Genomic DNA, 115343 nt, shown 5'->3' with positions numbered 1-115343 from the left:
GAACTGGTCGGGGATGTCCGAACCGGCGGCGACGCCCGTGTCGAAGCGGACGCCGGGGCCGCTGGGCGCGCGCAGAACGCCGATATGGCCGGGGAACGGCACGAATCCGCGGGACGGATCCTCCGCGTTGATGCGGAATTCGATCGCGTGGCCGTGCGCTTGCGGTTCGAGTCCGGCGATGGACTCCCCTTCCGCGATGCGCAGCTGCTCGGCGACCAGGTCGATGCCGGTGGTCAGTTCGGTGACCGGATGCTCGACTTGGATGCGCGTGTTGACTTCCATGAACGACATGGTGCCGTCCTCGGCGACGAGGAATTCGACCGTGCCGGCGCTCACGTAGCCGGCCTTGCGGCAGATCGCGACCGCGGTCTGCTTGAGATGGTCGGTGATGGCTGCCGGCAGGAACGGCGCGGGCGCCTCTTCGATGAGCTTCTGGTTGCGCCGCTGCAGCGAGCAGTCGCGCGTGCCGACGGCGACGACGTTGCCATGCGTGTCGGCGAGGATCTGCACTTCGACGTGGCGCGGGCGGTCGAGGAAGCGTTCGAGGAAGCAGTCGCCGTTGCCGAACGCGACTTCGGCCTCGTGCGTGGCGGACAGGAACGCCTCTTCGACGTCTTCGAGCCGGCGCACGACCTTGAGGCCGCGTCCGCCGCCGCCGTGCACTGCTTTGATGGCGAGCGGCAGGCCGTGTTCGCGGGCGAACCGCACGACTTCCTTCGGATCGTGCACGGGCGCGACGGTGCCGGGGGCCATGGGTGCGCCGACTTCGGCGGCGATGCGCCGGGCCGCGACCTTGTCGCCGAGCGTGCGGATCGTCTCGGGGTCCGGCCCGATCCACGTCAGTCCCGCGTCGATGACGGCCTGCGCGAAGTCCGCGTTTTCCGACAGGAACCCGTAGCCGGGATGGACGGCGTCGGCATGCGCGCGTTTGGCCGCGGCGACGATCTTGTCGATGTCGAGATAGGTTTGGGCCGGCGTGGCACCCTCGAGCGGGTACGCTTCGTCGGCGAGCTGCACGAACAGCGCGTTCGCGTCGGCGTCGGCGTAGACGGCGATGGCCGTGCGTCCGGTGTCGTGGCAGGCGTGGATGATGCGGACCGCGATTTCGCCGCGGTTGGCGATGAGGATTCGGTTCAGCATGATGATTCCTTGCCGTGATTCTTGATATGGAAGCGAACGCGCGCGCCGGGCGGAAGCTGTCCGGCGCGCGCGAGCGCGGGTTTGGTGAGGACCGCGATGATCGGATAGCCGCCGGTGACGGGCTGGTCGCGCAGGAACAGGACGGGTTGCCCGTTGGACGGGATTTCGATCGCGCCGGGAATCATGCCTTCGCTGGCGAGTTCGCGCGTGTCGCGGCGTTCCAGCGCGCGCTCGCCGTGCAGGCGCAGGCCGACGCGGTTGGATTGCGGGGTGACGGTCCATTCCTGATCGAGGAAGTCGGTGATGCCCTGTGCGGTGAACCAGTCGTCGCGCGGACCGAGCGTCACGTCGAGTGTGACGGTTGTACCGGTCGCGGGCAGATCGGACGGCCACGGCTGCGGCTGGCCGACGGTGGGCACGGGGGACGATACGGCTCCGAGGCAGGCAGGCTGTTCTCTCCCCCAGTCGGCTCCGCCGACAGCCCCCTCGTCAGAGGGGGCTTGAGGGACGTTTGTCGCGGCCGCCACAACGGCAAGCGGCATGTTGGGCTTGAGCGGGGCCGGGCCGAGCCCGGAGAGGGTGTCGGCGGAGGCGCTGCCGAGGACGCGGGGCACGTCGAAGCCGCCTTGGACGGCGATGTAGTTGCGGAAGCCCTGTTCCGGGAAGCCGAGTTCGAGCCGTTCGCCGGGTTGCATCAGGAACGCTTCCTGCCGCGCGATGCGGGTGCGTCCGTGTTCGCCGATGACGGTGATGTCGGTCGGGGCACCGGTGACGGCGAGCACGAGCGCGCGGTGGACGGTCAGGCGCAGTCCGCCGCCGGCGGTTTCGATCGCCGGCGTGCCTGCGGGGTTGCCGACGAGCGCGTTCGCCAGATGGAACGCGCCGGGATCGGCCGCGCCGGAACCGGTCACGCCCATCGTGGCCGCGCGTCGGCCGTCGTCCTCGAACGCGGCGAACATGCCCGGATCGTCGATCGTCAGGTCGGCGGCCATACTATCATCTAACGTTTCACAAATTGTTTCACGAGTTGGCGTTACGACGGTGGTCGTATTGCGCACCGGCTCGAAACGCACGGTGTCGCCGGGCTGGATGAGGGCGGGGGGTTCACGATGATCGTCCCACATGGGCACATCGGTCGTGCCGATGAGCTGCCATCCGCCGGAACTGGGGCGGGGATACACGCCGCTGAACGTGCCGGCGAGGCCGACCGCGCCGGCCGGCACGGCAAGGCGCGGGTTCGCGCGCCTCGGCACGTCGAAGATCGGGTCGCCGCCGGTCAGGTACGTGAATCCGGGCGCGAATCCGCCGAACGCGGCCGTCCACGCGTGCGACGAATGTCGGGCGACGATCTCCTGCGCGCTCACGCCAAGCAGGTCGGCGACCGCGTCCAGATCCTCGCCGTCATACGCCACCGGCACGGTCACCGTTTTCACGAGATGTTCGACATGTCCGGTCAGGTCCAGCCCGCGCAATGCCGCAGCCAGTTCGTCACGATCCGTGAACAGCGGGTCGAATCGTACGAGCACGGTCCGCGCGGCCGGCACCACTTCGGTCACACCGGCGAACGGATCATCCACGGCGGCAACCGCCACATGCGCTTCTCCGGCGACCACTCCCCCGTCAACCACGTTTCCGGCAGGCATGACCCCGGCGGCCGCACGCCGCGCCTCGATCGCGGCATACAGGGACATGGCCGCGTCCAAACCATCGAGTTCGACCAGCAGCGCAGCCCGGCTCATCGGCAGAAATCGCATCATCGTCACTCCGCAATCACTTCGCAATCACTTCGCGAACGCCCGCACGTCGAACCCGTCGGCGTCGAGCCGAGCGCGGATCGCACGGGCCATCGCGACGGCGCTCGGACTGTCGCCGTGCACGCACACCGAGTCGGCGGCGACCGGAATCACACTGCCATCGATCGCAACTACTTCGCCGGCCGACGCCATGCGAGAGACGCGCGCGGCGACCGCGTCCACGTCGCTGATCACCGCGCCGGGCTGCGTGCGCGGCACGAGCGTGCCGTCGGGCATGTACGCGCGGTCGGCGAACGCCTCGCGGAACACGCGCAGTCCGGCCGCGGCGGCGATCTCGCCGACCACGGAACCGGGCAGGGTGAGCAGACCAAGCGACGGATCGATCGCAACGATCGCATCCACCACGGCCCGCGCATGGCGTTCGTCGTGCACGATGCGGTTGTACAGCGCGCCGTGCGGCTTGACGTACGAAACGTGCGTGCCGACGCTGGCGGCGAGCCCTTCGAGCGCGGCGAGCTGGTACATGACGTCGGCCTTGAGATCGGCCGGCTGCTCGTCGACGAAGCGGCGGCCGAAGCCGGCCAGATCGTGGTAGGCGACGTGCGCGCCGACGCACACGCCGTTTTCCGCCGCGTTTGCGAGCGTTTTCAGGATGCCGGCCGGGTCGCCCGCGTGGAATCCGCAGGCGACGTTCGCGCTGGAGACCACGTCGAGCAGGGCGTGGTCGTCGCCGAGCGTCCACCGGCCGTAGCTTTCGCCCATGTCGCTGTTCAGATCGATGCGCATCGTTGGTTCGTCCTTTCGTCCCGGTCGCATGGACCGTTGTTTCACGTGTTGTTTCGCACTATTACGCCGATATGCTCACCGTGTTCACCGGTCATAGTCGGCGATGGCTTGCACTGCCCCTCGGTCACTTCGTGACAGCTCCCCTAGCAAGTCCCTTAGCAAGGGGAGCCAAGAAAAACTCACACCATGTACGTGCGGTCGGGCACGTCGCTGATGAACATGTGTCCCGGCGCGTGCGTGATCGCGAACGTCGGCTTGGAGGCCATGACCGCGGCCTGCGGGGTGACGCCGCACGCCCAGAACACGGGAACGTCGCCGTTCTCAAGTACCGGCGCGTCGCCGTAGTCGGGGCGCATGACGTCCGTGACGCCGATCGATTCGGGCGATCCGACGCACACCGGCGCGCCGTGCACGCTCGGATAGCGGGCGGAAATCCGCACCGCATCGGCCACCTGATCCGGCTGCACGCCGCGCATCGAGACGACCATGTTCGCGCTGAACCGGCCGGCCGGGCGGCACTTGATCGACGTGTCGTACATCGGCACGTTGCGTCCGGCAAGAATGTGGCGGACGGGAATGCCGGCTTCCATGAGCGGGAATTCGAACGTGAAGCTGCAGCCGATCAGGAACGTGACCAGATCGTCGTGCTTCGCCCAGACATCGGTGATGTCCGGCAGCGTGTCGACCAGCTTGCCGTTCTCCCACACGCGGTAGAGCGGAATGTCGGTGCGCACGTCGGACCCGGCGGCGATGGACGGGAACGGGGAGCCGGCGTCGAGCACGTCGAGAATCGGGCACGGCTTCGGGTTGCGCTGCGCGAACAGCAGGAAATCGTACGCGTACTCGCGCGGCAGGGCGATCATGTTCGCCTGCGCATAGCCCTTCGAGATACCGCACGTCGGCCGCACCACGCCGCCGCGAAACGCCTCGCGCGCGGCGGCAGGCGTCGTGTTCTCGTCCAATGCGTCGGCCGTTCCGTCCATCGTCATCGCCATTCCCCTCTCTGCACGCGCCGTCGCCATGCAAGCGGCGCCGGCACATCCTCACGTCGATCATCAACGCAACGACACGCTAGGCACCGCAGATTAAACCTCTATTACGCACTCGCGCCGCTCGTGTTAACACGACGGCAACACGACCGGCACTTCCCATTGTGTCGTCCACGTTACCGCCAGATATCGGGCTTTTCGCGCGGGCATAACACGCGGGGACTAGGTTGAAGAACCGTTGACCGTTACAGGAGTCACAGGAAAGGGAGCGTCATGACTGGAATCGTGTTGGGAATCGGCAATTCGTCGCTGCTGTTCGCACCCAAGGGCACCGCATTCGACCCGAACGAGACGATCGAACTCGTCGACCCGGAGGCGCCGCACGTGTCCGTGTTCGACCTGAGCGTGCTGCGCGGCGACGGCATCTTCGAGGCGACGACCGTGTGGAAGGGCTTCCCCGTCTCGCTCGAGAACCATCTGCGCCGCCTCGTCACGTCCGCGGCCATGACCGACCTGCCCGAGCCGAACGTGGACGCGTTCACCGCGGCCGTGCAGAAGGTCATCGACGCGTACGACGACCCGGAACCCGGCCCGATGCTGCGCATCCTCGTCTCGCGCGGCTTCGATCCGACCACCGGCGTGGGCGCGAACAAGAGCCATCTGCCGAGCGTGTGGATCTTCCTTGACGGCAAGGGCCTGCTGCACGAGCTGACCCCGCTGACCATGATCTCCCTGTCGCGCGGCTACGCGTCGGACGTGACCGCGAAGGCGCCGTGGCTGCTCAACGGCGCGAAGACGCTCAGCTACGCGATCAGCCAATCGGAGCACCGCCTGTGCGGCCGCCGCGGCATCGGCGACTCGATCCAGTACACCACCGACGGGTTCACGCTCGAATGCCCGAACTCGTCGATCGTGGCGCAGTACGGCGACACGTTCGTGACCCCCGACCCGCGCATCGGCATCCTCAATGGCACGTCGCAGCGCGAAATGTTCGCCTGGGCGCTGCAGGAGGGCAAGAAGACCGCATACAAGAAGCTGCCGCTGGCCGAACTGCGCGAGGCCGACGCGCTGTTCATGACGCACGGCGGCTGGGTGATCCCGGTGCGCGAGCTCGACGGCAAGGCGTACGCGGTGGACATGCCGATGGTCGAGGCCGTCAACGACGCGATGCACACCGGCCGCACACGCGAGCTGGCGCTGACGATCGGCCCGTCCGGCGACTACGAGTTCTGAGCACGCCCATCCGGCATCGATTGGAGCATCATCGTGACGCTGACTCAACCGTCGCAACCGTCCCAACCGTGCGTTTCCGGGCATGCGCCCGAACACGCGTATGTTCCCGACGAGGCGACCGTCGCCGAAATCGACCGCATCTTCCACGCGCTCGTCACCGAACGCAAGGCGCCCGCCTACGTCTACGGCGTCTTCGACCGCAACGGGCTGATCCTGTCCGGTCACGGCGGCTCGGCCGCGCGGCTCGACAGGCCGGACGAAACACTGGAATTGGACGAGCACACGCGCTTCCGCATCGCGTCCATGTCGAAAAGCTTCGCGGCCGCGGCCGTCATGCAGCTCGCCTGGCAGGGCAAGGTCGACCTGCACGCGCCCGCCGCGGACATCGTGCCGCAGCTGGCGAACGTCGTGCCGTACGACCGTGATTCGTTCCCGATCACCGTGCACGACCTGCTCGTGATGAGCTGCGGGCTGGCGACCGACGACGCGTGGGCCGACCGGCAGGAGTCGATCAGCCGCGCGGAACTGCAGGCATTGCTGTCGCAGCGGCTCAAGTCGATCTATTCGCCCGGCGAACGGTACGAGTATTCGAACATCGGCTATGCGGCGATCGGCGAGGTGATCCGCAACGCGAGCGGCATGGACGTGCCCGATTACGTGCGCACGCATCTGCTCGAACCGCTGGGGCTTTCGGAAACGACGTACGACTGGCGCGACGTGCCGGCCGACCGGCTGTGCCGCGGATACCATCTCGATCCAAACGGTGATGCGGGCGGCGGGACATGGGCGCCGGAAGCGTTCGCCGATCCGGGCGCGTTCAGCGTGATCGGCGGCGTGATCAGTTCCGTGCACGACGTGGCCGCATGGGATGCGTGGTTGGCGCGCGGATTCGAGCCGTCGCCGTGCAGCGCGAGCGGTTCCGGCGACGCCCGTTCCGCAGACGGTTCCGGCGCGAACGTCGCCGACGGCGCGGCCGCGGCCGACGCGCTCGGCGACGAGGTGCTGCCGCGGCGATACCGTCGGCTCATGCAGATGCCGCACACGCCGATGCCGCCCGTGCTGCGTTCCGGTTCGTCGCGCGGCTGGCTGACGCGGCGCGATTTCAACGAGATCGAAGCGTACGGCTACGGGCTGATCGTCAAGCACGACGAACGGTTCGGCGATATCGCCTACCATTCGGGCGGATACCCCGGGTACGGCTCGAACATGCGCTGGCACTTGGATTCCGGCCTTGGCGTGGTCGTGCTGGCCAACGGACGGTACGCGACACCGAGCGTGCTCGCGATCCGCGCGCTGTCGCTGATGCTGGAAGAAGCGTCGCGTTCCGGCGGCCCGGCGGCCGGCTGGAGCTTCCCGCTGTGGCCAGAGACGCGCGAGGCGCAGCGTCGGGTGAACGCGATGCTGGCTGGACTGAGCCAGGCGGGTGACGTTGCGGCGTTGCCGAACGCGATGACCTGCGCACAGTCGATCGCATCGCTCGCGGACCTGCTCGCCATGAACGTCACATTGGACTGGACGTATGGCGAGCGCGGCACGCAACTGGCGAAGCTGCTTGCGGTGACCGGCCTGCCGGTCGTCGGCGGCTCGGCTGCGTCGTCCGTCGCATCCGACGGGACAGCCGGCACCGCCAACGGCAGCGGCATCGTGACCGTCTCCGACGAGCACGCCGATTCGCCGGCGCAACTGTCGTGGACCGTCGCGTGCGCGCATCATCCGCTGCGCTGCACGATCCAGCTCAATTCGCTGGAACATCCGCAGGTGCAGACGCTCGAATTCGCGCGTGCCGACGCGCCGCGCACCGACGACATCGTCACCGTCACGCCGTCCACGCGCATCCTGGGCTGACGCGGGCAAGCCGGCGGCGGCGTGTCGCGGCGGAACGCTCGCGCCACCGCGGCACGCGCGTTCCGCACCGCATCCGCGCATCATGCAAAACGCAACAAACCGCGCATTACGCAACGAAAGGAAACACATGCCAACCGCATTGGTCATCGGACATTCCAAGAAGGCGAGCCTGCGCAGGCTCGGACCGTGGTTCAACGAGCAGGGACTCGACTACGAGGTGAAGTTCGGCGGCGACGGGCTGCCGGACTCGCTGGACGGCTACGCGGCGCTCGTCGTGCTCGGCGGCGCTCCCCTGCCGTACGAGGACGAGAAGTTCCCGTGGCTGCCGGCGACGCGCGCGCTGGCTCGCGAGGCGCTCGAGAAGCATGTTCCGATGCTAGGCATCTGCCTGGGCGGACAGCTGCTCGCCTACGTGGGCGGCGGCACGGTGGAGCATCGCAAGCTCAAGCCGGAGCACGGCATCACACCGATCACGCTGGACGCGGCCGCAGCCGACGACCCGCTGTTTTCGGTACTGCCCCCGACGTTCCCGATGGCGGAGAACCATGTGGACCACATCACGTCGCTGCCCGTCGAGGCGGTGCTGCTCGCCCATTCCGACCGCTCCCCCGTGCAGGGATTCCGGCTCGGGCCGAACGCGTGGGGCCTGCAGTTCCATCCGGAGGTGTCGGCCGCGAACTTCGCCGCATGGGATGACGACGACATCCGCGACGTGACGAACGACGGCTTCTCGTGGAACGAGCTGCTCGACCGCAACTCCCGCTACGACGCCGAGAACACGCGCCTGTCGGAGCTGTTCGCCCGCCGTTTCGCCGACATCGTGCTCGGTCGCTGAGTGCTCGGCCGCTGACGGAGGAGGCCCCCCCGCCCGGAGCTGTCTCCTCTCCGCTACCGTTCGATGTAGCGCCGCAGGGACGCGCCGAGGCGGCGCATGTCGGCGAGGACGTCGTCGCGCAGGCGGCCGTGGCGGGTCTTGTCCCAGTTGGCGAGGATCGCGTAGGCGACGGTGCGGCCGCTGGGCGCGTGTCGGGCGATGCCCACGTCGCAGCGCACGTCGGATTCGGTGCCGGTTTTGTGCCGGATCTGGAACGGGTCGCCGGCCTCCCAGTGGGCGAGCGGATCCACGTTGAACGCGCCGGACGCCATCGACGTGTCGGTGTCGGCGCCGAGCCAGCGCTCGATCTGCGCGGAGGCGGCCGGCGAGACGAGCGTGCCGGCGTTGAGCCGCATCATGTAGTCGCACAGTTCGCGCGCGCACCCGCACGACATGTCGTCCGGCCCGTTGGGACGCAGCTGCATGCGCACGTAGTCGAGCAGCGCGGAATGCTCGAAGCCTTGTTCTTTGGCGAATTCCTGCACGCGGTCGAGCCCGACGCGCTCGATGAGCAGGTTCGTGGCGTAGTTGTCGGAGAACGCGCCGATCAGGAAGCCGAGGTCGTGCACGGTGAGCGTTTTCTGGTCGAGCAGGTAGAGGATGCCCGAGTCCTCGCAGAAGTCGTCTGGCGACATGCGGTCGCGGTCGATGACCTCGTGCAGGCCGAGTTCGCCCGCTTCGATCGCGCGCATGACCTCCATGAGCAAAAACAGCTTGCCGATGCTCGCGGTTTTGAGCACCCGGTCCGGTGTGCGCTCGTACAGCAACTCCCCGCTCGCCGCGTCGCGGACCATCACCGACCAGTCCACGCGCGGGTCGAGGTCGGTTGGCCATGCGGTTCGATAGACATCGGCGGTTGCGTTATTCGTCATATTCCCGCTCATTCCATGCTCCTTTCGCATCACCGGCATTCTGCGCTGCCGGCATCGCCGTTGCCGTTCGCTTTCCGGATTCCGCGTTCCCGTTCCGAAGGACGAGGTCGAAATCCACCTCGAACAACCGGTGCCAGGGGAACCGGACGTTCCGTATCGCATACGGCAGATCCCGGGACAGATGCAGTCGATCATAGGCCTGCTGCAGCGATCGCCGCACGTATTCGCCCATTATGGGCTCGCATGATGTCACGTCACTGTAGTCGCCTCCGTGCCGTTCGGCCTCCCGTTCTGCAAGCCACCGGATTTCGGTTTGGTACAACAGGTCTTCAATGACGCGGCGGGCGAGATTGCGCCCGTCCGCCTTGACATGGGCGCCGTCGGCAATGATCGCCTGAGCCAACGCCGTTCCAAGCGTGTTGCCGTGTGTATTCCAACCGGCATAACTCGACAGTCGGGCCAATGAGCCCTGCGTGTCAAGGTCCCGCACCAGTTGTGGGTCGCCGCCGTTCGCGTATGCGGCGTCGCAGACGGCCACGGCGCGCCCATCCCGTTCGTATCGGGAAATGGCGTTTTCGAAAGCCGTAAGCTCCCGGTCATTATGTGGTTCCGACTCAGATGCCTCCCGCATGGTTGCGTTCGGGGAGTTGACCATGAGTTCGATGTCCGGCTCGTCGTCTTCGCACAGGAGTCCTCCGCAGGCCTGTATATGCGCGCGCAGGGTGTCCGCCATCGGCCGATCCTCATAGAGCGGAATGATCTGCGGCCCCCGCTTCGACGAGTAATGCGCGCGGATCAACGGCGTTCGCTGCCGCAGCGCGCATACGGCCCGCGACAGCAATGTCAGTCCGACCTCATCCGATCCGGGATAGGATGTCACGAGTCGCCGCCCGCGGGGCACCGATCCGAAACGCGTCTCAATCGCCGCGCGCAAACGACGTTGCGCGACCGCGGTGTATCCGTATGGGCTGGAATCGTCCTGTGGAAATACCAAGTAGTCGACGACACCGTCCTTCACCAGATCCAAACAGGCTTCGTTGACGGTCAGGTTGAGCGCCCTGCGATCCTCGTAGTCGCGGATGACGGATTCGGGAATGCGACCGGCCTCGAGCCGGTCCAGTTCGACCCGCCGGTCTTTGTCCAACCCGTTGCGACGGTTCATGTCGAGCAGGTAGGCACGGCGAAACAGGTCGGATCCGTATCGGGCGTAGTAGTTCGGTTCTTCGTCGTCGCTGTCGTAGGACGGGGCGCGCATGACGGTCGCCGACGCGAAGACCAGCAGATTGGGATTGATGCGTTTGAGCCGGCGCAAGACCGACAGCCGGCGTATCAGCGAGTCCAGTCCGATATGGTGTATGCGAGAGGGCACCAGCCCGCCGTATACGAGCATGTCGATCGAAACGACCGCGACATCACAGTTCGCGGCCTGTTCGAGCAACAGCGATTCGATCCGTTCCGCGTCGGCCGGGGTTTTCTTGCTGCCGAGCATGGATGCGCTCGGCCCGACAAGATCAATGCCGCCGGACCGTGCGATCATCTCCGGATATCGCGCGTTGCAGGGGCGCTCGTCCAACGGCAGCAGGAACACGCACGTCACCATCCGCTCCTCTCCGTCGCCACCGATATGTCGCCATCCGTTATTCGATATCCGATCAGCCTTATTCAAGCACGGTCGGCAGCGTGCCGGAACCGTCCGGAATGGGGATGGATGCCAGCAATCGCTGGGTATAGCGGTTCTTGGGATGGTTCCAGACCTCTTCGGTCTCGCCCTCCTCCACAATGCGACCCTCATGCATGACGTACAGGCGGTCGACGATCAGCCGCACCACCGACAGATCATGGCTGATGAACAGCATGGCGGCGCCCGATTCACGAGTGACCTTCTTCATCAGCATGGCCACTTTTGACTGCAATGACGCGTCGAGCGAGGCGATCGGCTCGTCGCCGATGAGCAGGGACGGTCCTGTGGCCATGGCGCGCGCGATGGCGATGCGCTGACGCTGTCCGCCGCTGAACTGGCGAGGATACAGGTTGGCCGATTCGCGGGGCAGCTCGACCAGATCCAGCAGTTCGTCGACGCTTGGGGCCGTGCCTTCGTTGATGGCCCGCGCGTCTTCGAGCTGCGCCTTGATCTTGCGTCGGGGGTTGAGCGACGCATACGGGTTTTGGAACACCATCTGGATGCGTTGCAGCGTTTTCGGCCTTTTGCGGAATCCAAGCGGGTCGACGGCCACGCCCTCATAACGCACCTCCCCGTCGGTGACTGGCACGAGTCCGCAGATCGCCTTCGCCGTGGTGGATTTGCCGCATCCGGATTCGCCGACAAGGCCCACGACTTCGCCCGGATGAACCGACATGTTGATGCCGTGCAGTGCGGTCGAGGTGACGCCGGCCGTGCGGTACTGGACGGTCACGTTGTTGAGGATGAGTCCTTCGCCCTTCCTCGTGTTCTGCGACGTTGCCGTTGCGTTCTGCGATGTCGTGTCGACCATCATGCGCCTCGTTTCATCATGTTCATCGGCAGCGCGTCGATGAGGCTCTTCGTGTACGGGTTCTTCGGATCGGTGATGATGTCGTGCCGCGTGCCGTATTCGACGATCTCGCCTGCCTTCATGACGGCGATGTTGTCCGCCAGCGCCGACATGACGCCGAGATCATGGGTGACGAGAATGAGCGTCAGTCCGAATTTGTCGCACAGTTCGCGCAGCAGGTGAAGGATTTCGGCCTGCACGGTCACGTCAAGCGCCGTGGTCGGTTCGTCGGCGATCAGTATGGTCGGATCGCAGGCCATGGCCATGGCGATGGCGATGCGCTGGAGCTGGCCGCCGCTGAACTGGTGAGGATATTTCTTCAGCGCACCCACCGGGTCGGGAATGTGCACCATGGCAAGCAGGTGTTCGGCTTTGGCTATCGCATCCTTTTTCGACAGGCCCAGATGGTGGCGCATGTGATCGGTCATCTGGCCTTGGATGGAGATCATCGGATGCAGGCTGGCCGTCGGATCCTGAAATACGAGGGCGATTTCGCGGCCACGGATGCCGTTGATGCTGTGCTCGGACAGATCCAGCAGATTACGGCCCTTGTACATGATGCGGCCGGTCACCTTGGCGTCGTCGGGGAACAGTTTGAGCACCGACAGGCTCGTCAGCGACTTGCCGGAGCCGGATTCGCCGGCAAGTCCGGTCACCTTGCCCGGTTCGACGTGCAGGCACACCTTGTTGAGCAGGTGCTTGCCGTTGAGCGTCATGTCAAGGTTTTCGATGTCCAGTCCGTACGCTCCGGCTTCCACGCTGGAGGAACCGTCTGCCAGCGCGGGGCCGGCGTTGCTGCCGGTATTCATGGCTTTGTTGTTCATGACCATTACGATTGCCGTCCTTTACGCGTGGGAGGTGACGTTCTGCAGATCGAGGGAGTCCTGCAGCGCGTCGCCGATGAAGTTCACGCTGATCACCAGCGTGAGGATCGCAAGTCCGGGGAACAGCGCCACCCACCATGCGGAGAAGTTGCCCATGCCGTTCTGCACCATCGTGCCCCAATCCGGGTCGGGCGGCAGCACGCCGAGGCCGAGGAAGGACAGGTTGGACAGCATCAGCACGGCTCCGCCGAAATCGGTGAACAGCAGCACGAGCATGGACGTGAGCACGTTGGGCAGCACGTCGACGATCAGGGACGAGAGCACGCCGCGGCCGATCAGCCGGCCCGCGATCACGAATTCGCTGGATTTGAGCGTCAGGACCATGGAACGCACGATTCTCGCGTAGGACGGCCAGCTGACGACCAGCAGCGCGATGACCGCGTTTTTCAGTCCAGGTCCAAGCGTCGCAGAAATGATCATGGCGAGGATGATGGACGGGAAGGCGAACATGATGTCGGTCAGACGCATGATGATCTCGTCGAACACCTTGCCCAGATAGCCGGCGAGCGCGCCGATGAACGAGCCGACGCACACCGAGACGACGACGATGAACACGGAGATCGGAATGGTGACCCGGGCACTGGCGATGACGCGGGAGAACACGTCGCGACCGACCTGATCGGTGCCGAACCAGTTGGTGGCGTTGGGCGCCTGCAGACGGTCGAATTCCTGCGCCAACGGATCGTACGGCTCGACCAGCGGGCCGAATATCGCCATAAGAATCCAGAACGCCACGAAGATGACGCCGATGATGCCGAGCGGGGTCCTCAACGATTTCAGAAAACCGTTGTCACGCAGGCGACGGCGCAGCCCCGCGAACGGCATGAGGCCGGATACAGGCTGTTCACTCATTGGACCCTCACTCTCGGATCAAGGATGCCGCACAGAATGTCGACGAAGAAGTTGATGAAAATGTAGATGACGCCTACCAGCAGGCCGGATCCCATGATGCCGTTGAGGTCCAGGGACGTTGCCGCGTTGTAGGCGTATTCGCCGATGCCGTGCCAGGAGAACACGGTTTCGGTGAGCACCGCGCCGGACAGCAGGGCTCCGAAGGTTAGGCCGGTCATGTTGAGGATCGGCAGGGACGCGCCGCGGAACACGTAGCGGATCGTCACCGTGCGTGACGGCAGGCCCTTGGCCCTTGCGCCGAGCGTGTAGTCGGACTGTTCGGCTTCGATCGCGGACTGGCGGCAGAAGCGGATCAGCGAACCGAGATTGAGGAACGTGAGCGTCAGGGCGGGCAGCATGATGTGCGACAGCGCGTTCGTGAATGCGACCGGATCGTCGTTGAGCAGACTGTCGACGAGGTACATGCCGGTGACAGTGGGCGGCGGCACCAGCGAGGAGTCGAGCCGTCCGCCGCCGGAGAACCAGTGCAGGCGGAAGAAGAAGATGTAGAACGCGAGCATGGCCACCCAGAATCCCGGCATGGAGATGCTGAACAGGCTGAACACCTGAATGATCTTGTCAAGCAGGGTTTTCTTGTGGATGGCGGCGAGCAGGCCGAGGAACATGCTGATGAGCACGGTCAGCACGAACACGATGATCGATAGTTCCAGCGTTGCCGGGAACGCGCGGGCCAGATCGCGGGATACCGGATTGGTGGTCAGCGACGACGTGCCCAGATCGCCGTGCAACAGGTTGCGGAAGTAGATGAAATAGCGCACGCGCAGCGGCTGGTCCAAACCCATGCGGTGCCGGATCGCCGCGACGATTTCGGGATTGCTTTTGGCCACTTTGTCGCTGATGAGCGCCGCGGCGGGGTCAGCCGGCACCACGTTCGTCAGGAAGAAGGTGATGGTGCCCACGCCCCATACCAGAAGGACGCAGACAAAGAAACGCCTGATAATGTACCGGGCCAGCGGATGCCGGCGCTTGGGCGCGGTGTCCGCTCCCGCCTTGCGTGCCGTCGCGGCGCCGTCTTCCGGGCTCTGCGCCGCCGGCTCGGCGGATTCGGCCGTGTTCGTCATGATGATGACCTGTGCTTTCGTGATATGCGACGTGACTGTCCGGCACGGAAACGTCCCCGTGCCGGACAGTCAGTCACGTTGAATGACATGGACTCAGGCGGAGACCGCCGCGTAGTCGATGCCCCAGATGCCGTTGTTGGTGACGTTCTTGAGCGACGACTTGATCATCACGAAGCTGGACGGCTGGTACAGCGGAATGTACGGCCCCACCTCATCGAGCTTGTGCTGGAGGTCTTCGTACGCCTTGATGCGGGAGTCCTCGTCCTTCGCGTTTTCGGCGGCTTCGGCGTACGGCTTGATGGCGTCCGCCGTGTCGCTCTTGCCGTACGACCAGCCCTTCGTCTCCCCGTCCTTGGCCGGGTCGGCGGGCAGGAAGCTCACGTAGTTGGCGGGATCAGGGTAGTCGGCGCCCCAGTTCGAAATGGAGATCTGCGTCTTGTTTTCGCGGGACTGGGACAGTCGGTTGGCCGGAGTCTGCGGGTCGAGCTTGATGTTGATGCCGACCTTCTTGACGTCGGACTGGACCAGCTGGGCCACTTCGGACAGGTGCGCGGTCTCGTCCGAGTAAATCAGCTTGACTTCGGAGCCGTCATAGCCGGACTTGGCCAGATATTCCTTCGCCTTGGCGGGATCGTACGTCAGGTTCGGATCGGACTTGATGGCGCCCGAAATCGAGAACGGGATCAGGCCGGCCGGGCGCTGCGTGTCGGGGCCGATGAGTTCAAGGATCTTGTCGTAGTCGATGGCATGCTTCATCGCGGAGACGAAGTCCGTGTTGGCCGCGATGCCGGCGTTCGGGGCATAGGTGTTGAACGACAGGAACCAAGTGGACAGGGACATGCCCGACACCTTGGCGAACGAGTTGGAGTCCATCTTCGAGGATTCGTCCTGGCTGATGTTTTCGGCGATATCCGCGTTGCCGCCTTCCAGGTTCATCTTCTGCGAGGTCGCGGCGACGTTGTTGAGCACGATGCGGTCGTAGTACGGCTTGTCGCCCGTGTAATACGGGTTGCGCTTAAGGATGATCGACGAATCGGTGGCGACCTTGTCGTACATGTACGGGCCGGAGCCGACCGAATTGTCGGTCAGGTACTTCTCCGCGCCGTCTTCGGGGCTGAGCTTGCCGCCGTTCTTCTCCACGACGCTCTTTTCGACGATGGACAGCGGAGGCGCGACCAGAATGGACGGCATCTGCGGCATGGACGACTTCGCGGTCAAGGTCAGCGACTTGTCGTCGACCTTCTTGACGGTGATGCCGTCAAGCAGGTACGACGGATTACCCTTGATGGCCTGCAGACGCTGGTAAGAGTAGACGATGTCGTCCACAGTCACCGTCTTGCCGTCGGAGAACTTGTGTTCGCCGTTCATCGTCAGCGTCAGCACCGTGTTGTCGTCGTTCATCTTGTACGTCGTCACGGACGGTTCGATCTTCGTCAGATCGGAGCCCTTGTAGGTCAGCGCCGTCTCGTATACGCTGTGGTTCACCTCGTATCCGGTCGCCTCGAACGCGCGCTGCGGATCCATGCTGCTCAACGCGAACGTCTGGTCGATGGTCAGGGTTTTGCTCGCCCCTCCCTTGGCGCTGTTGCCTCCGTTGCCGCACGCTCCCAGCGATACGCAACACATCACAGAAACCGCCAATGCGCACAGCCGGCGCATTCGAGAACCTCCGAACATGGCTTCCTCTCTTTCATCCGTACATTGCGGGGATGCCGACCATCATGCTCACCGAACGTGTTCCCTCCGTTTCCTCGACGGACCGGGTTTGTTTCCGGCACACGGAAAACGGAGACAGAAATTACCGTGAAGACACCGGTCATTTACACGCAGGCAACGCACGCCCCCGCACACGACGCATGTAACGGAAACGGACCGGCCGCGTTGACAATGGGTGCGTATCATGGGCCGCGTCGCACGCCGGAATCGCCGGCGTCACGCGGAATGTCCGATGTATAAGGAGTGGGAACGTGGCGGATACGTTGCATCGAGAGGAAACATCGCTGATCGGCCATGCCGAACTGCAGGAGCTGCTGGACAAGGCGCTCGCTGACTACGGCGTGCCGGGCGCGCAGGTCGGCGTCGTCGCGCCGGCCGGCGGCAACGTCGCGGCCAGCGACGGCAGGCTTGCGGCCGACACGGTCTGGTCGGGCATCGTCAACAAGACGACCGGCTATCCTGTGCAGCAGGACACGCTGTTCCAGATCGGCTCGATCAGCAAGATCTGGACGACCGCGCTCGCCATGCAGCTCGTCGACGAGGGCAAGCTCAGCCTGGACACGCGCGTCAAGGACGTGTTGCCGGACTTCCGCATCATCAACTCGCCGGAGATCACGTACGGCTGCACGATCCGCCATCTCATGTGCCATATCAACGGCATCGAGGGCGATGCGTTCCCCTCGACGCTCGGCCGCGGCGACGACTGCGTCGCCAAGTACGTCGACTATATCGGCAAGTTCCCGGCGCGCACGCCGCTCGGCGGGCCGCTGAGCTATTCGAACGGCGCGTTCGTGGTGCTCGGTCGCGTGGTCGAGGTGCTGCGCGGCATGACGTGGGACGCCGCGCTGCGCAAGTATCTAGCGGAACCGTGCGGTTTCGACCATGTGTGGACGCTGCCGGAGGATGTGCTGCGCTATTCGAGCGCGCTCGGCCACTACCGTGCCGTCGCGAACGACCAGCAGGTGTTTCCGGCTCCGGTCGAGCCGACGACCGTCTGGCAGCTGCCGCGCAGCAGCGGCCCGTGCGGTCAGGTGTCCGCGTCGATCGGCGACCTGCTCGGCTTTGCGACGCTGTTCCTCAACGGCGGCGTCGCGCCGAACGGCAAGCGTGTGCTGTCCGCGCGTTCGGTCGAGCGGATGACCACGCAGCAGGTGAGTCTCAAGGATCAGGGCATCGAGAACATCGGCTGGGCGCTCGGCTGGCAGCTGCCGAACTGGGGCGACGAGCCGGCGTTCGGCCACGGCGGCGCCACCGAAGGCCAGCGCGCGAACATCGTGATCTTCCCGAACCGGCGCATCGTCATCGCCACGCTCACCAACGCGGATGCGGGGTCGCAGATGGCCGCGCACATCGCCCGCGCGATCGCCGGACGTGCCGGCATCGCCGCGCCGCCTGAGATCACGCTGTCCGACCGTCGGCTCACGGCCGAGGAGATCGCGAACATCGTCGGCGTGTACGAACGGCACGAGGAGCATCAGGAATACCGCGAGGGCGGCCCGACCGGCGTGCTCGGCATCTACGCTCCCGACCCGGACGACGGCCCGTACGGCGTCGAGCTCACGCTCCCGCTGCACGCGACCGAGCAGGGCTACTACGCGGTGCAGCGTCCCGACCAGCGCACGCCCACGGAAATCGCGTTCGTGCGCGCCGCCGACGGCCGGCGGTATGTCGCGTCCGGCCATCGCGTCACGCCGAAGGTCGCGTGACACCCGTTATCGATACAGGTACGGCGCCCGCTCGCGCAGACGACCGGCGAGCGCGAGCGAGGCGAGGCGGACGGCGCCGTCGAGCGGGGCGCCCTGCGCCGGCAGAACGTCGATATCCGGGCCGAGGGCGAGCATGCGGTTGAGGAAGCTTGCGCGGACTAGCTCGCAGCGTTCGAGGATGGAGCCGGTGTAGGCGACGCGTTTGGGCAGGCCGGAGGCGAGCGCCGCGACGGCGGTGGCGGCGAGCTCGTCGCCGGCCTGCCGCGCGATGGAGAGCGCCGCGGGATCGCCGTCGGCCGCGCAGGCCATGACGTCGGGCGTGAACGAGGCGAGAACGCCGGCGCGGTCGTCGCGCGTGTACAGCTGCTTCGGCCAGGCTTCCGGCTTGCCGAACCGTGCGACCGCGCGTTCCAGCAGGGCTTGCGACGGGTTGCCGGTCCTGCCGCAGTAGGCGTCGAGCGCGCTTTGCAGGCCGCGCATGCCGATCCATGCGCCGCCGCCGTGGTCGCCGAGCAGGTGTCCCCAGCCGTCGACGCGGACGAAGATGTCCCGATGGTCGGTGCCGAAGCCGATCACGCCGGTCCCGGCGGCGATCACGGCTCCGGCCCGCCCGGCGAGCGCGCCGAGATGCGCGGTGATCGCGTCGGCCGCGACGGCGACGTACGCGCAGCCGAACAAACGCGTCACCTCGCGGCACAGGCCGTGCGGATCGTCGGCGAGCGTGGCCAGTCCGGTCATGCCGACGCCGACGGCCGCGACTTCGGCGTCGGGCATCGCGCGCCGCAGGTCGTCGCGCAGCGCGCGCAACGCGTCGGCGATCCGCACGCCGCCCGCGCCGACCGCGGCCCGTGGGCCTTCCGCGGTGAACACGGGCCTGAGTACAGGTCGCAATGGGGCGTTCTCGTCGACCTGCACCGCGGCCAGCCGCGATCCCGATCCGCCGATGTCGATGCCGACCACGACGCGCGGCCGGACGGGGCGCTCCCCCGCCGTCGCGCCATCATGCGCCGCGTCTTCACGTACCGCGCCGTCATATATCGCGCCGTCATGTACCGCGCCGTCGTCCAACACGTTCGTCATATCAGCCCCCTACGCCACTGCACATTCCGTCAAACCTGTTCGCCAGAACGGGTTCCGCCGCATACACGCCATCGAAGCACGTTCCGCCGGAAAACCGCCCCCGTTGTATCAGGCGCGCGTTCCGGCGACGTTTCCGGCGACGTTTCGTTACGTCGGGATAACCGGCGGCGACGATGATTGCCGACAGACGGCCGTCGCGATGCGCACGAACCGCGCAACGCGACGGCCACGAGAACAGCGAAGGGAAACTCCATGACAGCTGCAGACCACCGGGAGGCCATTGACCGGATACTGGAGACGTTGACCGCGAGCCGCGAACTGGCGGACGACGATCACGAGTCGGTGAGCGCATGCGCGGTGCGCATTGCACACGACGGCGAGACGATCTACGCGCGCGACGCCGGGTTCACCGCGTTCGACAATTACAGCGCGAAACAATACGGCGGCAGCGCGCCGCACGCGATCGGCACGGACACGCGCTTCGATCTGGCGTCGCTGACCAAGTGCTTCGTGGCGCTCACGCTGCTCAGGGAATGCGACGACCACAACGTTCCGCTCGACGCACCGCTCGACGTCTCCCCCGAGAATCCGGAGGCGACGATCCGGCAGACGCTGTCGCACACCGCCGGTTTCCCGGCCGTCTGGGACGACGCGCACGACCCCGATTCCGGCCTGCTCGACCTGCCGCTCGACGCGCGCTGGGAGCGGTTCCGGCGCATCCGGCCGACGGCGCGCCCCGGCGAACGGTTCGAATACTCGGACGTCACGCTGATTTTCGCCGGTCTGCTTGCCGAGAAGCTCGCCGGCATGCCGCTCGCCGACGCGGTGCATCGTGACGTGTGCGCGCCGTGGGGGCTGGAGCACACCGGATTCGGCCCGTTGCCGCACGGCGTGGCCGCGCAGACCGAGTTCGACGCGGTGTGGCGGCATCGCATTCTGGACGGCGAGGTGCATGACGAGACAAGCTTCGCGCTGGGCGGCGCGGTCGGCAACGCCGGCCTGTTCGCGACCGCGGACGACGTGCTGCGTTTCGCGGAGGGGCTGCGTGTCGCCCGCGGGCGCGACGACGATCCGATGCATGCGGCGACGCTGGCGCTCACGACGCCGATTCCCCGCCTGCTGCCCGGCATGGCGCACGGCACGGCGCTGGGCGTGCAGATCGCCGATCACGAGTGGATGACCGAGCTTGCCGGCCCAGAGTCGTTCGGGCACACCGGATACACGGGAACGTGCTTCATGGTCGATCCGGACCACGCGCTGAGCGTCGTGATCCTGACGAACAGCGTGCATCCGCGCAGGCTGCGCGTGAAGACGTATCCGATGCGCCGTTCCATTATCCGGGAAGCGTACGCGATGATCGACGGCAACTGACCGCAACGGCGACGGCCCGCCCGTCGCGGCGCATTCCGCGTCACAGCAGCCTGTCGCACGACGCAAATCGTTGCCGTTCCGCCGTTTTGCCACGGTATTCGCAGTCCGTCGTTCCCGCGCGCACCGGCCTTCGATCCCACGTTCCGGACGAATCTCGAAATATAACCATAATATTCGGCGAACTTCCGTGAAACACTCCGGGTGAATGGTGAGGGCCATAACCATCCGCAGAGGAAGGGAAGATCATGAAGCACAGGTTATTGACCAAGATCGGCGCGGCCGTGGCGGCCGTGGCCACGATGTTCGCGGTCGCGCCCGGCGCGGCGATCGCGGCCGACTCGGATTCCGGTTCGACGCTGCGCGTGGCCGGCGGCACGAACTACGACACGTTCAACCCGTTCAACGCGACGATGGCCTCCACCACCGACGTGCTCACGCTCGTCTACGACAGCCTCGTCGAGAACGCGGCGAAGGACAACTCGGACGCGCCGGGCCTCGCCAAGTCGTGGAAGGTCTCCGACGACAAGCTGACGTGGACGTACACGATGCAGTCCGGCGCCGAATGGTCGGACGGCGAGCCCATCACCGCCGACGACGCGTTGTGGACGTACGAGTCCATCATGAAGAACCCCGACCTGCAGACCGCGTTCGGCTCGAACGTGGAGAGCATCGCCTCCGTGAAGGCCCCCGACAAGAACACCTTCGAAATCACCATGAAGGAGCCGCAGGCCCAGAACCCGGGCAACGTGTGGATCCTGCCGAAGCACGTGTGGGAGAAGCAGAACGCGGCCAAGTACGCGAACGACAAGGACGTGGTCGGCTCCGGCCCGTTCACGCTCAAGTCGTACGACAAGAACTCCGGCGTCGAACTCGTCAAGAACCAGAAGTTCTGGCGCGGCGCCGACAAGGTCGGCTTCGACCGCATCCTGTTCATCCCGTACAAGAACACCGACGCTTCCGTGCAGGCGCTCAAGAACGGCGAGATCGACTACGTCAGCGGACTGACCGCGGCCCAGTTCAACTCGCTGAAGAACGACCCGAACATCACCACGTACGCGGCCAACAACCGCCGCTACTACTCGATGGCCATCAACCCGGGCGCCAAGGACATCAACGGCAAGGACATGGGCGACGGCAACGCCGTGCTGCACGACAAGAAGGTGCGCCAGGCGATCGTCATGGCCATCGACAACAAGACGCTGATCGAGAAGGCGTTCGGCGGCTACGGCCAGGAGGCCACCGGCGAGGTGCCGGCCGTCTACCCGCTCTACCACTGGGACGCCTCCGAATCCGACCTGACGCTCGCCTACAACCCGGACAAGGCCAAGCAGCTGCTTGACGAGGCCGGTCTCAAGATGGGCTCCGACGGCTACCGCACCGACAAGGAAGGCAAGCCGCTCGAGCTACGCCTGCTCGTGGGCGCCGAATACCCGAACTGGGTGCAGATGGCCACCTACATCAAGCCGTGGCTCAAGGAAGTCGGCCTGAACGTCAAGGTGATCACCGAATCCTACTCGCAGGTCTCCGACGCCTCCTCCGTGGCCAAGTACGACATGTACTTCACTGGCTGGGGCATCGGCGCCGACCCGGATTGGCAGATGTCCATCAACCGCTGTTCCTCCCGCCCGAACGCCGACGGCTCCGGCCAGCTGTCCGAAAGCAACTGGTGCGATCCCGAGTTCGACAAGCTCTATGACCAGCAGCACGTCGAAATGGATCAGACCAAGCGTTCCGAGATCCTCAAGAAGATGCAGCAGATGATCTACGACGCGGCCGTCAACGACGTCATCACCTACCAGCAGGCGCTTGTCGCCTACCGCAAGGACAAGGTGACCGGCTGGGTCGCGCAGCCCACCGACGGCGGCATCTACACGCAGCAGAACGGCTACTGGGGCTACATGGGCGCCAAGCCCGTCGCCTCCGCCTCCGGTTCGTCCGCGTCCGCTTCGGGCGTCTCGCCCGCAGTGTGGGCCGGAATTGGAATCGTAATCGTCGTCGTAATCGTTGGCGGCGTATTCTTCGCCAAGAAGAAGCACGCGAACGCCGACGACGAGGAGTAACGGCAGCAGGTCGCGACGCGCGGTTCGCCGCGCGCGACTCGATCGGCCGGCCCGTCGTCGAACCAGCACGGTTCGGCGGCGGGCCGGCCATTGCGTGCATAACGGCCGGTTGTGCGGCCAGAGCGCCTCCGGTGCGAGCCGGCGGCGGAAAGGAAGGTCATGAGCGAGACGATTCCCGCATCAGGCGCGGTTCCGGCGCCTCCCGCGGACGCGATGTCCGCCGACGAACGCGCGGCCGAAGAGCGCGACGCCCGCGGTGGCGCGGCCGGCTGGGGCAAATACATTCTCACCAAGGCCGGCGGCGCCCTGTGCAGTCTGGTCATGGTCATCGTCCTGGGCTTTTTCGCGTTCAGGATCCTGCCGGGCGACCCGGCCAAGTCGATCACCAGCGGACGTCAGGTCACGCCCGCGCAGCTTGAGGCGATCCGACACCAGTACGGTCTGGACCAGCCGCTGATCGTGCAGTTCTGGAAATACCTGACCGACATGCTGCACGGCGATCTCGGCACGTCGTACGTCTACCACGAGCCGGTCACACGGCTGATCGGCGAGCGCGTCGGGCCGACGATCCTGCTCACCGGCAGCGCCGCGCTGCTGTCGCTGCTGATCGGACTGTGGCTGGGACAGCGCGCCGCATGGCGGCGCAACACGACGTTCGACCGCGTGCACACGGGCATCGCGCTGATCTTCTGGTCGGTGCCGACGTTCTGGTTCGGCCTGCTGCTCATCTTCCTGTTCAGCGGCACGCTGCACCTGCTGCCGTCCGGCGGCATGATGACGGCCGGCACGTCGTACGCCGGCCTCGCGCTCGTCGTCGACGTGGTGCGCCATCTCGTGCTGCCCGTGATTTCGATGACGGCCGTCTCGTACGCGCAGTACCTGGTCATCATGCGCTCGTCGCTGCTTGAGGAGATGAACGGCGACTACCTGACCGTCGCGCGCGCCAAGGGCCTCAAGGAGGACGACGTGCGCCGCCGTCATGCGGTGCCGAACGCACTGCTGCCGACCATCACGATGATCTTCATGACGCTCGGCGGCCTGATCGGCGGCGCGGTGACCGTCGAAACCGTGTTCTCGTGGCCGGGCCTCGGCTATCTGACCTATCAGGCGCTGTCCGCGCCGGACTTTCCCGTGCTGCAGGGCACGTTCGTCGTGTTCTCCGGCATCGTGATCATCATGAACTTTCTGGCGGAAATCGTCTACCGCATCATCGACCCGAGGCTGAGGAAATAATGACCGCTGACACCACAAACGCAACCGCAACACCAACGGCCTCCCCGACCGCCGGCCGCGCCAAGCCGAGCGCGGCCGAAATCCGCCGCCGCCGCATCCGCCGCCAGCTCGCGCAGGGCTGGAAGGCGTTCTCCGCGAACACGCCGGGCCTGATCGGGCTCATCGTCCTGCTCGTCGTCATCGCCATCGCGATCCTCGCACCGGTGCTCGTTCCCTCAAGCACGCTCGACGTGACCAAAGTCACCGCGAAGGCGTTCGAAGCGCCGTCGTCGCACGCCCTGCTCGGCACCGACTACACGGGCCGCTCCCTGCTCGGCATGCTCGTGTGGGGCGCCCGCGCCTCGCTGACCGTCGGTTTCACCGCGACGATCATGTCGACCGTCATCGGCACGCTCATCGGCATGGCCGCCGGCCACTTCCACGGCGTCACGCAGGCCGTGCTCATGCGCGTCATCGACTTTTTCCTCGTCGTCCCGTCGCTGGTGCTGGCCATCACGCTCAGCTCGATCGTGGGCGCGAGCCTGCTGACCATCATCATTTCGATCGGCGTGACCAGCTGGGCGGGCACCGCCCGACTCGTGCGCAGCGAGACGCTCACCATCGAGGCGCGCCCGTACATCGAACGCGCGTGGGCGCTCGGCGCGTCCGACTGGCACATCATCGTCAAGCACGTCCTGCCGGCCGTCATGCCGATCGTGCTGTCGAACACGACGCTGGCCGTCGGCTCGTCGATCATCGCCGAATCCACGATGGCCTTCCTCGGCCTCGGCGACCCGATGGTCATCTCGTGGGGCTCGATCCTCAAATCGGCCATGGACACCGGCGCCGCCACCGCGGGCTACTGGTGGTACGTGATCCCGCCGGGCATCGCCATCGTCATCGTCGTCCTTGCGTTCACGCTGGTTGGCCGCGCGCTCGAAGCCGTGGTCAACCCGACCCTTCGCGAAAGGTAGCACATGAGCAACACCACTCCCTGCCTGGAGTTCGACCACGTTTCCATCTCGTACACGCGCCGTCTCGGCGACGGCAAGCGCAGCACGTTCAAGGCCGTCAAGGACGTGACGTTCTCGCTCGACAAGGGCGGCACGCTCGGCATCGCCGGCGAATCCGGCTCGGGCAAGTCCACGCTGGCGATGGCCTCGCTGCGCCTGCTGCCGAAAAACGCCAAGGTCGAAGGCACCATCCGCATCAACGGCACCGACGTCAACGAGCTGAGCTGGGGCAAGCTGCGCGCGCTGCGCTGGACCGAGGAGTCCATCGTCTTCCAGGGCGCGATGAGCTCGCTCAACCCCGTGCAGAAGGTGCGCGAGCAGATCGACGAGGCGCTGCGCATCCACGTCAAGCAAAAGCCGCAGTACGCGTCCGAATCGGCGCGCGCCAAGCGCATCAACGAGCTGCTGGCCGACGTGGACCTGCCCGTCTCCAAGGGCGACTCCTATCCGCACCAGCTCTCCGGCGGCCAGCGCCAGCGCGTCATGATCGCCATGGCGCTGGCGTGCGACCCGGAGATCATCATCGCCGACGAGCCTACCACCGCGCTCGACGTGATCGTGCAGGCGCAGATCCTGAACCTGCTCAAGCGTCTCGTCGCCCAGCACGGGCTCACGCTCGTCGTGATCACGCACGACCTGTCGGTGCTGGCCGACACCTGCGAGCGGATCATGGTCATGAAGTCCGGCGAGATCGTCGAAACCGGCGAATCCGCGAACGTGATGACCCGGCCGAAGCACCCGTACACGAAGAAGCTCGCCTCCGCGTTCCCGACGATCGGCGACTGGTCGTCGCGTCTGAAACTGCCCGACTACACGGCGCCGGACGCGCCGGGCGACCAAGGCCGCACGTCGCGCGAGCTGGCGGCCGACGGCACGCCGCTCGCCGAATTGACGTCCGAAGGTGACGCGAAGGACGCGCCGATCTTCCAGATGCAGCACGTGCGCGTCGACTTCGGTTCGAAGTCGTCGGTCGTGCATGCCGTGGACGACGTGACCATGGACGTCTACCCGCACGAGATCATCGCGCTCGTCGGCCAGTCCGGCTCCGGCAAGTCGACGATGGCGCGCACGCTGCTCGGCCTGCAGAAGCCGACCGGCGGCGACGTGAAGTACGAGGGCGCGATCTTCCCGCGGCACAAGGAGCTCAAGGAGTTCCGCGAACACGTCCAGTTCGTGCTGCAGGACCCGTCCGGCGCGCTCAACCCGAAGCAGACCGTCTACGAGCTCGTCGCGGAGGGGCCGCGCATCTTCCGCATGGACGACGAGGAGAACATCGTCTATCAGGCGCTCGAGGAGGCCGGCCTCTCCCCCGCGTCCGACTACGTGGACGTGCTGCCGCAGGAATTGTCCGGCGGCCAGCGCCAGCGCGTGGTCATCGCCGGCGCGCTCGCCCTGCACCCCAAGTACCTGATCGCCGACGAACCGGTCGCCAGTCTCGACGCGTCCGCGCGAGCCGGCATTCTCGCCCTGTTCCTGCGCTTCAAGCACGAGCTGGGCATGGGTTCGTTCATCATCACGCACGATCTGGGTCTGGCGTGGAACATCGCCGACCGCGTGGCCGTGATGTATCAGGGCAAGATCGTCGAGGACGGTCCGGCCGAGCAGGTGCTGCTGCACCCGCAGCACCCGTATACGAGGAAGCTGCTGAGCGTGGTGCCGTCGCACATCGCCGAGGAAGGCATCGAAGAGGCGGAGGCCGCGGAGACGGCCACCGTTCCGGGCGCTGCCGATGCGCCGGCCAAGGTCGCTGCCGGGACCGCCGACCATGCGTGAGCGCGACGGAGAGTCCGGCTCCGGCGATCTGGCAGCGTTGCGTCCCGGCGCGCGCATCGCGCTGGTCGCGCCGGCCTCGCCGCCGGTTGCGGCCAACGTGGATGCGGCGCTCGCGATGCTGCGCAGCTGGGGATACGAACCGGTCGAGATGCCGCACGTGCGTGCGGTCGATCCCGACCTGCCGTACTTGGCCGGCACGGATGCGCAACGCGCCGCGGACGTGATGGACGCGCTGACCGACGATCGGATCGACGCGGTGATGTGCGCGCGGGGCGGCTACGGCTCGGCGCGCATCCTGCCGCTGCTCGACGCGGACGCGATCCGCGCGGCGCGGCCGAAGCCGTTCTTCGGCTCGTCGGACATCACCGCGATGCACGATTGGCTGTTCGAGTGCACGGGCCGGCGCACGTGGTTCTCCCCCATGCCCGCGACCGACGCGGTGCTCGACGATCCGGCCGCAGCCGCGATGCTGCGCGACGCGATGGCAGGACGCGCGTTGCCGTCGATCGCATCGCGGGAGCCGCAGCGGCTCGCGTTCGGCGGGGCGAGCGTTGCGGATGCCGCGGCCGCCGTATCCGGTACGACTGACGCGATCGGCACGACTGACGCGCCCGGCTTGGATGACGCAACCGACGCCGACAACGCGCAGAGCGCGCCGCGCGAGACGATCCGCGTGCGCGGACGGCTGCGCGGCGGCAACCTGAGCCTGCTCGCGGCCGGCACATCGGCCGGCGTGCGCGGCCCGCTCGCATCGGACGATCCGCGCGGGCCGAAGTTCCGCGAGCCGACGATCCTGCTCATCGAGGACGTGCACGAGAAGCCGTATCACATCGACGAAATGCTGCGGCAGCTGGTCGCGGCCGGATGGTTCCGGAACGTGACCGGCATCATGCTCGGCTCGTGGCTCGGCTGCGACGGCACCGTCGCGTCCGGTTCTTCGTCCGTCGCTTCGTCCACCGCCGGGCCGACGGCCGCAGGCCAACGTCCCGTCACGCCGCCGATCATCGCCAACATCGCGCGCGACATCCTCGGCCCGCTCGGCATCCCCGTCGCCGCCGGCTTCGACTTCGGCCACGGACCGGGCGCGCACACGCTGCCGCTCGGCGCTGTCGCGACGCTCCGCATCAGGCGCGACGGCGCGGACGCGTCCTTCGACGTCGGCTAGCGGACGGTGTTCGCCGAAACGTCCCGGCGATCAAACGTCCCGGCGAACACCGTCCGGCGACCATCATCCCGCCCATAGCAGCACACCAATCCAACGAAAGGAACCCATCATGCCGCTGATCAGCGACTACAGCGACGGCACCGCCGTCATCAGCTTCACCCTGCGCGACGCCGCGGGCAACATCCTCGCCTCGCGCAACGGCGACACCGTGTACTACGCGGCCTCCACGATCAAACTCGCCGTGGCGATGGCCGTGATCGAGGAGATCGACGCGGGCAACGTCGGCTGGGAGCAGACGCTGCCGGCCACGCACGAGTTCACGTCCGCCAAGGGCGGCACGTTCTCGCTCGCCGACGACGAGGACGAGGTCGACGTCGAGTTCCCCGCGGTGGGAGACCCGATGAGCGTACGCGACCTGGTGGAGATCATGATCGACCGGTCCAGCAACGAGGCGACCAACATGCTGCTCGGGCTGATCGGCATTCCGCGCGTGCAGCGGTTGTGCGCCGAATTCGGCATGGACCGGCTGCACATCGAACGGCTGATCGGCGACCTTGCGGCCCGCGATTCGGGCACGCCGAACGAAGTGACCACCGACGAGCTGTCGGCGCTGCTGCTCGGCGCCGTGCGCGGCGACTGGACCAGCGAGGAGAACCGCGCGCTCCTGCGCGGGGCGCTGTCCCGTCAGCGCTACGACGTGATCGCCACCGAACTGCCGGCAGGCACGCCGTGGGGTTCGAAGTCCGGGTCGGTGGACGGCATCGAGCATGACGCCGCGTTCATTCACGACCCGGATTCGGATGATCTGCTGGTGTTGGCCGTGTGCACGCGCGGCTACGAGGAGCAGCCGGCGCAGGAGGCGATCCGCGCGGTGGCCGCGGCGGCGCTGGCCATGGCCGGGCGGCGCTAACGGCTCCCGGTCCATTCATTCCAAGGAGCAAGGCATGACGAACGCCACAGGCACCGTCGCCGCGCACGACACCGACATCGTGTCGATCTGCTCGCGGCTGATCCGCTTCGACACGACAAACTACGAGCACGGCCGGTCGAACGGCGAATCCGACTGCGCGGACTACGTCGAAAGCCTGCTCGCCGATACGCCGTTCGCGATCCGCCGGCTCGAATCCGCGCCGCGGCGCTCGAACCTGATCGTCACCGTGCCGGGCACGCGCCCGGACCTGCCGGCGCTGATCTGCCATGGGCACCTCGACGTGGTGCCCGCCGATCCCGCGCTGTGGACGTTCGACCCGTTCTCCGGCACGGTGAGCGACGGCTACGTGTACGGCCGCGGCGCCGTGGACATGAAGGACTTCGTCGCGGCGATGATCTGCGTGCTGCGCGATTGGGCCGCGAGCGGCTTCCGGCCCGCGCACACCACGTATTTCGCGTTCGTGGCCGACGAGGAGACCGACGGCGATTTCGGCGCGGCCTGGTTGGTGCGCAACCATCCGGAGTGCTTCGGGGGCGCGCGATATGCGCTCGGCGAATCCGGCGGCATGAAGATCCCGTGGACCGACGCGGCCGGACGCCCGGTGAACTTCTACCCGATCGCCAGCGGCGAGCGCGGCACCGCGCACCTGAAGATCACCGCGCACGGCACGGCCGGCCACGGCTCGTACGTGCGCGACGACAACGCGGTCGTGCGTCTTGCCGACGCGGTATCGCGCGTGGCGCACCACCGCTGGCCGAACGAGGTGATCGCGACGATGGGCAGGTTTCTGGAAATCGTCGGGCAGGTGCGCGGCGAAACGTACGTGCTGGATGCTGCGGACGGCGCGGATGCCGTCATTGCGGATGGTGCCGATGCCGCGGCGGCCGCAGCGCGCTCCGACGCGTCGCTGAACGAACTGCTGGACCGTCTCGGCCCGCTGGCGGACGTGGTGCGCCGCGCGTTTCGCCCGTCGAGCGTGCCGACGATGCTCGCGGCCGGATACAAGGTGAACGTGATTCCGGAGCAGGCGCAGGCGTGCATCGACGTGCGCACGCTGCCCGGCGGCGAGGAACGGCAGCTGGCCGTGATCGACGAATTGCTTGGCGAGCATGTGACGCGCGAGTTCATCGCGCACGAACCGGCGCTCGAGGCGCCGCTCGACACGCCGTTCTATCTGGCCATTGCGGATGCGCTGCGCGGATTGGATCCCACGGCCGTACCGGTGCCGTTCTGCACGGGCGGCGGTTCGGACGCGAAGGCGTTCAGCCTGCTCGGCATCCACGCGTACGGCTTCTCCCCCTCGTGCGCGGGCGCGCAGGGCCAGCAGCCGCAAGGTGCGCACGGCGTCGACGAGCGGGTCCCCGTCGATTCGCTCCGCTTCGCCCAGACCACGCTCGACGCCATCCTGCGCTGGCGGTGATCACCCGCCGATTTTCCATTCAAGGTCGGTGCATTGCACGGGGGTGGGGCCGAAACGATAGGTGCTGGTGGACACCGGCTGGGCGCCGTAGTGGCGGTAGATCGCGACGGCGCGGACGTTGTCGGATACCGCACGAATGGCGACGGTGCGGTATCCGCGCGCTTGGGCATGGGCGAGCACCGCTCGGATAAGCAGACCGCCCACGCCCCTGCCCTGCGATTCTTCGGCCACATACAGGGATGCGAATTCCAATCGGCTGCGATCCATCTTGTTCGGATACCAGCCGGCAAAGCCGAGCACGCGTCCGGACTCGTCCACGCACAGCAGGCACTGATGCCCGGTCTTGCGCAGGAAACGGCGCCATGTGGTCATCGCGTCGGCGATGCGCAGTCCGTCCAGCCAGTCGTCCGCGACGATGCCGCGGTATGTGCGCTGCAGGTCCTCCCGATAGATCGCGGCCATGCGCGGCGTATCCGAGGCTCCGGCCAATCGCAGTCTGCGCGCGGTCATGACAGTGCCCCGTCGTACGTCGATTGCGTCACAGCCGATTGGGCCGCGCGCTCGCGCAGCGCGTCGGTCATGACGTGTGCGATGCCGGCGCTGGAGGCGATGCGGTCGCGTCGTGCGGGGTCGCGGCGGATGCCGTCGATCGTGCCGAATCCGCCGTACAGGCGCATCGCCCCGCCGGCGACGGCGACATGTCGCGAGGGCATGAACCCGAACCACGTGCCGGTGAACCCGGGATGGTACAGCACGGTTTCCTCGCGTCCGCCCATGGCAACGGCCGTGCGGCGGAAACCGACCGCCTGACCGGGGTGCACGGATATCGGCTGCGAGAACTCGTCCAGCACGTCATGCGAGCACAGTCGCCCCTGCCACACTGCGCGGGCGATGGCCAGCAGGTCCGGCACGGAGGCGAACAGCCCGGCGTGCCCGGATTCGCCGCCCAACGTGTGCGCCGCATTGCCGTCGTTGACCGTTCCGGGAACCCAGTGTTCCCTCCAGCCGGCGAAATCGTCGACCGTGTACGGCACGTCGTACGGTGTGCGCGTCCGGATCATCGCGTATTCGTACGCGTCGGAATCGTAGCTGCCGGCGATGTCGGCGACGCGCGCCGACGACAGGCACGGCCCGTATCCGCCGGTCAGGTGCAGCGGCCGGGCGATCATCTCGTCGAACGCGCGGCCGATCGTACGGCCGGTGATCCGCTCGATGACGAACCCCATCATCGACATGCCCAGATCGGAGTACCGCCACGCCGAACCAGGAGCTGCGGCCAGCGGCAGGCGTTCCATGACGCGCAGCGCCTCGTCGCGCCTCGTCGTCGCGCAATACAACGGCCACCACGGGCGCAGGCCGGCGGTATGCGTCATGAGCTGGCGCACGGTGACGCGCGACTTGTCGCCGTCGGCGAACCCCGGCAGGTAACGGCATACGGCGTCGTCCAGCCGCAGGTCGCCGGCGTCGACGAGCATCATGGCCAGCATCGTGGTCGAAGCCATTTTCGTCACCGACGCCACGTCGATCAGACGCCGCACGTCCATGCGCGCGGCGTGACGCGCGGCGGGTCGCACGGCGGGTCGCGCATCGTCGACGTCCCGCGGCAGCACGGCCCAGCCGGCGGCCGCCGTGCGCATCTCGCCGGCGTCGTCGATCGTGCCGACGACCGCACTGGCCGGACGCACGTCCCGCCCGCCCAAGTCCATCAACGCGCGGACGGCCGCATGCTCTTCCAACGCATCGCTCATCGCGCCCGCTCCGACGCGTCGACGAACCTCAGCGACTTCGGCCAGTGGGCCAGCGGCGTGATCTGCGGAAAACCTCCGACCAGCGCGAGACCGCCCTTGCGGTTGTTGCGCGCGCCGAGCGGCGCCGGCGTGATGCGGCCGAGCACGCGCGGCCCGCTGGCGCCGGTGCAGCTGGGCACGTTGGCCGGCAACCCGTGCATGGCGGCCCAGCCGATCAGCGCGAACGCGATCGCCTCCTTGGCGTCGCCGGGGATGCCGATCGCGTCGCTCGGTTCGATCGTCGTGTTCGGCGCCAGTTCGCGGATGCGGTCCATCATCACCGGATTGTGCGTGCCGCCGCCGGAGGCGATCATGTAGTCGAGACGCTCGGTGTTGACGGTGTCGGCCACCGTGACCGCGGTGAGTTCGGTGAGCGTGGCGATGAGATCCTCAAGCCGCACGAAACGGCCGAGCTTCGCGAGCGCCGTCTTGACGTAGCCGAGGTTGAACAGTTCCTTGCCGGAGCTTTTCGGCGGCAGCAGCGCGTAATACGGCTCGTGCAGCAGCAGGTCGAGCAGTTCGCCGTCCACATGGCCGTGCCGGGCGAGTTCGCCGTCGCGATCGTAGGTGTGCGCGCCGTGGGTCGAGTCGGTGACCACGGCGTCCACGAGCGCATTGGCCGGGCCGATGTCCCATGCCTGCGTGTCGGCGCCGGGCTTGCAGATCGTGATGTTCGAGATGCCGCCGAGATTGAGCGCGCCGCAGCGCAGCCCTGATTCGCGGCGGGATGCCAGCAGCACCTGATCGAGCAGCGGCACCAGCGGGGCACCTTCCCCGCCGGCTGCCACGTCGGCAGTGCGCACGTCGGAAATCACCGGCAGTCCGGTCGCCTCGGCCAGCCATGCGGGCTGTCCGATCTGCAGCGTGCCGTACGCCTTCTTACGTTCGACCCAGTGGTAGACGGTCTGCCCGTGCGTGCAGATCACGTCGACCGGTTCGGACGGGCGGAACGAGGACAATGCCTGCACGGCCGCGTCGGCGAACGCCCGTCCGATACGCGTGTCGAGCTTGCACATCTGCTCGAATCCGATGCCGGCCGGCGGCAGCGCGCCGATCAGCGACGCCCGCAGCGGCGCCGGGTACGGGATGGAGTCCACGTAGTCGATGGACGCGATGAGCCGGTTGGCGGAATCGACGCGGAAGTCGACCGCCGCCATGTCGACGCCGTCGTGGGACGTGCCCGAAATCATGCCGAGAATGCGCATCAGCTATCGATCACCTTTGCCAGAAAACCGTCGTTGTCGTCGAGCACGGCCTGTGCCGCCGCTGCATCGCAATGCCGTTCGATCATGACGATCGCGGTTTTCGCGCTCCAGCCGGCCTGTTCGAGCGCCCGTCGCGCCTGCGTCTCGTCGGCGTCGGTCACGGCGCGCACGATGCGTATGGCACGGGCGACCAGCTTCTCGTTGGTCGCCTTCACGTCGACCATGAGCGTGCGGTACGTTTTGCCGAGCCGGATCATCGTGATCGTCGAAAGCATGTTGAGCGTCATTTTCGTGGCGGTGCCCGCGCCGAGCCGCGTCGATCCGGACACGAACTCCGGTCCGACCGGCACTTCGATCGCGATGTCCGCGTGCGCGGAGATCGCCGCGCACGCGTTGCAGGCGAGCGCGATCGTGAGCGCGCCGGTCGAGCGCGCCTCGTCGAGCGCGCCGATGACGTACGGCGTGCGTCCGCTGGCGGCGATGCCGACCACGCAGTCGTCGGCGGTGAGATCGATGCCGCGCAGGTCGCGCGCGCCCGTTTCGGGATGGTCTTCGGCCGATTCGGCCGAGCGCACGAGCGCGTCGCGTCCGCCGGCGATGAGCCCGACGACGATGCTGGGATCCATGCCGAACGTGGGCGGTATTTCAGACGCGTCCAGCACGCCGAGCCGGCCGGACGTGCCCGCGCCGACGTAGACGAGCCGGCCGCCGCGTTTGAGCCGCGGCACGATCGCGTCGATCGCCTCGGCGATGCGGGGCGTGGCCGATCGCACGGCCTCGCACACCGCCGCGTCGCGCCGTTCCATCGCGCGCACCAGATCGGCCGTGCCGAGCGCGTTCAGTTCCAGGGTCGGGTCGGACGCGCCTTCCGTGCCGAGCCCGCTGATTTCGCGTTCCACGGACGTTTCCGTGCCGTACTTGTCGTCGTTGCTGTTGTCGCTATTGTCATTCGACATCGTGTGCGGCCTCCGGTGTGATCGTCTGCGCGTCCGCGAGTGCGTTTGCGGGCGCGTTCTCGGACACGTCCCCACGGGCTTCCTGAGAGCCCGGTTCCGTCCGAAGCTCGTCGGCGCATCGCCAGATCAGGCGCATGACGCGGCGCAGCTCCGACTCGCGGCTGACGTCACGCCACGCTGCGGCGTAGGTTTCGGCCCAGACTTCCAGTTCCTTGGCGGTCGCGTTCGCCAGCCCGTCCGGTTCCGGCCCGTCGATCGCGCCGGCGCGTACGGCGAAGATCCATCCGGCCGTGTTCAGCAGCATCTGGCCGTGGACGGCGACGAGCAGCGGGCTCAGGATCTTCGTCGCCGCGGAGGCGTCCTTCGCGCGGGGCAGGCGCAGCAGCAGGGCGTGCAGATCGTCGTTGGCGCGCGGCATGTCGGCGATCCGATCGCGTAGCACCGTAAGCAGCCGCGCGCGGGTCTGCGCGAGATCCGCGCCGGAGCGCACCCACGCGGTCCGCCGTTCGTCGCCGGCGTACAGCAGCTCGGCGACGCCATGGTTCAGCCCGCCGTTGCCGTCGTCCAACTCCAGATACTGCACGAGGTTGTACCAGCGGAACGTCGCGTCGTCGTCCACCGCGGCCAGCGTTTCGGCATATCGCGCGTCGGCGTCGCCGTATTCGATCGCGTCGATGGCGCGGCCCACCGCGTCCATGCCGTCGCGTCCGCCGCTGCCGGCGAGGTTCCATGCCGCGGCCGCGCCCTGGATCATGCCCGGGATCACCAGCCGCGGATCGTTGACGTGGCCGAAGTCGCCCCAGTCGGTAACGAGGAATCCGGCCGCGCCGTAGCGCAGGCCGCATTCCGATAGGCGTGAGATGTTGCTCCACGCGTCCTTCGAACGCGGGGCGAGGTTGCTCCAGCCCCACACGGCCGGGCACACATACTGCCGTATGCCGGATTCGCCGACCTGACGCACCTTGTCGTCACCGACGTCGGGCGCATACAGCCAGTTCAGCAGGATGGCGTCCTTGGGCAACTGGCCGAGGATTTCCGGCATTTCGAGGGCGATGTCGCCCCACAGCATCGGTTCGTGGCCGCGTTCGGACAGGTGCCGGCACAATGCGGACACGTACCGCGCGTACATGGTCGCCACGCCCACGCGCTCGGCGTATGCGCGGGAGCGGCCCTTGCCGAGATCGAAGGTTTCGTCGGCGCAGATGTTGAATTTTTTGGTGCGGAACAGCTCCAGATAGGAGTCGATCAGGCGCAGGGAGAATTCCAGCGCACGCGGATCCGCGATGTTGAGCGTGTGGTGGGCCATGCGTTCGATGAAGCTGAACGGCCGGTCGGCGTCTTCGGGGAATTCGCCCAGATCGCGCAGGTCGCGGCTGCGCAGCGCCGTGTACAGGTGGCCGAAGGTGGACACCGACGGCACCAGTTCGATGCCGCGCGCGGCGCAGTAGTCGTCGAACGCGATGATGTCCTTCGGCTCGAGCGCGTCCGTGCCGCGCCAGGTGCCGCTCATGCCGTCGAAGCGGAACGTGTGCTCCACGTACAGCTGCAGCTGGTTGTACTTGTACAGGCACAGTTCGTCGGCCCACTGCTTGAGCCAGTCCAGCGTGGGCACGCGGCCGCGCGTGACGTCCAGATAGTAGCCGCGCACGGCGTAGTCCGGCCGGTCCGCGATGTGCAGCAGGGGCAGCGAAGCGCCGCTCTGCCGGATGATCTGCCGCAGCGTCTGCACGCCGTTGCGCACGCCCTCGAATCCGCCGCCGACGATGCTCACGCCCTGTTCGGATACGGTCAGTTCGTAGGATTGCGGGGCCATGCCGTCGTCGCGTCGCAGCTCAACGAAACCGTTCCAGCGGCCGCCCTGCGCGATGTCCCACCGCATGCCGGTGGCGCGTTCGATCTCGCCGGCGATCTGCCCCGCCAGCACACGGCCTTCGTCGCCCACCGACGCGTCCTCGTTGATCCTGCCGCGCAACGGCAGGGCCACGCGGCCCTCGCCCATATCGACGCGGCGGGGCGCCGGCAGCACCGCCGGCATGCAATCATTCGTCATATAACGCTCCTTATTGATCATCATCAATCGCGGCCGTCAAACCGCATAACCGGCATGGCGAGCCATGGCTACGCCATGAAACAGGTATGACAAAGCCGTCCCGTGCCGTGGGGCGCGGGACGGCTGTCGAAATACTGGCGGCCTCTGCCGGCGGAACCGCCGACGGCATATGGCCGAGGACCGGGACGGTGTTACTTGGCCTGCTCGGCCTTGTCTTCAGCGGTGTCGGCCGCGGCCTTGCCGCCCTGCTCCTTGAGCGCGGCGAGCGCGTCGTCCAGACGCTTGAGATCGGCATGGGCCTCGTCCACATGCTTCTCGTATTCGCGCCAGTCTTTCTCGCTGATGACGATGACCGGGCCGTCCGACTTCGTGCGATGATCCATTGTGTACTCCTGTCAAATCTTCGCCTAGGACGATGCTAACCGGAACGGCGGCGAAACGCCGCATAGGCGTGTCGGGCGTGTCCGCGATGCGGACCGAAGCGTGTCATGTGCATTCCCGAATGGGCGCATCAGGCGCGTCCCGAAACGCCGGGCAGTCCGAAAAATCCGCGTCACTCCCCCGCGGCCATGAACTGCCGGTACGCCTCGTCGTTGGCTTCGAGCACGCGCAGCGCGTTCTTCCAGCCGAGCTTGTTGAGGTCCTCTTCGCTCCAGCCGCGCGAACGCAGCTCGTCGAACAGGTTCTGGTAGCGGCCGACGTCCTCCATGCCGGTGGGCATCGCGCCGGTGCCGTCGTAGTCGCCGCCGACGCCGATGTGGTCCACGCCCATCACGTCGCGCGCGGCCTCCACGTGGTCGGCCACGTCCTTGACGCTCACGGCCGGCCGCTCCCCGTGCTCGCCGGCGGCCACCCATTCGTGCACGGCGGCGGAGACGAATCCGGGCACGGCGGTGATCATCTGCACGCCGCCGTTGTCGGCGAGCTTGCGCTGCACGTCCTCGGGCACGTTGCGCGGGTGCGGGTTGACCGAATAGCAGGACGAATGGCTGAACATGACGGGGAACTGCGAGGCGTCGAGCGCGTCGCGCATGGTGTCGGCGGACACGTGCGACAGGTCGACGATCATGCCGATGCGGTTCATTTCTCGCACGATCTCGCGCCCGCGGTCGTTCAGTCCGTGCCACTTGTGCTCGCCGGCGGCCGCGTCGGCGAATTCGTTCGTGTTGTTCCAGGTGAGCGTCATGTAGCGCACGCCGAGCCGCGCGTATTCGCGCAGCACGGCGAGGTTGTTGGCGATCTGGTGGCCGCCTTCGATGCCGATGAGCGAGGCGATGCGTCCCTCCGCCTGCGCGGCGCGCACGTCGGCGGCGGTCGTGGCGAGCTTGAACGTTTCCGGGTAGCGTGCGCACATGCGGTGCACGAAATCGATCTGTTCGAGCGTGGCGATGACCGCGTCGCCGCCCGCGTAGTCGCTGTGCACGTAGGCGGACCAGTATTGCGCGAGGTAGCCGCCGCGGCGCAGCTTCGGAATGTCGGTGTGCAGGGTCTGCGGCAACTCCTGGTCGATGCCTTCGACGCTGTAGCCGCGGTTTTCGCGCGCCTCCCACGGCAGGTCGTTGTGGCCGTCGAACACGGGGATGATGGGGTTGGTCATGATGATGTGCTCCTTTATGTTGGATGTTCGTATGATGCGGCTGCGCGGCGGCAGCGGGCGAGGTTCGGGCCGTATGGCGGACGCCGGACGGGACATGCCGCACGGCGCACCCGTCATCGGTTCGGCGTCATAGGTTCAGCGTGATGCCGGCGCGGGCGGTCGCGTCGCGCAGCGACCATGTGGTGCGCCCGTCGCGTCCGACGACGCTGCGCGCGTGCGCGAGCGAGCTGACGATCGCCTCTTCGCTGGCCGCGGCGACCGCGCGGAAACAGTCGTCCATCGCGTTGTCGCTGAGTCGCGGGGCCGTGTCGATCATCGGCAACGTTGCGCCGGTGTGCGTCTCGCCGGCCCAGTGCGGGATGCGCGCGGCCGTGCTGAACGCGACGACGATTTCGCCGCTGCCGTTGCCGATGTAGCCGCCGCATCGCGTGATGCCGACGGTGACACGCTTGGCCATGCGCCTGAGCTGTCGCGAGTCGGCCGGCAGGTCGGTCGCGATCACGGCGACGATGCTGCCCTTGTCGCGATCGTTCGCATGATCGTCGACGCGACCGTCGGCACGACCGTTGCCGTCGTCGTACGCGACAGCGTTCGCGTGTCCGGCCGCGTCCGCCGCAGCCAGTTCGCGCCCGACCGGACGTCCGTCGATGCGCAGGCAGTCGCGCGATCCGAAATTCGTGAGTGCGAGCACGCCGACCGTGTAGTTGCGTCCATCGAACGACAGCACGCGCGACGACGAGCCGATGCCGCCCTTCAGTCCGAAGCAGGTCATGCCGGCGCCCGCGCCGACGTCGCCCTCGTCGAACGCGTCCGCCGCCGCGTCGATCGCGTCCAGACCATGCTGCGGCGTGACGGCGAGCGCGCGGATCGTGTTGATCGGCCCGTCGTTGCATTCCATGACGACCGGGTTCACGGTGCCGGTGCTCACGCCGATTTCGCCGTGCGCGGCGAGCGAATAACGCACGAGCGCCTCGAAGCAGGCGCCGCACGAGAGCGTGTTGGTCATGAGGATCGGTGTTTCGAGGCTGCCCAGCTCGTCCACCTGCACAAGGCCCATCGACTTGCCGAATCCGTTGGACACGTACGCGGCGGCGGGCAACTTACGGTCAAAGCAGTCGCCGGGCGGCACGATCGCGGTCACGCCGGTGTGCAGCGGGCCGAGCGACGAGTCTCCGTCAAGCGTCACATGGCCCACGCGCACGCCCGGCACGTCGGTGATGAGGTTGCGCGGCCCCTTCGCGCACGCGCACAGTTCCCCGTTCAGGTCAACGTTCAATCCCATGCCCGTCATTGTGCGCGCATCATGTTGCCCCGTTTGTTACGTCGCCGGCCTGCGGACGGCCGTAGCGTGCCTGCGGACGGCCGTATGTATGCCGCGCATGCGACGCGCGTGCGGGCATACGGCCGGTTCGGCACGTCGCAACGGCCGTATGCCCGCACGCCGTTGGGATTGCCGCGGGCATACGGCCGTTAACCCGAGCAACCTCCTCGTCAGACGACGCAGGCATGGCGGCCGCTCCCGCAAAAACAACAAAACTACGCGATCGACGGGTAGCTTTACTCGCTGTTCACCATACTTTCGTCGATCTTTCGCCGGCAACGGCCGCGGGAGCACGAAACCGGCAGCACCATGGAATAGTGCCCAAGCGCATGGTCGGAACGGTCCGGCGCAACGCCGCCGCTTCCGGCCACAACTGAATGCTTCATAACTGAATACCGAACTCATCGCGTCGGCGGATGGTTGGGCCGGCGAGGCAACGGCCGCCCGAAGGCGGCTTACGGAAGGTAGCGCAATATGCTCGAACTGAAGAACATCACCAAGTCGTTCGGGGACACGCACGTCCTCAACGGCATCAGCCTGACGCTGGACAACGGGCAGATCATGTCGATCCTCGGCCCGTCCGGCGGCGGCAAGACCACGCTGCTCAACATCATCCTGGGCATCACCGATCCGACCAGCGGCCAGATCATCTACAACGGCGAGGACCTGACGCAGGTGCCGATGGAGAAGCGCGGCTTCAACATCGTGTTCCAGGACTACGCGCTGTTCCCGAACCTGACCGCGTACGAGAACATCACGTACGGCCTGCGCAACAACCCGGGCATCTCCTCCGAAAAGGAGATCAAGGAGCTCATTTCGCTGCTCGGCCTCGAGGAGCATCTGGGCAAGCGCATCGACGAGCTGTCTGGCGGTCAGAAGCAGCGCGTCGCGCTCGCCCGCACACTCGTGATGAAGCCGAAGCTGCTGCTGCTCGACGAGCCGCTGTCCGCGTTGGACGGCGTGATCAAGGAGTCGATCAAGGCGAAGATCAAGCAGATCGTCGAACAGTACAAGCTCACGACGATCATGGTCACGCACGATCCGGAGGAAGCCTGCACGATGAGTGACAAGGTGCTCATCATCAACCACGGCAAGATCGCGCAGTACGACACCCCGGAGAACATCATCGAGCATCCGGCGAGCGACTTCGTGCGCAAGTTCATCCTGCACCAGCTCGAAGTCAAGCGCAACAACATCTACACGCTGTTCAACGAGGGCGACGCGCACGCGGCCGACGCCAACCGTCAGCCGGTCGCCGCCGGCGCGCAGGAGGCCTGACATGTCCGCCGAATCGATCCAGGCGGCCAACCAGCTGCCCAACATCCGCCCCGAAATCGTCAACTACGAACGCCGTCCGAAGGCGCCGAAGCAGACCGAGCTGTGGACGCTGCTGATCATCGTGGCCGTCGCGTTCGCCGCGTTTCTCGTCGTGCCGATGGCGCTCGTCATCATCCGTTCGTTCACCACGGCGAACGGCGGCGCGACGCTCGCCAACTACGCGGCCGTGCTGTCGCGCCCCGAATTCTCGCGTTCGATCACCAACTCGCTGGCCGTGTCGGCCGCGTCCGCGCTGGTCGCCGTGCTGCTTGCGTTCCTGCTCGCATACACGATCAACTGCACGAACGTGCCCGCCGGATTCAAGCGCGCGGTCGGCCTGCTCGCGCAGCTGCCGATGCTGCTGCCGACCATCACGTACGGCTTCGCGATCATCTACTCGTTCGGCAAGCAGGGTCTGATCACCCGGCTGCTCGGCGGCCACCAGCTGTTCGACATCTACGGCTTCAACGGCCTGCTGCTCGGCTATGTGATCTACACGCTGCCGACCTGCTTCCTGCTGATCAACAACAGCTTCCAGTTCGTCGACAAGAAGTTCATCATCGTCTCGCACATCATGGGCGACAAGCCGCTCACCACGTTCCTGAACACGGTGCTGCGCCCGCTGATCGGCACGATGGCCGTCGCGTTCATCCAGTCGTTCTTCCTCGCGTTCACCGACTACGGCATTCCGACGTCGGTCGGCGGCGAATACGACGTGCTCGCGATGACGCTGTTCAACCAGATGCTTGGGAGCATCCCGAACTTCAACCGCGGCGCCGTGATCGCCGTGTTCATGCTCATCCCGTCGATCATCTCGATCATCCTGATGACCGTGTTGGAGCGCTTCGCGATCCGCTACAAGCAGATCAGCCAGGTCGACCTGCCCAAGGGGCCGCGCCGCGACTGGGCGTGCGGCATCGCCTCCGTGGTCGTGCTCGTGTGCACGCTCTCGGTGTTCGCGGTGATCCTGCTCATCCCGTTCGTCTCGGAATGGCCGTTCAACACGGCGCCGACGTTCGCGCACATCGCGAACATGTTCACCGACCCGGAGCTCACGCAGGTGTTCACGAACTCGCTGTACGTGGCCGTGATGACCGCGATCATCGGCTGCCTGTTCGCGTACGCGGCGGGCCTCGTCACCTCGCGCTCCAAGCTGCCAAACTGGGCGAAGCGCTCGGTCGACGCGATTTCGGCGATCATCAACACCGTGCCTGGCATGGTGCTCGGCATCGCGTTCCTGTTCGCGTTCTCCGGCTCCGGCCTGCAGAACACGTTCTGGATCCTCATCGCCGCGAACATCATCCACTACTTCGCGACCCCGTACCAGATGATCAAGGATTCGCTGTCCAAGATGAACGCCGGCTGGGAGACCACGGCCAAGCTCATGGGCGACAACTGGATCAAGACGATCGTGCGCGTGGTCACGCCGAACGCGCTGCCGACCATCCTGCAGGTGTTCGGCTACTACTTCGTCAACGCGATGGTCACGATCTCCGCGGTCGTGTTCCTCACCGGCGCGCACACAGGTCATCACCACGAAGATCTCCGCGCTGCAGCACATCGCCAAGTTCGACGACGTGTTCGTGCTTTCGCTGCTCATCCTCGTGACGAACCTCGTCGTCAAGGGCGTGATCGCGTTCGCCACGCGCGACCGTTCCGCCGAACGCGCCCGCGCACGCGCCGCGGCACGCGCCACCGTGCGCACGCCGCAGGTCGCCGCCGCGCGTTCCACCGTCGCCGCCGACACGCGACTCACGGCCGCCGTGCAGGCCGCCGAATCCGGCACGCCGGACTTCCCGCTGCCGACCAGCGGCAACCGCCGCGCACGCAACGCGTTCACCGCGGGCCTGTCCGCGATCCTCGCCGTGCTGCTCGTCGGATTCGGCTTCGGCGCGACGTCCACCGCGTCCGCCAACGGTCAGGTCGTGATCTACACGAACGCCGACGACGAGGCCGTGGTCGCCTTCCAGCACGCGCTCGACAGCAACGGATTCAAGGACCAGTACATCATCCAGTCGTTCGGCACGTCGGAGCTCGGCGGCAAGATGCTCGCCGAGGGCAAGGCGCTCGAGGCGGACATGCTCACCATGAGCTCCTACTACGTCGATTCGGCACAGGAACGCAACCACATGTTCGCGCCGCTGACCGACGTGAAGTCCCAGCTGCTGGGCACGTCCGAGAACTCGAAGGCGCCGAACTACCGCCGTCCGACCACCGCTCAGGAGGGCGCGATCATCGTCAACACGAAGGCGCTCGAAGCCGCCGGCGTGGACGCGCCCAAGAGCTTCAAGGACCTCGCGGACCCGAAGTACAAGGGACTGATCTCCGTGCCCGACATGGAAGGCTCGTCGACCGGCTGGCTCATGATCCAGGCCATCGCCGACGCGTACGGCACCGGCGAAGAGGGCAAGCAGATCCTCACCGCGATCTACCGCAACGCCGGCCCGCACCTCGAACAGTCCGGCTCCGGCCCGCTCAAGGCCGTGCGTTCGGGCGAGGTGGCGATCGGCTTCGGCCTGCGTCATCAGGCCGTCGCGGACAAGAAGAAGGGTCTGCCGATCGACTACGTCGACCCCGAGGAGGGCAACTACTCGCTGACCGAATCGGTGGCGGTGCTCGACAAGGGCAAGGCCACGAACCCGAAGGCGCAGCAGATGGCCGCGGTCATCATCGACAAGGGCCGCAAGGAACTCCTCGAAACGTATCCGACGCCGCTGTACGTGGGCGAAAAGGCCCCGGCCAACGCATCCAAGCGTTCCAAGACGTTCCCCCAGCCCCTGACCGTCGACCTGCTCCAGCAGCATCAGGACTTCTCGTCCGAATGCAAGCGCATCGCCCAGGGCAAGTGAGTCGTCTCCGCCGATAAGTTCCAGCAACACCGTTACGTAAGTGCCCCTACCGGGGTGGGGAGCGGCATGTGTCGTTCGACACGCTCCGGGCCGCTCGGCCAAGTCATACGGTCGCACAACACATGCCGCTCCCCACCCCTACGTTTTCTCGCTCAATGTCACGTAAGCGCGACATCACGACGCAACGTAGGACTGGGGTACGGGATGCGTTATCAGACCGTAAAGACTCGGCCAGAGCGGCCCGGAGCGTGTCGGATAACGTATCCCGTACCCCAGTCCGGTAGGGCCACCCGCGTAACAACACGCACGCGCAATCGTCGTCAATCGTAAACGGCAATCAAACAAACCAACAGAACTACAGACAACACGCCGACGGCAATCATCAGACTACGTAGAAGATGTCATCAACTACGCGAATGACTACAGTCGGCAAACGGAACCACGAGCAACACGGGACATACGAAAGGAAACAACCATCATGGCAAACGAATACAAGCTGCTCACCCCCGGCCCGCTGACCACCACGCGCACCGTCAAGGAGGAAATGCTCTTCGACCACTGCACGTGGGACGAGGACTACCAGCAGATCACGCAAAAGATCCGCCGCCAGCTGCTCGAACTCGCGCACTGCGATCCGGCCGACTACACCGCCGTGCTCATGCAGGGCTCCGGCACGTTCGGCGTGGAAAGCGTGCTGACCTCCGTGATCGGCAAGGACGAGAAGGTGCTGCTGTGCACCAACGGCGCGTACGGCGACCGTCAGGTCAAGATCTGCGAGCACGCGGGCATCGACTACGTGCAGTACGCCGAGCCGTACGACCGCATCCCGGACGCCGGCAAGGTCGAGGATTACCTGCGCAACGATCCGTCGATCACGCACGTGTCCATGATCCACTCCGAAACCACGTCCGGCCTGCTCAACGACATCGCCGCGGTCGCGACCGTCGCCAAGGCGCACGGCTGCACGTTCATGGTCGACGCGATGAGCTCGTTCGGCGGCGTGGACATCCCGGTTGCCGGCTGGGGCATCGACTTCCTCGTCTCCTCCGCGAACAAGTGCATCCAAGGCGTGCCGGGCTTCAGCTTCATCATCTGCAACAAGCGTCCAAGGGCAAGGCGCGCAGCCTCTCGCTCGACCTGTGGGACCAGTGGAACACGCTCGAGAAGGCCAACGGCAAGTGGCGCTACACCTCGCCGACCCACGTGGTGCTCGCGTTCTCCAAGGCGCTGGACGAAATGTTCGCCGAGGGCGGCATTCCGGCGCGTTCCGGCCGCTACGCGCTCAACAACCGCCTGCTCATCGCGCGCATGAAGGCGCTGGGCTTCCGCACGTTCCTCGCCGAGCATCAGGGCCCGATCATCACCACGTTCCTGTACCCGGAAGGCACCAAGTTCGACTTCCACGACATGTACGAGTTCATCAAGGAGCGCGGCTACGCGATCTACCCGGGCAAGCTCACCACCGAGGAGACGTTCCGTCTGGGCAACATCGGCGAGATCTACACCGACGACATCGAGAAGGTGACCGAACTGCTGGCCCTGTACATGGGCGAGCGCGGCCTGCTGTCCGCCGCCACCGGCTCCGATTCCGTGCCGGCCGCGATCGCCGCGATGGATGCCGCGGGCGAGCCGATCAAGGCCGCCGCCCCCGCCAACGTGAAGCTCGTCGCCTGAGACGAACCGTGGAAGCTGAAAGGATCACTGCAATGACCAACCGTTTTGAGGCCGTGATTTTCGATTGGGCCGGCACCACCGTGGACTACGGGTGCTTCGCGCCGGTGCGCGCGTTCCAGGAGGCGTTCCGCGAGTTCGGCGTGACGCCGACCATGGAGGAGACGCGCAAGCCGATGGGCATGCTCAAGCATGACCACATCAACACGATGCTGCACATGGACCGCATCGCCCGCGCGTGGGAGGACGAGCACGGCGCGGCCCCGACCGACGCGGACGTGGACGCCGTGTACGCGCATTTCGAGCCGAAACTGCTGAGCATCCTCAACGGTTTTGCGGATCCGAAGCCGGGCGTGGTGGATGCGGTTGCCGAGCTGCGCGCGGCCGGTATCAAGATCGGTTCCACCACCGGCTACACGGACAAGATGATGGAGATCGTGGTGCCGCAGGCCGCCGCGAACGGCTATGCGCCGGACTGCTGGTTCAGCCCGGATTCCACGAACGGGTTCGGCCGCCCCTACCCGTACATGGTGTTCCGCAACCTTGAGACGCTGGGCGTGACCGATGTGCGCCGCGCCGCCAAGGTGGGCGACACGCTCTCCGACATCCGCGAGGGCAAGAACGCCGGCGTGTTCACGATCGGCGTGACCGAGGGCAGCTCCCAGATGGCCCTGAGCGAGGACGAGTTCGACGCGCTCTCCCCCGCCGATCAGGCCGCGGCCCGCGCCGCCGCCCGTGACGCGTTCGTGGCCGCCGGCGCTGACGCCGTCATCAACACGATGGCCGAGCTGCCGGCACTGCTCGCCGCAATCGCCTGATCCGTGCGGAGCACGCTCCGCGCCTCACCTCAGCCTCTCGATCGTCGAACCGCCATGCTTCTGTAGGCAGTTTGACGATCGAGAGGCGTCTCGACGACATAACGGGTCATAATTTCTACGCTGAACGGCGGAGTATGACCCGTGAAAGACATGGGGCCGTGTCCCGATAGCCTCTCGATCGTCAAACTGACCTCGGCAACATCCCAAATCGGCCTCTCGATCGTCAAACTGTCAGCGAACGATCGTTGGAGTCACTCGTTGACGCGTTCGCCGACGGCGCTGCGGTAGCCGAAGTTCATCATTTCGCTGTTGTAGGCCACCACCCCGCGGCCGGTCGCGGGCAGCACGATCATGCCGCCGTCGCCATGATGCGAGGCGACCTCCGCGAGCGTGGCCACGGCCGCGTCGTGCACGGATTCGCCGGCGAACCGCACTCGGTCCGACACCTGATGCGCCGCGACCGCCTTGATGAATGCCTCGCCGATGCCGGTGCAGGAGACCGCCACGGTCCGCTGGTCGGCGAACGTGCCGCATCCGGGCAGCGGCGAGTCGCCCACGCGGCCGTGCATCTGGTTCGTGATGCCGCCGGTGGATGTGCCGGCCGCGATCCGCCCGGCCGCGTCGCGCGCCACCGCGCCGATCGTGCCGTGCTTTTCGTCGCCGATCACGCCACTTTGCGAGCCGGAGGCAGACCGGTACGCGGGCCCGCCAACCGTATCCGCAGCCTCGCCGCTATGGCAGACACCGGCCGCGCCCGTATCATGATGACCGTCATCCTCGGCACGCTTCGCCCACGCATCTCCACCCGCCTGCGCTTCGGCCAGCGAGCGCCGCCGCGCTTCGGTGACGAAATACTCGGCGGGCCTGGTCTCCACGCCCCATGCGGCGATTTCCTCGTCGGTCGGGTCCGCGAACAGCACGTGCTTGGTCTGGTCCTTGACGGCCCGCGCCGCGTCGATCGGGTTCTTCACCGTGCCCACGCCGGCCACCGCGCCCACCGAACCGTCGCCGTCCATCAGGCAGGCGTCCATGCGCGCAAGCCCGTCGCTGGTGAGCGCCGCCCCGCGCCCGGCGTTGAATTCGGGCGCATCCTCCATCACGTGAATGGCCGCGATCACCGCGTCTTCGGCCGAGCCTCCGGCCTCCAATACCGCGTAGCCGGCGTCCAGGGCGCGCGTCAGATCGGCCTTCACCTGCTCGGACCGTTCCGGCGTGTGGTGTTTGCCGCGGTCGCCCGCCCCCGCATGAATGATCAGCGTGATGCCGTCTTCGCTGCCCGCCGATTCGACGGTCGCCAGCGCCGCGGTCCCTTGATTCGTCATGATTTTTCGTCTCCTTGCAATCTCAATGGTCCCGGGCGATTCCGGTAACTACGACAATACCGTTGTAGTCCCATTCCCCATGCGATCGCCGCCGACGGTTCAGCAAGCATCCTGTCGCCGGGCATCCCGGCCGCACGAATCGACGCTGTTCCGTCCGATACCGCCGATAGCCGACACGACACCGCCCGCCACGTTCCGGCAAACGACATCACACTCCGGCCGCGAGCCTTTCCGCGGTTGCGCAAATCACTTGCACGCCGCGTTCGATATCGTCCGCGTCCGGCCGCACGAAGTTGAGCCGGATGTGCGCGTCGTCGGTTTCGTCCACGTCGAACACGCCTCCGGGCATGAACGTGACCCCGCTCGCACGGCACCGGGCGAGCAGGTCGAGCGCGCGCACGCCGTCCGGCAACGCGACCCAAATGTAGTATCCGCCTTCGGGCACGATCCAACTCATACCGGATGGCGCGAACCGTTCCAGCGAACGCACCGCCGCGTCCCGTCGCGCACGGTACGCGACGGTCAGCGCGCGCACGTGCGCCGCGATCCGCCCTTCGCGCAGCAGTTCCAAGCAGATGCGCTGCGACGACGTGCTCGTATGCTGGTCGACCATGCGCCGCAATGCGGCCAGACGCGCGATCACGTGCGGGTCGGCGACGAGCCAGCCGGTGCGCAGCCCGGACGTCACGGTTTTCGAGAACGTCGACAGATAGATCACGTAGCCCGAGTTTTCCATGCCGGCGAGCGGCACGGGCCGGCGCAAGGCAACAGACGCATTCGTCGCGGGAGCATCGTCAGACGATCCCGCCGGGTCAACCAGCGTCGACGATCCGCCCGACGATCGCGACGATCCCGGCATCTCCCCCGCGTCGCCGTACCACAGCTCCCCGTACGCGTCGTCCTCGACGATCAGGCACTGGTATCGCCTCGCCGCGTCGACGAGTTCGCGCCGCCGCGAGGCCGGCAGCGTGGTGCCGGTGGGGTTTTGGAACGTGGGGACCGTGTAGATGAGTTTGGGCCGGAATCGCGCGCAGTAGCCGTCGAGCAGGTCGGTGCGCATGCCGTGCGCGTCGACGGGCACGCCGACGATGCGCGCGTCGGCCGAGCGGAACGCCTGCAATGCCGGAAAGAACGTGGATTGTTCGACGAGCACGCAGTCGCCGAGGTTGACAAACGCGCGCACGGTCAGGTCGATGCCCTGTTCCGAGCCGGACAGCACCATGACGTTGCGCGCCGCGCATTGGACGCCGCGTGTGCGCATGTGTTCGGCGAGCAGTTCGCGCAGTTCGTCGAAGCCTTCGATCGGAGACTCGGGCTGGCCGTCGAAGTCGCGCGATGCGAACGCTTCCAGACTGACCGCGCGCAGCAGGTCGTCGGGGATGTCGGCCGGGTTGGGCGAGCCGGTCGCGAAGTCGACGATGCGATCGTTCGCACCGGCGCCGCCGCGCTGCGCCCGTTCGGCTTCGGCGATGTCGTGGTACGTGAACCGGTTGGAGTAGTCGCTGAACAGCACCGACCACGGCGGCCGCATGACGGTCGGTTCGGTGTTCGCAGCGTAGTCGCGGCGCCGCTGCGCGTCGCGAATGGTGACGACCTGCGGGCGTGGATGGTCGCGTACGTCGTCGGATGTTGCGGACGACGCCGGCGACGGTCCGGACGCCGATGATACGGTCGGCGACGGCATGGACGGCGCCTGGGCGATGGCTGCCGCGACCGGCAGCACGAACGTGCCTTTGCCCACGCGGGACGCGATGAGCCCTTCGTCCTTGAGCTGCTGGTATGCCTGCAGTATGGTGGCGCGATTGACGCCGAGTCTGGCGGCCAACTCGCGTTCGGGAAGCAGCCGGTAGCCTTCGGCGAGCGCGCCGGAGACGATCTGCTCGCGCAGTTCGCCGGCCAGTTGCCGGTACATCGGCACGCTGCTGTGCCGGTCGAGTCGCAGCTGCATACGATCGCCTCCCCATCCGTCGTCGCGCATCGCGTATTGAGCATCACGTGTTGCACGTCGCGTATTGAGCGTCACGCGTCGCGCATCGTGATCACGGTCTCCCGCCACCCTACGTCTCGTGGCGGAAAACGCTCGCCGGCATACCGTTCAGCGAGCGTTTTCCGCCACGCAATGACACGGCTGGCGGTTTTGGCTCGCTGGCGCCGGCGATGGCCATGCCAGCGACGTCGGCGGCGGCTTAGAGCGAGAGGAACAGCTCGTGCAGCCGCGTGTCGCCGGTCAGTTCCGGATGGAACGCGGTGGCGAGGATGTTACCCTGCCGCAACGCGACCGGATGCCCGTCGACCGTGGTCTTCACGTCGGCCAGCGGTCCGACGGAGACGACATACGGCCCGCGGATGAACACGAGCGGCAGATCAGGCAGATAGTCCGCGTCGCCCGGCTGTCCGAAGTCGGCGGTGGCGGCGAACGAGCCAAGCTGGCGGCCGTACGCGTTGCGTCGGACGGTCGCGTCGAGCGCGCCGAAGTACACGTTCGGATCGTTGTCGAGCCGGCTGGCGAGCAGGATCATGCCGGCGCACGTGCCGAACACGGGCTTGCCGGCGGCGATATGCGCGGCGATCGGCCCGAACAGGCCGGTCGAACGCAGCAGCTTGCCTTGCGTGGTGGATTCGCCGCCGGGCAGGATGACGCGGTCGATCGACGCGTCGAAATCGTCGGCGGCGCGCAGCAGCTTCCACGGCGCGCCGAGCCGGTCGAGCACGGCCGCGTGTTCAGCGAACGCGCCTTGGACGGCGAGGATGCCGGTCACACCGTGCTTCGCGGTTTCGGCGTCGTCGGATTCCTCTTTGGAGATGTATTGGACGGCTACGACCATGGGAAGTCTCCGTTCACTCGCCGCGGGCGGCCATGATGGTCTGGATCTCGTCCTCGTTGATGCCGACCATCGCCTCGCCGAGGTTTTCGGACAGGCGCGCGAGCAGGTCGGCATCCTGCCAGTTGGCGGTGGCCTGCACGATGGCGGCGGCACGCTTGGCCGGATCGCCGGACTTGAAGATGCCGGAGCCGACGAACACGCCTTCCGCGCCGAGTTCCATCATGAGGGCCGCGTCGGCCGGGGTGGCGACGCCGCCGGCGGCGAAGTTGACGACGGGCAGGCGGCCGTTGTCGTGCACGTACTTGGCGAGGTCGTACGGCACGGCGAGCTGCTTGGCGGCCTCGTACACCTCGTCGTCGCGCAGACCGACGAGTTCGCGGATCTGCTTGTTCATGGTGCGCATGTGGCGCACGGCCTGGATGACGTCGCCGGTGCCGGGCTCGCCCTTGGTGCGGATCATGGCGGCGCCTTCGGCGATACGGCGCAGCGCCTCGCCGAGGTTCTTCGCGCCGCACACGAACGGCACGTCGAACTGGTTCTTGTCGATGTGGTACACGTCGTCGGCCGGCGAGAGGACTTCGGACTCGTCGATGTAGTCGATGTCGATGGCCTGCAGGATGCGCGCTTCGGCGATGTGGCCGATGCGCACCTTCGCCATGACCGGGATGGACACGGCGGCCTGAATGCCCTTGATCATAGCCGGGTCGCTCATGCGCGAGACGCCGCCGGCCGCACGGATGTCGGCCGGGATGCGTTCGAGGGCCATGACGGCGCACGCGCCGGCGTCCTGCGCGATTTTGGCCTGTTCGGGCGTGGTCACGTCCATGATGACGCCGCCCTTGAGCATTTGGGCGAGGTTGCGGTTGAGTTCGGCGCGGTTCTGCGTCATGGTGTCCCCCTGTGGTCTGTGGCCAGCCTGTGGCCAGTCTGTGGTCGACCGGTCGCGAACGGCCGGATCGTGTTCGTTGGTGTGCGATTGGCAACGCGACCATTATCAAATGCGCGCATTGCCGCCTAATGGACCGGTCCAATTCGGATCAGTCCAATCCGCGCTTTCCTCACCCATCCAATTCACTCGAGCCCGCCCGCGTCATCGCACACCGCGCGCCATCGTGCACCGCGCGCCATCGTGCACACGCATCACGCGTTCATCGCGCCCCGCATCGCGCCCCGCATCGTGCCCCGCAACGCCCGCGCCGCGCGCAAGAATTCATCTTCGCTTCATCGCGACGCACCGTCCGGGCAACGGCTCCGACAGGTCGCGCGCCTACTACTGGAGGCATGCAGATCAGGATGGCCATGCATGACGCGACAGCCCGCATGCCGCGTATCCGCAGTATCCACCGCATCAGCGCCGCGAGCGCAACGCACGCCACGCACGCCGCACCCCGCAACGCCGGCGCCGCCGCAACAGCATCCTCCGCCACTCCCCGACTGAATCTCGTCCAGACGTTCTCCATCGGCTTCGGCATGCTCGCCATCGCCGCCGCGTGGGCCATGTACAACGCGTTCGTGCCGATCAAGCTCAAGGAGCTGGCGATCCCCACCGCCATCGTCGGCATCGTCATGGGCATCGACAACCTGTGCGGGTTCACCGTCCAGCCGCTGTTCGGCATCCTGTCCGACAAGGTGCGCACCCGCTGGGGCCGGCGCATCCCGTTCGCCCTGTTCGCCATCCCAGCCGCGGCCGTCTGCCTCATGCTCATCGCCGCGGCGCCGAACGCCCCGCTGACGATCGCCGCGGTCGTCGTCTACGCACTGCTCATGTCGACCTGCCGCGCGCCGATCGTCGCGCTCATGCCCGACGTGACCGTATCCAGCCAACGCAGCACAGCGAACGGCGTCATCAATTTCATGGGGTCGATCGGCAACGTGCTCGCGCTCGGCGGCGGCAGTCTCCTGTACCGGCGGTACGGCATGTCCGTCACGTTTGTCGCGGGCGCGTTCATCATGGTCGCCGCGGTCGCGGCTCTGGCAAGGCTGGTGCGCGAACCGGCCGAATTCCGCACCGAGCCGGGCGAGCCGGCGCGACTGCCGTTCGTCAGTTGGCGCGAGTTCCGCGCCGCCGCGGTGCCGCGGCTCGATCTCGACGGCGACGATCGCCGTCGCTTCCGCGTGATGCTACTGGTTTTGTTCCTGTACACGATGGGATCGAGCGCGATCGAAACGTATTTCACGCTGTATGCGACGCACGATCTGGGCATGGACGCGAGCGCGGCGAGCGGCGGACTGGTCTGGTTCGCGGTCAGCGGCATCCTGTTCGCGATTCCCGCCGGCTGGCTGGGCACGCGGTTCGGCCGGCGCGCGACGATGGGCGCGGGACTGCTGCTCGCGATGCTGATGCTTGCGCCGATGCCGTGGGTCGGGCGCGCGGAGCTGCTGCCGTGGCTTGCGTTCGCGTTCGGCATTCTGTGGATGATGGTGCTGGTCAACGCGCTGCCTTGGGCCACCGAGTTGGGCGGCACGGAGCACACCGGCACGATGACCGCGTACTACTACCTCGCCACGTCGGGCGGAGCGGCGATCAGTCCGGCGCTGTTCGGCCTGATCCAGCAGGCGACCGGTTCGTACCGGTGGATGTTCCTGTACGCGATCGCCGGATTCGCGATGGCGTTCGCGCTGATGCCGTTCGCCGGGGAGAACGGAACCGGCCTGTTGCCGTCCGCCGCCGTCTCCCGCACGCCCGACTGGTCACGCGACGGCAAATCCGCCACTTTTGCCGTCGCGTGACTCCACCAGCCAACCGTCAGCCGGCACCAGTCGGCACGCAATGGAATTTCACGTGCATATGCCGTTGCGTGACCCCGTGACGACACAAAGCAAGGTCACGCAATGGCAAAATCACCCGCCACGGCCATCTCGTGAGCAAGCCATCCTGTCATGCAATGGTCGTCAATCGTTCAACTTCCATTGCATGACCGCACAACGCACCTTTACGAGGTCACGCAACGGCAAAATCACCCGTCACAGCCATCTCGTGAGCAAGCCATCCTGTCATGCAATGGTCGTCAATCGTTCAACTTCCATTGCATGACCGCGTAATACGCCTTTACGCGGTCACGGAATGGTAAAACCACCAATCGCAGCCATCCCGTGACCAAGTCGCTCCGTCACGTAACGGCTGTCAAACGATCTACTTCCATCGCGTGACCGGAACGCCGAGACACCGGAACGCCAGATGCTACGCTTCGTCGGGTTCGTATTCGAGGATGTCGCCGGGCTGGCAGTCGAGCGCCTCGCAGATCGCGGCCAGTGTGGTGAACCGGATGGCCGAGACACGGTTGTTTTTGATCTTCGACAGGTTCACGTTCGTGATGCCCACCTGATCGGCCAGCCAGTTCAGCGACCGCCCGCGCTCAACCATCATCCGGTCGAGTCGGAGCACGATCCGCCCGCTCATCACGCGCCTCCAGTCATCACGCGAGCCATCGCATCAGCCGGCACGCACACCGTAGTTCTCCGCCGCACCGCTCGCATCGTCACCCACATACCGTCGCACGACATCATCATCGCGCTTCCCGACATCACCACACCGCAACCGCTCACAACAAACTCCGATCACAGCAGCCCGTCCACGTCGCGCTGCAGCGTCGCGCCGTAGCCGAACACGAACGACAGCAGGAGCATGAGCGCTCCGGCCAGCATGTACTCGAGCAGCGAGAAAAACTCCAGCGAGACACCAACCGACGATCCGATGATCATCATCAGCAGCATCGAAATCACGCACATGGCGCCCGCAAGCACCGGCTTGAGCATGAGCCCCCAGCCGATGCGTTCCAATCCGCGCTGCGCGTCGGCGCAGAACGGCGTCAGGCCATTCGCAGCCGTATCGCCGACCGATTCGGTGCCAGATCCGCCATCGCCCGCCCATGCGCCGATCGCCGCGCACAAATCGCGCGCGCCGCCGGCCACGAGCACGTTCAGCCATGCGTTCGCCACGCCCGCGATGCCGAAGCACGCCAGCGGCAGACCGCCGTCGTGGAATTGGAACCGCACGCCGGCGATCTGCGAGTCCATGCCGAAAAACCAGTCGCCGACCTGCAGGCCGTACGAGGTCACATCGCCGCCGCGCGTCGTGAGCAGCCACGGATTGAACAGGCAGAGGATGAACACGATTGCAATGAGCGCGGTGTATGCCACGCTGATCCACGACACCGCCACGAGTATGGTGCCGATGCGCGTGCCGAGGCGGGCGTAGGTGCGCACGTTGTCACGATTGCATGTCCATGTCAGGCGTTTCATGATGACCTCCTTGTCATCCCCGGACCAGCCATCGCGGCCGTCACGGCTTTCGTTTCACCTCCAGTATCCGTCCATATTTATCGTTTGTCAATAAACTTTTAATGTTTTGCGACTAGTCACGAAGGACTTACCCGCCCATTCCGCGATTCACTCCCGCCAAGGAAGGAACCGGAGGAACCAGGGGAACCGAGAAGCCGGAGAACCAATGGAACCGGAGAACCAGAAAGCCGGAAACCCCGGCGAAGAACCCGGGAACACCGTTCACTTCGCCGGTACGTCCATGAACCCGAACCCGCGCAGATACCCCTTGCCCGCGGTGATGTCGTACTGGATGAGCCGGTAGTCGCTCAGCAGACGGCGGGTCTCGGCCGACGCATGCGCGACGTCGATCTGCTTGCCGTTCGCGTCGAGGTAGAGCGGCGTGCCGTCGGGGATGCGCGTCCAGCCCTGCGTCACGTTGACCACGGGCGGCTCCATCGCGGGCACGGCCCGATGCATGGCCGTCAGGAACGCGAGGTACGGCGAGACGCGCGCGTTCATGTGCGCGGCGGCCTGCGCCATGAGATAGTTCGGCGACGTGTACGCGTTCTCCGCGGCCGAATCGACGCCGCCCGCCGCGGCACCAGCACCGGACGCACCGGACGCACCGGCACCGGACGCACCGGCCTCCGCTTTGCGCGCCGCCTCGCGCCCGGCCTTGTTCGACCAGATGAAATAGTCGGTTTCGTGCAGCGGGATCGAATTGCGGTCGTCCGCGCTTGCATGCTTGTAGATGCTCGGCAGATGGTCGCCGTAGAAGATCACCGTGACCGGCTTGCCCAGCGCGTCGAGTTTGTCGAGAAACGCCTTGGTGTACTGGTCGGTGTAGTTCATGCCCTTGGCGTACGTGGCGATGTGCATGCGCTCGTCGGCGGCGAGCGGCGTGCCGTTTGTGGAGGACGCCTTGAACTGGTTGTGGTCGTACCAGTCGTCGTAGCCCATGTGGTTCTGCATGGTGACCAGCTGGATGAACCGGCCGCCGTTGCCGGAGGACGTTTCGGAGGCTTTTTTGGCCGATGTCTTGACGGCCGTCGCATCGTCCGCCCCGGACGCCCCCGCCTTGCCCTCGATCAGCTTGAGCACGCTGTCGTACGACGTTTCGTCGCTGATGTAGTGCGACCGGTCGATCCGCTTCGCATGATCGGCGATGAGCGGATCGTCCTGCGAGTAGAACGCGCCGAATCCGAACTTGCGATAGTTGGTCGAACGCGAGTACAGCGCAGGATTGTACGGGTGCACCGCCTCGCTGCCCGCGCCACCCGCGTTCCAGATCTGGTTGAACGAGGGCGCCCAGCTCATCTGCGGCACGAGCTGCTGGTACGGGCTCGACAGCGACGCGTCGAAGTTGGTCATGCTCAGGCCGGTGAGCGCCTGAAACTCGAGGTTCGCCGTGCCGCCGCCGTAGCCGGACGACAGCATGAGTCCCGACGTGGTCGTTTTCTTGAGCGCGCGGATGTACGGCATCGGGTCGTCGTTGAGCGCGACGCCGGGCACGCGCGTCGGGTCGGAGAACGATTCGGACAGGATCATGACGACCGTGCCGTCGGCGAGATTCGCGCCGCGCGTCGCGTTGATCGTCGTCGCCTGCTTGGCGTAGCGCTGCGCGAGCTCGCGCATCGTCGCCTCGCTGTAGCCGGCCGGCTCGTCCATGACTTTCGGCCGGGTCAGTCTGAGGAACCCGACCGCGACGCCGTTCGACTGCGCGTCCGCGATCGAATCCCACAGTTTCGCGCGATCGCCGAATCCGGCGGCGAACGAGTTCGCCCACGATCCGCTCGTGCCGAGGTCGGCGGAGAACGCGACAAGCAGCGACGCGCACAATACGGCCGCGATGCCGCGGCGGACGCGTCCGATGAACCGGCGCGGCGTCGCGATGAGCGACCGGCGCGTGTCGAACAGCGCGGCCGCGATGCACACGACGAGCAGGATCGCGACCGTGACGCTCATCTGCACGATCGCGTCGGTCGATCCGGCCGGCATGTTGGTGACGGTGTCGCCCATGCCGCCCGCTCCGCCGCTGGCCATGAGCGTGATGTCGGTGGGACGGATCGTTTCGGAGCGCACGAGCACCTTCATGCGTTCGAATACGGCGATGACGCCGATGATGACGACGAACAGGCCGCTGGCGATCCAGAACCGGTTGGTCGCGAACACGAGCACCGCGTACAGCGCCCCGACGACGATGAGATTGAGCAGGAACTGGTATTGACCGCCGCCCGTGAACGTTTTCGCGACGAATTCCCACGGCGTGACGCGGGCGCGCACGATCATCACGCTCCACTGCAGCATGGCGACGCCGGCCGTTGCGAACAGCACGAACGCCGCCGCATACGCCCACCACGGAAACCAAGTGCGGATTTTCGAATTCACCAACAATGCCACGGTTTCAGATTATGCAGGAAACCCCGAGATCGGCCGAGCCGCGGCACAAACCGTCATCTGCGCGTAACCAAAATTCACCCGCCATCCACGCCACGGCCGTTTTGTACGGCACCGGCACGGTTTCACACGCTGTTTCACACGCTGTTTCATACCACATTCAGCCGAACACCCGACGCAACGACACAACCGAACGCGATGCAGCCGCGCACGATGCAACCGTATCAGCCGGGAATCCTGGCGACGACGGAGTTGATCGTGTCGAACGACTCGTTGACCTGATCGACGATCCGCTTGCCCTGCCGCACCATGTCAGTCACCTGCGCGGTGTGCGGCTGCGGCAGCGCGTGGATCGACGACTGCACCCGGTCCAGCACCGCGCCCGCGTCGGACAAATCCTGTTTTACCGACGCGATCTTGGGAATCGACAGCGTTCCGTTCGAGAAGCTTGCGCCCGACAGCAGTTCGGACAGGCTGAAGTCCACCAGCGTACCCTGCGCCGCACTGTCGATCCTGGGCAGCGCGTTGGTCGCGGCGTCGGAGGCCGCATCCAGCATGCCGCGCACCGCGGCGACGTCCGAACCGTAATATGGAACGCGTTCGGCCACGGACCACAACGGTCCGCGCGTCTCGTCACGCGCCGCGACGACATGGTCCCCGGCCTTGTCCAACCGGGCCAGCGCCTGCTTGACGTCACCCTGCTTGATCGACTCCTGCGCCAGGCTCGCATACTCGCCCGCCTGCCGCGATTCGTCAATCACCCGCTGCGCCGACCGCCACAACAGCACACCGAACACGCCCGCGGCCAGCAACAGGACCGCCACCACGACCGCAACCACGGAAAGAACACGTCTATGTTTCCCCATGCCACCAATCTACCGCAGCACGCTACGCCACCAGCGGAGACCCGGCATTCCCTCCAGGAGCACCATATGCCGGCATCGTCGCCACAACGCCCGTTCCCCGCCGGCAATGGTGCGATACAGCCGCCGAAACACTCCTACTGACGAATTTGCAAAGGTCAGGGCCCGGTCGCCGGTTCCGGCGGGGCATCCATGAACAGCCGTCCATTACATGTCCGCGAAATCCACCAGCGTCACGGCATCGTCCTGCGCGGCGCGCGCGGTGACGTGTTCGTCGAAACCGTTCCTGGAGAAGAGCATGTAATGGGCCCGCTCGGGATGCAGCAGTTCAGAGCGACTGCGCAAGGTTTCCAGCTGGCGCAATTCCGACGGGACACTGCGCCATTTGCATTCGCAGAACAGCATCGTCTTCGGCTCCTCTCCGGCGGCGACGATATCGATTTCCTCCTGGCTGCGCGTTCTCGGGTCGGCACCCCACCAGCGTCCCGCGTCGAGCAACAGGAACGGCAGATCATCGGTGCCATTGTGCGCCCAGAGCCATTGCATGCACATGTCCTCGAACACCGCTCCCATGAAGTCGTTGATCGAACGCATGATGCGATCGGCGGCCATGTCGACGTTGCCGGACCGGATCAACGGCATGTTCACCGGCACGTACCGGTACCAGAAGCGGAAGAACGAATCCTCGATCCTGTAGATCGTCTTGCGCGGCGAGTCCTCGCCGAACGGCGTTTCCTTGCGCACGATGCCCAGGTCGATGAGATTGCGCAGATACGTCGCGCACGACGACGTTTCCATGTGACTCGCCGTGGCGATGGCGTTCGACCGCGACGCTCCGGACGCGATGGCCTGGATGACCGTGTTGTACTCGGCCGGCGCGCGCAACTCCTGCTTGAGCAGGTTGCCCGGCTCCTCGAACAGGTAGCAGTCCGGGTCAATGATGTTCCAGCGAATGTTGTCGCGGATGCTTGTCGCATCGTCGAACTGCCTGAGATATTGCGGTATGCCGTCCGTCAAGCCATAGGCCACGGCCGCTTCCTCGGCCGTATACTTCGGCAGGAACTTGCGCACGTCGGCATAGCCGAACGGCTCCACCCTGATCTGCGCGGTGCGTCGCCCATACAGGGGACTGGCGTATCCGAGCACCTGACGCTCCATGAACGACATCGAGGAACCGCACAGAATGATCATGAGCCGGCTGTCGTCCTTATGCCTGTCAATGGCATGCTGCAGCACGGAGCTGACGGAACGGTCCGCCTTCGCCAGATACGGATACTCGTCGATCACGAAAGCGAGACGTCGTCTCTGAGCGAGAGCGAAGACCGCTTCCAACGCCGAGGCGAAGTCGCGATAGATCGGCGCGGATTCCGCGGCATTCCCGAGATCGCCGGCGGCATCGCCGAGACCAGCGCGATACATGGCGATGCTGCGGCTCAACGTTTCAAGATTCCCCTCCATATTGGACTCGATGGCAGGGAAAAAGATCGACGGCTTTCCTTCAAGGAATCGATTGATCAGCGTGGTCTTGCCGACGCGCCGCCTTCCGTACACGACAACGCATTCGAAACGGGACGAATTCCAACGACGCCCCAACGCGGCAAGCTCTCTATCCCTACCCACGAACACGAGAGAACCACCCCTACACCTTAATTATAGAATTGTAATTTACTAAATTACGATTCTATAATGTGATTCGACAGTCGGCAAGGGGCAGCCAAACCGGGATGACCGTTCGACATGACAACGTGCGGACGATTTCAGGCTGCGCCCGGACGACATGAAGACGACGACATGAAGACCCATACACCGGAATGGCAAACTCACCCGATGTTGCCGCCGAAAATCTCGGATTGGAGGTTTTTGCGCGCGGTTTCCATCTGCGTGATCTGACCGAGCAGCGCGATTTTCTCCGCACCGTCCGGCAAGGCCGCCATCTGGCGTTTGGCCGCGCCGATCCGCCGCATGAAGCCGATGTCGAGCAATCGGGCGAGCAGTTCGGTCGCGTAGCGCTTCTCGTCGGCCGTAGCCGGGCGCAGCTGCGCGGCCGCCGGATTCGTTCCGTCCGCGCCAGCCGCAGCACCGGCCGCACCGACGCCGCCCGCCGCACGCGCATCGGATTCGCGCACGTCGTTCTCGCTGGGCGGCAGCGGCAGCGGCATCACCGCAAGCTCGTTGACCACCGATTCGAGCATCGGCCCGCCCGCCTTGACGAGATTGTGCATCCACAGTCCCTGCGGCATGTCGTCGGCCGGCAGCCCGCCCGCCGCGGAAATCGCCTGAAACAGCGAACGGAACACCGGCGTCATGAAGTTCGCCAACGTGAGCGACGCGAATCGGGCACGGTCGATCGCGCGCGGCACCTGCACCAGCATCGCCATGAACTGCTGTTCGCAGATGAACACCGCGTCGTCGATCTTGAAATACGTCTGTTCGTTCGCGTCGCGCCGTTCGAGCGCGCGCCGCGCGGACGGGTTCGCGTACGGATTGCCGCCGGACTGGCCGCGCCCGGCGAACCCGGCACCGGAACCGCCTCCGAACTCGCCCGCTCCCTCACCAAAACCGGAACCGCCACCGAAGCCGGAACCGCCACCGGCAAACCGCCGTTTCGGCGCGTACGCGTCCTCGTCGCGCACGCGCTGCTGCCGTCGCGCGTCGCGCACCTCGCGCTGCATGATGTCGAGATCGACGCCGATGCGCCGCGTCGCCTTGCGCGTGTAGATATCGAGCAGCGACCGGTCGCGGATCTGCGCGATAAGCGGCGCGGCGGCCTTGACCGCGCCCATCTGCCCGGTCGTGTACGACGTGTCGAATCGGTTGATCGCCGCGTCGATCACAAAATCGTACAATGGCCGGGCTCCCGCGATCAGCGAGCGCACCGCTTCGTTGCCCCGCTGGATGCGCAGGTCGCACGGGTCGAGATTGTCGTCGGCCACGGCCACGAACGTCTGCGACAGGAACGCCGAGTCGAGTCCGAACGCGTGCAGCGCAGCCTTCTGTCCGGCCGCGTCGCCGTCGAACGTGAACACGATGCGCGAGCTGAGCGACTGTCCTTCGACCTTGAGCGGGCCGACGAGCTGGATCGCGCCGAGCGAATCGTCGGCGATGAGCCGGCGCACGATTTTCGCGTGCTCCGCGCCGAACGCGGTGCCGCACGTGGCGACGGCCGTGTCGATGCCGGCCAGATGCATGGCCATGACGTCCGTGTAGCCTTCGACGATCACGACCTGACGTTTCTTCACGATCGCCGACTTGGCGATGTCGATGCCGTACAGCACCTGCGTTTTGCGGTACAGCGCCGTGTCGGGCGTGTTGATGTACTTCGCGCTGATCTGGTCGTCCTCGTACAGCTTGCGCGCGCCGAAGCCGAGCGTGCGCCCGGTCGAATCGCGGATCGGCCAGGTGACGCGGCCGCGGAAATAGTCGTACACGCCGCGCTGGCCCTGCCGTGCGAGACCAGCGTCGAGCATCTCCTGCTGCGTGAATCCCTTGCCGGCCAAATGGCGGACCAGATTGTCCCAGCCCTGCGGCGCGTAGCCGCAGCCGAACCGTTCGCAGTCGGCCTGGCTGAAGTTGCGCCCGCCGAGCAGCTTGCGCGCCGGCAACGCCTCCTTGGTGAGGATCTGCGAGACGAAGAACCGCTGCGCCTCCTCGTTCGCCTCGAGCAGGCGGGCGCGCTTGGAGCCGGCCGGCTTGTCGGCGGACGAGCCGTTTTCGTAGTGCAGTTCGATGTGGTAGCGGTCGGCGAGCAGTTCCACGGCTTCGCGAAAGTCGATGTTTTCCTGCTGTTCGACGAATTTGAACACGTCGCCGCCGAGACCGCAGCCGAAGCAGTGCCAGACGCCGAGCGCGGGGCGCACGTTGAAGCTCGGGGTCTTCTCGTCGTGGAAGGGGCACAGGCCCACGTACGTGCCCGTGCCGGAGGCTTTCAGCGTCACGCTCGCGGACACGATGTCATACAGGTCCGCCCGCGCGCGCACCTTTTCCACGTCTTCTTTCTTGATCATCCCGGCCATAACGCCCTAGGATACCGTCAGCACAGAATCGAGTGGAGGGCCAGAGCCGAAGTGTCGGTGAGCGAGGCGACCTGGTCGACGGCGACGCGCAGGCGTTCGTCGTCGTTGGTCGCGTCGTTCCAGTCGTCGAGGAAGACGGTTTCGAGCGCGTCGGACGGGCGCGGCGAGTCGGCCATGAGCACGTCGATCAGGTCTTCGACGATGCGCTGCTCTTCGCGGTGCAATGGTTCGCGGGCCCGTGGTTCCATGACAAAGTACACGGCGATGCCCTTGAGCGCGACGATCTCGTAGCTGGTCTCCTCGGGGATGACCACGTTCGCACTGTAGCGCACGAGCGGTCCAGCACCGTATGCGGCACGCGTCGCCTCCTCCACGGACCATGCGAACCGACCGATTAGGTCGCTGGTCGCGTTTTTGAGCTGCGCAAGCGAGGAGCGCGATCCGTTGAAATGGTCGGGCAGCAGCCGCAGCCGGCGCAACCGCGAGAACGCAGAAACCAGCAGATCGGCGTCCCACCGGTCGCCATACCATGCGTGCGTCGCCTCGACGATGCGGTCGATAAGCTTCGCGTCGGCGAGCGCGATCGGGTTGAACGCGCCGGTGGCGATCGCGTCCTCCACGTCGTGCACGGAGTAGGCGATGTCGTCGGCGAGGTCCATGACCTGCGCCTCCATCGGCTTGGTTGCGGCCGGAGCGCCCGTTTTGAGCCAGCGGAAGACGGGTTCATCGTCCGGATACACGCAGAATTTGGTGGGTTTCGCGCCGTGCGCGACGGCGAGCCGCCCGGCTTCGGCGAGCGTCCACGGGTATTTGACGGCCGCGTCGAGCGAGGCGCGGGTCAGGTTGACGCCGGCGGAGCGGCCGTCGGGAAACATGATTTTCGGTTCGAGCCGGGTGAGCAGGCGCAGGGTTTGCGCGTTGCCTTCGAATCCGCCGATGTTGGCGGCGATGCGGGCGAGCGCCTGTTCGCCGTTGTGTCCGAACGGCGGATGGCCGAGGTCGTGCGCGAGGCATGCGCAGTCGACGACGTCCGGGTCGCAGCCGAGCAGTTTGCCGATCTGCCGGCCGATTTGGGCGACTTCGAGCGTGTGCGTGAGCCGCGTGCGCGCGAAGTCGTCGGTGCCGGCGACGAGTACCTGGCTTTTCGCACCGAGCCGTCGCAGCGCGGACGAGTGGATGAGCCGCGCGCGGTCGCGTTCGAACGCGGTACGCGAACGCGACTTGGGCGGCTCGGGCGCCCATCGTTCCTCGTCGGACGCGCCGTACGCTTCGCCGGCGGGTATCGTTTCGGCCGTCGTCATCGCTCTCCTGCCGTCAGTCGTCGATAAGTCGTCTCTACAGTCGGCCGTCGTCAAGTCATCGATCAATCGTCGATATCAATCGTCGATCGCTCGCCGATCAGCAACTCGCCGCGGCCTACAGCAGCGTCGTCGGATCGAGCTTGGCGAGATCGTCGGCCGACAGCACGTCCGCGGCGTGCAGATAGAGCCGCGGAATGCGGTTGCGCAGGCAGGTGAAGATCTCGTAGCTGATCGTGTCGGCGGCGCGCGCCCAGTCGTCGGCGGTCGGTTCGGCGACTTCCTCGCCGCGGCCCGGGCCGAACAGTTCGACGGTGTCGCCTTCGTGCACGCCGAGCGCGTCGCACGATCCGTGCAGGTCGATCATGAACTGGTCCATGCACACGCGTCCCGAGACGCGATACAGCTTCGGGCCGTCATCGGTCATGACGCGCACGGGGCCGCCGGGCTTGTCGACGTGCTTGGCACCCTGCATGTCGAAGCCGGAGGCGGAACGGTGGATGCCGTCCGCGTAGCCGAGCGGCACGATCGCGGTGGACGTGTCGTCGGGGGTCAGGTAGGTGCGGCCGTAGGAGATGCCGTGGCCTTTTTCGACGTGCTTGACGGTGCCGAGCTGCGCCTGCAGGGTCATGGCGGGCTTGAGATCCCAGTCGCGAGGCGTGCCCATGGCCGGATCGGGCTCGTAGCCGTACAGGCCGATGCCGGGGCGCGTGAGCTCGAAGTGGATTTCGGGGCGGTTCAGCGTGGCCGCCGTGTTGGCCAGATGGCGGATTTCCGGCGGGATTCCAGCGGCTTCCATGCGCGCGGTGAACGCGTTGAAGTTGGCGATCTGCCGGTCGGTGGAGGCGACGAATTCGGGCACGTCCGGCGAATCGGCGACGGCGAGGTGGCTCCACTGGCCGACGATGTGCAGCACGCCCTCCTTGGCGAGGGGCACGAGTTTGGCGAGCGCCGCGTCGAACGATTCCTCGGTGAAGCCGTTGCGGCCGAATCCGGAGTCGACCTTGACGTGCACGCGGGCGGGCTTGCCGAGCTTGCGCGCGGCGGCCGCGACCGCGTCGATGCCGGGCAGCGAGCCGACGGACACGTCGATGTCGTTGGCGATGAGCTCGTCGAACGGCACTTCCATGCCGTTGTAGACCCAAGTCAGTATATGGCAGCGGTCGGGGCCGATGCCGAGCTTGCGCAGCAGCAGCGCCTCGTGCGATTGCGCGGTGCCGAGCCAGGTCGCGCCGCCCGCGAGCGCGGCGAGCGCGGCCGGCAGCAGGCCGTGGCCGTATGCGTCGGCCTTGACGACGCCCATGACCGCGGTGCCGGAATGCGGCCCGCCGACCACGTCGACCAGATGGCGCATGTTGTCCCGCAGCGTGGCGAGATCGACGATCGCCTGCGCGGGGTAGCGTTTGCGCGCGGCGCGGTAGTTGGCCTCGCCGGCCGGGGATGAGAATTGCCATTGCGGTGCTGCATTGAGAGTCATGCGCTCCATTGTGGCGCGCCATTGTGACGAATCGCGCACGAATCGCCGCGCGGCGGGCATATGGCCGGGGCATATGGCGAACGCGAGGCGTTCGCACTGCGACCGTTCCACGCCTTGAGACAAAATCCGCGAATGTCCACGACTTGTCCACAACATGGCCATACACTGTCACCAATCGTTCGAGCCGACGTAACGTTCCCGGCACGAACTGTTCTGATTCCCGGCGTTGAGGCGTGCCGGGGTCCCGGAAAACCGTCCGGTCCAGCCCATATCCATTCCGTATTGAGAGAAGACTCATGGATCTTTTTCGCAAGAAATCGGTGGATCAGCTGGTCGCTGAATCCACTCCATTAAAGCGTACGATGCACACGTTCGATCTGACGATGCTCGGCATCGGCGCGATCATCGGCACCGGCATCTTCGTGCTGACCGGCAAGGGCGCGCTGACCGCCGGTCCGGCCCTGTCCGTGTCGTTCCTGCTGGCCGCGGTCTGCTGCGGTTTCGCCGGCCTGTGCTACGCGGAGTTCGCGTCGATGGCACCGGTGTCCGGCTCCGCCTATTCCTACTCGTATCTAGCTTTCGGCGAGCTGATCGCGTTCGTGATCGGCTGGGATCTGATCCTTGAGTACGCGCTGCAGGCGGCCACCGTGTCCGCCGGCTGGTCGGGATATTTCAACAAGTTCCTTGAGGGCTTCGGACTGAGCCTGCCGGTCGAACTGACCGCCGCGTACGGCACCACGCCGGGCGTGACCACATACTTCAACCTGCCCGGTTTCGTGATCGTGCTGATCATCACGTGGGTGCTGTCGATCGGCATCAACCAGACGAAGAAGACCAACGACATCATGGTCATGATCAAGCTCGCGATCATCGTGCTGTTCATCGTGTGCACCATCTGGTACGTGAACCCCTCCAACTGGAAGCCGTTCTCCCCGTACGGCGTGTACACGTTCCAGCCCGGTTCGACCCAGCCGTACGGCATCGTGCCGGCCGCGTCGATCGTGTTCTTCAGCTTCATCGGCTTCGACGCCGTCTCGTCCTCCGCCGAGGAGACCGTCGAGCCGAACAAGACGCTGCCGAAGGGCATCCTGCTGTCGCTGGCCGTCTCGACGGTGCTGTACATCGTCATGACGTTCATCATGACCGGCATCGTGCCGTACAAGGAGTTCGCGAACTTCATCGACGCGCCGGTGGCCGGCGTGATCCTCGCGACCGGCATGAACTGGCTCGCGTTCATCGTCAACCTCGGCGCGCTCATCGGCATGACCACGGTGATGCTCGTGCAGCTGTACGGCCAGTCCCGCATCTGCTACGCGATGAGCCGCGACGGCCTGTTCCCGGAGTTCTTCGGCCATGTGCACGAGAAGTACCGCACGCCGTTCAAGGGCACGTGGTTCTTCGGCATCCTGACCGCGGTGGCGGGCGGCTTCATCAACATCAACGTGCTGTTCGAGCTGGTGAACATCGGCACGCTGTCGGCGTTCATCATCGTGTCCGCCGGCATCCTGTGGATGCGCAAGACGCAGCCGGACGCGCACCGCGGCTTCCGCGCGCCGCTCGTGCCGTTCACGCCGATCTGCGCGATCGTGTTCTGCCTGATCCTGATCGCCGGCCTGAACTGGGAGACGTGGCTGCGGTTCGCCGTCTGGTTCGGCCTCGGCCTGGTCGTCTACTTCGCCTACAGCCGCAAGCGCTCCAAGCTCAACAAGACCGCCGAGTAGCGCTGTCAGGCCGCAACGGCCAGAACATCCACAGGAGCTCCCCTTGCCAGGGGAGCTGTCATGCGCAGGCATGACTGAGGGGTAGTCAGAAGATCGTTCGTCGATCTCCGAGCTACCCCTCAGTCGTTGTTATGCCTCACCACTCGTGCCGCTGGTATGCGATGCGCGTCGTATCGGTCGGCCGGTCGACGAGCTGGATGAGCCCGCAGCGCGCGAATCCGCTCGCTTCGAACACGTGCTGCATGGCCTTGTTGTTGGGATGCGTGTCGGCGCGCACGTTGCCGTAGTGCTCGAGCGCCCAGCGGATGCAGTCGCGCGCCGCGTGCTTGACGAGACCGGCGGAGGCGATGCGGTGGATGGTCACGTACGTGTCGTCGTCCAGCCACGCGCCGTCGATGGTTTTGTACGTCGGATCCTCGCCCGTGCACAATGCGAACTGCGCGAGGATGCGCTCGTGCCCGTCGAGCGTGTCGACGAGCAGCATGGTGCGCCCCTGCGCGATGTCGTCGAGGATGACCTCCTCGCGCGGGAACGTGTTGCCCCACTGCGTCGGATTGCCGTTGCGGGCCATGAGTTCGCGGGCGTGCGCGTAGATTTTCTGCATTTGCGGAAAATCGCGCATGGTCGCATGGCGGAAATGCCGGGACGGCGCATTGGACACGGTTCACCTCGCGGTCGAAGGAATACGTAACTGTCGGCATAGACTAGCACGCCGGCCACACAACCGTCGCCGGATCGTCTGTGACGTGATCGTCGCGCACACCATCGTCCGTCACACCGTTCATGATCGGCGTTCCGCGGGCCTGCGACCGCCGATCACCGACCGCCGACCCGCGAAACGTCCGCCGCGTCACACGCGCAGTACGACCTTGCCGAACACGTCGCCGTCAATCACCTTGGCGAACGCGGCGGGCGCGTCGGCGAGCGCGTACGTCGAGTCGATCGCGGGATGCAGGTCGGCGTGTTCGACGAAGCGCAGCAGGCGCGCGAAGTCGTCGCGCGAGCCCATCGTGTTGCCCTGCACGCGGATGTCCTGGAAGAAAATGCGCGTGAGTTCGGCGCCGGGCTGGTCGCCGGTGGTCGCGCCGCAGACCGCGATCGTGCCGCCGGGCCGCACCGATTTGACCGAATGGCTCCACGTCGCCGCTCCCACCGATTCGATGACCGCGTCGACCTTGCGCGGCAGGCGCGCGCCCGGCTCGAACGCCGCGTCGGCGCCGAGGTCCAGCGCCTTGGTCCGCTTGGATTCCGAACGCGAGGTGACGAACACCTCGAGTCCGGCCGCGTGCGCGAGCTGGATGGCCGCGGTGGATACGCCGCCGCCGGCGCCCTGCACGAGGATCGTGTCGCCGGGCTTCACGTTCGCGCTGGTGAAGACGAGCGAGTAGGCGGTCAGCCAGCTGGTGCCGAGCGCGGCGGCCTCGTCGAGGTTCAGATTCGCGGGTTTGGCGAACACGTTCGCGCTCGGCACCTGCGTGCGTTCGGCCATGGTGCCCTGGTATTGTTCGGACAGGATGGTGCGGCGCTCGCCGGGCATGACGCCCGCGCCGTCGGTGCCGACGAACGTGTACAGGACGACTTCGCTGCCGGCCTTGAGTCCCTTGCGCACGGGAATGTCCTCGTCGAGGATGCCCGCTGCGTCGGTGCCGAGGATCATGGGCGTCTGTTCGGCGGCAAGCCCCACGCCCTTGAGGCTCCAGATGTCGTGGTGGTTGACGGTGGCGGCCTTGACGGACACGCTCGACCAGTACGGGCGGGGTTCCGGCTCGGGCCGCTCCCCCACTTCCAGCACGCTGAGCGGATCGTCGGCGTTGATTCCTGCGGCGTATACGGCCCTCATCGGCACTCCTTTTCGCGGCGGTTGCGTTTCGGTTCCATTCAACCACGCCCGTCGGTCTGATCCGTCGCGTGGCGGTTTTGACTCGCTCGCAGCATCGTCAGCGAGTCAAAACCGCCACATCATATGCGCGACATATACGCGACGACGGGTGTACGAGCAGGAACAGCGCAACACCAGAGCCGCTACGCTTTGGCGGCATCACGCCTTGGCGAACTGGCCGACGAGCGCGCTCATCCAGTCGAGCAGATCGTCGTATTCGGCGGGCATCTGCTCGGTGAGTTCGACGATCGGCACGTCGGCGCTCTTTGCGGCGGACGTGATCTGGTCGGTGGTGGAGTTGGCCTCCTGCGTGTTGTAGACGAGCATCGAGATCTTGCCGCCCTTGAGCGCGTCCTGGAAGTCCTTGATGTCGGCGGGGGTCGGCTCGCTTTCGTTGGCGGACGCTTGCGCGTAGCCCTTCGGCGTGGCGTCGGTCATGCCGAGGTCGTCGGCGAGATACCATGCGACGGATTCGGTGGCGGCGTACGACTTGCCCTTGGTCTTGGCCGCAGTGTCCTTGATGCTGGTTTCGAGCTTGCTTTCGCGCTCGTGCCACGCTCGGTTGAGCTGTTCGTAGGCGTTCTTGTTGCCCGGATCGGCTTGCTGATAGGCGGCGGTGATCGCGTCGGCGGCCGCGTTGCGCGCCGCCGCGGAGAACCAGACGTGCGGATTGTCGCCGGCCTTGATGCCGGCCGCGTCCGCCGCGTCGACGAGCGTCGCCTTGGTCGACTTGGCGGCCTTGGATGCCCACGGGTCGTAGTCGGCCCCGTTGACGACGGCGACCGCGGCCTTGCCGAATTTGGCGACGTCCTGGCTGGTCGGCTCGTAGTCGTGCGCTTCGACGTTGGTCTTGGTCATGATGTTGGTCACGTTGACGTGGTCGCCGCCGAGTTCGGCCGCGACGGATCCCCACTGGTTGATCGACGCGACGACGGCGATCCTGCCGTCGCCGGTCCCGCCGTTCGCCGACGCCGCGGCGTTCCCGTCGCCGCCGGCCGCCGCCGTTCCGCAGCCGGCCAGTCCGGTCATCATCACCGCGGCCATCGTTGCGGCCATTGCCATCGTCGTGAGTTTCTTCCATGCAGTCATACCGTGCGTTCCTCTTCTACAGTCATGTGTTCCGGTTGACTCCACCACCATACATCATAAATGAGACTCATTATCATTATCAAAGAAAAAACGGCGTGTCCTCCAACTAAAAAATCTCAGAAAACAGGTTTGTCAACACACCCTGAAGCTGGCGGAGCCTCGGCGCCCCCAGTAAAGGGCAGCCTTCGGCTGACTGTATTGTTGGCTCGCCGTCGCTCGTCCCTCTCCTACAAACGCCCATAAAGCTGGCGGAGCCTCGGCGCCCCGCAACAAAGGACATCCTTCGGCCGACTATGCTGCCGGCTCGCTACCGCTTGCCCCTCTCCTATAAACGCCCATAAAGCTGGCGGAGCCTCGGCGCCCCGCAACAAAGGACATCCTTCGGCCGACTATGCTGCCGGCTCGCTACCGCTTGCCCCTCTCCTATAAACGCCCATAAAGCTGGCGGAGCCTCGGGCTCCCTCGGCTGAGGGAGCTGTCACGCGAAGCGTGACTGAGGGAGCGTCGCGGCACGCCAGTGTCGCTTGCAAAAATCGCATCACGCAATAGCGCGATTCCGAATCCCCTCAGTCCCGCTGGCACTCAGGGCACAGCCCGAACACTTCGAGCGTGTGCGATTCGACGGTGAATCCGTGGTTCGTGGCAATCTTGCGCAGCCACGCCTCGCTCGGCGGATCGATTTCCACGGTTTTGCCGCATTTGCGGCATACGAGATGGTGGTGGTGCGCATCCTCGCCGCACAGGCGGAACAGCTGCTGGCCGTCGAGCCGTATCGTGTCGGCCGCGCCGGAATCGACGAGCGCGTTGAGCTGCCGATAGACGGTGGCCAGCCCGATTTTGGTGCCCTCGTCGTCGAGTTTGCGGTGCAGTTCCTGCGCGGAGACGAAATCGTCGCATTCGCGCAGCCGCTGCATCACGGCGTCCTTCTGCCGTGTGTGCCTCACCGGTCCGTTTGTCGCCATGTCCACTTCCTTGGCCGAGCCGGCGGCCTGTCGCGTCGGCGTTATTATCAATAACAATCAGTTAATGATAATAACGCCGTGTGCGCGACAACGGAAGCGTCACGCCTGCGCGCGCACGTCCTCCCCGTCCTGACCGGCGGACGCCGTCGCCACGGACGTGACGCGACGCATGAAGTCGTCGAGGAAGCGCGACTTGTTGACCGCGATCGCGACGCTCGTGGTCTTGAACGGATCGTTGAGCCGGTCGTAGTCGCCGATGGTGCGTCCGCGCGTCGGCCCGTCGAGCTCGACCTTGAGGTTGATCGGCAGCGTGGCGACGAGCGTCGGATCGATCGCCGTGGCGACGGCGAGCGGATCGTGCAGGCCGCAGCCACCGAGCCCCGGCGCGGTTTTCTCGTATGCGGCGATGTAGTAGTCGGTCATGTCGGCGAGGAACCGGCCGGCCGGCGTGCCGAGTTCGCGCCATTGCGCGGTTTCGGCACGCGTGAGCAGCGTCTGCATGGTCACGTCGAGGCCGATCATTTCGGTGCGCACGCCGGAGCGGAACAGGTAGTCGGCGGCTTCCGGATCCTGCGAAATGTTCGCCTCGGTCCACGCGTTCACGTTGCCGGGTACGGTGAGCGCGCCGCCCATGAGCACGATGTCGCCGATCAGGTTGCGGATTTCGGGCGCGCGGCGCAGCGCTGCGGCGATGTTGGTCATCGCGCCGGTCGGCACGTACGTGAGTTCCTTGCCGTAGGTTTTGGCCGCGTCGATGATGAAGTCGACAGCCGGTTCGCTTTCCGCGCTGCGCTTGGCGTCGGGGATGTCGACGTCGCCGACGCCGTTCGCGCCGTGGATGAACGCCGATCCTTGGCTGACCGCGAACGTTTCCTTGGCTTCGGGATGGTCGATGCCGCGATAGACGGGCACTTCGGGATGCCCGAACAGTTCGGTGACGGCGAGCGCGTTGCGTACGCCCTGATCGACGGTCACGTTGCCGTAGGTTCCGGTGATGCCGATGAGCTTGGCTTCAGGGTTGCCGAGCGCGTACGCGATCGCGAGCGTGTCGTCGATGCCGGTGTCCAGGTCGAGAATGATGTTCTTCATGATGGCCTCCTTTGCCATTGCCGAATCCGAATCAGCCACTACTGTCCACGTTCAGCGTATCGCCGCAGCGCCGCCCCGCCAAGCCTTTCCCCGCCACCGCCCCCAGAATTCAACCGTTCTTCATTTATCGAACCGCTCCCGCACCTGCTCCGCCGTACCATACGAAGCCTGCGCCCCATACCCGGTCGCCGCATAAGCGGCCACATACGAGCCAAGCCGCGCCGCGTCATCCAGCGCAAAGCCGGAGGCCAGCCCCGCCAGCACGGTGCCCATGAACGCATCACCGCACCCGGTGGTGTCAACGGCCTCAACCCGAACCGGCGCAATGCGCGTGATCCCAGAATCAGAGCCACGCTCCCCCGTCGCATCCAGAATCACCGATCCATCCCCGCCGAGCGTGACGATCGCCCGATCAAACCCGAGCCCGGCCATGCGTTCCCGCGCATCCGCCCAGTCGAACCCGCTCCAGTCGCCGTCGGCCGGCTCGTCGACGCCGAGCATCTGCGCCATCTCATGCTCGTTGACGAGCAGGATGTCGGCCGCGTCGACCAATTCGCGCGGCAGTCGCGGCACGAACGGCGAGTTGTTGACGAGCACGGTCAGTCCGGCGTCGTGCGCGATGCGCGCGGCCGCGACGACCGTGTCCATCGGGCTTTCGAGGCACAGACCGAGCACGCCGGCGGCGGTGAGCGCGTCGCGTGACGAGGCGATGTAGTCGGCGTCCACCTGCGCGTTGGAGCCGGGCGAGTAGACGATCGTGTTTTCGCCGTGCGCGTCCACGGTGATGACGGTGGTGCCGCTGGGCCCGGGCACGTGGCGCACGTTGGCAGTGTCCACGCCGGCTTTGCCGAGTTCGCCGAGCAGGAAGTCGGCGTTCGCGTCGCCGCCGACCGCGCCGAACAGTCGCACGTGGGCGCCGAGTCGCGCGGCGGACGCGGCCTGGTTGCCCGATTTGCCGCCGGGCAGGATCGTGAGCGGCCCGCCGTTCACGGTCTCCCCCGGCCGCGGCAGCCGTTCGGTCACGACCGTATAGTCCGCGTTCATCGACCCGACCACGGCCACTTCGCCGCGGATCCGTTCCAGCATGTCCAGCACCGCACCGTCGTTTGCGTCGCCCATGACCGTTCCTTTCGTGTGCCACTTCCCAAAGATGGCTATGCCGCACAACCATCTTCATAACAGTTCATAAAAGTTCATAAGCATTCATAAAAATTCTACAAAGCCGCAGCAAATCTACAAGAATCATAAAGAATCATAAAACTTCATAACAACGCCTCCGCCAGATCTTGTTGGCCGACGCCCATGGACACACCCCCCCATCGTCCCCTATCTTTCTCGATTATTTCATTCACAGAGCCCCACCTGCATAACCGCACAATGACAAGCAAGCAGTCAGAGAATCTTCCGAACGACGTGAATCTACAGTACAAAAACCCAACGCGAAAGCGCTTTACACCGGACCAAAATAGGGCAATATACCCCCTATATTCGGGGGTTCGGTGTATCTTATGGGTACTGAGATGAGATTTTCGACAACAAACGAGCCAGATGTGGAAAAGGCGAGCTTGGATATGACACGATTCACGCGACGTTGCGGCAAACTGGTCGCGGCCCTGTTGGCTGGCGGCATGATCCTCGCCATGCCCGCGACCGCGGTCGCGGATCCGATGCCCGAGGAGACGGCCACGCCGACGGTGCAGGCTGACCAGATGCCCGAAGTGCAAACCCAGACCGCCGTCGCGCCCGGATACGATTGCGCGAACGTGACTGAGTGGGATGCGTTGAAGGCGTGCGTCGAGGCTGGTGGTGCCGTCACCCTGACGGGAATGATCGCCGTACCGACCAGTGACGGCGACGGCGCGACCTTACAGGTCGACGACGGGAAGACCGTCATATTGAAGGCCGGGACGAACGGCGGTTTGACGGGCAAGGACGCAAACGGCGCGAGCGTGGCCCGTAATACGAGCGTGCTGCATGTCGCCCAGGGCGGAGCGTTGACGATCGCGGGCGGCACGTACGAGTATCTGAATGCCACGGCCGGCGGCACGTTGGCCGCGGTCGATGGCGCATTGACCGTGACCGGCGGCAAGTTCACCGGCAACACGACGACCGACAGCGGAGGCGTATTTAAAGCGTCCGCCGGGTCCACGGTCACGTTCGGCGTCGAAGACGGCAAGGACATGCCCCGGTTCGAGGGCAACACGGGTGCGACGGGCGGCGTGATCTACACCAGGGGCACGCTTAACGTGCTGTCCGGCCTGTATAAGGCCAACATCTCGACGGCCGGCGGCGACACGAACGGCGGTGGCGCAATCCGAATCACCGATGGCTCTTTGACTGTATCTGGTGGTACGTTCACGGACAACACGGCGGTTGGCGTGGGTGGTGCCATCAGTACGATGAACGGCTCCACGACGATCAAAGACGGTACGTTCAACTCCGATACGACGAACGTCGGTTCGAAGGGCAATCACGCTCCCAAGGGCGGTGCGATCGCCATGCAGGGCGGCACGCTGAAGATTGAGGATGGTACGTTCGACCGGAACCGGGCGACGGCCAACGCGGACTACAGTGGCGGCGGAGCGATCTATGCGACTGGCACGACCACCGTGGTGACCGGTGGCCTGTTCACGGGCAACGGTCAGGATCCGGGCACATGCTCTGTCGCAGTCAACGACAATAAACATGATAATTGCTATGGTGGCCCCCATGGCGGCCAAGCTGGCGGCGGCGCGATCTACTCGATCAACGGCAGTCTGACGATTCAGGGCAGCGTCACGTTCAAGGGGAACTACGCGAAGGCCCGTGATTTCGGTTCCGGCGGCGGTGCCGTCTGGGCGCAGGGCAAGATGTGGATCCGCAACAGTGCAGACGTGCAGGCGACCAAGCCGTTGTTCGAGGGCAACTGGGCTGCGATCGACAAGCCGGCAGGCTCTTATGACAAGAACATCACGACGATGCTGACCGGTCCGGCCACGACGATCACAGCGGGAGGCGCCGGCGGCGCGGTGTTCCTGATGAACGAGTCGACCGCGTACATCACCGGCGGCGAGTATACAAACAACGCGTCGGGTTATCTGGGCGGCGCGATCTACACGGAGGAGCATACGACCACGTACGTAGGCCGCGCGGTCGCATGGTTGAATACGGCGGGTCATTTCGGCGGCGGTCTGTGGTTCTGCCCGTCGGGCAGCTCCGCCGCGTCCAAGGGCGGCAACATCGCCCTGTTCGACAACACGATCGACAATAAGCTCGACGCAAACACCGGCAACCTTCCCCATGAAAATGAGAACAAGGACCTGACTTCAGCCGGCGACGATCTGGCGATCATGAACCCGTACCACAAGAGCGACAACAAGGACATCAACTCGAACACGTTCCAGTTGATGGATACTTGGTTCACTGGCCGTGATGAACGTGCCGTCGACTGGTATGAGGATGGTTCCCCTACCAAATTCGCCAGCGGCTATCAGGACACATGGCTCGGGGGTGATGGCAACCGTTACAACTCCGTCAAGACCAACGCTGGAGATCTCAACTATCCACAACGGTACAAAGAAGGCTCCACGTCGAATGCAAAGATCAAGATTCCCGCCGATCATGCGACGACCCTGTGCCTGTACTACACCAACGGCAAGCGCGGCAACAACACGAGCGCGGACTGCCAGAAGGACGGCTACTATCAGGACAATCTCGGCGACCCCAGCCTGCGGAATGACAAGGGTTTCGGCAACCGAGGCGTCGCGTTGAAGGCCGTCGTCGGGAACGATACGGAAAAAGAGAACGCGCAGAATACTGCGCAGATCCTGATCACGGGCAATGGTTCGCGCCTGTCTGGTGGTGGTTTCGGTTCTGATGGTGTGGTCGTGTTCGACAGCCCGTATTCGATGAGCTGGAACAAGGCCGACGCGAACACCGGAAATCAGGTGACGTCGTCGTCCTCGTGGAAGGTCTCCACCACGGACGCCCAGCTCGATGACCGTGACGATGGTGAGGAGAAGAGCCCGTACATGGCCTCGTCCATGCGCCCGGCGCAATGTCAGGCCACCACCGGCACGCTGCCCCCCAACTGCTGGCAGGATGACGGCGACGGCAACTGGTCTGTGACGGTCACGGACAATGACACGACGCGCGACAACGACAATACGATGGGTTCGATCAGTATCGACAATCTCGCGCCCGGCACGTACACGCTCCAAGAGGCCGTCCCGCCGACGGGCTACGAGCTGAACACGACCGAGTACACGTTCACGATCAAGGCCGCGGGAACCGACAATACGGTGCCCGAACAGCCCAAACTGTCGATTCGGACCGGCAGCGATCAGCTGGTTGGCTCGGATGGTCGTACGATCGGCGACAAGCCGGTGACTGGCGCACTCACGTGGAAGAAGATCGACTCGGCCACCAACGCTGCGATCGGCGGATCCGTGTGGAAGATCACCGACGACAACGACAATACGGTCCCCGGCTACGAGTCGATCACGGACAATACCGGCAATACCGGCGAGGACAGCTATTCGGGCAAGGATACGGATCCGATCGTCGGCTTGTTCAAGATCACGCTTGACGCGACCGGAGCCAAGGGACTCAAGGCGGGCTCGTACAAGCTCGTCGAAACCCAGACGCCGAACGGGTATTGGATGCCTTTGACCGCCGAACACCCGTTCACGGTGGCAAATGAGTACAGCAAGATGACCGCCACATGGACCGAGACCGACATGAAGAATGGCGAGATCTCGAACACGCCCACGAGTGTGTCATGGACGAAGGTCGACGCCGGTTCTCAGACCGCCATTGGCGGTGCGGAATGGAAGCTCGTCCGTATTAAGACCGTCGACGGCACGCCCATCAGCTCCGACCAGCCCGCGTGGACCGTGCTCGACTGCGGTGCCGACAACGACGGATGCACAGGCAAAACCGACAGCAAGCATCCGACCGACGCGTCCCTGAACCGTTGGGCCGATTCGGACAACACCGCCGGCGGGTTCAAACTGGAAAAGCTCGAACCCGGCACGTACGAATTGACTGAAACCAAGGCTCCGGCCGGATACGTGCTGCGCAAGGCCACGTACAAGTTCACGATCACCAAGGATCAGCCTGAACAGTCCGTCAAACTCCAGTCCAACGGCACGGACGTGCCCGGCAACAGGATCGGCAACAGTCGTGCGATCAGTTTCCTCCCGTCTACGGGCGGTCCGACGCCGCGCGGCTGGCTGACCATCGGCATGACCCTGCTCGCCGGTTCGCTCGCGACGACTTGGTGGACGCGCCGCCGGGAAGCCAGGTGATCCCCGTGACGTTCAGGCCCAAGGCGCGCGGCCCCGATTGAGCGGGCGGCGGAAACCGGTTCATTCGCACAACCACATTTTTCAGGAAGAACAATTTAAGGAACAACCATGATGAGAAGCAGGAAACCACTGGCCGTCCTCACGGCCATCGCCACCATGATCGGCGGACTCGCCATCGGCGGCATCGCGCAAGCCGACACCACTGCCGATCCGAATAATACGGCGACCTGGGCCAAAACCATCACACTCAAGGCGTCGGATTACATGCAGCAGTTCTACACGACGACCTACGACGCGAACGCGAGCGATTTGAAGGCGAATCTGCGTTCGTTCAAGTACGTAAAGCTCGCCTCGTATGAGACCAGCGAGTCCAACGGAGCCAATGGAGCCAAAGAATATCGTCTGACGCTCAACACCGTCGCCGACAACACGGAAAAGATCAAGACCGCGTTCAACAACGTCACCCTGGCCGACAACAGTACTCTTGGCTCCAAATATCAGGCTCAGGTTTCCAACGGGATCACCGACCCGCTGCGATGGCTCGGCACCCAGAACCTGACCGAGGGAACAAGCAATAACAACAGCGCCGACGGGAAGCTCACGATCACCGCTGCCAACCAGTATGATCTGGCCGCACAGCTCGAAACCCAGTTCAATAACACGGCGGACGAAATCACGACGGCGGACATCGCCGTAAACAAGGCCGATAAGACGCTCACGTTCACGTTCTCTGATCCCGGTCTGTACCTGATCATCGACGAGACTACCGGCAATGGCGTCGTGAACATCACCTCCACCGGAGCAAATGGTTCGACCGGCACGCGCACGTACGGGAAGATCAAGCCCATTCTGATCGGTACACCTATTCCCACGGACTTCAGCATCACGAACCCCGATGATGCGGCGGTCAAGCTGGGGCGAGTCGACAGCACCGAAATCAAGCAGACGATCTCCGACGAGATCAAGACCAAGGTCTTCTTCAAGAAGACCGACGCGCAGGGCAATGCGCTTCAGGGAGCCACGTTCACGATCAGGAAAGTCAAGACCGACAAGGTCGCAAGCGTGAACCCCGCCGACAAGGATTCCTTCGATCAGGTTTGGAATCAGTCCGATAATTTCGACTCTTCGTTCGGCACTAACGGTTCTGCGGACGCGTCGTCCGACCAGGACGGCAAGTTCGATTTCGATGGCCTGTCCAAGGGCAAGTATCTGATCTATGAGACCGGCCTTCCTACCGGCGGTTATCTGGAGGATTATGCGGGACGGTTCATTCTCGAAGTCCAACAGAATGATGCTCCCAATAACGGTACCGCCGCCCCGACGATCAGCCACACGCTCACCGATGTGCTCAAGAGCGGCCTCCTCACCGACGCCGACGATAACGGACTCGTTTCCACCGGCAAGACCAACAACGGAACCAGCGACGCCAACCCCTACACATACAAGAACATCACCGACACCAGCCAGCTGCCCGCCACCGGCGGCACGGGCATCGCCCTGTTCATCGTGGCAGCGGTCATCCTCGCGGGCGGCGCGGGCGTGCTTGCGGTCAAGAGCCGCAAGACCAAGCGCATGCTCACCATGTGATGAATGATCTGACGGTCTGACGAATGTGGGGCGTCGCTCGATAACGGCGCCCCACATTTCGTTCTACGTCAAATCAACGATCGCAGCAATCGCAAAAATCACAGCTGTCATCATCAATCGATTCCCGATCACATATCCTCAAACGCAACCAGCATCAGCCGATCGTCCTGTTCCGCGAACTGCCGCAGGTTGTCGGTGAAGCCGGCTTTGGAAAATAGGATGAGCCATTTGTCCGGGTACGGCAGGAGCTGGCTTCGCTGTTGCAGCGTCCGGTATTCGGTTTCTCCCACCGGCTCATTGCGCCATGTGCATTCGCAGAATATCGCGCTTGCGGAGTCCTCTCCTGCGGCGACAATGTCGATTTCCTCCTGCTGCCGGGTACGCGGGTTGCTTCCCCACCATCGTCCGGATTGGAGTATGGGAAACGGCAGCTGCGCGTATCCCTTGCCCCAGAGCCATTGCCGGCTGATGTCCTCGAATACGGGCCCCATGAATCTCGGCAACAGGTAAGGCACTCGTCGGCATGCGAAAGACCGTCGAATCCCTTCGCCGAAGTCGAACCACTCCGCCCGCATCCGCTGCCGTCCGGATCCGGCACCGTCCCACATCGGCGAAACAGGGCCTTCTCCACAAAGTGTGACAACCGGATCGTCACACACCGCAAGAAAACCATGCAAATGCCAAAACGTGACATGCACGGCAATCCACAGAACCCTAGAATTCCAAGCAAAACGGTCTATCGGCAGGAAATCGTCCATCGCGGCGTCCCGTCACGCTCAGCAGGAATCCCGGAAAGTTCGCCAAGCATGACAGCATGCCGCGTCACACTCCGCCGGTTCGCACCATTTCGGCAAAGTATGACACGCCATCAACGGCCGAAGCGGTTCCGATCGGTCACGGGACGGAAAAACACGAGGTTACGCCATCGCATGACCACTCGCCCCGCACACGACCGGTCACACGATGGCACAACCGCAGTAACCTCCCACCGTGTGACCCCGTTCTCGCCGGTTTGCCGGTCACGCAATGGAAGATCAGCCCTTCGCGCCATCCCGTGAACACACGCCCAGTCACGCAACGGCATAACCGGTCAATTCGCCATCGCATGACCTCGTTTCCGCCTGTCTGCCGGTCACGGGATGGAAGATCAGCCCTTCCTCGCCACCCCGCGAACACGAACCCGGTCACGCAACGGCATAACCGCATCGTTTTCCATCGCGTGACCCTACCCGCGGGCACGCAACGACAAACCACCATACAAATACCATCGCGTGACCGGCAAAACACGACACTCCGCCGCTTCATGACTTACCGCTAGCAATCCCCCACCAGCTACTTCTGCCAGCCCACGCTCTCCCACTTCTTGGTCTGGAATCCCGCAGGGCCGTAATTCGCAAGCCCCTTCTTGACCGCCACGTAGCTGGGGCAGCGGACTGTGTCGTCCCACGATAGGTCATGCACGCAGGTATCGGCGGTTTTTGGTCTTGCCTTGGACCAATAGCCGCCCATCAGCCACCATGGCATTGAGCCGCTTGCGAACCGTACGCGAATCAGCACCAGTGTCTTCAACCAGCTGCGGCACCGTCACCATGCCGGCAGCATCAATCAGACGCAACGTTGCCAGCCCTATTGGATCCATCATCGTAGAGTCGTTGATCATCTCCGTTTGCCGTGACACGTCAGCCGGCTCAGTCACATGCGACTGTGCCGACGTTTCCGGACCCTCCGCGGACTTCATCGGAATCTTTGCAGTAAAAATATCCTTTAATTCATGCATTGATACATATTAAATATATGACACAATGCCATTATGTAGTAAATAATTACGACAATTCCTACAACACATGCATAATTCATGCAAAAATCAATACAATCAACGCACTATAAGCATGTCTCCGTAGCATAAGTCGATGAGTCCGAGACGTGTTGCCGCCGAGCACCAGACGCATCGCTGCTCCACACAGCACCATCTTCCTCCCGATTGCCTTGCGCTCATTCGCCGTCGAGCACCGTTCTGACCTGTTCGAGCTGTCCGGCGACGGCATCATCGTCCGCGATCGGGTATTCGAGCAGCACCGGCACGTCCACGTCGAGCGCGCGCAGCGGTGCGGCCCAGTCGATCACTCCGTCCTCGAGCATCACGGTGTTCAGACGATTCCGGTCGACTTCGCCGTTCACGTTCTTGAGATGGAATTCGCTCATCCTCATGGCCGCCCTGCCACCCCACCTCTGACGAATAAAACGGAAAATCCGGAATAGGAACCACGAAATCTCGGAATAGAAGTACTGAAAATCCGGAATAGACATGCCGAAATCTCGGAATAGGAGCAAGCGACCATGCTGATCAACCGCACTATGTCAACGAAACTGAAGTCCCTTGCCACCCAGTTCCCCATCATTACTCTGACTGGTGCCCGGCAGAGCGGCAAAACCACGCTGTCGCAGGAATTATTCAAGGATTTCGAGCATGTCACTCTTGAAGATCCGGCAATTCGCGATCTCGCCACCCATGGCATGCGTTCATTTCTTAACCGATACAACAACCACGTCATCTTCGACGAAACGCAAAGAGTGCCGGAACTGTTCTCCGCGCTGCAAGGCATTGTTGACGACCGCGGCGACAACGGGCAATTCGTGCTTACCAGCTCACAGAACTTCTTGCTCATGAACACCATTTCGCAATCTTTGGCCGGCAGGGTCGCCGTCATGTATCTGTTGCCGCTGTCATACACGGAACTGTCCGATGCCGGCTGCGTCCGAACAGCATGGATGAATGGATCTGGCGTGGCGGATATCCACGATTGCACGTCAATACCATCAGCCCGCTCGACTTTTATCCCAGTTATGTCGACACCTACGTCGAGCGCGACGTGCGAGACGAATCGGGCGTACGCAAGCTGAGTCAGTTCCGCCGATTCCTTGTGCAATGCGCCATACGCACCGGAGAAGTCCTCAATTACGAAAGTCTCACACGAGACAGCGGCATTGACGGGAAAACCGCTGAAGAATGGCTGTCGATCTTGGAAACCAGCTTCATCGCCTTCCGCATTTACCCTTATTACAACAATTTCGGCAAACGATTGGTCAAAAGCCCAAAACTATACTTCTATGACACCGGGCTTGCCGCGAACTTGCTTGAACTGGAATCCACGGATGAAGTCATGACCAGTCCTTATCGCGGCAACCTGTTCGAGAATGCGATCACAGTCGAGATCATCAAGCAATATTACGCGCTCGGCCGCAGACCTCACCTCTATTACTGGCGCGACTATGCCAAGCAGGAAATCGACTTCATCGTCGAAAAAGGCGGCAGGATACGGTACGCAATCGAAGTCAAGGCCTCCGCCGATTTCGACTCGCACGCATTCGCAACGATGAATAAACTCTCGGAAACCCTAGGGCTTACGCAAGAGCAACGTGTCGTCGCCTATGGCGGCGACGACGCATACGATACCCGCTTCGGCAGAACCGTACCGGTAAGTGCGCTCGCAGAGCTCCTCGCATAAACGTGCGCTCAACTGCAACGCCTGCCTATGCGCATGACGCACGCGCGCGTCTTCGTACACCCGAATACGGCTGTGGGGTGTACGCACCGATTGATGCACACACCCCACAGCATTGGCCACAGACACTGACCATCGTGGCCGGCTACTCGAGCTCCACTGCACCCGTGTAGAGCTGCGGAGCCGTCAAATGGACAGTCCGGTGGACTGTCCGTAGGCGACGCCGAAGCACGACAGTGCTGAGGAAACATGACAGCCGGCCGTCAGGCCGTCCGCTGTTGCCGGTTACTCGAGCTCCACCGCACCCGTGTAGAGCTGGTAGTACTCGCCCTTCTGCGCAATGAGCTCGTCGTGCGAGCCGCGTTCGATGATGTTGCCGTGGTCGAGCACCATGATCACGTCGGAGTTGCGCACGGTGGATAGGCGGTGCGCGATGACGAACACGGTGCGGCCCTTCATGAGCGCGTCCATGCCGGCCTGCACGACTTCCTCGGTGCGCGTGTCGATCGACGAGGTGGCCTCGTCGAGGATCAGCGCCGGGGAGTCGGCCACGGCGGCGCGCGCGATGGAGATCAGCTGGCGCTGGCCTTGCGACAGGCCCGAGCCGTCGCCTTCGAGCACGGTCTGGTAGCCCTGCGGTAGCATGCGGATGAAGCCGTCCGCGTTCACGAGCTTTGCGGCCTCGATGCACTCCTCGTCGGAGGCGTCAAGGCGGCCATAGCGGATGTTGTCCATCACGGTACCGGTGAACAGGTTCACATCCTGCAGCACGATGCCGAGCGAGCGGCGCAGGTCGGGCTTACGGATGTTCTTCACGTCGATGCCATCGTAGAGGATCTGGCCTTCCTGAATGTCGTAGAACCGGTTGATCAGGTTGGTCACCGTGGTCTTGCCGGCACCGGTGGCGCCCACCAGCGCCATCTTCTGCCCCGGCTTGGCGAACCACGTGATGTCGTGCAGGACCGGCTTGTCCGGGTTGTAGCCGAAGGTCACATTAGTGAAGCGCACGTCGCCCTGCAGCAGCGTCAAACGCCCGTCGGGCGAGGTGACAGCCTGCTCCTTGGCCTTGAGCGCGACCTCGCGAGCCTTGCCGTGCAGTTTTTCGGCGGCCTTAAGCGAGCGCGTGCCGTCGTCGCCGGCTTCGCGCTTCCACGCCCAGTGGCCGGTTTCGTGGTCGACTTCGGTCATGGTGCGGCCGTCCGAGGCGAGCTCGACGTTGACCAGCGTCACGGTGCCGTCGTCGGATTCGACCGGCTCATCCATGAGCGCGAAGATGCGGGAGGCGCCGGCGAGCGCCATCATCACCATGTTGAGCTGCATGGAGACCTGGCCGAGCGGGTTGATGAACGAGCGGGACAAGGTGAGCAGGGAGATGAGCGTGCCGAGCGTGAGCGTGCCGAAGCCCGAAAGACCGACGTTGCCGACGCCGCCGAGCGCCATCGCGCCGCCGATGATGGCAAGCAGGATGTACAGCATGTAACCCATGTTGCCCACGATCGGCATGGTGACGTTGCCCCACGTGTTCGCCGCGGCCGAAGCCTCGAACAGCTCGTCGTTCTTCTCGTCGAAGGTCTTCTGCGTGGTGTCCTCGTGGTTGAAGACCTTGATGACCTTCTGGCCGTTGACGGATTCCTCGACGAACGCGTTGACGTCGCCGATCCACTGCTGCTGCTTGACGAAGTAGCGTCCGGCGCGGCCGACGACCGCGCGGATCACGAAGAACAGCAGCACGGTGAACAGCAGCACGAACACGGTGAGCGGAATGGACAGCCAGAGCATGGAGACGACGGCGGCGATCGCGGAGATTGCGGAGGCGAACATCTGCGGGAACGACTGGCTGATGGCCTGGCGCAGCGTGTCGGTGTCGTTGGTGTAGCGGCTCATGATGTCGCCGTGCTCGTTGGTGTCGAAGTAGCGGATCGGCAGGTACTGCTGGTGGGCGAACATGTCGTCGCGGATCTTCTTGAGCGTGCCCTGTTCGACGGTGACGATGAGCCACTGCCACAGCCAGCTGGAGACGATGCCGGCCACGTACAGGCAGCCCATGAGGCTGATGGCTCGCAGCAGCGGTCCCCAGTCGGGGTCGGTCGCGCCGACCATCGGCAGGATGTACGTGTCGATGAGCGACTGGAGGAACAGCGCGGATCCGGCCTGTGCGGCCGCGCCGACGAGAATGCAGACGACGATGGCGACGACGCGCCACCTGTATTGCATGATGTAGCCGAAGATGCGCTTGGTGGTGCCGGGGGCCGGCTTGGCCATGCCCGGCTTGCGGTTCTTGAAGTCCTGCTTCGCGTCGCTCATCGCGCTTCTCCTTCCTGTGCGTTGGCATGTGCGCCGGCCTGTTCGTCGGCGTGAGCGTTGACGTGTTCCGCCTCGGCGCGCACCGCGGCGGCTTCGCGCGCGGCGGTCGCGTCGAGCGCGGCCTGGCCTTCGGCGGTGTTCTTGGTCTGGGATTCGTAGATGGACCGGTATTCGTCGCAGGTTGCGAGCAGTTCGTCGTGCGTGCCCTTGGCCATGATGCGGCCGTTGTCCATGACGAGGATCATGTCGGATTCCTGCACGGAGGCGACGCGCTGGGCGATGATGATCTTGGTCGTGTCCGGAATCTCGTTGTGGAACGCGGCGCGGATCAGCTTGTCAGTCTTGGTGTCGACGGCGGAGGTCGAGTCGTCGAGGATCAGGATCTTCGGCTTCTTGAGCAGCGCCCGCGCGATGCACAGGCGCTGGCGCTGGCCGCCGGACACGTTGGTGCCGCCCTGTTCGATGTACGTGTCGTACTTGTCGGGGAATTCCTGGATGAAGCCGTCGGCCTGCGCGAGCCGGCAGGCGTGGCGGATCTCCTCGTCGCTGGCGTCCGGGTTGCCCCAGCGCAGGTTTTCGGCGATCGTGCCGGAAAACAGCACGTTCTTCTGCAGCACCATCGCGACCTGGTCGCGCAGGACTTCGAGGTCGTAGTCGCGCACGTCGACGCCGCCGACCTTGAGCGAGCCGGAGCTCACGTCGTACAGTCGCGGCACGAGCTGCACCAGCGACGACTTGGCCGAACCGGTGCCGCCGACGATGCCGACGGTCATGCCGGAATGAATGTCGAGATCGATGTCGTCGAGCACCGGCTTCTCGGAGCTGTCGGAGTAACGGAACGTGACGTGGTCGAATTCGATCGAGCCGTCGGCGACGGCCGTGACCGGCTTGGCCGGGTTCGTCACGGTGCTTTCCTCCTGCAGCACCTGGCAGATACGTTCGGCGGACGCCTGCGAGATGATGAACATGACGAAGATCATCGACAGCATCATCATGGACATGAGGATCTGCATCGCGTACGTCACCAGCGCGGTCAGGTCGCCGGTGGTCAGGCCCAATGCGGCGTTGTTGCCGGAGGCGACGATCTGCTGCGCGCCCATCCACGCGATGAGGATCATCGAGGCGTAGATGCAGAACATCATGATCGGGCTGTTGAAGCTCATGATGCGCTCGGCGAGCGTGAAGTCCTTGAAGATGCGCCGGGAAATGCGGTCGAACTTGGAGATTTCGTGGTCTTCGCGGTTGTACGACTTCACCACGCGGATGCCCTGCAGGTTCTCGTCGACGACGTTGTTGAGCGCGTCGTACGTGTGGAACACGCGCTCGAACACGGGGTGGACGAGCACGGCGAGGCCGCACAGGCCGAGGCCGAGGATCGGGATGCACGCGAGGAACACCATGGAGATGGACGGCGAGATGCGGAACGAGAAGATCCACGCGACCACGACCATGATCGGGGCGCGCACGCCCATGCGGATCATCATGCCGTACGCGTTCTGCAGGTTGGTCACGTCGGTAGTCAGTCGCGTGATGATCGAGCCGGTGGAGAACCGGTCGATGTTGGTGAAGCTGAACGCCTGCACCTTTTCGAACTGGTCGCGGCGCAGGTTCTTCGCGAAGCCCGCCGCGGCGACGGCCGAGAAGCGTCCGGCGAGGAAGCCGCTGCCCAGCGAGATGATCGAGCAGACGAGCAGGATCAGGCCGAATTTGATGATGGCGGGCATGCTGCCGCCGCTGATGCCCTGGTCGATGAGCGAGGCCATGACCGTGGGGATCAGGATTTCCAGAATGCTTTCGATGAATACGAACAGCGGCGCGAGCAGGCTTTCCCTCCTGTATTCGCGCAGGGATCCGCCAAGCGTGCGGATGACGTGCTTCGGCCGGTCAGGCTCGATGGCCTTGCGCGACCGTTCGATGGCCGCTTCGGTGGCGGTTGCGTTGTCGCTCATTTGCTTTCCTCCTTCATATCGTCCATGTCGTCCATGTTGTCGTCACGGTCCCCGTCCGGCCCACGCTCCGGCAGCACCGCTTCGCGCGAGTGGGAAACCGTATGGTGACGTTCGAAATCCTTCTGTGCCTCGTCGATGTTCTCTCTCATGTGCCGGATGTACATCCGCAGGGTTTCCTGTTCCAGCGTCGTGAGCCCTTCCACGAGCAGCCGTTCGGTCCTCTCGCCGTTCGCCTTGAGGTCGGCGACGATGTCGTCGGCCGCGGGCGTGAGCACGATGCGCTTGAGCCGCGCGTCGTGCGGCACGGGCTCGCGCACGATCAGCCCTTTCTTTTCCATGAGGGCGAGCACGCGCGATGCGGTGGAACGCGTGATGCAGAACTTCTGCTCGATGGTGTGCTGGTAGATCGGCTTGTCGCGGTTGCGGTCGAGGAAGATGATGATGCGCGCGTTGCCGCCGGTGGCAGCCCGGGCCGATTCGGGCATGCTTTCGCCCAGATACCGGTCCACCGCCTTGGTGAGCATGCGCATTTCGACGCTGAGGACATGCTGGTCCATATTCCTCCCATCACGGCATATCGTTCCATATGCAACAGTTGCATATGCAACATCAGAGCATAATACGTACCCCATACAACAGTTGCACATGCAACAATCCGCGTGTCGCGAGGCACCGCGCGAATACTGTGCTCTAGAGCACATAAACACTTAGTAATGCGCTCGAAAATAATGTAATCGCAAGCACATTATTCCGAATATCGGAGATGCCGTTGCATCAGAAGTTGCAGCACGGACGATTCCGATGAGACGACCGTCACTGGAGCACGTAGGTTTTGACCTTGGCATCGTAGTGGCCGTTGATGTAGGGGCCGTTGTCGCTTTGCGCGGAGGCGTTCCAGTCGAGCGGTACGACGGTCAGGCCGGACCAGTTGGTCACGTTGTACAGGATGTCGTAGATGTCGATGCTTTGGCCGGGGCCGACCGACGTGTCAGGCGCGTTGAACGCGTAGCGCTTCGTGCCCACGGTTTTGCCGGACGCGTCGCGCAGTTCGTAGCCGATGGAAATCATGCTGAACGTGCCGGCGGTGTAGTTGCGGACCGTCATGTGCAGTTCGTGCGAGTCCGGACCATACTCTTCGCGTTCGGAATATCCTTCGACGGCGATCAGCAGTCCCCCGGCCTTGGACAAACCCCCGCCGGCCGCCGCCGCATCTGCTTTGAGCTTCTTGTTCGCTGCATCGAGTTCCTTGTTTTTGGCGGTCAAATCGTTGTTTTTCCTCGTCAGATCGTCGTTTTTTGCGCTCAGTTCGTCGTTGCTGGTCTGCAACGACCCGCGTTCGTCCAACACCTCGCCGTACTTGGTTTTGAGTTCCTTCAACCGTTTGTCACGATCCGCCAGCTGCTTGGATACGGCGTCGACCTGCCGTGCGGACTGTGCGCCGTTCGCGGCCCAACCAGCGCCGAACGCGCCCGCCAGCACCAGCGCAACCGCAGCGATCGCCGCGATGATCGGCGCGGCAATCGGCGCGCGCAGCGCCGACCGCCAATCATGCTTTCCGTCGCCGTCGTCTTTCCCCGCTTTCGGAGAGTTCTTCACCGACGTATCGTCCACGATCTTCCCTTCTCCGCAACAACCACCGATCTGCGCTCCGCCGCTCTACTCCATCGTAGAAGCTCATCCGCTCCCCCGCACCATCCCCACATGAACAACCAGTGAACACCGCCGCGCATTGCCCTCCAGCACCAGACAACAGCTCTTCGCATGTTGTTGCATATGGTCAGCTGCCCAGTGGCATCGGAATCACACCGTCGCGTGATGCTGCGTTGCCATGAGATTGCGCGGCAGCGCAATCTCAGCATCGCGCCGTCGCGCCCGCATGTGTCCAACGCACTATGATGCTGGCGGAGCCTCGGCTCCCTCAGCTAGGCCGAGCCGTGAAGAAAACAGTCCAGTGGACTGTTTTTAGGCGAGGAGCGAGCGATAGCGAGCCAGCAATAATGCTCGCGAAGCGAGTCCATAATTGCAGGACGCTGGCACGCGAAGCGTGACTGAGGGAGCGTCGCGGCCGAAGGCCGCCAACAACACAGCATCGCGCAAAGCGCGATTCCAACACGTAAGCCGTCACGACCACAATACAAAGAGTGGGAGCCTCCACGAGGAAACTCCCACTCAATGGTCATTGACGGTCAGCAGCACGCTACTTCCGGCTCCATCAGGCAACACCCTCGTCCTTCCAACCAAGCTTGACCAAATGATCATGCTCAGCCTTGTTCATCGTCCAATTGTGGTTGTCATCATGACGGTTGTACTCGCAATACACCGGTTTCAGGTTCTTGTTCGACGCGTCAGCCTTCACGGCCTTGAACGACGTACCCTCGTCACGCCAACCAAGCTTGACCAGATAGTCACGCTCGGCCTTGCTCGTCGTGTAATGATGCAAACCGGAATTACGGTTATACACGCGATACACCGGCGCCGCGAGTACCACCGTCCTCACATGTGTATGGGTTGTGCGGTTTGATTTGGAGCATCGCGACGCTTCTCGCGATGCAATCCTCCTTTCTGCTGCTTGGTCGTAATGATTGTGGGTATGGGCGGAATGTTTACGCCGATGATTGACGGAGATCAAACGCCGCTGATCCTCGCCGGAAAACGATCGTGGGCATAACCGGTACATGACGCAGCCCGATTCGTGGGCATAACCAGTACACGTAGACGATCGTGGGCACAGACCGACCACAAAGAACTGGTTCTGAGCCCATACGTGGTCGGCGTATGCCCACGATCCTGTGAGCGGGCAGACAAACGAACGGTTCATGCCCACATTCAGTCGAGAACCCATCAAGCGGGAATTCTCATAGAAGACTCCCACTCTGTACCGGCGGCGGGAGGCGTGTCGGGTTGCCTTCATGGCCTGCCACGGATTCGTTACTTGTTGTTCAGGAACCATTTCCATGCCGGAATTTGGTGAATGACGGACCCGTTCCGACGGTATTCGCATTCCTTGCCTTGGCCGACGATGATGATGCCTTCCTGAAGTCCCCGTTCTTCCATGAGCTCCCATAATGCACGGGTTTCACGTTCGGCGGTTTGGGGATCATCCATTGCCGCGGTGACTTGGCAGAGTTCGTATTGTTCCTGTTCGAGCACGTCGCCGACGACGAAGTCGACTTCGTATCCATGCGCTTGAGTGTGGCATGATGAGATGCCGTCGCGCCGAAAGCCGATGGTTCGTCGGCGCAGTTCGAGATAGACGGCGTTTTCCAACCGCTGCCCCTCGTCCTTCGCACTTGCCGTGCTTGCAGCTGCGGCCAGGCCGGGGTCGATGGCATACACCTTGGGCATGGATGTAGTTTTCTCGCGCAATGCCATGGAAAATTCTCGCATACGGAACACCAGATAGGCATCCTCGAAGTATTCCAGCAGGTCTCCGAGCAGTTCTCGACTGGTGGTCAGCCCAGCGGAACGCAACTCGTTCTCGATTTTGCGTACGGACAACGTCTTGCCATTGCAGCCGAGTACACGGCGTGCCATCATGGCGGCGACTCTTGGTCGGGCAATGTCGTATCGTTCCACTACATCGCGAGATACCACGCGTTGTACGTACGACTGCAGCAGCGCCACGCGCTGGGGCGTCGGCAGTCCCTGCGCTGCAGGGAATCCACCTTCTTCTAGGTACCTTGTCATTGCGTTCGAGAGGATCAGTCGCTCCTCGGTTGAATATCCAGATTGAGGCGAACGATGCAACAGTTCATCGTCGGTAATCCCATGCGCGCGCACGAACTCGCGGAAGGAGAACGGCAGCAGTTCAAAGTCCAATGCTCGGCCACGGAATTCGGTGGAGATTTCTTTCGAGAGCATTTTCGACGAGGATCCGGTCACATAGACCGTCGCCTTGGTGGTGTCGATGATGCGACGCAACCATCGACCCCATCCTTGCATTTCCTGCAATTCGTCAAAGAACAGGTAAATACCGTCTCTCATGCTCTCCGGGTGCATCGCGTAGAACGTTTCCAGTGCTTCGTCTCCGGTTTCCGGAGTGACGTCACCCAATCGGTCGTCTTCGAAGTTGATGTAGCAGATACGGTTCCAGCCAATGCCGGAAGCGTGCAATGCCTCCATTTCCTGAAACAGACGGTAGCTTTTGCCGCTGCGCCTCATGCCGACGATCACTTTTGCCAGATTGCCGATCTTTGGTTGCAGCGGCCTGCCCAAATCAAGTTCGCGGGGCACGATCGGCTGGAAGTCCTCAATTCGGAAGCTTCTCAACTTCTCCTCAATGATCGGGTTCGCCATAGCTTATCCTTCACGAAAACCAGTATTGGTAATCTAACCTTACCAGTTTCTCTAAAACCGGTAAAATAACTTATCCAATTTGTCATACCGTGGCATGCCGGGCGAACGCGCAATGTCACCCAAGCAGCATCGGAATCACACTCCCCACGTCACGCGTCTCCCCTTTACGCAACCGGTTGTTTGCGGGGATACGATGCGGGAGTATGAGCATCGAACACGTCACTGACGCCAACACCGCCGCCAACGTCACCGCCAATCGCACGATTCATGGGGCCACCGTCGCCGAATGGGTCGCCCGTTACCCGCAACTGCGCGACCTGATCGACCTGAAACCGACCGCATGGTTCAACGATCGGCTCGCACCGACGACAGAAGCACTGCCGGACGTCGGTCTGACCGTCGACAACGTGGACGACGCAGCGGCCCGGCTCAAGCGCTTCGCGCCGCTCATTGCCGAACTGTTCCCCGAAACCAAGCCGACTGCAGGCATCATCGAATCGCCGCTCGCCGCTGTGCCGGACATGCAGCGCGCGCTCGGCGAACGCTACGGCAGCCCGCTCCCCGGCCAGCTGTGGGTCAAGCTCGACAGCGAATTGCCGGTGAGCGGTTCGATCAAGGCGCGCGGCGGCATCTACGAGGTACTCAAGCATGCCGAAGACCTCGCCGTCGAGGCCGGCCTGCTCCCCCGCAACGCCAACGTCGAGGCACACAGCGCCACGCATGCCGACGCACATTCCGAGGCGACGCGCAATACGTCATCCACCGCAACATCCGCCGCATCGAACCTCGTCCCGCATCCGCCAACCGATCGCACCGGCGCCGACGCCGACTACCGCACGCTCGCCTCCCCCGAAGCCCGCGCCCTCTTCGCCAGGCACACCATCGCCGTCGGCTCGACCGGCAATCTCGGCCTGTCGATCGGCATCATGGCCGCCGCGCTTGGCTTCAACGCGACCGTGCACATGTCCGCCGACGCACGCCAGTGGAAGAAAGACAAGCTTCGCAGCCACGGCGTGAACGTCGTCGAATACGAGTCGGACTATTCGGTCGCCGTCGCCGCAGGCCGCGAACAAGCCAAAAACGACCCGTCTGTCTATTTCGTCGACGACGAGAACTCCTCCACGCTGTTCCTCGGCTACGCGGTGGCCGCGCGCCGTCTCGCCGGCCAGCTGCAAACCTTTGACATCCCGGTCGACGAGGATCACCCGCTGTTCGTCTACCTGCCGTGCGGCGTTGGCGGCGGCCCGGGAGGCGTGTCGTTCGGCCTCAAAACCGTGTTCGGCGACGCCGTACACTGCATCTTCGTCGAGCCGACGCACGCGCCGTGCATGTTCCTGGGCGAATACACGGGCCTGTTCAGCGATGCGAGCGTACAGGACTTCGGCATCGACAACGTCACCGCGGCGGACGGTCTGACCGTGGGCCGCGCGTCCGGTTTCGTCGCGCGGCGCATGGCGCGGTTGCTCGACGGATTCGTCACCGTCGACGACGACGATCTGTTCCGCTCGGTCGCGCTGCTCGACCGCACGTCCGGACACGACATCGAACCGTCGTCGGCGGCCGGGTTCGCCGGACCGTGGCGCGTACTCGCGGCCCGCGACTATCGAAGTCGGCTCAGGCTGACCGACGAGCGCATGGCTCACGCCACGCATATCGCGTGGATCACCGGCGGTTCGATGGTGCCGCGCGACGACATGTCCGGCTACATCGCCCGCGGCGAGTCCTTACTCTAACGAACGGACGAACAAACCATGTCCATCACACGACGCTGATGCCGGAACGTGGGCATCAACGGACATCGTGGGCATCAACCGTTCATTACGGGGCAAAAATCCGTCCTTCATGGACTGCCTATGCCCACAACCGGCTTGATGGACGGTCTATGCCCACGACTGTCCATGCCACGATGTCTATGCCCACGACTGCCCACGACCAACCGCACCCGCCACCAACCACCATCCCGTATCCGCGACACATACCGGCAAAAATGGGCACCAGCCACCGCCCGAACCGACACTGCACTAATGTGGAAACTGTTATGTCGCACACAGCGGCCGCACAGGAGCCCCGCCTCAAGGCAGGCGCCGCGCACGGCCGGAAAGGAAGGCCGACGATGACTGTCGCGCACTGTGGTTCCGTATCCGCGCTCACCTTGGGATTGCCCGCCGCAACGGCGATTCCCGAGGCGAAAGGCAGCCTGCCGAAGGCGATGTTTGTCGGCCACGCCACGCTCTCCGCGAAGCTCGGCAAACAGCTGAAAAACGATATCGCCGGCATCAGTCTGCTCGCGATCGCCCGGCCGGCCAACACGAAGCTGGCGGCCGGTGCGAAGATCCCGGAGATTCTGGTGATCGGCCTGAAACTGGCCGCAAAAGTCACCACCGTGCCGGCGGAGACGATCGAACTGATCGCCGCGCAGCGCAAGTCGGGCATCGTGTTCGTAGTGGTGCGCGACATGCCGTTCGAGGGCACGACGCGCGAGGAGTGCACGCTGGCCGTGCGCCGCGCGTTGCCGGGCCGCGCCGGGCACACGCCGGTGCATCAGGTGTTCGCCGGCGAATGGCGGCCGGCCGGCGAGACGACGCTGGACACCGACGGCATTCCGGAAGGTGCGTCCACCGACGACCTGTGGGAGTCGATCTGCGCGCAGATCATCCTCGGCACGCCGGACGGCGCCGATCTGGACGCACGCATCACGCGCCGCGCGCAGATCCGCCAGCTCGAGGCCACGGTCGACAAGCTGGTGCGCGACCATCAGCGCGCCAAGGACGCCGACCAGCGCAACGAAATCTACGCGCAGCTGCACAAGGCCAAGCAGCAGCTCGACGCCCTTGTCGCCCAAGCCACCGCATAACGCGACGCGAGCAATGCGCGTCAGGCCGCGCGCATCATAGCATGCGCCGCGCGGCCCACGCTGCGGCGCATGACGAGCCGCGCGGGCACGGTCATGGACGAGGCGGGCACGTCGCCGCCGCTGAGCCGGCTGAGCAACGCGGCGGCCGCGTCCGAACCGAGCGCGTCGGCCGGCATGTGGATCGACGTGAGGCCGGGATTGAACAATGCGGCCGTCTTGTCGTTGTCGAATCCGATCACCGACACCTGCTCCGGGCAGGAGACGCCGCGCCGCCGCAGGGCCGCGACGAATCCCATCGCCATGAGATCGTTGTACGCGATCACGGCATCGGTCGGATGGGCGAGATATTCGTCGGCGAACGACGCGCCGCCGTCCTCGGTGGGCGCGCAGGGCCGCGACCGGCGCAAGGCGATGCCTCGGGCCGCGCACTCGTCCGAGATCGCGCGCCACTTGACTCCCCCGACCCACGACGTGGCCGGCCCGTCGATGTATGCGAGCCGACGGTGCCCCATCGCGGCCAGGCAGCGCACAGCCTGACGGACCGCGTCGGCGATGTCGACGACCACGTTCGGCACGCCGCGCACGTCGCGGTTGACGACGACAAGCGGACACATCTGCGCGCACTTGCGGATCATCACGTCGGGCATGCGCGGCGAGACGAGCAGCACGCCGCGCACGTACGGCAGGACTTCGTCGAAGACGATGCGTTCGCGCGCGACGATTTCGCGCGATTCGCACATGACCATGCCGAAACCGCGGGCTGAGCATTCGTCCTGCACGCTGCGCGCGATGGCCACGAAGAACGGGTTGGCGAGGTCGGGCACGATCACGGCCACCTGTCCTTTGCCGAAGCCGTTCCCACGCCAGCCGTTGTCGTCGACGGCGTCGGCGTGGTAGCCGATGCTGTCGGCGGCTTCGCGGACTTTTTTCGCGGTCGCCGCGCTCACCCGGCCCGGGGATGCGAACGTGCGCGACACGGTGGAGGGCGCGACGCCGGCCGCTTTGGCCACGTCGTAGATGGTCACTTTGTCGCTCACCGCGCACCGCCTTGCGTGTCGTTCTCACCATTACGTCCGCCGGCCACACCGCGTACGCCAGCCGCACCGGTCACGTCGCCCGCATCATCGACGATCACGTACCGTCCGATCCCGCCCCACGCGGAAAACACGCCGATCAGCCCGATCAGCGAGCAGCCGAACACCGGCATCACGAGCACGGTGTACGGCAGTCCGACGTACGAGACCACCAGCACCACCATGATTGCGACTAGCGCGCCCAGCGACTGTCCGAGCCGCATCTGCGTGAGCAGCACGGCGTTTTTGAGCACGTCGCGCACCGGCAGATCGGTGAACGCGACGAGCGGAAACACGTACGTCATCGCCATGACCGCGAACGCGGCGATCGCGACGCACAGTCCGGCGAGAGCGACGCCGGCCGGGTTGCCGGAGCGCAGGTAGAACGACGCGCCGACGACGGCGAGCGCGAGCACGGCGAACACGGCGAGGCCGCTTAGACTGGAGCGTTTCCATTCGCGCGCGAACGCGGCGCGATAGTCGTGCACGGGATAGCAGACGCGGCGTTGGACGAGCCGGCCGAGGACTTCGCTCATGGCAGTCATGGCGCACGGGATGGTCACGATCGGCAGGCAGGAGAGGATGAACAGCACGTTGAGGCCGATCAGGCGACCCCAATGCCACTTGATGACGGAAAAGAACAGGCGCAGGCCGTGCGGATGGGCGTCGCGGTCGCTTTCGTGGCCGCCGCCGTTGCCGTAGAACATGGAGTACAGGTTCATGGTTGCGTTCCTTCCGTGTTGCCGGGGTCCGCGAGCCGTGGGCGGTGGCCGGGGACTGCGACCGCGAGCCGTGCGGCCGCGTGTGTTGCGGTGATGATATGGCCGAGGGCCGACGGCCGATGGTGCGGTCGCCGGCCCGGAGCGAAGCTGGGACAATCGAGTATTTTGCCGGACTTAATGCGATGGATTCTGACTACCCCTCAGTCACTTCGTGACAGCTCCCCTGACAAGGGGAGCCAAGGAAGAGGAATGCGGCAGTATGAATCCGACAAAGTACTAGCCTTTGAGTCCCGAAGTGCTCACGCCTTCGACCAGATACTTCTGGAAGAAGAGGAAGATGAGTACGCTCGGCAGGATGGACACCGAGGCCATGGCGAACATGGCGCCGTAGTCGGAGGAGGAGCTCGGGTCGGCGAACATCTTGAGCGCAAGCGCCACGGGCAACTTGGCCGAGTCGGACACGTACAGGAGCGCGCCGAGGAAGTCGTCCCAACGCCACATGAAGGAGAAGATGCAGCCGGTGACGAGCGCCGGGGTGAGCAGCGGGAAGATCACGCGAGCGAAGATGCCGTAGTAGGAGCAGCCGTCGATCTGCGCGGCTTCGTCGAGGCTGCGCGGGATGCCTTCGATGAAGTTCATCATCAGGTAGATGAAGAATCCCTGGATAGCGAAGCAGTAGGGCACGATGAGCGGCAGGTAGGAGTCGGTCCAGCCGAGCTTCTGATACCACAGGTACTGCGGGACCATGAGCACCTGCGCGGGCAGCATCATGGAGATCATCATGGCAGTGAACAGCACCTTGCGGCCCTTGAAGTGCAGACGGCTCAGCGCGTAGGCGACGATGGCCGACGAGAACACGGTGCCGACGGTGGCGGTCACGGCGATGAACAGCGAGTTGCCGATGTACCGGTAGAACGGGATGCTTTCCTCGAAGCCCTTGAAGCCGTTCGCGTAGTTGTCGAGCGTCCATTCGGTCGGGATGAGCTGGCCGGCGGTGGAGAACACGGTGTTGGTGGGCTTGAACGAGCTGAACACCATCCACGCGATCGGGTAGAGCATGACCAGCGCGAACGCGAAGACGAGCACGTGGTAGACGATGCGTCCGGGCTTGATGCGCGGGCGGTTGGCGCTGTTGACGCTGTTGGCGCGACCGGCGCGATTGGCGCGACCGGCCGATGCCGAAGATGCGGAAGTGATTGCGGCGCTCATGTCAGGCCTCCTCGTCGTATACCCAGAAGCGCTTGGTGGCGAACAGGAACAGCGTGACCGCGCCGACCAGGACCAGCATGACCCAGGCCATCGCGGCGCCGTAGCCCGCGTGGTAGTTGGTGAAGGATTCGTCGTACATGTGGACCATGTAGAACAGGGTGGAGTTCATCGGCTTGCCCTGCGTGATGATGTAGCACTGGGTGAAGGCGAGGAATCCGTTGATCATCTGCATGACCAGGTTGAAGAAGATGGTGGGCGTGAGCAGCGGCAGGGTGATCTTCCAGAACTGGGTCCACTTGCTCGCGCCGTCCACGCTGGCCGCCTCGTACAGTTCGGCGGGGATCTGCTTGAGCGAGGCGAGGAAGATCAGCATGGAGGAGCCGAACTGCCAGACCGCGAGGATGATGAGCGTCCAGATGGCGGTGCGGGTGTCGCCGAGCCACGCGAACTTGGAGTCGATGCCGAACACGCCGAGCACCTGGTTGATCACGCCGTCGGTGGCGAACATCTGCCGCCACAGGATCGCGATGGCGACGGAGCCGCCGAGGATGGACGGCAGGTAGTAGGCGGCGCGGTAGAAGCCGGACGCCTTGGAGTTGCGCAGCAGGAGCATGGCGACGATGAGCGCGAAGACGAGCTTGAGCGGCACGGAGACGAGCGCGAACAGGAAGGTGACGCCGAGGGACTTCCAGAACAGGTCGTCCTGCGTGAACATTTCGACGTAGTTGTCGAGGCCGATGAACGAGGCCTCGCCGATGATGTTGTAGTCGGTGAACGAGTACCAGAGGGACAGGATCATCGGCACGATCATGAACATGAGGAAGCCGAAGATGAACGGGAACGCGCACACATAGCCCGCGACGCTTTCCTTGTGCAGGAGCGCGCGCAGAGCGCCCTCCTTGCGGAAGCTCAGGCCATTCGTCTTCGCCCCGCTGCCGTTGCGCGCCGAGCTGGGCAGCGTCGCGGTTGCGTGTGACATGGTTTGCCTTTCGGATGATGTGAAAGTCGGATTGATGGTTGATCCGGCCGGGCCGGCGCCCGTGCGATCGACGGACTATGACTGGTCCGTCTGTCGCCGCACGTCCGCCGGCCGGTCGGTTATGTTGTTTGGATTCGGGATGACGATTATCGCGTTGCGACCGGTCCGCTTCGCCTACTTCGCGCTGGCGAGCGCGTCGTTGGCCTGTTCGACGAACTCCTTGGCCGCGGTGGCCGCGTCCTTCTTGCCGTAGAGGACTTCCTCCTCGATGCTCGGCAGGAGCGTGGAGTTGACTTCGGTGGCGCCGGCGGGTGCGGGCGGGTTGATGGCGGAGCTGTTGGGGATGACCACGTCGTTGAGGTAGCTCACCGACTTCTGGTCGCCCTCGTCGAGGCTGGATTCGATGGCGTCCATCATCTTGGAGTTGACGGGCAGGCCGCGGTCGGTGAGCATGGTCTTGACCGCGTCCTCGTTGTTGGTGTAGAAGTCGATGTACTTGGCCGCGAGCTTCGGGTTCTTGGAGGACTTGGTGATCACGAAGAACATGGAGGGCTTGACGTAGCCGGCCTTCTTGGCGTCCGCCGACGGCCAGTTGGTCATGGCCAGTTCGGTGCCGTCGGTGAGCACGGCCTGCATGGCGTTGAGCTGCGAGTTGAACTTGAACGAGCACCACGAGCGGGCCGCGTTGTCGGTACCGTAGACGAGCGGGTCCTGTTCGACGGAGCCGGCCTTGATCTGGGCGAAGATTTCGGGGGCGACGTGCCAGCCTTCCTTGACTCCCTGCTGGTAGACGTTCAGGTAATCCTCGACGTCCTGTTCGCTGGCGCCGAGCTTGCCGTCGCCGAAGAGCTGCTTGCCTTCGCCGCGCAGGATGTATTCGAGCAGTTCGGACGCCTCGTAGTAGCGGAAGTTGGTTTTGACGCCGGTCTTCTCGTACACCTGCTTGGAGATGTCGATGAACTGGTCGACGGTCATGTTGTCGGGGACGGTGATGCCGGCCTTGTCGGTGAGCGTCTTGTTGTAGATGAGGGCCGGCGCGCTGTTGCCGAGGCTGAGCGCGTAGGTCTTGCCGTCGATCTTGCCGGCGGACAGGACGTTGTCGTCGATGTTGGACGTGTCGATGGTGCCGTCCTTGATGTACTGGTCGAGGTCGACGAGCAGGCCGTTGTCGATGTACTGCTGCAGGTAGGAGTAGTCCATGGCGACCACGTCGGGCATCTTGTTGCCGGCGGCGTTGGTGGACAGCTTCTTCCAGTAGTCGTCCCATTCGGAGAACTGGCCGTCGACGGTGACGCCCTTGTTGGCGGCCTCGAACAGCTTGTTGACCTTGGCCTGGCGCTCGTTGCGCTGCTGGTTGCCCCACCATGCGACGGTGATCTTGTTGGCGTCCGCCTTGCCCGAGGAGCCGGATCCGGTGCCGCACGCCGCCATGGACACCAGTGCCGCGCCGGCCGCGAGGGCCGCGACGATCTTCTTGTACGCCTTCATTGCTGGACCTTTCTTGTTGAGGCCGCTTGGTGGATCCTCATCGACCACCGGCCTGCTGCGGATTCGTCTTCCACGACGTTTCCATCTGACAGCCTCCAATATAGCAAATTATTTCCACATTTGCATCACAGTTGCCATTTGTTCCAGCAAAAGTTTCCACTCTTTTTGCAAACTCTGCAACTCTTACGTAATGCCGCGGTTCATGCGCCTCGCTGAATCAACGGTCCGGCAGACACAGGAGCTCCCTCTGACGAGGGAGCTGTCGAGCGCAGCGAGACTGAGGGAGAGATACGGCACGCAGTGCCGCTACCGCCGCATGTCCCGCGCAATTCGCACTTACGCAGCGTCACCGTGCTGTTCGCCGCCACCGGCCGTCTCATCGTCGCCGTTCCCCCGCGGCGCGGGCCCGGTCGATTCGCGCGTGACGAGAATCTCGGGCACCATCTCGACGCGCGGCGCATCGTCGTCGCCCGCGCCGGCGTCGCCCCACGCCGCATCCTCGAGCTTGTTGATGAGCATCTGCATCGCGAGCGCGCCCATGCGCTCCTGCCGCACGTCCACGCTGGTCAGCTGCGGCCGCACGACGCGCGCGAGCACGCTGTCGTCGACGCCGATCACGCTCATCTCGCCGGGAATGTCGACGCCGCGTTCGACCAGACGGCCGATCAGGCCGGTGGCGACGAGGTCGTTGAACGCGACCACGCCGGTCACGTCGCGTTCGAGCAGCAGCGCGTCGCCGGCGTTCACGCCGCCCGCGTACGACGGTTCGAGCGGGCCGACGACGACGCAGTTCATGCCGAACGACTTGGCCGCCTCGGCGCACGTCTCGCCGCGCACCTGATTCGCCCACGAGCTGTCCGCGCCGCCCACGTACGCGATGGTGCGGTGGCCGAGCGAGGCGAGGTGGCGCACGGCCTGCAGGATGCCGGAACGGTCGTCGATGCACACGGACGAGTAGCCCTCGACCTGCCGGTTGGTGAACACGGTGGTGCGCGGATCGCAGCAGCGCCTGAGTTCGGCGTCGCTCAGGCGCGGCGAGACAAACAGTTGGCCGGCGGACGCGCCGGTGACGCTGCGGATGGTTTCGGACCGGTCGCCGGACACGTCGAGATCGGCCATGAACAGGCGGTATCCGGCGTTCTGTGCGACGGAGAACAGGCCTTTGAAGATGTCGGTGAAGTAGAAGTTGGCGATGTCGGTGACGAACACGCCGATGTTGCCCTTGCCGGTCGAGGCGGCCGCGCCCGGGCCGCCGGCGAGACCGGCGTTCAGACCGGCCGTCGGGCCGACGCCTGTGCCGCCGCCGATCACCGCACCCGACAGGCCAGCCGCGACGTTTCCGGCGACACCGGCGGCACCCGCCACGCCGGCCGTCGCCGCCGCAGCCGCTTCGTCCAGCGCCGCAAGCCCGTTGCGGTATCCCATCTGCCGTGCGAGCTTCACGATCCGTTCGCGTGTTTCGGCCTTCACGTTGCCGCCGTTGAGCGCGCGCGACACCGTTGACGCCGCGACTCCCGCAGCCTTCGCCACGTCGGTGATGGTTGCCTCAGCCATGATTCCTCCTTGCACCGTAAGCCAGTGTTTCCATACTACCCATCCCTTTGCGGTTTTGCGCAAACTCCGGCAAATCCATGCCGCGATTGCGCCGGTACGACAAAAACCCGGTTTCCGTTCGGAAAACCGGGTTCCAGTCAGCTGGTCTGGTCGCGCACCGCACGCAACGTTAGGCGATCAGCGAGAGCACGTAGTCCTTGATCTCGCCGTCCGCGGCGTTGGCTTCGAAGTAGTCGCGGAACCGCTCCCCCGCGAACGCGCCCTTGACGAGCTCCGGGTCGAGATCCCGGTAGATGTCGACGAGCGGCCGGAACGCGGCCGCGCGCACGCCGTCGAGGATCTTCTTGTTGCGCTGCTCGGGCACCACGCGTTCCTTCGGATAGCCGGTTCCCGGCTCCTCGCACCACAGCTTTTCGAAGATGTATTCGAGGTTGAGCTCCTGCCCCCAGCCGTTCTTGAGCGCGAAGGGGATGGCGATGGCGTTGCCGTCGTTGATCTGCGCGAACGTGTACGCGTCGAGCGGATCCTCGACGTGCCCGCAGATCACGCCCGGGAAGCTGTTGAGCGCGAGCATCGCGCCTTCGCCAGTGCCGCAGCCGGTCACCACGAAGTCGGCGGCGCCGGTGTTGAGCAGCGCGGCGGCGAGGATACCGTTCTGCACGTAGGTGAGCTGCGCGGCGTCGTCGGCCGCGTACATGCCGTAGTTGAACACCTCAAAGCCGTGCGCGTCGGCGACCTTGCGCAGCGCCTGCTCGATCAGCCCGTTCTTAGCCGCCTGCGAATTCTCGTTGATCAAAGCGATCTTCATACAGTCACGTTTCCTTTCCAAGGTTGTCATTGCCTGCCTCATGCCCGGAGCGACGCGGAAGGCGCTCCGTCGCCGCGTTGTTCGTCACTGAGGCTGCTTGCCGATATAGGCGAGGATGCCGCCGTCCACGTAGAGCACGTGGCCGTTGACGAAGTCGGACGCGTCGGAGGCGAGGAAGATGGCCGGCCCCTGCAGATCCTCGGGGGTGCCCCAGCGAGCGGCGGGCGTCTTGGCGACGATGAACGCGTCGAACGGGTGGCGAGAGCCGTCGGGCTGGCGTTCGCGCAGCGGCGCGGTCTGCGGGGTGGCGATGTAGCCGGGGCCGATGGCGTTGCACTGGATGTTCGCCTCGCCGTATTCGGAGCAGATGTTGCGGGTGAGCATCTTGAGGCCGCCCTTGGCGGCGGCGTACGCGGAGACGGTTTCGCGGCCGAGTTCGCTCATCATGGAGCAGATGTTGATGATCTTGCCGTGGCCCTTCCTGATCATGCCCGGAATCACGGCCTTGGAGACAATGAACGGCGCGTTGAGGTCCACGTCGATGACCTTGCGGAAGTCCGCGGCGGACATGTCGAGCATGGGAATGCGCTTGATGATGCCGGCGTTGTTGACGAGGATGTCGATGGTGCCCAGGTCGCGTTCGATGTTCGCGACGAGTCCCGCGACGGCTTCCTCGTCGGTCACGTCGGCGACGTAGCCCTTGACGTCGATGCCGGCTTCGGCGTAGTTCTTGAGGCCGCGTTCGACGGCCGCCTCGCTGATGTCGTTGAAGGCGATCTTCGCGCCGGCCGCGGCGAACGCGGTGGCGATGGCGAAGCCGATGCCGTAGCTGGCGCCGGTGACGAGCGCCACCTTGCCTTCGAGGGAGAATTTGCTCATGTCGTAGCCCATGATGGTTCCTTTCCGCGGGGTGTCCCGCTTGTTGCGTTACGACGGTTGGTGTGATTGTGTTTCTGGTCTCTCGGCTCCCCTTGTCAGGGGAGCTGTCACGAAGTGACTGAGGGGTAGTCGAACCCGTTACATTCCATCCTGCAAAGCAGTAGCTGGCGTGGTCGTGTTCGGTTGGTTTGTGTATGGCTGGCCATCACCGCTCAGCAGTAGGAGACGAGCATTTCGGTGAACGCGAGGATGGTCAGCGACTGTCCGTACGGCATGGCCGCGCGTTCGATGCCGCGGTAGTAGTCGAGATCACTGCCCATGCCGGTGCCGACGGACACGTTGTTGACCTCGCCGTGCTCGCCGATCTGGTCGATGAGCCCGCCGACCGCCCGGTAGGCCATGTCGAGCCAGCGTTCGGACAGGTAGCCGCGGTGCACGGCCTTGAGCACGCCGTACGCGATGCCCGCGGTGCCGGACGATTCGAGGTAGGAGGTCTCGTCGTCGATGAGCGTGTGCCATAGGCCGCTGTCGCTTTGGTGCGCGGCGAGCGCCTCGACCTGTTCCTCGAGCACGGTGGTGAGCCATCGGCGCAGCGCGTCGTCGGCGTCGAGGTGGAGGATGTCGATGATTTCGGGGATCGCCATGGTGGCCCAGCAGTTGCCGCGCGCCCAATGCGCGCCGACGAAGTTGTGCCGCTCGTCGAAGGTCCAGCCGTGGTACCACAGGCCGGTGGCGTTGTCCATGAGGTATTTGGCGTGGATTTCGAACTGGTATTTGGCTTCTTCGACGTATGCGCGGTTGCCGAGCAGCATGCCGATTTTGGCGAGGGGCAGCACGCTCATGACGAGCGTGTCGGCCCACAGCTGGTTGTGGTGGGGCTCGCCGAAGGTGACGTGCTGGAGGCCCTGGCCTTCGGTGCGGGGCATGTCGCGGTACACCCAGCGCGCCCACTGTTCGAGGTAGGGCCGGAGCTTGGGGTCGCCGGTGCGCTCGTACAGGTAGGCCATGGCGAGCAGCGGGGCCATGGTGTTGACGTTTTTGGAGGGCGTGCCTTGGGCGAAGGCGCGTTCGTACCATTGCGTGACGGCGTCGAGCGCGGACTGGGATCCGGTGACCTCCCAGTTGCGGTAGAGGCCGTACAGGCCGATGCCCTGCGGCCAGTTCCATACGTTCCAGCTTTTGTCGTCGATGACGACGTCGCCCACGGTCCACAGTCCGTCGCCGTTGGACACGATGGCGACGAGATTGTCGGACATGGCGTCGATTAGCCCGAGCAGCCGCTCGCGCGTGGCCGGCATCGGTGGAGTGTCCATGATTCCTCATTCCTTGAGTTCGTGGTGGATGGTTCGGAAAGTCGTGTTCCGCGGTCGTTGCGTCTGCTTTCCGTTCCTGCTGATATCATACAACTATTTCCACAAATATGGAAATCATTCCGCAATAATTTGCATTATTTTGCATGATGTTTGCGCAATATCGTCGCCGACCGCAACGTGCCGTCGTATCATGGCAACGTCGCGTCGAACGGTGCCGCATCGACCGTCAGATGTCGCCGTATCGCCGGATCGCGACGCCGATCGCGTCGCCCTTGGTCTCCTCGGTCATCACCGGCAGGTACGGGCGGTACCGTTCGACGATGCGCAGCGCGTCGCCGACGCGCATCACGCCGTCGCCGATGTCGCACATGCGCAGTTCCGTCTGTCCGGGCACCGGGCGGAAGTCCTTGAGGTGCATCGCGACGATGTGCTCGCCGAAGCGCGCGAACGCCTCCTCGATCAGGTTGATCTGCCCCTCGTATGTATCGCCGTCGATGAGCACCGACGGGTCGAGCACGATGCCCATCCACGGCGAGTCCACGTCGGCGATGAGCCGTTCGATGGCGGCGAGGTCGTGGATCGGATGGTTGCGTCCCGGTTCGACGCCCACGATCGTGCCGTAGCGTTCGCCCGCGGCGACGAGCCGGCGGATCACGCCGAGCGCATCCCGGTACGCCTCCTCGGTGAAGTTCTCCTCGGTGTACACGCCGAGCGTTTCGAGCACGGAGCCGGTTTCGCTGGCCACGATCGGAGCGCCGAAGTAGCGCGCGTGGCGCAGGTACGCCTCGAACTTGCGCAGCAGCGGCTCGCGCTGTGCTGGATCGGGGTGGATCATGTTGATGTAGCAGCTGAGCACGGCGATCTGCACGCCCTGTTCGGCCAGCACGCGGCGGAAGTACGTGCCCATGCCGGGGTTGATTTCCCGCTCGCCGCTGGGCAGGTCGGGAAACAGCGCGTTGAGCGCGAACTGCACGTTGTGCGCGCCGGTCGCCGCGATGGCGCGGGCCAGATCCTCGGGCGTGCCGTCGAACGGCACGTCATGGCCCCTGACTCCGAAGTTGATCATGTCCGCCTCCTTGTGGCTGTGCGGTGGCCGTGCAGCGACCATGCACGGTGGGCCGTGCGGTGGCCGTGCACGGTGCCGGCCCGTGGCTGTCCGCTCCGGCACGGCATCGCCGCCGCGCCGCCCGGGCACCGCCCGATTGCCCCCACGCTATCCCCGTCCGCCGCTCCCCCGCGAATTTGTTGCCACAAGTTCCACTTTCTCCCTTCCATTTCCCGCAAATCACAGCGCCCCACTCTCCCGCCGCCGGGTAGGGACTGAACATATGGGCCCTTCGCATTGTGGTGTGTATGAGCTGCGCGGTGATTGTGCGGTCCGAGGTATCGGAATCGCGCTGTCGCGCGATGCTGTGCTGTCAGCGGCAGCGACAGCTGCCGCCAAGACAAGTGTTCAACGCGCTGCAATGCTGGCGGTAGCCTCGGCCCCCTCGGCTGAGGGGGCTGTCGACCAAAGGTCGACTGGGGGAGCGTCGCGGCACGTTAGTGCCGCCAACAACACAGCATCGCGCGCAGCGCGATTCCAATACCAGAGCCGCACCACCCTCTTATCGCATGGCAATTCTTGCTGCCACCACCCGGTCGAGCTCCATGCACACCTCATGGAACATGCGATCCACCTGATCGTTCGCAAACCTCACCACCAGCAGGCTTGCAGCCTCCAAGTCCCGGGTACGAATGGCATCCTTTTCCCGCTGCTCCAACGTGTATCGGCATCGCGCTGCGCGCGATGCCGTGCTTGTTGGCAGCTGCGCCGTGACGCTCCCCCAGTCAGCCTGCGGCTGACAGCCCCCTCAGCCGAGGGGGCCGAGGCTCCGCCAGCACCGCAGTGCGTTGAACACATACGAGCGCGGCGGCCGAGCCGCTGCAGGAAACATGGCATTGAGTGCGAGCGCAATGCCGATTTTCATTGCGCGGCAACACAGCATCACGCGGCAGCGTATTGCCGATGCCATCAGACGACCGCCCCTACACGTCAAAACACGAAGAACCGGTATATGCTGAGACGCACCGTCGGATTTGCGAAAAGGAGATGCCATGGCCCGGCTGCTGCTGGTCGAGGACGAGGATCGCATGGCGCAGGCCGTCGCCGAACTGCTGCGCCGGGAAGGCCACGAGGTCGACGTGTGCGGCGACGGCGAGGCCGGCGCGCAGGCCATCCGCGAGCGCCCGTATGACGCGATGATCCTCGACGTGATGCTGCCGGGCCGGTCAGGCACGAGCCTGGCCGCGATGACGCGCGAGCTGGGACTGGCCACGCCGATCATCATGCTGACCGCGAAGACTTCGGTGGACGACAAGGTGACCGGCCTGGACTCGGGCGCGGACGATTATCTGACCAAACCGTTCGCGGTACCGGAACTGCTGGCCCGCGTGCGCGCACAGCTGCGCCGGGTCGGCGCGCTGGACGGTCCGGCCGCCCGCACGAGGCCGCGCACGTTCGCCGATCTGTCGTGGGACACGTCGTCGCTGACGCTGCACTGCACGGCCAGCGGCCAATCCGCAACGCTCAGCCAGCGCGAATCGGCCCTGTTCGAGACGCTGCTCGACCATCCCGGCCAGGTGCTGTCGCGCGATCAGCTGCGTGCGGCCGCATGGCCGCAGGCCGACGGCGGCGACTACAACAGCGTCGAGGTGTACTGCTCGTTCCTGCGCCGCAAGCTCGCGTTCGTCGGATCGTCCGTCCATATCAAGGCGGTGCGCGGACTCGGCTACGTGCTGCGCGACGGAAAGGACGGATGATCATGTCCGCCGAACCCCGACTGTTCCGCCGATCGCGCCGGCGCATCGTCGCGGCGATTCTCGGCGTGCTCGTCGTGCTGGTCGCGGGCATGGTCGCGCTGATCTACTCCACCAGCTATCGCGAAGTGTCCTCGCGCAACGAGCGCATGCTCGAACAGTACGCGTCGGTGTACTGGGAGCACGGTCTGCCCGGCACCGACACTCCCCCGTCCGCCAGCGACTCATGGCCGGCAAACCAACCGCAATCCGAGTCGTCGGCCGACGGCGATTCCGTGCGGCGATCTCCGCAATCCGGGTCAACGTCCGGCAAAGAGACCACGCAACAATCCGCACCATCCACGCCATCCGCAGAACCACCGTCCAGCCAACAGGCTCCGGCCGACCTGCCGGCAACGGACACGTACACGTCGCAAACGTTCTACGCGGTCGTGTTCGACGCCGACGGCAAGGTCAGCGACCATGCCGGCAATTCGTCCGTGGGCGTCACCGAAGACGCGCTCGCCACGGCCGGCAGGTCGATGGCGGCCCGGCATCACGTTACGTGGGCGCATGCGAGCGCAGACCTGAGCGAACCGGATGCAGTCGCCTCAGGATCCCTCGGCCAATGGATGTACCGGATCGAACAGTACGACGGGCGCACGCTCGTGGTGATGATGGACAATACGGTGATGGACGCGAACATGGCCACGCTGATGCGCTACACGGCGGTGTTCGGCGCGGTCGCGTTCATGCTGCTCGCCGTTGCGGCGCATGCGCTCGCACGGCTGATCCTACTGCCGTTGGAACGCGCGCATGCCGAACAGCGGCGGTTCGTCGCCGACGCCGGGCACGAATTGAAGACGCCGGTCGCCACGATCGGCGTGAACACGGAGCTGCTGCGACGCGACGCCGGCGACAGCCCGTGGCTGGACAACATCGAGTTCGAGAACCGGCGCATGGGCCGGCTGGTCGCGCAGCTGCTGGAGCTCGCGCATGCGGAGGCGCGCGCCGAGGCCGGAACGTCGCACGATGACGGCATGGAGCCCGTCGACATGAGCCGACTGGTGTCCGGTTGCCTGCTGGCGTGCGAGCCGGTCGCGTTCGAGCACGGGCTGCGATTCGAGGATCGGATCGACGAACGCGTGCTGGTGCGCGGCGACGAGACGCGGCTCGGCGAACTGGCGTCGATCCTGTTTGACAATGCGATCGATCACGCGCGCTTGGATGCGTCGGACGGCACGACGGACAGCGGCACAGCCGGCGGCGCGTCGTCCGACGCATCAACCGACGCGGCGGACGATGCCGCGGATGACGCAGCGATCGTCGCCGCAACGGATGGCGCGCTCGGCGTCATCCGCGTCACGCTGCATGCGGAGCGCGGCCGGGCGATCTTGCGCGTCACGAATCCCGGATCATTGTCGTCGGAGCAGATCGCCCACCTGTTCGACCGCTTCTACCGCGCCGACGCGGCGCATTCCGGCTCCGGCGACCATTACGGTCTCGGCCTGTCGATCGCGCGCGCGATCGTCGCCGCACACCACGGCACCATCTCCTGCACCAGCGAGGCCGGCCGCGTCATGTTCACCGTCTCCATGCCCGCCGTCTGAACCATTCCGCGTCCCATCTCAACCTAATATGTCGGGTTTACACTGCCGCATTCCTTTTTCTCGGCTCCCCTTGTCAGGACGTTGCCGTGAAGCAAACAGCAGAGCTGTTTGCAGGCAACGTGCGAGCCGACGGGCGAGCCAGTGCAACGCGGGCGCAGCCCGTCCATAATTGCAGGACGAGCTGTCACGCAGTGACTGAGGGGTAGTCAGTACCCACCGCATTAAGTCCGACAAGGTCCTGGCAATGCCGGTTCAATCTTCGTTCAATGTTCGCCACCTACCCTTGCGGCAACGGACGCGGACGGCGTCCCCGAACGCAAAGGAACATCATGACCAGGCATGCAATGCGCCGCAGGATCGCGGCGACGCTGGCGGCGGCGAGCGCACTGTGCGTCGCGCTCGCCGGATGCGCCGGCGGCGACACGGCGTCGGACGCGACGGCCGCATCATCAACCGCAAAGACGGCCACAACCAAGACGACCACCGCCACGGTCAAGGACACGGCGACCAAAACCAGCATCGAAACCACGCTCAACCTCAAGAACAACGCCGATCAGGCGTGGACGTACCAGAGCGACGCCGACGCGTGGGTACTCTCAATCGTCTCGGCCGTCACCAATCCGGAACTGCCCGACCAGCAGGGCGTGTCGGTCGCCGTGCCCGGCGCGTACGTGACCGGCATCGACACGGACGGCGACGGCACGGCCGACACGACCGCGACAACCGCGACCAGCGGCACCGCGGTCAAGGGCTCGCTCATCATCGACTACACGGCCACCGTCACCAGCGAAAACGGGCAGACCTACACCGCGAAAACCGCGCCGATCATCTTCACCACGGGCGCGGCCGGCTACAGCTCGCAGGACAATCAGCTCGCCTCCACGCAGTATGCGTCAAACGGCTACATCGCCATGGCGTCCGGCAATCGCGGCAAGCAGAGCACCGTGACCGATTCCGACGGCAACACGACGTACACGGGCGACGCGCCGCTGTGCCTCGTGGATCAGAAGGCGGCCGCACGCTACGTCAAATACAACATCATGCTCGGCAACCTGCCCGGCGACGCGGACCGCCTCGTCACCACGGGCGGCTCGGGCGGCGGCGCGCACGCCGCGATGTTCGCCGCGACCGGCAACAACGAGGACTACTACGACTATCTGGCCGAGGCGGGCGCGGTCGGCGTGTACAAGACCACGGACGGCGGCTGGACATCGACCGTGACGATCGACGGCACAACGAAGGCGATTTCGGACGGCGCGTGGGGCACCGTCGCGTACAGCGCGATCACGCCGCTCGCGCAGGCCGACATGGCGCTCGCGTTCGAGTACTATCTCGATCCGGATCACGAGTATTCGTCCGATTTTCAGAAGAAGATGGCCGAGTATCTCGCGGCCGAGTACATGGAGTACATCAACGGGCTGGATCTGGCGGTCAAGGAGTCTGCGGTCGGGTTTGATCTCAACGGCGACGGCGACACGAAGGATACGGTCAAGCTCACCATCGAGCATGATTCCGGCAGCAAGTACCAGAGCACGAACGGCTATCACGGCACGTATCTCGACCTGTATCTGGCGGAGTTCGAGCAGAATCTGCAGTGGTACGTCGACAATCTCGACTATGCGAGCGGCTGGACGTGGTTCGACGAAAACGGCGACGCGCTGTCCGACGCCGAAGTCACGGCGATGAGCACGGCGGACAAGGCGACCGCGTTCCTGGAAGGGCGCCATGCGAAGGGCTCGTCCGGCAGCGACGGCATGGGAGGGCCGGGCGGCGCGGGCGACGGTAGCGCTCCCGGTGACGGCAACGCTCCGAGCGGGGAGCCGCCGAGCGGCGAGGCCCCGTCGGACGCGGGATCTGCCGGCCCCGACGGCGGTAACAGCAGCGGCGGTTCATCCCAGACCGAGGTCGTCGGCACGCCGGACGCCGGCACCACGCAGTCGGCGAGCGGCTCGCAGGATTCTGCGAACTACGATTCGTTCTCCGCGATGCTCGCCACGTACGAATCGGACATCGCGAGCGTTGAACAGGGCGACAAGTACGGCAACAACATCGTCGAACTGTACGATCCGCTCAACTACATCGGCGCGGACGGCACGGACGATCCGACGTGGGCGCGCGTGGTGATGGGCGCGTCCGAAGGCGACATGTCGATGTTCGGTTCGCTGAACATGGAGATCGCGTGGCTGAACGCCGGCGTGGACGCGACGATCGAATGGCAGTGGGACGGCGGTCACGTGCCGTCCGAGACGCTGGGCGAATCGCTGTCGCTGACCGTCGACGAAATGGTCGGCAAGTACGACAAGTCGGCCAAGACGATCACCAAGGCGAAGGCCGCGGCCGTGACGGAGAACGGCGACGCGACCGAAGCGACCGGCACGGACATCAGCAGTTGGGTGACGACCAAGAAGTCCTCGAAGACGACGTCCGGCCTGTCCGTCTCGTTCACGCTGGCGGCGGCCGCGGCCTACCGCGCCAAGGGCGCGAGCAAGGCGGTGCCCGGATTCGACGTGATCGACTACGGTCAGGAGGACTACGAGTTCGGCAATGCCACGCAGGATGCGCGGCATTGGGACAAGTACGTGCTCGCCGTGCTGCAGGAGCATGAGGACGAACTGTCCCCGCTGTTCAACGCCGACTGACGATGCGTGCGACGCATGACGATCCCGTGTGCCGACGGAAGTGCGGCATGCGGGACCGTTTCGCGTCGATGACGGCGAACAACGACCACGATAAACGGTCATGATAAACGATCATGATATGAGTGACATCGTTTGCTTAACGATTGGTAATTAGGACACGCCGGGGACGACAAATCATGTGAGCGCTCCCATTGGCAGACTGGGCCGTTCCCGCGGCGGAACAGGCAAAAGCGCCCCTGCGACGTCGCGCAGAATCGATATGCTTTCCTTGTTACAGGAGTCCAGACGTAATGACAAAGGAGCATCATGACCACTCTCGCCGTCGATATCGGAGGCACCAAGATCGCCGCTGCCGTGTGCGATGAAAACGATGCCATTATCCAGCGCTGGCGCGTGCCCACGCCGATGGATGCGGACGCCATCAACGACAACATCGCCAAGGTCTACCACGAGGCGGTCGCCGCCGGGCACCAGATCGAGGCGATCGGCATTTCCGCCGCCGGCAACGTCGGCGCGGACCGCCGCACGCTCACGTTCGCCGCCAACATCCCGGCATGGGTCAACTACGATCTGGCCGAACACGTCGACAAACTCATCGATCACGAGGTGCCGGTCGTCGTCGAGAACGACGCGAACTGCGCCGGCTGGGGCGAATACGTGCACGGCGCCGGCCAAGGCAGCAAGAACATGGTCGCGCTCACCGTCGGCACCGGTCTCGGCGGCGCGATCGTCATCAACGGCGAACTGTTCCGCGGATCGTTCGGCATGGCCGCCGAAATCGGCCACCTGCCGATGGTGCCGGACGGCGACCACTGCGGCTGCGGCCTGCGCGGCTGCGCCGAGCGCTACACCTCCGGCACGTCGCTCGAAAACTTCGCCAAGTCGGCCGTCCGCCGCCGTCCGCAGGACGCCAAGCGCCTGCTGGAACTGTGCGGAGGCGACATCAACAAGCTCGAGGGGCCGATGGTCTCGCAGGCGGCGCAGGAGGGCGACGTACTCGGCCTGTACGCGTTCGGCAAGATCGGCGAATGGCTCGGCCGCACCATGGCCGCCACCGCGGCCGTCCTCGACCCGGACCTGTTCGTGATCGGCGGCGGCGTGGTGGCCGTCGGCGACATCCTGCTCGAACCGGCCCGCTACAACTACGAGCGCTTCCTCGAAGGCAGCGCCTATCGCGGACACGCGAAGATCGTCGCCGCCACCGCCGGCCAGGACGCCGGCCTGATCGGCGCGGCGAACCTCGCCCTGCGCTGATCACACGCTGATCACACGGAACGGACGGGCTGCACGAGGGCGAATCGGGCCGATCGTGCTGATCGTGCCGATCGGACCGATCGGCAGACTTGATGCGCGCCTCATCCGCCCGGTTCCCGTCACCATCCGGTCCCTTCCCTCCGCGCGAGGGAAGGGACCACGTCATATTTACCGGACGATCAGCGGTAATCGTCCCATTCGGGCGACGGGAAAATCATCGGTTCAAGCCCGGCCCACTCGTCGTTCAGCCACTCATCGTGCCGGTCATGCTCGGGCTCGCGCAGCCAGCGCAGCTGCACGCCGTCCATGATTTCCATCGCGCGCCGCACGATCGGCCGCATGCCCTCGTCCCAGCCGCCGATCGCGGCCGGAATGTTCCAGTCGAACGACGAATAGTACCGCCAGATCTCGTCCTGCCGCCCGGCGAATTCGTCGTGCAGCGGATGGTCCGGGTTGAACGATTCGACCTGCAGCACCGAGAACAGCTGCACGAGCATGCGCCGGCGCGAGTTGTACCGCACCAGAAAACGCAGGTACGCGGGGAATCGCAGGTCGTCGGGAGAGGAGCCCGGCAACCCGGATTCCATGAACTCGTCGACATTGCCGGTGGCGTTGTAGTTGTCGCGGTACACCATCGCGAGCAGGTTGTCCTTGCTGCCGATGTAGCGCAGCACGCCCTGCTTGGTCACGCCCACCTCGTCGGCAACGTCCTGAATGGAAATGCCGTTATAGCCGCGCTGCGAGATGAGCCGGACCGCGGCGGCGAGGATCTCACGCCGCCGCTCCTCGGGGTCTTTGCGGACGCGCTTGGGCCGCGGGGTCTGCATGTCAATCGTTGGCATAATGTCCCAGTGTAGCGCGCGAGCGCACCGCGACGGGGACGATCAGCCGACGATCACGGCGAGATTCCAACGGGGCAGCGTCAGCTCGTCGCCGAGCGCGACCGAGTCGCCTTCGCGAATCGGCAGCAGGTCCGTCACGTCGTCGTCGACCAGTCCGTTGGTCGCGATGACCTTCGGCGCGACGACGACTTCGCCCGCCGCGGGAGACGCGAACGTGACCGGCTCGGCGGCATAGTTGAGCAGGTACGTGACCGTCTCCCCCGCCTCGTTGACGCCGCGGCGCACGCTGACCTTGCCGGCGAGCGCCGCCACGGCGGCGTCCGTCGCGTCGGCCGTCGCGGCTCCAGCCGCACCGAATCCGGCAAGTCCGGCGTGCGCGAGCGCTTCGCGCAGCACCGCGCGCGTCGCGTCGGCGTCGAGCATCGTGCCGATCCATTCGGCCGTGCCCTTGCCGAACGCGTGCCGAGTGATGGCCGCGTAGTCCTTCCATGCATAGTGGCCGTAGCACGCGAGCACTTCCGTGGCGGCCGCAGCGCTGGCCGGTGCGCCGACCGGCGCATTATCCGCGACGTCGTCATCGTCCCCGGCCGAGAAGGTCCGGTCGCCGTTCGGCTTGAGCAGTTCGATGAGCTCCTCCGCCTGCACCGCGCGTCCGGCCGTCTCCGCGGCGTCGGCGAGCGGACCGGCGAAATCGACCGTCACACGCCCCTTGGGCGGCGTGAACTGGTTGTAGCTCATGCCGAACACGTCGGTCAGATGGTGCGGCGCGCGGTTGTGCCACACGGTCGTCTCCTCGTCCGCGACGAACGAGCGCAGCGTCGAGACCAAGTGACCGCCGTCGGCCACGTACGCGCGCAGCCGCTCGATCGTCTCGTCGGACGCGTCGTACAGCGCGGGCGTGATGACCATCGCATAATCCGCAAGTCGTTCGGCGGGAGCGTCGGCCGGCACGAAGTCGCATTCCACGTTGAGCTCGAACAGCGCGTCGTACACGCGGCGCACCACGTCGTTGTATTCGGCTCCCCCGCCCCAGCTCGTGCCGGAGGCGATGCGGAAGCCGCCGAGCGCGGTGAGCGCCTCGTTCGACACCATGATCGCGACCGTGTTGCGTTTCTTCAGGTGCAGCAGTCGCTTGGCGATTTCCGGACGCGCGATCTCGCGGCCGAACACGCCGGCCTCCTCGTACGTCGGGTTCGGTTCGAAATCGTGGCTGAGCAGGCCCTTCCAGTACGTTTCGGCCGAATTGTGGATGGAATGCCAGTGCCAGTATTCGACCATGTCCGCGCCGGACGCGAGGTGCGAGTACGCCTGCAACCGCATCTGGCCCGGGAACGGCAGCCAACCGTGGTTGCCCTGCGCCTCGGTTTCGAGCACGAGATAGTTTGCGCCGTCCTTGAGCGAGCGGGTCAGGTCGCCGCCGAACGCGATCTCCTTGCCGGTCAAGTCGTCCTGCGTCGGATGGTAGATGTCGCAGCCGGCGATGTCGAGCGCGCGGGCGGCCTTGAAGTGGTCGACGGCCGGCTGCACGCCGTATGAGCCGCCACGCCAGCCGAAGTCGAAGTTCTGCGTGACGAACTGGTCATCGCGCGCGTATTCGCGCACGATGCCGGCCTGCCACGCGAGGAATTCCGTGACCTGTTCGCGGCGGAAGCGGTCGAATTCGCCGCGCAGCGACTGGTTGATCGTGTTCGTGACGTCGGGGAAGTCCTCCCACGCGTTGATGCGGTTGGACCAGTAGTCGAGTCCGAAGTGCGCGTTGAGCGCGTCGAGGTCGCCGTTGAACTTGCCGTGCAGATACTTGATGAACAGCGCCTGCATGTCCGGGCTGACGGAATCGTAGTACTTGGTCTCGTTGTCGACCTGATAGCCGATCACGGCCGGATGCTGCGCGACGTGCGCGATGAGCTTGCGGATGACGCGCTCCGCGTAGTAGCGGTACGATCCGTTGACGATGTCCATGATCTGACGCGGGCCGTACTTGCCCGGGCCGTGCGGCGTGACGGCGAGCACGTCGGGGTGCATGCGCACCAGCCAGGTCGGCACCGCGTACGTCGGCGTGCCGATGATGACGCTGATGCCGTGACGATGCGCGGCGTCGAGGGCCCGGTCGACGTGGCTGAAGTCGAAGACGCCGGGCTGCGGCTCGCACGTGCTCCACGTCGATTCGGCGATGCGGATGACGTTGATGCCGGCATGGTTCATCATGCGCATGTCGGTTTCGATGCGGTCGAGGCCTTGCGGCATGTATTCGTCGTAATAGGCCGCACCGAACAGAAAATGATCCACGGTCTGTTTGCCCACAATAGGCTCCTTTGCTTGTTCATCAGCCAAACCAAAAAACTTCAACGTTAAAGATTGTAGGGCAATTCTCGCCAAGACACACCTCCTCACGGTGCAGATCACGCGATTCACGGTGCAGATCAAATGATTCACGGTGCAGATCACGCGATGGCATACCACACGTATGTTCCATTCCGTGACGGCCCCGCTCATCACGGGACGGAAAAATCTAAGGATTTTCCATCGCGTGACCGGCTGGTGGGTGCTGGTGGGTGCGGTAAGAGGTCATGCAATGGCATATCCGGCACGGATTCCGTTGCATGACCGAGATGCTCACCCATGGAACGGCAAAAGCCCGTGGTTTTCCGTCCCGTGACCTTCTCATGAGTGCAATAAGGGTCACGCAATGGCATGTAGCCAGTTTTCACCACCATGTGATCGGAACCATCGTCACGGGATGGCAACAATCCGTGAATTTCCATCGCGTGACCGGTTGACGGGCGCAATGGAGGTCACGCGATGGCTTGGCTGACACGGATTCCGTCGCATGACCGAGATGCTCACTCACGGAATGGTAAAAGTCAAGGATCTGCCATCGCGTGACCGCCGGAGGAGTGTGTCAGGGGTTCTGCGTGTGGTGTGTGGGGTGGGGCTGGTGGGTTCTTGGTGGCGGTGGCGGGTTTTGGCGGCGGGGGTTGCTGGTTGTTGTGGTGCGTGTTGGGTTGTTGTTGGATTCGGGCGGGGTCCGGCGTTGTTGTTTGGGTATGTGAAGGGGGCCCGGTGCCGTCATTGGTGTCGGGTTTTTGGCTGGTTGGGTATACGCGAAAGAGCCCAGGGCCGTGCTGTGGATGCGGTTTGGCAATGGTGGTGGATATGGGAGGGGCCCCGGGAGCGTGTGCTCGACCGGGGCCTCTTGTCAAGTTGGATGCGGCGGTGTGCTACTCTCCCACACTCTATCGGGTGCAGTACCATTGCCGTGCCAGGCCTTAGCTTCCGGGTTCGGAATGGAGCCGGGCGTCTCACCTGGGCCATGACCG

92 protein-coding genes, 1 rRNA gene and 3 pseudogenes (1 of these 96 running past the window's edge) are annotated in these 115343 nt (G+C 64.9%); 31 read left to right on the top strand and 65 right to left on the bottom strand.

Going from position 1 to position 115343, the window contains the following annotated elements; all coding sequences use genetic code 11:
- The 4 genes from KIH79_RS03690 to KIH79_RS03675 all read right to left on the bottom strand — a co-directional run.
- Positions 1 to 1140: the 5' portion of an acetyl/propionyl/methylcrotonyl-CoA carboxylase subunit alpha gene (locus KIH79_RS03690; protein ID WP_236023576.1), read on the bottom strand. It extends 654 nt beyond the left edge of the window; only the first 1140 of its 1794 coding nucleotides appear in the window; it begins with the start codon at positions 1138 to 1140; the stop codon falls past the left edge of the window.
- Complete coding sequence (locus KIH79_RS03685) at positions 1134 to 2879, bottom strand: 5-oxoprolinase subunit B/C family protein (RefSeq protein WP_219058175.1); 1746 nt, start codon at positions 2877 to 2879, stop codon at positions 1134 to 1136. The genes KIH79_RS03690 and KIH79_RS03685 overlap by 7 nt, the downstream gene beginning before the upstream one ends.
- A gap of 42 nt (positions 2880 to 2921) precedes the next feature.
- A complete protein-coding gene (locus KIH79_RS03680) occupies positions 2922 to 3680 on the bottom strand; it encodes a LamB/YcsF family protein (RefSeq protein ID WP_219058167.1) in 759 nt (252 codons plus the stop codon).
- A 179-nt stretch (positions 3681 to 3859) separates the two neighbouring features.
- Positions 3860 to 4702 carry a putative hydro-lyase gene (locus KIH79_RS03675; protein WP_219058166.1) on the bottom strand — a complete coding sequence of 281 codons (843 nt, stop codon included), beginning with the start codon at positions 4700 to 4702 and terminating at the stop codon, positions 3860 to 3862.
- Between the two features lie 240 nt (positions 4703 to 4942).
- Here KIH79_RS03675 and KIH79_RS03670 point away from each other — a divergent pair, with 240 nt between their 5' ends.
- The 3 genes from KIH79_RS03670 (at position 4943) to KIH79_RS03660 (ending at position 8582) form a co-directional block, all read left to right on the top strand.
- A complete protein-coding gene (locus tag KIH79_RS03670) occupies positions 4943 to 5902 on the top strand; it encodes an aminodeoxychorismate lyase (RefSeq protein ID WP_219058165.1) in 960 nt (319 codons plus the stop codon).
- A gap of 33 nt (positions 5903 to 5935) precedes the next feature.
- Entirely contained in the window at positions 5936 to 7747 is a 1812-nt protein-coding gene (locus KIH79_RS03665; RefSeq protein WP_219058164.1) for a serine hydrolase domain-containing protein, read from the top strand.
- Positions 7748 to 7874: 127 nt separating this feature from the next.
- Positions 7875 to 8582, top strand: coding sequence for a type 1 glutamine amidotransferase (locus tag KIH79_RS03660; protein ID WP_219058163.1), 708 nt, complete (start codon positions 7875 to 7877; stop codon positions 8580 to 8582).
- Positions 8583 to 8635: 53 nt separating this feature from the next.
- Here KIH79_RS03660 and KIH79_RS03655 read toward each other — a convergent pair whose 3' ends face one another.
- The 7 genes from KIH79_RS03655 to KIH79_RS03625 form a co-directional block, all read right to left on the bottom strand.
- Positions 8636 to 9493: a serine hydrolase gene (locus KIH79_RS03655; RefSeq protein ID WP_219058162.1), complete on the bottom strand. Its 858-nt coding sequence runs from the start codon at positions 9491 to 9493 to the stop codon at positions 8636 to 8638.
- Entirely contained in the window at positions 9483 to 11093 is a 1611-nt protein-coding gene (locus KIH79_RS03650) for a DUF4127 family protein (RefSeq protein ID WP_219058174.1), read from the bottom strand. The genes KIH79_RS03655 and KIH79_RS03650 overlap by 11 nt, the downstream gene beginning before the upstream one ends.
- A 58-nt stretch (positions 11094 to 11151) precedes the next feature.
- The gene (locus KIH79_RS03645; protein WP_219058161.1) at positions 11152 to 11988 is read right to left on the bottom strand and encodes an ABC transporter ATP-binding protein; all 837 of its coding nucleotides are present in this window, start codon (positions 11986 to 11988) and stop codon (positions 11152 to 11154) included.
- Complete coding sequence (locus KIH79_RS03640; protein ID WP_219058160.1) at positions 11985 to 12854, bottom strand: ABC transporter ATP-binding protein; 870 nt, start codon at positions 12852 to 12854, stop codon at positions 11985 to 11987. Before KIH79_RS03640 ends, KIH79_RS03645 begins: the two co-directional genes overlap by 4 nt.
- A 15-nt stretch (positions 12855 to 12869) precedes the next feature.
- Positions 12870 to 13760, bottom strand: a complete 891-nt coding sequence (locus KIH79_RS03635; RefSeq protein ID WP_219058159.1) for an ABC transporter permease — start codon at positions 13758 to 13760, stop codon at positions 12870 to 12872.
- Positions 13757 to 14881, bottom strand: a complete 1125-nt coding sequence (locus KIH79_RS03630; protein WP_219058158.1) for an ABC transporter permease — start codon at positions 14879 to 14881, stop codon at positions 13757 to 13759. Before KIH79_RS03630 ends, KIH79_RS03635 begins: the two co-directional genes overlap by 4 nt.
- 93 nt (positions 14882 to 14974) lie before the next feature.
- A complete protein-coding gene (locus KIH79_RS03625; protein WP_219058157.1) occupies positions 14975 to 16507 on the bottom strand; it encodes an ABC transporter substrate-binding protein in 1533 nt (510 codons plus the stop codon).
- Between the two features lie 341 nt (positions 16508 to 16848).
- Between KIH79_RS03625 and KIH79_RS03620 the strand changes: the two genes are divergently transcribed.
- Complete coding sequence (locus KIH79_RS03620; RefSeq protein ID WP_219058156.1) at positions 16849 to 18303, top strand: serine hydrolase domain-containing protein; 1455 nt, start codon at positions 16849 to 16851, stop codon at positions 18301 to 18303.
- 6 nt (positions 18304 to 18309) lie between these two features.
- Here KIH79_RS03620 and KIH79_RS03615 read toward each other — a convergent pair whose 3' ends face one another.
- On the bottom strand, positions 18310 to 19383 hold the full coding sequence (locus tag KIH79_RS03615; RefSeq protein ID WP_219058155.1) for an N-acetylglucosamine kinase: 1074 nt from the start codon (positions 19381 to 19383) through the stop codon (positions 18310 to 18312).
- A gap of 252 nt (positions 19384 to 19635) precedes the next feature.
- Here KIH79_RS03615 and KIH79_RS03610 point away from each other — a divergent pair, with 252 nt between their 5' ends.
- The 8 genes from KIH79_RS03610 (at position 19636) to KIH79_RS03575 (ending at position 30328) form a co-directional block, all read left to right on the top strand.
- On the top strand, positions 19636 to 20754 hold the full coding sequence (locus KIH79_RS03610) for a serine hydrolase domain-containing protein (RefSeq protein ID WP_219058154.1): 1119 nt from the start codon (positions 19636 to 19638) through the stop codon (positions 20752 to 20754).
- A 245-nt stretch (positions 20755 to 20999) separates the two neighbouring features.
- Positions 21000 to 22814 carry an ABC transporter substrate-binding protein gene (locus tag KIH79_RS03605; RefSeq protein ID WP_219058153.1) on the top strand — a complete coding sequence of 605 codons (1815 nt, stop codon included), beginning with the start codon at positions 21000 to 21002 and terminating at the stop codon, positions 22812 to 22814.
- Between the two features lie 159 nt (positions 22815 to 22973).
- On the top strand, positions 22974 to 24047 hold the full coding sequence (locus tag KIH79_RS03600) for an ABC transporter permease (RefSeq protein WP_219058152.1): 1074 nt from the start codon (positions 22974 to 22976) through the stop codon (positions 24045 to 24047).
- Entirely contained in the window at positions 24047 to 25000 is a 954-nt protein-coding gene (locus KIH79_RS03595; protein WP_219058151.1) for an ABC transporter permease, read from the top strand. Before KIH79_RS03600 ends, KIH79_RS03595 begins: the two co-directional genes overlap by 1 nt.
- A gap of 3 nt (positions 25001 to 25003) precedes the next feature.
- Positions 25004 to 26812 (top strand): ABC transporter ATP-binding protein, encoded by a 1809-nt coding sequence (locus KIH79_RS03590; RefSeq protein WP_219058150.1) that lies wholly within the window; start codon positions 25004 to 25006, stop codon positions 26810 to 26812.
- The gene (locus tag KIH79_RS03585; RefSeq protein ID WP_219058149.1) at positions 26805 to 27977 is read left to right on the top strand and encodes a S66 peptidase family protein; all 1173 of its coding nucleotides are present in this window, start codon (positions 26805 to 26807) and stop codon (positions 27975 to 27977) included. The genes KIH79_RS03590 and KIH79_RS03585 overlap by 8 nt, the downstream gene beginning before the upstream one ends.
- 109 nt (positions 27978 to 28086) lie before the next feature.
- Positions 28087 to 28887 (top strand): serine hydrolase, encoded by an 801-nt coding sequence (locus KIH79_RS03580; protein WP_219058148.1) that lies wholly within the window; start codon positions 28087 to 28089, stop codon positions 28885 to 28887.
- A 34-nt stretch (positions 28888 to 28921) separates the two neighbouring features.
- Positions 28922 to 30328 (top strand): M20/M25/M40 family metallo-hydrolase, encoded by a 1407-nt coding sequence (locus tag KIH79_RS03575; protein ID WP_219058147.1) that lies wholly within the window; start codon positions 28922 to 28924, stop codon positions 30326 to 30328.
- On the opposite strand, the gene KIH79_RS03570 is transcribed toward KIH79_RS03575, so the two are convergent.
- From KIH79_RS03570 to KIH79_RS03535, 8 genes are all read right to left on the bottom strand, one after another.
- Positions 30329 to 30838, bottom strand: coding sequence for a GNAT family N-acetyltransferase (locus KIH79_RS03570; protein ID WP_219058146.1), 510 nt, complete (start codon positions 30836 to 30838; stop codon positions 30329 to 30331).
- A complete protein-coding gene (locus KIH79_RS03565) occupies positions 30835 to 32076 on the bottom strand; it encodes a serine hydrolase domain-containing protein (RefSeq protein WP_219058145.1) in 1242 nt (413 codons plus the stop codon). The genes KIH79_RS03570 and KIH79_RS03565 overlap by 4 nt, the downstream gene beginning before the upstream one ends.
- Complete coding sequence (locus tag KIH79_RS03560) at positions 32073 to 33320, bottom strand: anhydro-N-acetylmuramic acid kinase (RefSeq protein WP_219058144.1); 1248 nt, start codon at positions 33318 to 33320, stop codon at positions 32073 to 32075. The genes KIH79_RS03565 and KIH79_RS03560 overlap by 4 nt, the downstream gene beginning before the upstream one ends.
- Positions 33320 to 34276: an N-acetylmuramic acid 6-phosphate etherase gene (murQ, locus tag KIH79_RS03555; RefSeq protein WP_219058143.1), complete on the bottom strand. Its 957-nt coding sequence runs from the start codon at positions 34274 to 34276 to the stop codon at positions 33320 to 33322. The genes KIH79_RS03560 and murQ overlap by 1 nt, the downstream gene beginning before the upstream one ends.
- Positions 34266 to 36311 (bottom strand): beta-N-acetylhexosaminidase, encoded by a 2046-nt coding sequence (locus KIH79_RS03550; RefSeq protein WP_420829349.1) that lies wholly within the window; start codon positions 36309 to 36311, stop codon positions 34266 to 34268. Before KIH79_RS03550 ends, murQ begins: the two co-directional genes overlap by 11 nt.
- Positions 36312 to 36517: 206 nt before the next feature.
- The gene (locus tag KIH79_RS03545; RefSeq protein WP_219058141.1) at positions 36518 to 36709 is read right to left on the bottom strand and encodes a hypothetical protein; all 192 of its coding nucleotides are present in this window, start codon (positions 36707 to 36709) and stop codon (positions 36518 to 36520) included.
- Positions 36710 to 36879: 170 nt separating this feature from the next.
- Entirely contained in the window at positions 36880 to 37923 is a 1044-nt protein-coding gene (locus KIH79_RS03540; RefSeq protein ID WP_219058140.1) for a dipeptidase, read from the bottom strand.
- 127 nt (positions 37924 to 38050) lie between these two features.
- Positions 38051 to 39205, bottom strand: coding sequence for a DmpA family aminopeptidase (locus tag KIH79_RS03535; protein WP_219058139.1), 1155 nt, complete (start codon positions 39203 to 39205; stop codon positions 38051 to 38053).
- Positions 39206 to 39718: 513 nt separating this feature from the next.
- On the opposite strand from KIH79_RS03535, the gene KIH79_RS03530 reads away from it, so the two are divergent.
- Positions 39719 to 40522, top strand: a complete 804-nt coding sequence (locus KIH79_RS03530; RefSeq protein WP_219058138.1) for an ABC transporter ATP-binding protein — start codon at positions 39719 to 39721, stop codon at positions 40520 to 40522.
- Between the two features lie 216 nt (positions 40523 to 40738).
- Here the strand turns inward: KIH79_RS03530 and KIH79_RS12790 are convergent, their stop codons facing one another.
- The 3 genes from KIH79_RS12790 to KIH79_RS12780 all read right to left on the bottom strand — a co-directional run bounded on the left by KIH79_RS12790 (position 40739) and on the right by KIH79_RS12780 (position 41383).
- Positions 40739 to 40954: a hypothetical protein gene (locus tag KIH79_RS12790; RefSeq protein ID WP_236023574.1), complete on the bottom strand. Its 216-nt coding sequence runs from the start codon at positions 40952 to 40954 to the stop codon at positions 40739 to 40741.
- Positions 40955 to 41053: 99 nt separating this feature from the next.
- Entirely contained in the window at positions 41054 to 41236 is a 183-nt protein-coding gene (locus tag KIH79_RS12785; RefSeq protein WP_236023573.1) for a hypothetical protein, read from the bottom strand.
- Between the two features lie 3 nt (positions 41237 to 41239).
- The gene (locus KIH79_RS12780; RefSeq protein ID WP_236023572.1) at positions 41240 to 41383 is read right to left on the bottom strand and encodes a hypothetical protein; all 144 of its coding nucleotides are present in this window, start codon (positions 41381 to 41383) and stop codon (positions 41240 to 41242) included.
- Between KIH79_RS12780 and KIH79_RS13205 the strand changes: the two are divergent.
- The 5 genes and pseudogenes from KIH79_RS13205 to phnX form a co-directional block, all read left to right on the top strand.
- Positions 41355 to 42017 (top strand): annotated as a pseudogene (locus tag KIH79_RS13205) (ABC transporter permease); the annotation flags it as partial. The gene KIH79_RS12780 and the pseudogene KIH79_RS13205 sit on opposite strands and share 29 nt — an antisense overlap.
- A 121-nt stretch (positions 42018 to 42138) precedes the next feature.
- On the top strand, positions 42139 to 43410 hold the full coding sequence (locus tag KIH79_RS12770; RefSeq protein WP_219058137.1) for an extracellular solute-binding protein: 1272 nt from the start codon (positions 42139 to 42141) through the stop codon (positions 43408 to 43410).
- Positions 43411 to 43888: 478 nt separating this feature from the next.
- Positions 43889 to 44722: an aminotransferase class V-fold PLP-dependent enzyme gene (locus tag KIH79_RS03515; RefSeq protein WP_219058136.1), complete on the top strand. Its 834-nt coding sequence runs from the start codon at positions 43889 to 43891 to the stop codon at positions 44720 to 44722.
- Positions 44647 to 45084 (top strand): hypothetical protein, encoded by a 438-nt coding sequence (locus KIH79_RS03510; protein ID WP_219058135.1) that lies wholly within the window; start codon positions 44647 to 44649, stop codon positions 45082 to 45084. The genes KIH79_RS03515 and KIH79_RS03510 overlap by 76 nt, the downstream gene beginning before the upstream one ends.
- A 32-nt stretch (positions 45085 to 45116) precedes the next feature.
- On the top strand, positions 45117 to 45899 hold the full coding sequence (gene phnX / locus KIH79_RS03505) for a phosphonoacetaldehyde hydrolase (RefSeq protein ID WP_219058134.1): 783 nt from the start codon (positions 45117 to 45119) through the stop codon (positions 45897 to 45899).
- Positions 45900 to 46150: 251 nt separating this feature from the next.
- Here phnX and KIH79_RS03500 read toward each other — a convergent pair whose 3' ends face one another.
- The 4 genes from KIH79_RS03500 to pdxS form a co-directional block, all read right to left on the bottom strand.
- Positions 46151 to 47221, bottom strand: coding sequence for an isoaspartyl peptidase/L-asparaginase family protein (locus KIH79_RS03500; protein WP_219058133.1), 1071 nt, complete (start codon positions 47219 to 47221; stop codon positions 46151 to 46153).
- Positions 47222 to 47429: 208 nt separating this feature from the next.
- Positions 47430 to 49169: an aminotransferase-like domain-containing protein gene (locus KIH79_RS03495; RefSeq protein WP_219058132.1), complete on the bottom strand. Its 1740-nt coding sequence runs from the start codon at positions 49167 to 49169 to the stop codon at positions 47430 to 47432.
- 238 nt (positions 49170 to 49407) lie between these two features.
- Positions 49408 to 50046: a pyridoxal 5'-phosphate synthase glutaminase subunit PdxT gene (gene pdxT / locus KIH79_RS03490; RefSeq protein WP_219058131.1), complete on the bottom strand. Its 639-nt coding sequence runs from the start codon at positions 50044 to 50046 to the stop codon at positions 49408 to 49410.
- 13 nt (positions 50047 to 50059) lie between these two features.
- Positions 50060 to 50935, bottom strand: coding sequence for a pyridoxal 5'-phosphate synthase lyase subunit PdxS (gene pdxS / locus KIH79_RS03485; RefSeq protein ID WP_219058130.1), 876 nt, complete (start codon positions 50933 to 50935; stop codon positions 50060 to 50062).
- A 410-nt stretch (positions 50936 to 51345) separates the two neighbouring features.
- Here pdxS and KIH79_RS03480 point away from each other — a divergent pair, with 410 nt between their 5' ends.
- The gene (locus KIH79_RS03480; RefSeq protein ID WP_219058129.1) at positions 51346 to 52776 is read left to right on the top strand and encodes an MFS transporter; all 1431 of its coding nucleotides are present in this window, start codon (positions 51346 to 51348) and stop codon (positions 52774 to 52776) included.
- Between the two features lie 451 nt (positions 52777 to 53227).
- Here KIH79_RS03480 and KIH79_RS03475 read toward each other — a convergent pair whose 3' ends face one another.
- The 9 genes and pseudogenes from KIH79_RS03475 to alr form a co-directional block, all read right to left on the bottom strand.
- Complete coding sequence (locus tag KIH79_RS03475; RefSeq protein WP_219058128.1) at positions 53228 to 53446, bottom strand: helix-turn-helix domain-containing protein; 219 nt, start codon at positions 53444 to 53446, stop codon at positions 53228 to 53230.
- Positions 53447 to 53604: 158 nt separating this feature from the next.
- On the bottom strand, positions 53605 to 54288 hold the full coding sequence (locus KIH79_RS03470; RefSeq protein ID WP_219058127.1) for a hypothetical protein: 684 nt from the start codon (positions 54286 to 54288) through the stop codon (positions 53605 to 53607).
- Between the two features lie 261 nt (positions 54289 to 54549).
- Complete coding sequence (locus tag KIH79_RS03465; protein ID WP_219058126.1) at positions 54550 to 56709, bottom strand: LTA synthase family protein; 2160 nt, start codon at positions 56707 to 56709, stop codon at positions 54550 to 54552.
- Between the two features lie 221 nt (positions 56710 to 56930).
- Positions 56931 to 57572, bottom strand: coding sequence for a moaA protein (locus KIH79_RS03460; protein ID WP_219058125.1), 642 nt, complete (start codon positions 57570 to 57572; stop codon positions 56931 to 56933).
- Positions 57573 to 57776: 204 nt separating this feature from the next.
- Complete coding sequence (locus KIH79_RS13105) at positions 57777 to 59189, bottom strand: ATP-binding protein (protein ID WP_338023115.1); 1413 nt, start codon at positions 59187 to 59189, stop codon at positions 57777 to 57779.
- Between the two features lie 200 nt (positions 59190 to 59389).
- A pseudogene (locus KIH79_RS13200) lies at positions 59390 to 59617 on the bottom strand (DNA primase); the annotation flags it as partial.
- An 89-nt stretch (positions 59618 to 59706) separates the two neighbouring features.
- Positions 59707 to 61582: pseudogene (gene dnaG, locus KIH79_RS03450) on the bottom strand (DNA primase); the annotation flags it as partial.
- A 17-nt stretch (positions 61583 to 61599) separates the two neighbouring features.
- Positions 61600 to 62883, bottom strand: a complete 1284-nt coding sequence (locus tag KIH79_RS03445) for a deoxyguanosinetriphosphate triphosphohydrolase (RefSeq protein WP_219058122.1) — start codon at positions 62881 to 62883, stop codon at positions 61600 to 61602.
- 115 nt (positions 62884 to 62998) lie between these two features.
- Positions 62999 to 64357 (bottom strand): alanine racemase, encoded by a 1359-nt coding sequence (gene alr / locus KIH79_RS03440; protein WP_219058121.1) that lies wholly within the window; start codon positions 64355 to 64357, stop codon positions 62999 to 63001.
- Positions 64358 to 64653: 296 nt separating this feature from the next.
- On the opposite strand from alr, the gene KIH79_RS03435 reads away from it, so the two are divergent.
- Positions 64654 to 66078: an APC family permease gene (locus KIH79_RS03435; RefSeq protein ID WP_219058120.1), complete on the top strand. Its 1425-nt coding sequence runs from the start codon at positions 64654 to 64656 to the stop codon at positions 66076 to 66078.
- Between the two features lie 136 nt (positions 66079 to 66214).
- Here KIH79_RS03435 and KIH79_RS03430 read toward each other — a convergent pair whose 3' ends face one another.
- The 6 genes from KIH79_RS03430 to KIH79_RS03405 all read right to left on the bottom strand — a co-directional run bounded on the left by KIH79_RS03430 (position 66215) and on the right by KIH79_RS03405 (position 72216).
- The gene (locus KIH79_RS03430; RefSeq protein WP_219058173.1) at positions 66215 to 66700 is read right to left on the bottom strand and encodes a GNAT family N-acetyltransferase; all 486 of its coding nucleotides are present in this window, start codon (positions 66698 to 66700) and stop codon (positions 66215 to 66217) included.
- Between the two features lie 228 nt (positions 66701 to 66928).
- Entirely contained in the window at positions 66929 to 67918 is a 990-nt protein-coding gene (locus tag KIH79_RS03425; protein WP_219058119.1) for a zinc-binding dehydrogenase, read from the bottom strand.
- A gap of 198 nt (positions 67919 to 68116) precedes the next feature.
- Complete coding sequence (locus tag KIH79_RS03420; protein ID WP_420829348.1) at positions 68117 to 69046, bottom strand: metal ABC transporter solute-binding protein, Zn/Mn family; 930 nt, start codon at positions 69044 to 69046, stop codon at positions 68117 to 68119.
- Positions 69047 to 69612: 566 nt separating this feature from the next.
- Positions 69613 to 70008, bottom strand: coding sequence for a Fur family transcriptional regulator (locus KIH79_RS03415; RefSeq protein ID WP_219058118.1), 396 nt, complete (start codon positions 70006 to 70008; stop codon positions 69613 to 69615).
- A gap of 99 nt (positions 70009 to 70107) precedes the next feature.
- Positions 70108 to 71097 (bottom strand): nucleoside hydrolase, encoded by a 990-nt coding sequence (locus tag KIH79_RS03410; protein WP_219058117.1) that lies wholly within the window; start codon positions 71095 to 71097, stop codon positions 70108 to 70110.
- Between the two features lie 120 nt (positions 71098 to 71217).
- Entirely contained in the window at positions 71218 to 72216 is a 999-nt protein-coding gene (locus KIH79_RS03405) for a ribokinase (RefSeq protein WP_219058116.1), read from the bottom strand.
- 452 nt (positions 72217 to 72668) lie between these two features.
- Between KIH79_RS03405 and KIH79_RS03400 the strand changes: the two genes are divergently transcribed.
- Positions 72669 to 76385, top strand: a complete 3717-nt coding sequence (locus tag KIH79_RS03400; protein WP_219058115.1) for a SpaA isopeptide-forming pilin-related protein — start codon at positions 72669 to 72671, stop codon at positions 76383 to 76385.
- A gap of 108 nt (positions 76386 to 76493) precedes the next feature.
- Entirely contained in the window at positions 76494 to 77972 is a 1479-nt protein-coding gene (locus KIH79_RS03395) for a SpaA isopeptide-forming pilin-related protein (protein ID WP_219058114.1), read from the top strand.
- A 128-nt stretch (positions 77973 to 78100) separates the two neighbouring features.
- Here KIH79_RS03395 and KIH79_RS03390 read toward each other — a convergent pair whose 3' ends face one another.
- From KIH79_RS03390 to KIH79_RS03380, 3 genes are all read right to left on the bottom strand, one after another.
- Positions 78101 to 78730 (bottom strand): DUF234 domain-containing protein, encoded by a 630-nt coding sequence (locus KIH79_RS03390; protein ID WP_219058113.1) that lies wholly within the window; start codon positions 78728 to 78730, stop codon positions 78101 to 78103.
- A 695-nt stretch (positions 78731 to 79425) separates the two neighbouring features.
- Positions 79426 to 79749: a hypothetical protein gene (locus KIH79_RS03385; RefSeq protein ID WP_219058112.1), complete on the bottom strand. Its 324-nt coding sequence runs from the start codon at positions 79747 to 79749 to the stop codon at positions 79426 to 79428.
- Between the two features lie 215 nt (positions 79750 to 79964).
- A complete protein-coding gene (locus KIH79_RS03380; RefSeq protein ID WP_219058111.1) occupies positions 79965 to 80174 on the bottom strand; it encodes a hypothetical protein in 210 nt (69 codons plus the stop codon).
- A 135-nt stretch (positions 80175 to 80309) separates the two neighbouring features.
- Between KIH79_RS03380 and KIH79_RS12765 the strand changes: the two genes are divergently transcribed.
- Positions 80310 to 80873, top strand: coding sequence for an ATP-binding protein (locus KIH79_RS12765; RefSeq protein WP_236023570.1), 564 nt, complete (start codon positions 80310 to 80312; stop codon positions 80871 to 80873).
- Positions 80843 to 81478, top strand: a complete 636-nt coding sequence (locus KIH79_RS12760) for a DUF4143 domain-containing protein (RefSeq protein ID WP_338023114.1) — start codon at positions 80843 to 80845, stop codon at positions 81476 to 81478. The genes KIH79_RS12765 and KIH79_RS12760 overlap by 31 nt, the downstream gene beginning before the upstream one ends.
- Positions 81479 to 81760: 282 nt before the next feature.
- Here KIH79_RS12760 and KIH79_RS03370 read toward each other — a convergent pair whose 3' ends face one another.
- The 6 genes from KIH79_RS03370 to KIH79_RS03345 all read right to left on the bottom strand — a co-directional run bounded on the left by KIH79_RS03370 (position 81761) and on the right by KIH79_RS03345 (position 90024).
- Positions 81761 to 83779 carry an ABC transporter ATP-binding protein gene (locus KIH79_RS03370; RefSeq protein ID WP_219058110.1) on the bottom strand — a complete coding sequence of 673 codons (2019 nt, stop codon included), beginning with the start codon at positions 83777 to 83779 and terminating at the stop codon, positions 81761 to 81763.
- Positions 83776 to 85728, bottom strand: coding sequence for an ABC transporter ATP-binding protein (locus tag KIH79_RS03365; RefSeq protein ID WP_219058109.1), 1953 nt, complete (start codon positions 85726 to 85728; stop codon positions 83776 to 83778). Before KIH79_RS03365 ends, KIH79_RS03370 begins: the two co-directional genes overlap by 4 nt.
- Entirely contained in the window at positions 85725 to 86285 is a 561-nt protein-coding gene (locus KIH79_RS03360) for a MarR family winged helix-turn-helix transcriptional regulator (protein ID WP_219058108.1), read from the bottom strand. The genes KIH79_RS03365 and KIH79_RS03360 overlap by 4 nt, the downstream gene beginning before the upstream one ends.
- Positions 86286 to 86541: 256 nt before the next feature.
- Positions 86542 to 87339: a hypothetical protein gene (locus KIH79_RS03355; protein WP_219058107.1), complete on the bottom strand. Its 798-nt coding sequence runs from the start codon at positions 87337 to 87339 to the stop codon at positions 86542 to 86544.
- A 601-nt stretch (positions 87340 to 87940) separates the two neighbouring features.
- Positions 87941 to 88405 carry a hypothetical protein gene (locus KIH79_RS13195; RefSeq protein ID WP_236023577.1) on the bottom strand — a complete coding sequence of 155 codons (465 nt, stop codon included), beginning with the start codon at positions 88403 to 88405 and terminating at the stop codon, positions 87941 to 87943.
- A gap of 251 nt (positions 88406 to 88656) precedes the next feature.
- Entirely contained in the window at positions 88657 to 90024 is a 1368-nt protein-coding gene (locus KIH79_RS03345; protein WP_219058106.1) for an ATP-binding protein, read from the bottom strand.
- 203 nt (positions 90025 to 90227) lie between these two features.
- On the opposite strand from KIH79_RS03345, the gene KIH79_RS03340 reads away from it, so the two are divergent.
- Both KIH79_RS03340 and KIH79_RS03335 read left to right on the top strand, forming a co-directional pair.
- On the top strand, positions 90228 to 91757 hold the full coding sequence (locus KIH79_RS03340; protein ID WP_219058105.1) for a D-serine ammonia-lyase: 1530 nt from the start codon (positions 90228 to 90230) through the stop codon (positions 91755 to 91757).
- Positions 91758 to 92137: 380 nt separating this feature from the next.
- Positions 92138 to 92878 (top strand): DUF4391 domain-containing protein, encoded by a 741-nt coding sequence (locus KIH79_RS03335; RefSeq protein WP_219058104.1) that lies wholly within the window; start codon positions 92138 to 92140, stop codon positions 92876 to 92878.
- A gap of 20 nt (positions 92879 to 92898) precedes the next feature.
- On the opposite strand, the gene KIH79_RS03330 is transcribed toward KIH79_RS03335, so the two are convergent.
- From KIH79_RS03330 to KIH79_RS13190, 11 genes are all read right to left on the bottom strand, one after another.
- Positions 92899 to 93915 carry a LacI family DNA-binding transcriptional regulator gene (locus tag KIH79_RS03330; protein ID WP_219058103.1) on the bottom strand — a complete coding sequence of 339 codons (1017 nt, stop codon included), beginning with the start codon at positions 93913 to 93915 and terminating at the stop codon, positions 92899 to 92901.
- Positions 93912 to 94673 (bottom strand): YesL family protein, encoded by a 762-nt coding sequence (locus KIH79_RS03325; protein ID WP_219058102.1) that lies wholly within the window; start codon positions 94671 to 94673, stop codon positions 93912 to 93914. Before KIH79_RS03325 ends, KIH79_RS03330 begins: the two co-directional genes overlap by 4 nt.
- Positions 94674 to 94949: 276 nt before the next feature.
- Positions 94950 to 95882: a carbohydrate ABC transporter permease gene (locus KIH79_RS03320; protein WP_219058101.1), complete on the bottom strand. Its 933-nt coding sequence runs from the start codon at positions 95880 to 95882 to the stop codon at positions 94950 to 94952.
- A gap of 1 nt (position 95883) precedes the next feature.
- Positions 95884 to 96861: a carbohydrate ABC transporter permease gene (locus tag KIH79_RS03315; protein WP_219058100.1), complete on the bottom strand. Its 978-nt coding sequence runs from the start codon at positions 96859 to 96861 to the stop codon at positions 95884 to 95886.
- A 174-nt stretch (positions 96862 to 97035) separates the two neighbouring features.
- Positions 97036 to 98349 carry an ABC transporter substrate-binding protein gene (locus KIH79_RS03310; protein WP_219058099.1) on the bottom strand — a complete coding sequence of 438 codons (1314 nt, stop codon included), beginning with the start codon at positions 98347 to 98349 and terminating at the stop codon, positions 97036 to 97038.
- 336 nt (positions 98350 to 98685) lie between these two features.
- Positions 98686 to 99903, bottom strand: a complete 1218-nt coding sequence (locus tag KIH79_RS03305; RefSeq protein WP_219058098.1) for a LacI family DNA-binding transcriptional regulator — start codon at positions 99901 to 99903, stop codon at positions 98686 to 98688.
- A 169-nt stretch (positions 99904 to 100072) separates the two neighbouring features.
- Entirely contained in the window at positions 100073 to 100711 is a 639-nt protein-coding gene (locus KIH79_RS03300) for an RpiB/LacA/LacB family sugar-phosphate isomerase (RefSeq protein ID WP_219058097.1), read from the bottom strand.
- Between the two features lie 84 nt (positions 100712 to 100795).
- On the bottom strand, positions 100796 to 101602 hold the full coding sequence (locus tag KIH79_RS03295) for a gluconate 5-dehydrogenase (protein WP_274607580.1): 807 nt from the start codon (positions 101600 to 101602) through the stop codon (positions 100796 to 100798).
- Positions 101603 to 101802: 200 nt separating this feature from the next.
- Positions 101803 to 102903, bottom strand: a complete 1101-nt coding sequence (gene bglB / locus KIH79_RS03290) for a beta-galactosidase BglB (RefSeq protein ID WP_219058096.1) — start codon at positions 102901 to 102903, stop codon at positions 101803 to 101805.
- Between the two features lie 226 nt (positions 102904 to 103129).
- On the bottom strand, positions 103130 to 103969 hold the full coding sequence (locus KIH79_RS03285; protein WP_219058095.1) for a sugar phosphate isomerase/epimerase family protein: 840 nt from the start codon (positions 103967 to 103969) through the stop codon (positions 103130 to 103132).
- Positions 103970 to 104510: 541 nt separating this feature from the next.
- Entirely contained in the window at positions 104511 to 104666 is a 156-nt protein-coding gene (locus KIH79_RS13190) for a DUF559 domain-containing protein (RefSeq protein ID WP_219058094.1), read from the bottom strand.
- Positions 104667 to 105000: 334 nt separating this feature from the next.
- Here KIH79_RS13190 and KIH79_RS03275 point away from each other — a divergent pair, with 334 nt between their 5' ends.
- The 4 genes from KIH79_RS03275 (at position 105001) to KIH79_RS03260 (ending at position 111184) form a co-directional block, all read left to right on the top strand.
- On the top strand, positions 105001 to 105705 hold the full coding sequence (locus KIH79_RS03275; protein ID WP_219058093.1) for a response regulator transcription factor: 705 nt from the start codon (positions 105001 to 105003) through the stop codon (positions 105703 to 105705).
- Between the two features lie 2 nt (positions 105706 to 105707).
- The gene (locus KIH79_RS03270) at positions 105708 to 107291 is read left to right on the top strand and encodes a sensor histidine kinase (protein WP_219058092.1); all 1584 of its coding nucleotides are present in this window, start codon (positions 105708 to 105710) and stop codon (positions 107289 to 107291) included.
- A gap of 329 nt (positions 107292 to 107620) precedes the next feature.
- Complete coding sequence (locus KIH79_RS03265; protein WP_219058091.1) at positions 107621 to 109930, top strand: hypothetical protein; 2310 nt, start codon at positions 107621 to 107623, stop codon at positions 109928 to 109930.
- 306 nt (positions 109931 to 110236) lie between these two features.
- A complete protein-coding gene (locus KIH79_RS03260; RefSeq protein ID WP_219058090.1) occupies positions 110237 to 111184 on the top strand; it encodes an ROK family glucokinase in 948 nt (315 codons plus the stop codon).
- 179 nt (positions 111185 to 111363) lie between these two features.
- On the opposite strand, the gene KIH79_RS03255 is transcribed toward KIH79_RS03260, so the two are convergent.
- Positions 111364 to 112026 carry a TetR/AcrR family transcriptional regulator gene (locus KIH79_RS03255; protein ID WP_236023569.1) on the bottom strand — a complete coding sequence of 221 codons (663 nt, stop codon included), beginning with the start codon at positions 112024 to 112026 and terminating at the stop codon, positions 111364 to 111366.
- A gap of 42 nt (positions 112027 to 112068) precedes the next feature.
- Positions 112069 to 114327, bottom strand: a complete 2259-nt coding sequence (locus KIH79_RS03250) for a beta-galactosidase (protein ID WP_338023112.1) — start codon at positions 114325 to 114327, stop codon at positions 112069 to 112071.
- A 299-nt stretch (positions 114328 to 114626) separates the two neighbouring features.
- On the opposite strand from KIH79_RS03250, the gene KIH79_RS03245 reads away from it, so the two are divergent.
- Positions 114627 to 114803, top strand: coding sequence for a hypothetical protein (locus tag KIH79_RS03245; protein WP_219058089.1), 177 nt, complete (start codon positions 114627 to 114629; stop codon positions 114801 to 114803).
- Positions 114804 to 115231: 428 nt separating this feature from the next.
- Here KIH79_RS03245 and rrf read toward each other — a convergent pair.
- Positions 115232 to 115343, bottom strand: a 5S ribosomal RNA gene (rrf, locus tag KIH79_RS03240); the annotation flags it as partial.

Origin of the sequence: Bifidobacterium miconis (assembly GCF_019331735.1) — a bacterium.
GTDB lineage: Bacteria > Actinomycetota > Actinomycetes > Actinomycetales > Bifidobacteriaceae > Bifidobacterium > Bifidobacterium miconis.
This window is presented reverse-complemented; position numbering and strand designations above follow the sequence as displayed.

What these genes read in the sequence shown, in the direction of transcription:
- KIH79_RS03685 (WP_219058175.1), bottom strand. Translation starts at nt 2,879, where the DNA reads ATGAGCCGGGCTGCGCTGCTGGTCGAACTCGATGGTTTGGACGCGGCC.
- KIH79_RS03680 (WP_219058167.1), bottom strand. Translation starts at nt 3,680, where the DNA reads ATGCGCATCGATCTGAACAGCGACATGGGCGAAAGCTACGGCCGGTGG.
- KIH79_RS03675 (WP_219058166.1), bottom strand. Translation starts at nt 4,702, where the DNA reads ATGGCGACGGCGCGTGCAGAGAGGGGAATGGCGATGACGATGGACGGA.
- KIH79_RS03670 (WP_219058165.1), top strand. Translation starts at nt 4,943, where the DNA reads ATGACTGGAATCGTGTTGGGAATCGGCAATTCGTCGCTGCTGTTCGCA.
- KIH79_RS03660 (WP_219058163.1), top strand. Translation starts at nt 7,875, where the DNA reads ATGCCAACCGCATTGGTCATCGGACATTCCAAGAAGGCGAGCCTGCGC.
- KIH79_RS03655 (WP_219058162.1), bottom strand. Translation starts at nt 9,493, where the DNA reads ATGACGAATAACGCAACCGCCGATGTCTATCGAACCGCATGGCCAACC.
- KIH79_RS03650 (WP_219058174.1), bottom strand. Translation starts at nt 11,093, where the DNA reads ATGGTGACGTGCGTGTTCCTGCTGCCGTTGGACGAGCGCCCCTGCAAC.
- KIH79_RS03645 (WP_219058161.1), bottom strand. Translation starts at nt 11,988, where the DNA reads ATGATGGTCGACACGACATCGCAGAACGCAACGGCAACGTCGCAGAAC.
- KIH79_RS03640 (WP_219058160.1), bottom strand. Translation starts at nt 12,854, where the DNA reads ATGGTCATGAACAACAAAGCCATGAATACCGGCAGCAACGCCGGCCCC.
- KIH79_RS03635 (WP_219058159.1), bottom strand. Translation starts at nt 13,760, where the DNA reads ATGAGTGAACAGCCTGTATCCGGCCTCATGCCGTTCGCGGGGCTGCGC.
- KIH79_RS03630 (WP_219058158.1), bottom strand. Translation starts at nt 14,881, where the DNA reads ATGACGAACACGGCCGAATCCGCCGAGCCGGCGGCGCAGAGCCCGGAA.
- KIH79_RS03625 (WP_219058157.1), bottom strand. Translation starts at nt 16,507, where the DNA reads ATGTGTTGCGTATCGCTGGGAGCGTGCGGCAACGGAGGCAACAGCGCC.
- KIH79_RS03615 (WP_219058155.1), bottom strand. Translation starts at nt 19,383, where the DNA reads ATGACGAACGTGTTGGACGACGGCGCGGTACATGACGGCGCGATATAT.
- KIH79_RS03610 (WP_219058154.1), top strand. Translation starts at nt 19,636, where the DNA reads ATGACAGCTGCAGACCACCGGGAGGCCATTGACCGGATACTGGAGACG.
- KIH79_RS03605 (WP_219058153.1), top strand. Translation starts at nt 21,000, where the DNA reads ATGAAGCACAGGTTATTGACCAAGATCGGCGCGGCCGTGGCGGCCGTG.
- KIH79_RS03600 (WP_219058152.1), top strand. Translation starts at nt 22,974, where the DNA reads ATGAGCGAGACGATTCCCGCATCAGGCGCGGTTCCGGCGCCTCCCGCG.
- KIH79_RS03595 (WP_219058151.1), top strand. Translation starts at nt 24,047, where the DNA reads ATGACCGCTGACACCACAAACGCAACCGCAACACCAACGGCCTCCCCG.
- KIH79_RS03590 (WP_219058150.1), top strand. Translation starts at nt 25,004, where the DNA reads ATGAGCAACACCACTCCCTGCCTGGAGTTCGACCACGTTTCCATCTCG.
- KIH79_RS03585 (WP_219058149.1), top strand. Translation starts at nt 26,805, where the DNA reads ATGCGTGAGCGCGACGGAGAGTCCGGCTCCGGCGATCTGGCAGCGTTG.
- KIH79_RS03580 (WP_219058148.1), top strand. Translation starts at nt 28,087, where the DNA reads ATGCCGCTGATCAGCGACTACAGCGACGGCACCGCCGTCATCAGCTTC.
- KIH79_RS03575 (WP_219058147.1), top strand. Translation starts at nt 28,922, where the DNA reads ATGACGAACGCCACAGGCACCGTCGCCGCGCACGACACCGACATCGTG.
- KIH79_RS03570 (WP_219058146.1), bottom strand. Translation starts at nt 30,838, where the DNA reads ATGACCGCGCGCAGACTGCGATTGGCCGGAGCCTCGGATACGCCGCGC.
- KIH79_RS03565 (WP_219058145.1), bottom strand. Translation starts at nt 32,076, where the DNA reads ATGAGCGATGCGTTGGAAGAGCATGCGGCCGTCCGCGCGTTGATGGAC.
- KIH79_RS03560 (WP_219058144.1), bottom strand. Translation starts at nt 33,320, where the DNA reads ATGCGCATTCTCGGCATGATTTCGGGCACGTCCCACGACGGCGTCGAC.
- murQ (WP_219058143.1), bottom strand. Translation starts at nt 34,276, where the DNA reads ATGTCGAATGACAATAGCGACAACAGCAACGACGACAAGTACGGCACG.
- KIH79_RS03550 (WP_420829349.1), bottom strand. Translation starts at nt 36,311, where the DNA reads ATGCCGGCGGTGCTGCCGGCGCCCCGCCGCGTCGATATGGGCGAGGGC.
- KIH79_RS03545 (WP_219058141.1), bottom strand. Translation starts at nt 36,709, where the DNA reads ATGGATCATCGCACGAAGTCGGACGGCCCGGTCATCGTCATCAGCGAG.
- KIH79_RS03540 (WP_219058140.1), bottom strand. Translation starts at nt 37,923, where the DNA reads ATGACCAACCCCATCATCCCCGTGTTCGACGGCCACAACGACCTGCCG.
- KIH79_RS03535 (WP_219058139.1), bottom strand. Translation starts at nt 39,205, where the DNA reads ATGGGATTGAACGTTGACCTGAACGGGGAACTGTGCGCGTGCGCGAAG.
- KIH79_RS03530 (WP_219058138.1), top strand. Translation starts at nt 39,719, where the DNA reads ATGCTCGAACTGAAGAACATCACCAAGTCGTTCGGGGACACGCACGTC.
- KIH79_RS12790 (WP_236023574.1), bottom strand. Translation starts at nt 40,954, where the DNA reads ATGATCGCGAAGCCGTACGTGATGGTCGGCAGCAGCATCGGCAGCTGC.
- KIH79_RS12780 (WP_236023572.1), bottom strand. Translation starts at nt 41,383, where the DNA reads ATGATCGAGATGATCGACGGGATGAGCATGAACACGGCGATCACGGCG.
- KIH79_RS03515 (WP_219058136.1), top strand. Translation starts at nt 43,889, where the DNA reads ATGGCAAACGAATACAAGCTGCTCACCCCCGGCCCGCTGACCACCACG.
- KIH79_RS03510 (WP_219058135.1), top strand. Translation starts at nt 44,647, where the DNA reads ATGTTCGCCGAGGGCGGCATTCCGGCGCGTTCCGGCCGCTACGCGCTC.
- phnX (WP_219058134.1), top strand. Translation starts at nt 45,117, where the DNA reads ATGACCAACCGTTTTGAGGCCGTGATTTTCGATTGGGCCGGCACCACC.
- KIH79_RS03500 (WP_219058133.1), bottom strand. Translation starts at nt 47,221, where the DNA reads ATGACGAATCAAGGGACCGCGGCGCTGGCGACCGTCGAATCGGCGGGC.
- KIH79_RS03495 (WP_219058132.1), bottom strand. Translation starts at nt 49,169, where the DNA reads ATGCAGCTGCGACTCGACCGGCACAGCAGCGTGCCGATGTACCGGCAA.
- pdxT (WP_219058131.1), bottom strand. Translation starts at nt 50,046, where the DNA reads ATGGTCGTAGCCGTCCAATACATCTCCAAAGAGGAATCCGACGACGCC.
- pdxS (WP_219058130.1), bottom strand. Translation starts at nt 50,935, where the DNA reads ATGACGCAGAACCGCGCCGAACTCAACCGCAACCTCGCCCAAATGCTC.
- KIH79_RS03480 (WP_219058129.1), top strand. Translation starts at nt 51,346, where the DNA reads ATGCATGACGCGACAGCCCGCATGCCGCGTATCCGCAGTATCCACCGC.
- KIH79_RS03475 (WP_219058128.1), bottom strand. Translation starts at nt 53,446, where the DNA reads ATGAGCGGGCGGATCGTGCTCCGACTCGACCGGATGATGGTTGAGCGC.
- KIH79_RS03470 (WP_219058127.1), bottom strand. Translation starts at nt 54,288, where the DNA reads ATGAAACGCCTGACATGGACATGCAATCGTGACAACGTGCGCACCTAC.
- KIH79_RS03460 (WP_219058125.1), bottom strand. Translation starts at nt 57,572, where the DNA reads ATGGGGAAACATAGACGTGTTCTTTCCGTGGTTGCGGTCGTGGTGGCG.
- KIH79_RS03445 (WP_219058122.1), bottom strand. Translation starts at nt 62,883, where the DNA reads ATGACGACGGCCGAAACGATACCCGCCGGCGAAGCGTACGGCGCGTCC.
- alr (WP_219058121.1), bottom strand. Translation starts at nt 64,357, where the DNA reads ATGACTCTCAATGCAGCACCGCAATGGCAATTCTCATCCCCGGCCGGC.
- KIH79_RS03435 (WP_219058120.1), top strand. Translation starts at nt 64,654, where the DNA reads ATGGATCTTTTTCGCAAGAAATCGGTGGATCAGCTGGTCGCTGAATCC.
- KIH79_RS03430 (WP_219058173.1), bottom strand. Translation starts at nt 66,700, where the DNA reads ATGCGCGATTTTCCGCAAATGCAGAAAATCTACGCGCACGCCCGCGAA.
- KIH79_RS03425 (WP_219058119.1), bottom strand. Translation starts at nt 67,918, where the DNA reads ATGAGGGCCGTATACGCCGCAGGAATCAACGCCGACGATCCGCTCAGC.
- KIH79_RS03420 (WP_420829348.1), bottom strand. Translation starts at nt 69,046, where the DNA reads ATGACTGCATGGAAGAAACTCACGACGATGGCAATGGCCGCAACGATG.
- KIH79_RS03415 (WP_219058118.1), bottom strand. Translation starts at nt 70,008, where the DNA reads ATGGCGACAAACGGACCGGTGAGGCACACACGGCAGAAGGACGCCGTG.
- KIH79_RS03410 (WP_219058117.1), bottom strand. Translation starts at nt 71,097, where the DNA reads ATGAAGAACATCATTCTCGACCTGGACACCGGCATCGACGACACGCTC.
- KIH79_RS03405 (WP_219058116.1), bottom strand. Translation starts at nt 72,216, where the DNA reads ATGGGCGACGCAAACGACGGTGCGGTGCTGGACATGCTGGAACGGATC.
- KIH79_RS03400 (WP_219058115.1), top strand. Translation starts at nt 72,669, where the DNA reads ATGACACGATTCACGCGACGTTGCGGCAAACTGGTCGCGGCCCTGTTG.
- KIH79_RS03395 (WP_219058114.1), top strand. Translation starts at nt 76,494, where the DNA reads ATGATGAGAAGCAGGAAACCACTGGCCGTCCTCACGGCCATCGCCACC.
- KIH79_RS03390 (WP_219058113.1), bottom strand. Translation starts at nt 78,730, where the DNA reads ATGGACGATTTCCTGCCGATAGACCGTTTTGCTTGGAATTCTAGGGTT.
- KIH79_RS03385 (WP_219058112.1), bottom strand. Translation starts at nt 79,749, where the DNA reads ATGCATGAATTAAAGGATATTTTTACTGCAAAGATTCCGATGAAGTCC.
- KIH79_RS03380 (WP_219058111.1), bottom strand. Translation starts at nt 80,174, where the DNA reads ATGAGCGAATTCCATCTCAAGAACGTGAACGGCGAAGTCGACCGGAAT.
- KIH79_RS12765 (WP_236023570.1), top strand. Translation starts at nt 80,310, where the DNA reads ATGCTGATCAACCGCACTATGTCAACGAAACTGAAGTCCCTTGCCACC.
- KIH79_RS03370 (WP_219058110.1), bottom strand. Translation starts at nt 83,779, where the DNA reads ATGAGCGACGCGAAGCAGGACTTCAAGAACCGCAAGCCGGGCATGGCC.
- KIH79_RS03365 (WP_219058109.1), bottom strand. Translation starts at nt 85,728, where the DNA reads ATGAGCGACAACGCAACCGCCACCGAAGCGGCCATCGAACGGTCGCGC.
- KIH79_RS03360 (WP_219058108.1), bottom strand. Translation starts at nt 86,285, where the DNA reads ATGGACCAGCATGTCCTCAGCGTCGAAATGCGCATGCTCACCAAGGCG.
- KIH79_RS13195 (WP_236023577.1), bottom strand. Translation starts at nt 88,405, where the DNA reads ATGTACCGGTTATGCCCACGATCGTTTTCCGGCGAGGATCAGCGGCGT.
- KIH79_RS03345 (WP_219058106.1), bottom strand. Translation starts at nt 90,024, where the DNA reads ATGGCGAACCCGATCATTGAGGAGAAGTTGAGAAGCTTCCGAATTGAG.
- KIH79_RS03340 (WP_219058105.1), top strand. Translation starts at nt 90,228, where the DNA reads ATGAGCATCGAACACGTCACTGACGCCAACACCGCCGCCAACGTCACC.
- KIH79_RS03335 (WP_219058104.1), top strand. Translation starts at nt 92,138, where the DNA reads ATGACTGTCGCGCACTGTGGTTCCGTATCCGCGCTCACCTTGGGATTG.
- KIH79_RS03325 (WP_219058102.1), bottom strand. Translation starts at nt 94,673, where the DNA reads ATGAACCTGTACTCCATGTTCTACGGCAACGGCGGCGGCCACGAAAGC.
- KIH79_RS03320 (WP_219058101.1), bottom strand. Translation starts at nt 95,882, where the DNA reads ATGAGCGCCGCAATCACTTCCGCATCTTCGGCATCGGCCGGTCGCGCC.
- KIH79_RS03315 (WP_219058100.1), bottom strand. Translation starts at nt 96,861, where the DNA reads ATGTCACACGCAACCGCGACGCTGCCCAGCTCGGCGCGCAACGGCAGC.
- KIH79_RS03310 (WP_219058099.1), bottom strand. Translation starts at nt 98,349, where the DNA reads ATGAAGGCGTACAAGAAGATCGTCGCGGCCCTCGCGGCCGGCGCGGCA.
- KIH79_RS03305 (WP_219058098.1), bottom strand. Translation starts at nt 99,903, where the DNA reads ATGGCTGAGGCAACCATCACCGACGTGGCGAAGGCTGCGGGAGTCGCG.
- KIH79_RS03300 (WP_219058097.1), bottom strand. Translation starts at nt 100,711, where the DNA reads ATGAAGATCGCTTTGATCAACGAGAATTCGCAGGCGGCTAAGAACGGG.
- KIH79_RS03295 (WP_274607580.1), bottom strand. Translation starts at nt 101,602, where the DNA reads ATGGGCTACGACATGAGCAAATTCTCCCTCGAAGGCAAGGTGGCGCTC.
- bglB (WP_219058096.1), bottom strand. Translation starts at nt 102,903, where the DNA reads ATGGACACTCCACCGATGCCGGCCACGCGCGAGCGGCTGCTCGGGCTA.
- KIH79_RS03285 (WP_219058095.1), bottom strand. Translation starts at nt 103,969, where the DNA reads ATGATCAACTTCGGAGTCAGGGGCCATGACGTGCCGTTCGACGGCACG.
- KIH79_RS03275 (WP_219058093.1), top strand. Translation starts at nt 105,001, where the DNA reads ATGGCCCGGCTGCTGCTGGTCGAGGACGAGGATCGCATGGCGCAGGCC.
- KIH79_RS03270 (WP_219058092.1), top strand. Translation starts at nt 105,708, where the DNA reads ATGTCCGCCGAACCCCGACTGTTCCGCCGATCGCGCCGGCGCATCGTC.
- KIH79_RS03265 (WP_219058091.1), top strand. Translation starts at nt 107,621, where the DNA reads ATGACCAGGCATGCAATGCGCCGCAGGATCGCGGCGACGCTGGCGGCG.
- KIH79_RS03260 (WP_219058090.1), top strand. Translation starts at nt 110,237, where the DNA reads ATGACCACTCTCGCCGTCGATATCGGAGGCACCAAGATCGCCGCTGCC.
- KIH79_RS03255 (WP_236023569.1), bottom strand. Translation starts at nt 112,026, where the DNA reads ATGCCAACGATTGACATGCAGACCCCGCGGCCCAAGCGCGTCCGCAAA.
- KIH79_RS03245 (WP_219058089.1), top strand. Translation starts at nt 114,627, where the DNA reads ATGACCGAGATGCTCACCCATGGAACGGCAAAAGCCCGTGGTTTTCCG.